This is a genomic window from Natrinema sp. 1APR25-10V2, assembly GCF_031626495.1.
Classification (GTDB): Archaea; Halobacteriota; Halobacteria; order Halobacteriales; family Natrialbaceae; genus Natrinema.
Map to the genome: position 1 here is coordinate 1 of NZ_JAMQOJ010000003.1, position 112,275 is coordinate 112,275.

General features: G+C 64.6%; 109 protein-coding genes, 1 tRNA gene and 1 pseudogene (1 of these 111 only partly in view). 63 read left to right on the forward strand and 48 right to left on the reverse strand.

Annotated features, from left to right (window positions below):
• On the forward strand, positions 1–119 hold a 119-nt coding region (locus NDO75_RS09340; protein WP_310906775.1), incomplete at its 5' end, for an integrase core domain-containing protein.
• A 187-nt stretch (positions 120–306) separates the two neighbouring features.
• Positions 307–660, forward strand: a complete 354-nt coding sequence (locus NDO75_RS09345; protein WP_310905893.1) for a hypothetical protein — start codon at positions 307–309, stop codon at positions 658–660.
• 26 nt (positions 661–686) lie between these two features.
• Here NDO75_RS09345 and NDO75_RS09350 read toward each other — a convergent pair whose 3' ends face one another.
• A complete protein-coding gene (locus NDO75_RS09350) occupies positions 687–1,391 on the reverse strand; it encodes a DUF1405 domain-containing protein (protein WP_310905894.1) in 705 nt (234 codons plus the stop codon).
• A 98-nt stretch (positions 1,392–1,489) separates the two neighbouring features.
• Between NDO75_RS09350 and NDO75_RS09355 the strand changes: the two genes are divergently transcribed.
• The 3 genes from NDO75_RS09355 (at position 1,490) to NDO75_RS09365 (ending at position 4,161) form a co-directional block, all read left to right on the forward strand.
• Complete coding sequence (locus NDO75_RS09355) at positions 1,490–2,275, forward strand: acetoacetate decarboxylase family protein (RefSeq protein ID WP_310905895.1); 786 nt, start codon at positions 1,490–1,492, stop codon at positions 2,273–2,275.
• Positions 2,276–2,393: 118 nt separating this feature from the next.
• The gene (pdxS, locus tag NDO75_RS09360) at positions 2,394–3,302 is read left to right on the forward strand and encodes a pyridoxal 5'-phosphate synthase lyase subunit PdxS (protein WP_310905896.1); all 909 of its coding nucleotides are present in this window, start codon (positions 2,394–2,396) and stop codon (positions 3,300–3,302) included.
• 94 nt (positions 3,303–3,396) lie between these two features.
• A complete protein-coding gene (locus NDO75_RS09365) occupies positions 3,397–4,161 on the forward strand; it encodes a hypothetical protein (protein WP_310905897.1) in 765 nt (254 codons plus the stop codon).
• A gap of 33 nt (positions 4,162–4,194) precedes the next feature.
• Here NDO75_RS09365 and NDO75_RS09370 read toward each other — a convergent pair whose 3' ends face one another.
• The 5 genes from NDO75_RS09370 to NDO75_RS09390 form a co-directional block, all read right to left on the reverse strand.
• Positions 4,195–5,715, reverse strand: coding sequence for a hypothetical protein (locus NDO75_RS09370; protein ID WP_310905898.1), 1,521 nt, complete (start codon positions 5,713–5,715; stop codon positions 4,195–4,197).
• A gap of 141 nt (positions 5,716–5,856) precedes the next feature.
• Positions 5,857–6,252 carry a hypothetical protein gene (locus NDO75_RS09375; RefSeq protein WP_310905899.1) on the reverse strand — a complete coding sequence of 132 codons (396 nt, stop codon included), beginning with the start codon at positions 6,250–6,252 and terminating at the stop codon, positions 5,857–5,859.
• Between the two features lie 84 nt (positions 6,253–6,336).
• Positions 6,337–6,684, reverse strand: a complete 348-nt coding sequence (locus NDO75_RS09380; RefSeq protein WP_310905900.1) for a hypothetical protein — start codon at positions 6,682–6,684, stop codon at positions 6,337–6,339.
• Between the two features lie 3 nt (positions 6,685–6,687).
• Positions 6,688–7,566, reverse strand: a complete 879-nt coding sequence (locus NDO75_RS09385; RefSeq protein WP_310905901.1) for a homoserine kinase — start codon at positions 7,564–7,566, stop codon at positions 6,688–6,690.
• Positions 7,567–7,620: 54 nt separating this feature from the next.
• On the reverse strand, positions 7,621–10,758 hold the full coding sequence (locus NDO75_RS09390) for a methyl-accepting chemotaxis protein (RefSeq protein ID WP_310905902.1): 3,138 nt from the start codon (positions 10,756–10,758) through the stop codon (positions 7,621–7,623).
• A gap of 434 nt (positions 10,759–11,192) precedes the next feature.
• On the opposite strand from NDO75_RS09390, the gene NDO75_RS09395 reads away from it, so the two are divergent.
• From NDO75_RS09395 to NDO75_RS09405, 3 genes are all read left to right on the forward strand, one after another.
• Positions 11,193–12,545, forward strand: a complete 1,353-nt coding sequence (locus NDO75_RS09395) for an ABC transporter substrate-binding protein (RefSeq protein WP_310905903.1) — start codon at positions 11,193–11,195, stop codon at positions 12,543–12,545.
• A gap of 238 nt (positions 12,546–12,783) precedes the next feature.
• Entirely contained in the window at positions 12,784–14,112 is a 1,329-nt protein-coding gene (locus tag NDO75_RS09400) for an ABC transporter substrate-binding protein (protein ID WP_310905904.1), read from the forward strand.
• A gap of 223 nt (positions 14,113–14,335) precedes the next feature.
• A complete protein-coding gene (locus NDO75_RS09405) occupies positions 14,336–15,670 on the forward strand; it encodes an ABC transporter substrate-binding protein (protein WP_310905905.1) in 1,335 nt (444 codons plus the stop codon).
• A gap of 43 nt (positions 15,671–15,713) precedes the next feature.
• Here NDO75_RS09405 and NDO75_RS09410 read toward each other — a convergent pair.
• Together NDO75_RS09410 and NDO75_RS09415 are read right to left on the reverse strand one after the other, a co-directional pair.
• Positions 15,714–16,004, reverse strand: a pseudogene (locus NDO75_RS09410) (MFS transporter); the annotation flags it as partial.
• Positions 16,005–16,226: 222 nt separating this feature from the next.
• On the reverse strand, positions 16,227–16,808 hold the full coding sequence (locus NDO75_RS09415) for a DUF6149 family protein (protein WP_310905906.1): 582 nt from the start codon (positions 16,806–16,808) through the stop codon (positions 16,227–16,229).
• A 292-nt stretch (positions 16,809–17,100) separates the two neighbouring features.
• Here NDO75_RS09415 and NDO75_RS09420 point away from each other — a divergent pair, with 292 nt between their 5' ends.
• The 7 genes from NDO75_RS09420 (at position 17,101) to NDO75_RS09450 (ending at position 22,658) form a co-directional block, all read left to right on the forward strand.
• The gene (locus tag NDO75_RS09420) at positions 17,101–18,339 is read left to right on the forward strand and encodes an FAD-dependent oxidoreductase (RefSeq protein ID WP_310905907.1); all 1,239 of its coding nucleotides are present in this window, start codon (positions 17,101–17,103) and stop codon (positions 18,337–18,339) included.
• Positions 18,340–18,540: 201 nt separating this feature from the next.
• On the forward strand, positions 18,541–18,744 hold the full coding sequence (locus NDO75_RS09425; RefSeq protein WP_345784897.1) for a GMC oxidoreductase: 204 nt from the start codon (positions 18,541–18,543) through the stop codon (positions 18,742–18,744).
• 238 nt (positions 18,745–18,982) lie between these two features.
• Positions 18,983–19,204: a hypothetical protein gene (locus tag NDO75_RS09430; RefSeq protein ID WP_310905909.1), complete on the forward strand. Its 222-nt coding sequence runs from the start codon at positions 18,983–18,985 to the stop codon at positions 19,202–19,204.
• A gap of 69 nt (positions 19,205–19,273) precedes the next feature.
• Positions 19,274–19,684, forward strand: coding sequence for a hypothetical protein (locus NDO75_RS09435; protein WP_310905910.1), 411 nt, complete (start codon positions 19,274–19,276; stop codon positions 19,682–19,684).
• Positions 19,685–19,781: 97 nt separating this feature from the next.
• Positions 19,782–20,696 (forward strand): helix-turn-helix domain-containing protein, encoded by a 915-nt coding sequence (locus NDO75_RS09440; RefSeq protein ID WP_310905911.1) that lies wholly within the window; start codon positions 19,782–19,784, stop codon positions 20,694–20,696.
• A gap of 175 nt (positions 20,697–20,871) precedes the next feature.
• A complete protein-coding gene (locus NDO75_RS09445; protein ID WP_310905912.1) occupies positions 20,872–21,789 on the forward strand; it encodes an ABC transporter ATP-binding protein in 918 nt (305 codons plus the stop codon).
• The gene (locus NDO75_RS09450; protein ID WP_310905913.1) at positions 21,786–22,658 is read left to right on the forward strand and encodes an ABC transporter permease subunit; all 873 of its coding nucleotides are present in this window, start codon (positions 21,786–21,788) and stop codon (positions 22,656–22,658) included. The genes NDO75_RS09445 and NDO75_RS09450 overlap by 4 nt, the downstream gene beginning before the upstream one ends.
• A 56-nt stretch (positions 22,659–22,714) precedes the next feature.
• Here NDO75_RS09450 and NDO75_RS09455 read toward each other — a convergent pair whose 3' ends face one another.
• Complete coding sequence (locus tag NDO75_RS09455; protein ID WP_310905914.1) at positions 22,715–22,987, reverse strand: hypothetical protein; 273 nt, start codon at positions 22,985–22,987, stop codon at positions 22,715–22,717.
• A 123-nt stretch (positions 22,988–23,110) separates the two neighbouring features.
• On the opposite strand from NDO75_RS09455, the gene NDO75_RS09460 reads away from it, so the two are divergent.
• The 4 genes from NDO75_RS09460 (at position 23,111) to NDO75_RS09475 (ending at position 27,166) form a co-directional block, all read left to right on the forward strand.
• Positions 23,111–23,647 (forward strand): DUF5815 family protein, encoded by a 537-nt coding sequence (locus NDO75_RS09460; RefSeq protein ID WP_310905915.1) that lies wholly within the window; start codon positions 23,111–23,113, stop codon positions 23,645–23,647.
• Between the two features lie 360 nt (positions 23,648–24,007).
• Positions 24,008–25,510 (forward strand): hypothetical protein, encoded by a 1,503-nt coding sequence (locus NDO75_RS09465; protein ID WP_310905916.1) that lies wholly within the window; start codon positions 24,008–24,010, stop codon positions 25,508–25,510.
• A gap of 1 nt (position 25,511) precedes the next feature.
• Entirely contained in the window at positions 25,512–25,670 is a 159-nt protein-coding gene (locus NDO75_RS09470) for a hypothetical protein (protein ID WP_310905917.1), read from the forward strand.
• Positions 25,670–27,166: an amidase gene (locus NDO75_RS09475; RefSeq protein ID WP_310905918.1), complete on the forward strand. Its 1,497-nt coding sequence runs from the start codon at positions 25,670–25,672 to the stop codon at positions 27,164–27,166. Before NDO75_RS09470 ends, NDO75_RS09475 begins: the two co-directional genes overlap by 1 nt.
• Positions 27,167–27,198: 32 nt before the next feature.
• Here the strand turns inward: NDO75_RS09475 and NDO75_RS09480 are convergent, their stop codons facing one another.
• Complete coding sequence (locus NDO75_RS09480) at positions 27,199–27,984, reverse strand: IclR family transcriptional regulator (protein ID WP_310905919.1); 786 nt, start codon at positions 27,982–27,984, stop codon at positions 27,199–27,201.
• Positions 27,985–28,058: 74 nt separating this feature from the next.
• Entirely contained in the window at positions 28,059–29,525 is a 1,467-nt protein-coding gene (locus NDO75_RS09485; RefSeq protein ID WP_310905920.1) for an ATP-binding protein, read from the reverse strand.
• Between the two features lie 261 nt (positions 29,526–29,786).
• Between NDO75_RS09485 and carB the strand changes: the two genes are divergently transcribed.
• A complete protein-coding gene (gene carB / locus NDO75_RS09490) occupies positions 29,787–32,963 on the forward strand; it encodes a carbamoyl-phosphate synthase large subunit (RefSeq protein WP_310905921.1) in 3,177 nt (1,058 codons plus the stop codon).
• 63 nt (positions 32,964–33,026) lie between these two features.
• On the opposite strand, the gene NDO75_RS09495 is transcribed toward carB, so the two are convergent.
• The 3 genes from NDO75_RS09495 to NDO75_RS09505 form a co-directional block, all read right to left on the reverse strand.
• A complete protein-coding gene (locus tag NDO75_RS09495) occupies positions 33,027–33,344 on the reverse strand; it encodes a PHP domain-containing protein (RefSeq protein ID WP_310905922.1) in 318 nt (105 codons plus the stop codon).
• Complete coding sequence (locus NDO75_RS09500; RefSeq protein WP_310905923.1) at positions 33,341–34,039, reverse strand: CDP-alcohol phosphatidyltransferase family protein; 699 nt, start codon at positions 34,037–34,039, stop codon at positions 33,341–33,343. The genes NDO75_RS09495 and NDO75_RS09500 overlap by 4 nt, the downstream gene beginning before the upstream one ends.
• A 173-nt stretch (positions 34,040–34,212) precedes the next feature.
• Positions 34,213–34,782: a GNAT family N-acetyltransferase gene (locus NDO75_RS09505; RefSeq protein WP_310905924.1), complete on the reverse strand. Its 570-nt coding sequence runs from the start codon at positions 34,780–34,782 to the stop codon at positions 34,213–34,215.
• Between the two features lie 152 nt (positions 34,783–34,934).
• Between NDO75_RS09505 and NDO75_RS09510 the strand changes: the two genes are divergently transcribed.
• Positions 34,935–36,077 (forward strand): hypothetical protein, encoded by a 1,143-nt coding sequence (locus NDO75_RS09510; RefSeq protein ID WP_310906777.1) that lies wholly within the window; start codon positions 34,935–34,937, stop codon positions 36,075–36,077.
• Between the two features lie 33 nt (positions 36,078–36,110).
• On the opposite strand, the gene NDO75_RS09515 is transcribed toward NDO75_RS09510, so the two are convergent.
• The gene (locus NDO75_RS09515) at positions 36,111–37,769 is read right to left on the reverse strand and encodes a hypothetical protein (RefSeq protein WP_310905925.1); all 1,659 of its coding nucleotides are present in this window, start codon (positions 37,767–37,769) and stop codon (positions 36,111–36,113) included.
• Positions 37,770–38,007: 238 nt separating this feature from the next.
• On the opposite strand from NDO75_RS09515, the gene NDO75_RS09520 reads away from it, so the two are divergent.
• The 3 genes from NDO75_RS09520 (at position 38,008) to NDO75_RS09530 (ending at position 40,267) form a co-directional block, all read left to right on the forward strand.
• Positions 38,008–38,787, forward strand: a complete 780-nt coding sequence (locus tag NDO75_RS09520; RefSeq protein WP_310905926.1) for an ABC transporter ATP-binding protein — start codon at positions 38,008–38,010, stop codon at positions 38,785–38,787.
• Between the two features lie 194 nt (positions 38,788–38,981).
• Positions 38,982–39,224, forward strand: a complete 243-nt coding sequence (locus tag NDO75_RS09525; protein WP_310905927.1) for a hypothetical protein — start codon at positions 38,982–38,984, stop codon at positions 39,222–39,224.
• A gap of 140 nt (positions 39,225–39,364) precedes the next feature.
• Positions 39,365–40,267 carry a bile acid:sodium symporter gene (locus tag NDO75_RS09530; RefSeq protein WP_310905928.1) on the forward strand — a complete coding sequence of 301 codons (903 nt, stop codon included), beginning with the start codon at positions 39,365–39,367 and terminating at the stop codon, positions 40,265–40,267.
• On the opposite strand, the gene NDO75_RS09535 is transcribed toward NDO75_RS09530, so the two are convergent.
• On the reverse strand, positions 40,268–40,639 hold the full coding sequence (locus NDO75_RS09535) for a cupin domain-containing protein (protein WP_310905929.1): 372 nt from the start codon (positions 40,637–40,639) through the stop codon (positions 40,268–40,270). It abuts the gene before it with no gap.
• A 208-nt stretch (positions 40,640–40,847) separates the two neighbouring features.
• Here NDO75_RS09535 and folP point away from each other — a divergent pair, with 208 nt between their 5' ends.
• On the forward strand, positions 40,848–43,436 hold the full coding sequence (gene folP / locus NDO75_RS09540; protein WP_310905930.1) for a dihydropteroate synthase: 2,589 nt from the start codon (positions 40,848–40,850) through the stop codon (positions 43,434–43,436).
• A 54-nt stretch (positions 43,437–43,490) separates the two neighbouring features.
• Positions 43,491–43,775, forward strand: coding sequence for a hypothetical protein (locus NDO75_RS09545; RefSeq protein ID WP_310905931.1), 285 nt, complete (start codon positions 43,491–43,493; stop codon positions 43,773–43,775).
• A gap of 2 nt (positions 43,776–43,777) precedes the next feature.
• On the opposite strand, the gene NDO75_RS09550 is transcribed toward NDO75_RS09545, so the two are convergent.
• The 4 genes from NDO75_RS09550 to NDO75_RS09565 form a co-directional block, all read right to left on the reverse strand.
• Positions 43,778–47,602, reverse strand: coding sequence for a UvrD-helicase domain-containing protein (locus NDO75_RS09550; protein ID WP_310905932.1), 3,825 nt, complete (start codon positions 47,600–47,602; stop codon positions 43,778–43,780).
• Positions 47,595–48,674 (reverse strand): PD-(D/E)XK nuclease family protein, encoded by a 1,080-nt coding sequence (locus tag NDO75_RS09555; protein ID WP_310905933.1) that lies wholly within the window; start codon positions 48,672–48,674, stop codon positions 47,595–47,597. The genes NDO75_RS09550 and NDO75_RS09555 overlap by 8 nt, the downstream gene beginning before the upstream one ends.
• Complete coding sequence (locus NDO75_RS09560) at positions 48,667–50,904, reverse strand: hypothetical protein (protein ID WP_310905934.1); 2,238 nt, start codon at positions 50,902–50,904, stop codon at positions 48,667–48,669. The genes NDO75_RS09555 and NDO75_RS09560 overlap by 8 nt, the downstream gene beginning before the upstream one ends.
• 515 nt (positions 50,905–51,419) lie before the next feature.
• Complete coding sequence (locus NDO75_RS09565; RefSeq protein ID WP_310905935.1) at positions 51,420–51,857, reverse strand: universal stress protein; 438 nt, start codon at positions 51,855–51,857, stop codon at positions 51,420–51,422.
• 109 nt (positions 51,858–51,966) lie between these two features.
• Here NDO75_RS09565 and NDO75_RS09570 point away from each other — a divergent pair, with 109 nt between their 5' ends.
• A complete protein-coding gene (locus NDO75_RS09570) occupies positions 51,967–53,139 on the forward strand; it encodes an MFS transporter (RefSeq protein WP_310905936.1) in 1,173 nt (390 codons plus the stop codon).
• A 26-nt stretch (positions 53,140–53,165) separates the two neighbouring features.
• Here the strand turns inward: NDO75_RS09570 and NDO75_RS09575 are convergent, their stop codons facing one another.
• Positions 53,166–54,809 (reverse strand): thiamine pyrophosphate-binding protein, encoded by a 1,644-nt coding sequence (locus tag NDO75_RS09575; protein ID WP_310905937.1) that lies wholly within the window; start codon positions 54,807–54,809, stop codon positions 53,166–53,168.
• A gap of 868 nt (positions 54,810–55,677) precedes the next feature.
• Positions 55,678–56,856, reverse strand: coding sequence for a CaiB/BaiF CoA-transferase family protein (locus NDO75_RS09580; protein ID WP_310905938.1), 1,179 nt, complete (start codon positions 56,854–56,856; stop codon positions 55,678–55,680).
• 193 nt (positions 56,857–57,049) lie between these two features.
• Between NDO75_RS09580 and NDO75_RS09585 the strand changes: the two genes are divergently transcribed.
• Positions 57,050–58,105 carry a TAXI family TRAP transporter solute-binding subunit gene (locus NDO75_RS09585; RefSeq protein WP_310905939.1) on the forward strand — a complete coding sequence of 352 codons (1,056 nt, stop codon included), beginning with the start codon at positions 57,050–57,052 and terminating at the stop codon, positions 58,103–58,105.
• Between the two features lie 7 nt (positions 58,106–58,112).
• Complete coding sequence (locus NDO75_RS09590) at positions 58,113–60,119, forward strand: TRAP transporter fused permease subunit (RefSeq protein ID WP_310905940.1); 2,007 nt, start codon at positions 58,113–58,115, stop codon at positions 60,117–60,119.
• A gap of 229 nt (positions 60,120–60,348) precedes the next feature.
• Here the strand turns inward: NDO75_RS09590 and NDO75_RS09595 are convergent, their stop codons facing one another.
• Both NDO75_RS09595 and NDO75_RS09600 read right to left on the reverse strand, forming a co-directional pair.
• A complete protein-coding gene (locus tag NDO75_RS09595; RefSeq protein ID WP_310905941.1) occupies positions 60,349–61,104 on the reverse strand; it encodes a CoA-transferase in 756 nt (251 codons plus the stop codon).
• A complete protein-coding gene (locus tag NDO75_RS09600) occupies positions 61,104–62,015 on the reverse strand; it encodes a CoA-transferase (RefSeq protein ID WP_310905942.1) in 912 nt (303 codons plus the stop codon). The genes NDO75_RS09595 and NDO75_RS09600 overlap by 1 nt, the downstream gene beginning before the upstream one ends.
• A gap of 178 nt (positions 62,016–62,193) precedes the next feature.
• On the opposite strand from NDO75_RS09600, the gene NDO75_RS09605 reads away from it, so the two are divergent.
• The gene (locus NDO75_RS09605) at positions 62,194–62,985 is read left to right on the forward strand and encodes an IclR family transcriptional regulator (protein WP_310905943.1); all 792 of its coding nucleotides are present in this window, start codon (positions 62,194–62,196) and stop codon (positions 62,983–62,985) included.
• A gap of 580 nt (positions 62,986–63,565) precedes the next feature.
• Entirely contained in the window at positions 63,566–63,973 is a 408-nt protein-coding gene (locus NDO75_RS09610) for a CBS domain-containing protein (protein ID WP_310905944.1), read from the forward strand.
• A 57-nt stretch (positions 63,974–64,030) separates the two neighbouring features.
• Here NDO75_RS09610 and NDO75_RS09615 read toward each other — a convergent pair whose 3' ends face one another.
• Positions 64,031–64,405, reverse strand: coding sequence for a hypothetical protein (locus tag NDO75_RS09615; protein WP_310905945.1), 375 nt, complete (start codon positions 64,403–64,405; stop codon positions 64,031–64,033).
• A 231-nt stretch (positions 64,406–64,636) separates the two neighbouring features.
• Here NDO75_RS09615 and NDO75_RS09620 point away from each other — a divergent pair, with 231 nt between their 5' ends.
• Both NDO75_RS09620 and NDO75_RS09625 read left to right on the forward strand, forming a co-directional pair.
• Complete coding sequence (locus tag NDO75_RS09620) at positions 64,637–65,053, forward strand: DoxX family protein (RefSeq protein ID WP_310905946.1); 417 nt, start codon at positions 64,637–64,639, stop codon at positions 65,051–65,053.
• A gap of 56 nt (positions 65,054–65,109) precedes the next feature.
• The gene (locus tag NDO75_RS09625; protein WP_310905947.1) at positions 65,110–66,081 is read left to right on the forward strand and encodes a glutathione S-transferase C-terminal domain-containing protein; all 972 of its coding nucleotides are present in this window, start codon (positions 65,110–65,112) and stop codon (positions 66,079–66,081) included.
• Positions 66,082–66,110: 29 nt separating this feature from the next.
• Here the strand turns inward: NDO75_RS09625 and uvrA are convergent, their stop codons facing one another.
• The gene (uvrA, locus tag NDO75_RS09630) at positions 66,111–69,074 is read right to left on the reverse strand and encodes an excinuclease ABC subunit UvrA (RefSeq protein ID WP_310905948.1); all 2,964 of its coding nucleotides are present in this window, start codon (positions 69,072–69,074) and stop codon (positions 66,111–66,113) included.
• A 259-nt stretch (positions 69,075–69,333) separates the two neighbouring features.
• On the opposite strand from uvrA, the gene NDO75_RS09635 reads away from it, so the two are divergent.
• The gene (locus NDO75_RS09635; RefSeq protein WP_310905949.1) at positions 69,334–69,837 is read left to right on the forward strand and encodes a hypothetical protein; all 504 of its coding nucleotides are present in this window, start codon (positions 69,334–69,336) and stop codon (positions 69,835–69,837) included.
• A gap of 125 nt (positions 69,838–69,962) precedes the next feature.
• Positions 69,963–70,892 (forward strand): ribonucleotide-diphosphate reductase subunit beta, encoded by a 930-nt coding sequence (locus NDO75_RS09640; RefSeq protein WP_310905950.1) that lies wholly within the window; start codon positions 69,963–69,965, stop codon positions 70,890–70,892.
• Between the two features lie 17 nt (positions 70,893–70,909).
• Here the strand turns inward: NDO75_RS09640 and NDO75_RS09645 are convergent, their stop codons facing one another.
• Positions 70,910–72,016 (reverse strand): aminotransferase class V-fold PLP-dependent enzyme, encoded by a 1,107-nt coding sequence (locus NDO75_RS09645; protein WP_310905951.1) that lies wholly within the window; start codon positions 72,014–72,016, stop codon positions 70,910–70,912.
• Positions 72,017–72,302: 286 nt separating this feature from the next.
• On the opposite strand from NDO75_RS09645, the gene nirK reads away from it, so the two are divergent.
• Together nirK and NDO75_RS09655 are read left to right on the forward strand one after the other, a co-directional pair.
• Positions 72,303–73,391 (forward strand): copper-containing nitrite reductase, encoded by a 1,089-nt coding sequence (gene nirK / locus NDO75_RS09650; RefSeq protein ID WP_310905952.1) that lies wholly within the window; start codon positions 72,303–72,305, stop codon positions 73,389–73,391.
• 282 nt (positions 73,392–73,673) lie between these two features.
• Positions 73,674–74,465 (forward strand): hypothetical protein, encoded by a 792-nt coding sequence (locus NDO75_RS09655; RefSeq protein ID WP_310905953.1) that lies wholly within the window; start codon positions 73,674–73,676, stop codon positions 74,463–74,465.
• A 13-nt stretch (positions 74,466–74,478) separates the two neighbouring features.
• On the opposite strand, the gene NDO75_RS09660 is transcribed toward NDO75_RS09655, so the two are convergent.
• Positions 74,479–74,718 (reverse strand): hypothetical protein, encoded by a 240-nt coding sequence (locus NDO75_RS09660; RefSeq protein ID WP_310905954.1) that lies wholly within the window; start codon positions 74,716–74,718, stop codon positions 74,479–74,481.
• Positions 74,719–74,939: 221 nt separating this feature from the next.
• On the opposite strand from NDO75_RS09660, the gene NDO75_RS09665 reads away from it, so the two are divergent.
• Positions 74,940–75,089: a hypothetical protein gene (locus NDO75_RS09665; RefSeq protein WP_310905955.1), complete on the forward strand. Its 150-nt coding sequence runs from the start codon at positions 74,940–74,942 to the stop codon at positions 75,087–75,089.
• 83 nt (positions 75,090–75,172) lie between these two features.
• Positions 75,173–75,589 carry a universal stress protein gene (locus tag NDO75_RS09670; RefSeq protein WP_310905956.1) on the forward strand — a complete coding sequence of 139 codons (417 nt, stop codon included), beginning with the start codon at positions 75,173–75,175 and terminating at the stop codon, positions 75,587–75,589.
• A gap of 34 nt (positions 75,590–75,623) precedes the next feature.
• On the opposite strand, the gene NDO75_RS09675 is transcribed toward NDO75_RS09670, so the two are convergent.
• Complete coding sequence (locus tag NDO75_RS09675) at positions 75,624–75,854, reverse strand: hypothetical protein (RefSeq protein ID WP_310905957.1); 231 nt, start codon at positions 75,852–75,854, stop codon at positions 75,624–75,626.
• A gap of 117 nt (positions 75,855–75,971) precedes the next feature.
• Positions 75,972–76,142 carry a hypothetical protein gene (locus tag NDO75_RS09680; protein ID WP_310905958.1) on the reverse strand — a complete coding sequence of 57 codons (171 nt, stop codon included), beginning with the start codon at positions 76,140–76,142 and terminating at the stop codon, positions 75,972–75,974.
• A gap of 164 nt (positions 76,143–76,306) precedes the next feature.
• On the opposite strand from NDO75_RS09680, the gene NDO75_RS09685 reads away from it, so the two are divergent.
• Entirely contained in the window at positions 76,307–76,441 is a 135-nt protein-coding gene (locus NDO75_RS09685; protein WP_310905959.1) for a transporter, read from the forward strand.
• A 423-nt stretch (positions 76,442–76,864) separates the two neighbouring features.
• On the opposite strand, the gene NDO75_RS09690 is transcribed toward NDO75_RS09685, so the two are convergent.
• Entirely contained in the window at positions 76,865–78,535 is a 1,671-nt protein-coding gene (locus NDO75_RS09690; RefSeq protein WP_310905960.1) for an AMP-binding protein, read from the reverse strand.
• 190 nt (positions 78,536–78,725) lie between these two features.
• Between NDO75_RS09690 and NDO75_RS09695 the strand changes: the two genes are divergently transcribed.
• A complete protein-coding gene (locus NDO75_RS09695; RefSeq protein WP_310905961.1) occupies positions 78,726–79,979 on the forward strand; it encodes a digeranylgeranylglycerophospholipid reductase in 1,254 nt (417 codons plus the stop codon).
• A gap of 27 nt (positions 79,980–80,006) precedes the next feature.
• Here the strand turns inward: NDO75_RS09695 and NDO75_RS09700 are convergent, their stop codons facing one another.
• Positions 80,007–81,647, reverse strand: a complete 1,641-nt coding sequence (locus NDO75_RS09700) for an NAD-binding protein (protein WP_310905962.1) — start codon at positions 81,645–81,647, stop codon at positions 80,007–80,009.
• 175 nt (positions 81,648–81,822) lie between these two features.
• Here NDO75_RS09700 and NDO75_RS09705 point away from each other — a divergent pair, with 175 nt between their 5' ends.
• Both NDO75_RS09705 and NDO75_RS09710 read left to right on the forward strand, forming a co-directional pair.
• Entirely contained in the window at positions 81,823–82,620 is a 798-nt protein-coding gene (locus NDO75_RS09705; protein ID WP_310905963.1) for a ZIP family metal transporter, read from the forward strand.
• An 81-nt stretch (positions 82,621–82,701) separates the two neighbouring features.
• Positions 82,702–83,145 (forward strand): universal stress protein, encoded by a 444-nt coding sequence (locus tag NDO75_RS09710; RefSeq protein ID WP_310905964.1) that lies wholly within the window; start codon positions 82,702–82,704, stop codon positions 83,143–83,145.
• A 43-nt stretch (positions 83,146–83,188) separates the two neighbouring features.
• Here NDO75_RS09710 and NDO75_RS09715 read toward each other — a convergent pair whose 3' ends face one another.
• From NDO75_RS09715 to NDO75_RS09745, 7 genes are all read right to left on the reverse strand, one after another.
• Positions 83,189–83,599, reverse strand: coding sequence for a hypothetical protein (locus NDO75_RS09715; RefSeq protein WP_310905965.1), 411 nt, complete (start codon positions 83,597–83,599; stop codon positions 83,189–83,191).
• Positions 83,600–83,683: 84 nt separating this feature from the next.
• Positions 83,684–84,151: a pantetheine-phosphate adenylyltransferase gene (locus NDO75_RS09720; protein WP_310905966.1), complete on the reverse strand. Its 468-nt coding sequence runs from the start codon at positions 84,149–84,151 to the stop codon at positions 83,684–83,686.
• 75 nt (positions 84,152–84,226) lie between these two features.
• Positions 84,227–84,832 (reverse strand): cysteine hydrolase family protein, encoded by a 606-nt coding sequence (locus NDO75_RS09725; RefSeq protein ID WP_310905967.1) that lies wholly within the window; start codon positions 84,830–84,832, stop codon positions 84,227–84,229.
• Positions 84,829–85,626 (reverse strand): YqcI/YcgG family protein, encoded by a 798-nt coding sequence (locus NDO75_RS09730; RefSeq protein WP_310905968.1) that lies wholly within the window; start codon positions 85,624–85,626, stop codon positions 84,829–84,831. The genes NDO75_RS09725 and NDO75_RS09730 overlap by 4 nt, the downstream gene beginning before the upstream one ends.
• An 85-nt stretch (positions 85,627–85,711) precedes the next feature.
• Positions 85,712–86,170 carry an MOSC domain-containing protein gene (locus NDO75_RS09735; protein ID WP_310905969.1) on the reverse strand — a complete coding sequence of 153 codons (459 nt, stop codon included), beginning with the start codon at positions 86,168–86,170 and terminating at the stop codon, positions 85,712–85,714.
• A gap of 167 nt (positions 86,171–86,337) precedes the next feature.
• Positions 86,338–86,688, reverse strand: a complete 351-nt coding sequence (locus NDO75_RS09740; protein WP_310905970.1) for a hypothetical protein — start codon at positions 86,686–86,688, stop codon at positions 86,338–86,340.
• 84 nt (positions 86,689–86,772) lie between these two features.
• Positions 86,773–87,513: an SDR family NAD(P)-dependent oxidoreductase gene (locus NDO75_RS09745; RefSeq protein ID WP_310905971.1), complete on the reverse strand. Its 741-nt coding sequence runs from the start codon at positions 87,511–87,513 to the stop codon at positions 86,773–86,775.
• 112 nt (positions 87,514–87,625) lie between these two features.
• Between NDO75_RS09745 and NDO75_RS09750 the strand changes: the two genes are divergently transcribed.
• Positions 87,626–88,090 carry a universal stress protein gene (locus tag NDO75_RS09750; protein ID WP_310905972.1) on the forward strand — a complete coding sequence of 155 codons (465 nt, stop codon included), beginning with the start codon at positions 87,626–87,628 and terminating at the stop codon, positions 88,088–88,090.
• Between the two features lie 124 nt (positions 88,091–88,214).
• Positions 88,215–88,679: a universal stress protein gene (locus NDO75_RS09755; RefSeq protein WP_310905973.1), complete on the forward strand. Its 465-nt coding sequence runs from the start codon at positions 88,215–88,217 to the stop codon at positions 88,677–88,679.
• 159 nt (positions 88,680–88,838) lie between these two features.
• On the opposite strand, the gene NDO75_RS09760 is transcribed toward NDO75_RS09755, so the two are convergent.
• Entirely contained in the window at positions 88,839–89,270 is a 432-nt protein-coding gene (locus NDO75_RS09760; RefSeq protein ID WP_310905974.1) for a hypothetical protein, read from the reverse strand.
• A gap of 161 nt (positions 89,271–89,431) precedes the next feature.
• Here NDO75_RS09760 and NDO75_RS09765 point away from each other — a divergent pair, with 161 nt between their 5' ends.
• The 14 genes from NDO75_RS09765 to NDO75_RS09830 all read left to right on the forward strand — a co-directional run bounded on the left by NDO75_RS09765 (position 89,432) and on the right by NDO75_RS09830 (position 101,905).
• On the forward strand, positions 89,432–90,409 hold the full coding sequence (locus NDO75_RS09765; protein ID WP_310905975.1) for an ROK family protein: 978 nt from the start codon (positions 89,432–89,434) through the stop codon (positions 90,407–90,409).
• 88 nt (positions 90,410–90,497) lie between these two features.
• Positions 90,498–91,949, forward strand: coding sequence for a hypothetical protein (locus NDO75_RS09770; protein WP_310905976.1), 1,452 nt, complete (start codon positions 90,498–90,500; stop codon positions 91,947–91,949).
• A 60-nt stretch (positions 91,950–92,009) separates the two neighbouring features.
• Entirely contained in the window at positions 92,010–92,375 is a 366-nt protein-coding gene (locus tag NDO75_RS09775) for a NifU family protein (RefSeq protein ID WP_310905977.1), read from the forward strand.
• A gap of 152 nt (positions 92,376–92,527) precedes the next feature.
• A complete protein-coding gene (locus tag NDO75_RS09780; protein WP_310905978.1) occupies positions 92,528–93,097 on the forward strand; it encodes an amino acid-binding protein in 570 nt (189 codons plus the stop codon).
• Positions 93,097–94,044, forward strand: coding sequence for a homoserine dehydrogenase (locus NDO75_RS09785; RefSeq protein ID WP_310905979.1), 948 nt, complete (start codon positions 93,097–93,099; stop codon positions 94,042–94,044). The genes NDO75_RS09780 and NDO75_RS09785 overlap by 1 nt, the downstream gene beginning before the upstream one ends.
• Positions 94,045–94,333: 289 nt before the next feature.
• Positions 94,334–95,596: a translation elongation factor EF-1 subunit alpha gene (gene tuf, locus NDO75_RS09790; RefSeq protein WP_310905980.1), complete on the forward strand. Its 1,263-nt coding sequence runs from the start codon at positions 94,334–94,336 to the stop codon at positions 95,594–95,596.
• The gene (rpsJ, locus tag NDO75_RS09795; protein ID WP_004215311.1) at positions 95,597–95,905 is read left to right on the forward strand and encodes a 30S ribosomal protein S10; all 309 of its coding nucleotides are present in this window, start codon (positions 95,597–95,599) and stop codon (positions 95,903–95,905) included.
• Between the two features lie 156 nt (positions 95,906–96,061).
• Entirely contained in the window at positions 96,062–96,766 is a 705-nt protein-coding gene (locus tag NDO75_RS09800) for a rhomboid family intramembrane serine protease (RefSeq protein WP_310905982.1), read from the forward strand.
• A gap of 118 nt (positions 96,767–96,884) precedes the next feature.
• Positions 96,885–96,956, forward strand: a tRNA-Ala gene (locus NDO75_RS09805).
• Positions 96,957–97,133: 177 nt separating this feature from the next.
• Complete coding sequence (locus tag NDO75_RS09810; protein ID WP_310905984.1) at positions 97,134–97,364, forward strand: hypothetical protein; 231 nt, start codon at positions 97,134–97,136, stop codon at positions 97,362–97,364.
• A gap of 500 nt (positions 97,365–97,864) precedes the next feature.
• On the forward strand, positions 97,865–98,209 hold the full coding sequence (locus NDO75_RS09815) for a hypothetical protein (RefSeq protein ID WP_310905986.1): 345 nt from the start codon (positions 97,865–97,867) through the stop codon (positions 98,207–98,209).
• Positions 98,210–98,211: 2 nt separating this feature from the next.
• Complete coding sequence (locus NDO75_RS09820) at positions 98,212–99,831, forward strand: DNA-binding protein (protein ID WP_310905987.1); 1,620 nt, start codon at positions 98,212–98,214, stop codon at positions 99,829–99,831.
• A gap of 655 nt (positions 99,832–100,486) precedes the next feature.
• Positions 100,487–101,413, forward strand: coding sequence for a hypothetical protein (locus NDO75_RS09825; RefSeq protein ID WP_310905988.1), 927 nt, complete (start codon positions 100,487–100,489; stop codon positions 101,411–101,413).
• Positions 101,414–101,650: 237 nt separating this feature from the next.
• On the forward strand, positions 101,651–101,905 hold the full coding sequence (locus NDO75_RS09830; protein WP_310905989.1) for a hypothetical protein: 255 nt from the start codon (positions 101,651–101,653) through the stop codon (positions 101,903–101,905).
• A 583-nt stretch (positions 101,906–102,488) separates the two neighbouring features.
• Here the strand turns inward: NDO75_RS09830 and NDO75_RS09835 are convergent.
• The 6 genes from NDO75_RS09835 to NDO75_RS09860 form a co-directional block, all read right to left on the reverse strand.
• Positions 102,489–102,872, reverse strand: coding sequence for a hypothetical protein (locus tag NDO75_RS09835; protein WP_310905991.1), 384 nt, complete (start codon positions 102,870–102,872; stop codon positions 102,489–102,491).
• A gap of 166 nt (positions 102,873–103,038) precedes the next feature.
• Entirely contained in the window at positions 103,039–104,211 is a 1,173-nt protein-coding gene (locus NDO75_RS09840; RefSeq protein WP_310905992.1) for a hypothetical protein, read from the reverse strand.
• The gene (locus tag NDO75_RS09845; protein WP_310905993.1) at positions 104,208–104,993 is read right to left on the reverse strand and encodes a hypothetical protein; all 786 of its coding nucleotides are present in this window, start codon (positions 104,991–104,993) and stop codon (positions 104,208–104,210) included. The genes NDO75_RS09840 and NDO75_RS09845 overlap by 4 nt, the downstream gene beginning before the upstream one ends.
• The gene (locus NDO75_RS09850; RefSeq protein ID WP_310905995.1) at positions 104,990–105,691 is read right to left on the reverse strand and encodes a hypothetical protein; all 702 of its coding nucleotides are present in this window, start codon (positions 105,689–105,691) and stop codon (positions 104,990–104,992) included. The genes NDO75_RS09845 and NDO75_RS09850 overlap by 4 nt, the downstream gene beginning before the upstream one ends.
• 87 nt (positions 105,692–105,778) lie before the next feature.
• Positions 105,779–107,398, reverse strand: a complete 1,620-nt coding sequence (locus NDO75_RS09855; protein ID WP_310905997.1) for a hypothetical protein — start codon at positions 107,396–107,398, stop codon at positions 105,779–105,781.
• Between the two features lie 139 nt (positions 107,399–107,537).
• On the reverse strand, positions 107,538–107,966 hold the full coding sequence (locus tag NDO75_RS09860) for a hypothetical protein (RefSeq protein WP_310905999.1): 429 nt from the start codon (positions 107,964–107,966) through the stop codon (positions 107,538–107,540).
• A 97-nt stretch (positions 107,967–108,063) separates the two neighbouring features.
• Between NDO75_RS09860 and NDO75_RS09865 the strand changes: the two genes are divergently transcribed.
• Positions 108,064–108,249, forward strand: coding sequence for a hypothetical protein (locus NDO75_RS09865; protein ID WP_310906001.1), 186 nt, complete (start codon positions 108,064–108,066; stop codon positions 108,247–108,249).
• Between the two features lie 112 nt (positions 108,250–108,361).
• Here NDO75_RS09865 and NDO75_RS09870 read toward each other — a convergent pair whose 3' ends face one another.
• Positions 108,362–109,162, reverse strand: coding sequence for a hypothetical protein (locus NDO75_RS09870; RefSeq protein WP_310906002.1), 801 nt, complete (start codon positions 109,160–109,162; stop codon positions 108,362–108,364).
• 321 nt (positions 109,163–109,483) lie between these two features.
• Here NDO75_RS09870 and NDO75_RS09875 point away from each other — a divergent pair, with 321 nt between their 5' ends.
• Entirely contained in the window at positions 109,484–109,900 is a 417-nt protein-coding gene (locus tag NDO75_RS09875; protein WP_310906779.1) for a type IV pilin N-terminal domain-containing protein, read from the forward strand.
• Positions 109,901–109,906: 6 nt separating this feature from the next.
• The gene (locus NDO75_RS09880) at positions 109,907–110,374 is read left to right on the forward strand and encodes a type IV pilin N-terminal domain-containing protein (RefSeq protein WP_310906003.1); all 468 of its coding nucleotides are present in this window, start codon (positions 109,907–109,909) and stop codon (positions 110,372–110,374) included.
• A gap of 10 nt (positions 110,375–110,384) precedes the next feature.
• On the opposite strand, the gene NDO75_RS09885 is transcribed toward NDO75_RS09880, so the two are convergent.
• Entirely contained in the window at positions 110,385–110,645 is a 261-nt protein-coding gene (locus NDO75_RS09885; protein ID WP_310906004.1) for a MarR family transcriptional regulator, read from the reverse strand.
• 620 nt (positions 110,646–111,265) lie between these two features.
• On the opposite strand from NDO75_RS09885, the gene NDO75_RS09890 reads away from it, so the two are divergent.
• A protein-coding gene (locus NDO75_RS09890; protein WP_310906005.1) for a tyrosine-type recombinase/integrase crosses the window boundary here: on the forward strand, positions 111,266–112,275 show its 5' portion. The gene runs 1 nt beyond the window's last position; only the first 1,010 of its 1,011 coding nucleotides appear in the window; the start codon lies at positions 111,266–111,268; its stop codon straddles the right edge of the window (only 2 of its three bases are visible, at positions 112,274–112,275).

A 112,275-nucleotide genomic window follows, 5' to 3' on the forward strand; every position in this document is an offset into this window, starting at 1 on the left:
CATGGGTGGGCAGTCGAGCGAGCGCCAGAGAATGGATTGAACAATTCGTACACTACTATAACACGCAGCGACCACACCAATCATTCAACGGACAGACACCAGCGGAGGTTCTAAACTAGACAGTACCTGACGAAGTATTTCGTTGGTTTTCTGGCTGATCGTTTGGGGAAGTACGGTATTACGTCCGATATCTTGAAGGTAACAGAATATTTATGACGGCTTCAGCCAACTGGTAATCGTGCTCTGCTGAAGTCGATCCGCGCCGATGCGTCGCTGGCCGTCGCGTAAGCCGAGTACAGAGCACCAATGAAGACAGACATCTCAGACGTCAACACCGTCGAAACCGATGCCACGCTCCCGACGAACACGGTATTCGAGCTCTTGCTCGAGGAGCAGCGTCGGTACGCGCTGTATTACCTGTCACGGAAAGTGGGAGCAGTGAGCGTCGAGGACCTCGTCGATCGGATCGCCGACCGCGAGGGAGAGCGAACTCGCGAGCGCATCGAACAGCTCACCGTCGAGTTCCACCACAATCACCTCCGAAAGCTCGTCGACTCGAAGGTGCTGCGGTACGACGCGGACGCGGGAACCGTCGAGCGCCGGGCCGCGGCTCGCTCGCTCGATCCCTACCTCGAGCTCGCGTTCGTCACCGACCTGTAGGCGAACCCGGTCGCTCGAGTCGGCTGCTACGCTCGACTCCCGGCCGCTTCGCACTTTTTGACGCGGATCGCTAGCGCGAGAAACAGTGCCAGGAGGACGAAAGTGACTTCGCCCGCGGCGATTACGCCCAGCGCGTCGGCCTCGAGGAACATCGCCGTGCTTCGGTCGACGGGGATGATCGTGTGATGTGGTTCCCCGACGATCGGAACGAAGTAGTCGACGATCAGGTTGCTCCAGTACCAGACGGCGGCGACCGCCACCGCCCAGACCGGGAAGTCGGAGATCCGATGGAGGACGAACGCCTGGACGACCATCGCGAGGTGGCTCCAGAAGAGGAAGTGGTACATCCAGACGGGGAGGTACGCGTAGGCGTCGGCGAAGGCGAGCAGCGTGTACGGCGTCCACAGCCCCAGCACGACGTTGCCGAAAAACGCCAGCGCGGTCAGCCACGGCTGTTCGCGACCCAGCTTCCAGGCGCCGATCGCCAGCGCGACGAACAGCGTCGCGAGCGGGCTGTCGGGCACCCAGGGCCACATCGCGGCGGGCGTCAGTGCGAACTGTCCCGAGTAGTACCAGAAGCCGAAGGCCGTCCCGGCGAGGTTGATCGCCACGACGAGCCACGCGAAGCGTAATCCGAGGTTCTCGAGCGTGCGCGGTACGGGCGCGAGATACGCCGGAAGCGACTCGCCGTCCCCGCGTTCGCGGTCCGCCAGCTGAGTCGACGCGGTCATCGTCCGGCGCGACGGCCGGAACCCGCAAAACAGTAGCGGTCTCGACACCTGGGCCGCGAACCCGTATCACTACGTCGATCCCCGTCGTACCGTCGGCTATGACTACCGTCGAACCGACGCGCCGACGGCTCTCGACCGGCCACGAGGTCGAACTGCCGCTCGAACTCGCCTTCGCGATGGGCGGCGTCACCGTCCCTGCCCGTCGCGGTCGCCTCGAAGCGATCCTGCCGGACGGCCTCTCGTCGCTCGCGATCGCACCCGGCGTCGGCTGCGTCGCTCTCGTCGGAATCCAGTATCACCGCGTCGGCGGCGGGTCGACTCGGGCCGGGGCCGCCGACGAGGAGCGTGAGCGCGAACCCGGGCTCGAGCCCTACGACGAGTTCGCCGTCATCGTACCAGCGGTCCACGGGGGCCGAACCGATCTGCCCGTCGCGCAGCTTTCGGACGGCGATATCGGCGGCTACGTCCACTGGCTGCCCGTCACGACCGATCCCTCGGTCGCCCTCGGCCGCGAGCTCTGGGGATATCCCAAGGAACGGGCCGATATCACGGTGACCGACGGACCGAACGGGATCCGCGCCGTCGTCGTCGGCGGTCGCTACGGCGAGCGCGAGGGGGCCCGGCTCGAGGTCGCCCGTCCCCGCTCCGACCCTCGCCGGCGCGACTGGACGATGGCGAGCTACACGACGGTCGACGGCGACCTCCTGCGGACGCCGGTGCGGATCGAGGGCGAAATTGCGCTCGGGCTCGGTGTCGCCGGGACGCGCCTCGAGATCGCGCCGTCCCTGCGACGGGAGCTCGGACTCTGGCAGCGGCCGCTGACCCGGCTGTACGGTTCTCGCGTCCGGGCGCGCCTGTTCGAGGGCGAGCAGATACGCGGGTGATCGACGGTCCAGTCCGGCTGCCGGAGCGGCCGACGAGCGCTGCCGAACGATTCCGGCTCCCGCGGTTGAATCGTCCCCAAAGAACACGCGTAAGTACGGCCGCTCCTAACCGCGGAGTATGACGGAAGACACCGATCTCGAGGAACTGCGACGCGGGACCGATCTCGTCAAGCGCGGGTTCGCCCGGATGCAGAAAGGCGGCGTCATCATGGACGTCGTCGACCCCGAACAGGCCCGCATCGCCGAGGAAGCCGGCGCAGTCGCGGTGATGGCGCTCGAGGCCGTCCCCGCGGACATCCGCAAGCGCGGCGGCGTCGCCCGGATGGCCGACCCCGCCGACGTCGCGGAGATCGTCGAGTCGGTTTCGATCCCCGTGATGGGCAAATCCCGAATCGGCCACACGAAGGAGGCCCAGATCTTAGAGGCCGTCGGCGTCGACATGATCGACGAGTCCGAAGTGCTGACGCCTGCCGACGACGCCTACCACATCGACAAGCGCGACTTCACCGCGCCGTTCGTCTGCGGCGCGCGCGACCTCGGCGAGGCCCTGCGCCGGATCGACGAGGGCGCGGCGATGATCCGGACCAAAGGCGAGGCCGGCACCGGCGACGTCAACCAGGCCGTCCACCACCAGCGCACCATCAAGGGCGCGATCCGCAAGCTCGAGGGCATGAGCCACGAGGAACGAGAGGCCTACGCTCGCGAGATCGAAGCGCCCGCGGATCTCGTCCACGAGACCGCCGAGATGGGCCGTCTTCCGGTCGTCAACTTCGCGGCGGGCGGGATCGCCACCCCCGCAGACGCCGCGCTCATGATGCACCACGAGTGCGACGGCATCTTCGTCGGCAGCGGCATCTTCGGCGCGGAGAACCCGCCCGAGATGGCCGAAGCGATCGTCGAGGCGACGAACAACTGGGACGACCCCGAGACGCTGGCGGAGATCTCGAAGAACCTCGGCAAGAGCATGAAAGGCGACGCGAACGTCGACCTGCCGGAAGAAGAGAAGCTGCAGGGTCGGGGCGTCTGACTGACGTCGAGGCCCGTTTCCGAACACTAGCATTTCTAACGGACGACCGATCGGCAAGCACGCTCGTTATCTCCGGCTACAGCGTACCGATCACATGACTCAGACGACGTCTCAGACCGGCTCCGAGCGGCTCGCCAATGGACTCACGGCGGGAATCGAGCGCTCGCTCGAAGAGCCCGCGGCCGACGGATCGAAGGCGGCAGCGGAACTCATAGATGTCGTCGGGGAGATCGACGACCTCCTCGAGACGATCGATTTCGAGCGGCTGCCGGACGCTATCGACGCGTCGGCCCTGCCGGATCTCATCGAATCGGACCGAATTCCGGACGCGATCCGCGAACGGAATCCGGACCTGGCCCTCGATTTCGGATCGATCCGACGCGTTATCGTTCTCCGAGAGCTCTGGAACGCCGTCGATCTCGTCGGTTTCCAGCGGGAACTGCGCCACCTCAAGCGCGAACTCGAGGACGTCGTCGGCCCTGACGCGTTCGGATCGTCCGGTGACTCCGAGGCGGCAGCCGAAATCAGGAACTTCGTCGCCGAAGTGAAACCGGACGCGACGAACGCTGCGCTTCAGCAGGAGGCCAAAAAAGGCGCTAAAACGGCCCGCAAAGGAGTCATCGACGGTCATTCGAAATTCGAGGAGCTGTACGAGTCGACGCAGCGCGGCTCTGGCTACGCCGGTCGGCGGCCGGTTTCGAAGAACCCGACTGCGGTCTCGTCGGTGCCGTACGGTCCGCTCCCGGCCGGCGTCTCCACGAGGGTCTCGACGGTGCCGGCGAACGTTCGACACGCGAAGGTCGATGCGCTCCCGCGGATCTACGGTCGGCGCTGGCGGAGCGTCGCGGACCGGCCGTAACACTGGGCCGTCAGTCGAGACTCGGCTCGAGGCTCAATCGTCGATCGACAGTTCGTATGCGGTTACGTCGAAGTAGCGGAGATGCAACCCGGACTCTGAAGCGACGTCGGCGGCGGCAATCCGATCGTCGTACGCGATCACGCCGGGCCTGATGTTGCCGACGTCGACGTGATCGGCGACGATGCTTCCCTCGATCGTGGGTGTCCCCTGGACGGAGGCGTTCGAATCCGGCGCGTAGACCAGCGCGGCGAGCGTCGGTTCGCCGGTCGCGGTCGTCACTGTTCCGGTGGCCGAGACGAGCAACTGCGTCTGCCCCGGGTTCGACACGTTCCCGATTACGGCGTCCCCGCGCGCCGAGACGGGACCGTCGACGGCGATCGTCAGGTCGTTCTCGCCCTCGACGCGGAGTTCATCTTCGTAGTTCGGATCGCCGATGGAGTTGCGGACGACGACCTCGATGTCTCCGTCCGACGTGTCGAACGTGTGTGCGTCGTCGATCGTGTCGACGCAGTAGCGACCGGGCTCGGTTATCTCGCGGTCGAGATCGTCGAATCCCACCTCCTCGCATCCCTCGACGAGCGCGTCGACGTACGCGTCGGCCGACGGATAGTCGTAGCCCGTCTCGAATACGCTTCCATCGACCCGCTCCTCGTCGACGGAGTCCGCTCTCACGTCCCCGTCGATCCGCGGCGCGTTCCGATGGATGTCGACCTCGTGGGCGGCGATGGCGCTGTCGACGGTGCCGATCGCGGGTGGAACGAGCAGCTCGAATCGCATGCGATCGGCTCGCCCCGCCGAACATCGTTCGGTGACGCGTCCGGGGACCGTCGCTTCGATCTCTCGCTCCCAGCCGTCGCAGTACGCGCTCTCGATTTCGATTCGAACGACGCCGGCACCACCCCCCACGGACCGATTGCGCCTGCGGAGATCGACGTGGGCCGGCGACCCGGACTGGCGAACGACGCCGTCGACGCCGTCACCTCCGCTTCGCGCGTCGGTCAACCGAACGATGGGAAACGTCAGCGTCTCGTCCCGATACACGAGTGGTGGCGAGGAGACGGAAACGGTTCCGGTTTCATCGGATCGCCACAGTCCGCCGCCCTGCGACGCGATTTCGATGTCCCCGTTTGTGTACCGGAGCGCACCGAGCGATTCGTCGTACAGGACCTCTGACCCCGAGGCGGTTTCGCGGACGATCCGCACGCGGCCGGCGTCCTCCCGCGTCTCGATCGTCCCGTCACCGACCGCGTCGATCGAGACGGGGACTCGATCGCCGCCGGCCACGGTCGCGGTGTGGGTTGCGTGCGTGAACTCGAGCATCGATTGCTCGGCGTGTTCGGTCTCGATCGCCGTCTGCTGAGCGTCGAGACTGTCCGTACCGAAAACGACGATTCCGACGCTCGCAACGGTAACGGCACCGATAAGCAGAACGAATCCGAGTACGTGAGCCTGTCCTCGGATGCCGGACCTCCCCTTCCGCAGCGCCGAATCGATCTCCTGTGAACCGTCGGTTCCCCTCTCCTCGCCTCGACCGCGTCGACGTGTCTCCCCCATTCATGAACTAAATCCTGAAACTCATATATGGTTATAAATCGGATACGGACGGTAGCTGCCGTCTACCGATAGGCTAGGAAAATGGTAACGCGGCTGACTGTCGGAAAACGGACGTGCCGATCAGGGATCGGTCGGCGACCGTTACTCGGACAGCCGCTCCCGACACTCGCGCGCGAACGACCGAATTCGCGGCGTCGCGTCGGCGGTCAGTAGCACGGCGATGCTCCGTCGGTCGGCGCAGAGAAGGTGGACGACCGAGACGTCGTCGTAAGCGCTGACGACCGTTCGCGGCGTCGCATCGATCGACGACGCCTCCTCTCGAGCGGCCGCTCGAACCCGCTGCTTCATCTCTTCGCGGACGATCTCGAACTCGTCGCGTCGCACGTCCGATCGGTGGTAGCGGACGTCCCAGCCGGACTCGCCGTACTCGACGACGCATCGCAGGTCGGCTCCAGCCCGATCTTCGAGACGGTCGACGAGGTCGTCGCCGTCGTCCCCCTCCAATTGCGCTCGAATCTCCCGATCTGTAACTGACATCCCGAGACTAATTCACTGCTTTCGACACGTAGTAACGGCGTTCCTAGAAGCTCCGATCGAGGGAGTAATACGTTGTTTCTTCCGTCACGGTCTGCCTTCGAGCTCCGGCCTCACAGCCGAGACCACTACGAGGACGACGAGATACGCACCCAGCGCACCGATCCCTGCCGAGAGGATACTCGAGGGTGCAACGACGATCCCGACGCCGACGATTCCGAACGCAGCCACGAGCGTTCCCGCCTGGACGGCCGGTCGCTCCCAGTAGTATCGGACGGTCTCGCTGTGGCTGAACGCGACGGCCTCGAAGACGAGCGTTCCGAGGCCGCCGACTGCAACGAACACGCTCGACGGCGATGCGTTCGCAACGGCGAGACCGCCGACGAATGCCGCCAGTGTGACGACTGCGAGGACGCCGTCTGTCGTCCGGCTCATCTGCTAGCGATAGAGCCGCGCGCCTTCGCCGACCGCGGTCTGGTAGGCTCGACTCTCGATGCCGGCGGCGTCGAAGGCGTCGACCATCGCCGAGGCGATCGCCCGTCGGTCGCGGCGGTGACAGACCGCCAGCACGCCGGGGCCGGCACCGCTGACGGTGACGCCGGTCGCGCCCGCCTCGAGTGCGGCCTCGCGAACCCGGTCGTAGCCGTCGATGAGCTTGGTCCGTTCGGGCGTGACGATGGCGTCGTTCATCCCCTTCCCGACGAGATCGGGGTCGTTCCGGGTCATACCGACGGTCAGCGTGGCGGCGTTGCCGACGGTGTCGACGACCTCGTCCATCGCGGCCGATCTGGGGACGACGCCGCGCGCGTCGCGCGTAGAGACGGACGTCTCGGGCAGACAGGCGACGACGGGGACCGAGGCGTCGACCTGCGTGACGCCGTCGTCGGTGACGATGGTGAAGCCGCCGAGCAGCGATGGAGCGACGTTGTCCGCGTGGGCCTCGCCGGAGACGAGCGCCTCGCCCTCGGCGGCGACGGGGACGAGTTCCCTTCGAGTACGACCGCGATCGTAGAGGGCGTTCAGGGCGACGGCCGCTGCGGCCGCGCTGGCGGCCGACGAGCCGAGCCCCGAGGAGGGCCGGACGCCCTTGTCGATTCGGATACGGGCCGGGGCGTCCAGGGCCTCGGCGACCGCACCGACGGTGTTCTTCTCGGGGTCTTCCGGAATGTACTCGCTACCAGCACCGGTGACCGTAATCGTCGTCTCCGGGGCGCGTTCGACGCGAATCACGTCGGCGGGCGTCCCGAGAGCGACGCCGAACACGTCGAAGCCACTCCCGAGGTTCGCACTCGTCGCGGGTGCCCGCACGGTGAGCATGCCGATTCCTTCCGAGACTGCAGGCAAAAAGGTAGCGAACGAAGACGGCGGCCGTTATTCGTCTTCGGTGGTCGTTCCGAAGGTGAACACGTCCTCGCTCTCGGCCGCGCCGTCCGTGTCGTCTCCATCGTCGTCGCTTTCGGAGTCGTCAGTCGCGGCCGCGTTCGCACTCGAGTCGTCGTCGCCGTCGCTGCTCTGGTCGGCCGCGTCAGCCGCCGCTTGTGTGTCAGGTTCAGCGTCGGCGTCACCCGGTTCGCTGTCGCCCGGCCCGAGCGGCTGTGCGGCCGCGTCGTCGGCATCAGCCGTCGGTTCGTCCGTGGATTCGTCGTGCGTCACGTCGTCAGCTTCGGCGTCGTCCACGAGCGAGTCGACCGCAGTGTCGTCGGCGGACGCCGTCGCGTCCGACTCCTCGCCGATCGGATCAGTCGACTCGGTCGGCGCGGCGGAACCCTGATCGCCGTCCTCGAGGCCGAGGATCTCGTCCGCACCGAGCTCGGCGTTCTGGCTGTCGGTTGCGGACGCGTCCGTCGCCTCGCGAGCCGCGTCGTCGGTCGCCGGCCCGGCTTCGAGCGGTTCGTCGCTCGAGCCAGCCTCGACTGCGTCGGTCGCCGGCTGATCGGTGTCGAGTTCGTCGCCGGCCGGTGTCTCCCCGATATCGAGTCCGGCGTCGGTGCCATCGTCGAACGCGGCCGGTGCATCCGCGCCGGTTTCGTCGGTATCGGCGTCGGCATCGAACGTAATCCCGCGGCCCTGATCGGTCGCGTCGTCGCCAGCGTCCGCGTCGACGTGGAACTGCGACTCGGTCGGTAGCTCCTCGTCGGCGTCGAACGACGACGTGAGATCGACATCCTCGCGGTCGACGTCGGTGTCGAACAGGTCGAGCGCTTCGGACAGCTGTGCGGCCTGCTGGGAGAGGCTCGAGGCGGACTTCGTCACTTCGGTCAGTGCGGTGGTCTGCTCTTCGGCTGCAGCGGCGACGTTCTCCGCCTCGGAGGTCGTCTCGTCGGAGATCGTCGCTGCGTCGTCGACCATCGCGACGACTTCCTGGGTGGAGGCCGCCTGCTCTTCGGTCGCTGCGGAGATCTCCTGGACGCCCACGTTGGTTTCCTGGGCGAGTTCGGCGATCTCTTCGAGCGCCTTGACCGCTTCCTCGACCTGCTCGCTGGCGTTTTCGATGTCGTCACTCGTGCCTTCGACCTCGGCAGCGGACTCTTCGGTCCGATCGCGGATCGCCTCGAGCCGGTCTTCTGCCTCGTCGGCCGCCTGCGCGACGTCCTCGGAGAGGGCTTTGACTTCCTTCGCGACGACGGAGAACCCTTCGTCGTCGCTGCTGCCGCCCGCGGAACGGGAGGCCTCGATGTTGGCGTTCAGCGCCAGCATGTTGGTCTGACGGGCGATCTCGGAAATCGTGTTGATCAGTTCGTCGATCTGCTGGACCTCCTCTTCGAGCCGACGGATCTCGGCGACGGCGCTGCCCGCTTCGGTCTCGATCTCCTCCATCGCGGTGATCGCTTCCTGGGCGGCTTCCTGCCCGTCTTGGCCGGTGTTGACGGTTTGCTCGGCGATGTCGGCCACCTCGTTCGAGGAGGCGGCGATCTCTTCGGTCGTCGTCGAGAGGGCGCTCATCTCCTGGTTGACCAACTGTAGCGACTCGTTCTGTCGGTCGGCACCGTCGGAAATCTCCTGGATGGAGCCGGTGACCTGCTGGGAGGCCGAACGGACCTCCTCGCTCGAGGCGGTCACCTGCTCGGAGGCGGTCGCGACGTCGGTCGCGAACCGGTTGAGCTCGGCGATGGTTCGCTCGATCTCGTCGAGCATGTCGTTGAAGTCCTCCCCGATCTGTTCCATCTGCTCGTTGTCGCTCTCGACGTTTGCGCGAGCAGTGAGATCGCCGTCCGCGGCAGCCCCCATGACTGCACAGTACTCGGCGGCTTTCTCCTCGAGGTGGTCGTTGATCTCCTGAACGCGTTCGCGTTCGCGTTCGGCCTCCTCGCGGGCGGCCTCGGCTTCCCGAATCTGTTCGCGCAACGCGTCACGCATCGAGTCGAAGCCGTTGTAGAGCCGGCCGATGTTGTCGATCCGTTTGGTCTCGAGGTCGACGTCGAGGTTCCCCTTCTCCATCTCGGCGGCTTTGCCGGTGAGGCGGTCGATCGAGACGGCCGTGTTGCGTCCGAGAACGGCACCGACCGCACCGATCATGAGGACGCCGAGGATCGTCGCGTAGATACCGTATTGGTTAATCGTGTTGACGAACCCGAGCGCCTGGCCGGCGGGCTCGTGGGTCACGACGACCCAGTCGGTCCCGAACACGCGCGCGGAACTCGTGACGTATTCGTCACTATCGAACTCGTATGCGCCGCCGAAGCTCAGCGACGAGCCGGAGATTCGCGACGTGGTCGCCCCCTCGGTTCGGGCCGCCTCGAGGAAGCTCGTATTGCCGCCGTACGTGGTGCCGAGCGTCGCGTGGCTGTGGTCGCCGCCGTCGCCGTGAGAGTCCCCTTCACCGTGGTGGCTTTCGGCCCCGTATCCGGCGTTGTCGAGCATGATCTCGTTGTCACCGTCGACGACCATCGTCGTGACGCCCTCTTTGTCCTGTAGCTGGTTCGCGTACGCCTCGAGGTCGGCCGTGTAGACGATCGCACGGTTCTCGTTCGCGGCGGAAATCTGGACGTAGGTGATGACGGTAGTGTTCTGTCCGAACTCGCCCTGCGCGACGTAGGCGTCCGAAACCCAGGGGACGTTCGCCGTCGCCTGCGAGTAGGCCTCGCTCGGGACGTTGTTCAGTTCGCTGGTCGGCACGCCGCGGTAGGCTCCGTTGGTGCTGGCGGTCACCGTCTCGTTGGTGAGGTCGACGTAGGAGATATCGAACGTGTCCGTATCGAGGTGTTCCTGCCAGTCGAGGAACCGGTGTTGGATCGCTTGCGGATCGTCACTGGCGACGACGTCCGATCTGACGATCGACCCGACCGTATGTTCGTTCTGCTCGTTCCACATCTGCAGACTCTGTGCTTCCTGACTGGCCGAAGACGCGTGATCGGTCTGGACGCGATCCTCGACTTGGTTAGTGATTCCTGCAGTTGCCCCGTATCCGATCAGGCCGACCGACAGCCCGAGAATAAGCAGCGCGATCCCGAACTTGACCGCGTACCTGCGTCGGATAGCTGTCGGTACCAATCGTCTAGCGATATCCATCGATAGAACACGCGTGATGTTGTCACTACATAAATGATGTTCCGCGGTTATCGGAGTTGATAATCGAGAGACGGGAGGTACTACGAGCCACCGACATGTATTAAGAGATTAATGAAGGTAATTTGGGTATTTGTCGCTGCTCTTCGCTTGGGTCTGCATTCTCGACGAATCTCACCCGTTTTCGCGATTCGTGACGGTGAGCCTTCGGCCCGGATGTCCTTCCCGAGTGCTGCTCTTTCCTCGCTTCCGCTCATCGTCGCGCCAGTACGCGTTCATTCTCACTTATATGTTAATACTATTATCGTCTATTCGTCCAATATATACCAGAATACAGCACCATATGTTCGATATACGTGCCTAACTTCAATTCATTCTATCCACGAATTGTAAACTATCCAAAACTCTTAAACAGTGGTGAGTTTACGTCTGATAGTATGGGGAAACCTACATCTTCGACAGTAAACGAACGTCTCTCTCCGCTAAGTACCCTCTCGCAGGACCCGAATCGGCGTCGTTTCCTCAAATCTACGGCCGGCGGTGCGGCGAGTCTCACGCTCGCCGGCTGCCTAGATACGGCCACTAGTCTCGCCGGCGGTAGCGGCGACGTCGACCCGGTCACGATCGGCGTTCTCGCGCCGAATCCGGACAGCGACTTTATCGGCCAGTCGATGGCGCGCGCAGCACAGGTCGCCGTCGACACCCTCAACGAAAACGGCGGGGTTCTCGGTAGAGACGTCGAACTCGTCGTCGGCGACACGAACTCGAGTCCGCTCGAGGCGCGTCGCCAGTATCAGCGGCTCATTCTCGAAGAGAACGCTGACGTCACGGTTGGCGTCTTCGCCAGCGCGGCACTCGAGAACATCATGGGCGACATCGCCGAACAGCAGACGCTCCACCTCACCTCTGGCTCGGCGACGACGACGCCGAGTCGGCTGATCGCCGAGGACTACGACCGATACAAATATCACTTCCGCGTGGGTCCGGGAAACAACCGCGATCTCGCTCGGACACAGATTAACTTCTTGGACGATATGGGGACCGAGATCGGCTGGAACTCGATCGCGCTCCTCGCGGAGGACTACGAGTGGACCGAGGGGCCGTGGGAGGTGTACCAGAACCGGCTCTCGAGTACCGGCGTCGACGCCGTGATGCAAGAGCGGTATCCGGCGGCGATCGACGACTTCTCGAGTCTCTACAACGAGGCCGAAGCAGCGGGTGCGGATGCGGTGTTTATTTCGACAGCACATACCGGGAACGCCGCGTTGCTCGACTGGTCGTACCCGAACCGTCCCGAACGCCCGCCTCGACCCCGAGGGTTCGCGTTCGGGGGCATCCACGTCCCGATGCAGTTGCCGAATTACTACCGGCAAACGGGTGGAGCATGTCGTTTCGGAGTCGCCTCGACCAGTGCGACAGCACAGAGCGAATTCTCGGGTACACAAGAATTCGTCTCGGCCTACCAGAACGCATACGACGGTGACAAGCCCGTCTATACGGGATACCACACCTACGATGCGGTCTCGCTGTTCGCCCAGATAGCCGAACGAGAAGGAACGCTCGATTCCGAGAAACTAATCCCCGCGCTCGAGAACGTTTCGTACGACGGCGTGGCCGGGACGGTCGAGTTCTACGGTCGCGACCACGAGTACCCGCACGACCTTCGGTACGTCGACGACGAGTGGCTCTACTTCCAGTGGCAGGAGAACGACGAGGGCGGGGGCGTACAGGAGATCATCTGGCCCGAGAAAGAGGCGACCAGCGAGTACATCCCTCCGGTCTGGCTCTGACGGAACGATAGGGTTCGCCGACTCTGTCGGTCGGCGCTCGAATCCGTCGGACCGAACGGTTCAATCCAAGTCGAAATGCCCTATTTCGTTCCTCTTCGCACTGCTCCGTTTAGAGGTCTGTATACCCGTTCTCGAGGAAATATATTCAGTGTGTCATTTCGAGCAATGGTTGTTGAGATATAATGTATGGTGCTCTTCCACAACCATTAAGATATGTAGGGAGAGACGACAGTGCAGTATGCCTGAACGCGCGCGTCGCAGCGGGAACGCGGATACCGGCTCCGTTTCCGATGCACGACTGGGTGCTCCGGATCGGCGAACGCTCCTCAAAACGACGGCAGCCGGCGCTGCGGCGGTCTCAGCTGCGGGCTGTCTCGAGACGGCTGGGTCGATCGTCGGAAGCGACGACGTTGAACCGGTGACGGTCGGGGTTCTCGCACCGAATCCGGACAGCGACTCCATCGGCCGGTCGATCGTTCAGGGTGCACGGATCGCCGTCGACGAACTGGGGAAGATTAACGGCCGCGACGTGGAGATGGTGGTCGGCGACACCAATTCGAGTCCACAGGAGGCTCGCCGTCAGTATCAGCGGCTCGTCCTCGAGGAGGGTGCCGACGTCACGGTCGGCATCTCCACGAGCGAGGCGCTCGTCCCGCTGATGGAAGACATCGCCGAGCAGGGGACGCTCCACCTCACGGCCGGGTCGGCGACGACGACGGCCAGTCAAAAGGTAAACGAGGAGTACGAGAAGTACAAGTACCACTTCCGCGTCGGCCCGGTCAACGGTTCGAACCTCGCGCAGGCCCAGATCGAGTTTCTGACCGAGAAGGGGGACGATATCGGCTGGGACTCCATCGCCGTGCTCGCCGAAGACTACGACTGGACCGAGGGGCTGTGGGCGTTCTATCAGAGCCGCTTCAGTGACCTCGACATCGACGTGACGATGTGGGACCGGTATCCGCCGGCGACCGACGATTTCTCCTCGATCTACGACGATGTCGAGGCGTCAGGTGCTGATGCGGCGTTCATCTCGACGGCTCACACCGGTACCAACGCCATACTCGACTGGGGACCGGCGGAGCGGGAGTTCGCCTTCGGCGGCATTCACGTTCCGATGCAGCTCCCATCGTACTACCGGATGACTGACGGCGCGTGCCGGTTCGCCGTCGGCTACGCCAGCGCCACGGCGACGAGCGAACTCACCGACAAGACGCAGCCGTTCGTCGAGTCGTACCAGAACAGGTACGGTGGGCAGAGCCCCGTCTACACCGGCTTCATCGCGTACGACGCGATCAAACTGTTTGCAGACGCCGCCGGGCGGGCCGGGACGGTCGACTCCGAGACGCTGGTCGGCACGCTCGAGGATACCAGCTTCACCGGAACGACTGGTACGATCGCGTTCCACGAGCCGGACCACCAATTCGCTCACGACGTCATCTACGGGGAGGAGAACGTCCACCCCATCTACTTCCAGTGGCAGGAGACCGACGAGGGCGAGGGGGTCCAGGAGGTCATCTGGCCCGATCAGCATTCGTCCGCCGAGTACGTCGATCCGAACTGGTTCTAGGGGCTGTTCCAGGGGCACTCGTGGGGGAGCGACGGTTCCGCGACGGCTCTCGCCGAGAACTGCGTTGATTTCGTTAGGCGTGGTCACTCCAGTAGCGATGTGTCCGGTTCTGATCGGCTTTCCAACTGGTCTGCAGCCATTTCTAGCATGTTGATTGCTACCACCCACTCTTTGGTAAGTTGCCACAAATGTTAAGATATCGAAGGCAAAATGACTGGTCGAGATGCATGAATGTGGTGGGGCTGATGACGAACCAAGCCTCGCGACCGACCAACGGACTCGACGAAGCGGTCTCCAGCGACGACACGTCCTCGCGACGGCCGGCAGCGCGGCCAGCCTCTCGACCGCCGGGTGTTTAGGGACGCTCGGCTCGATCGCCGGGGGATCCGGGAGCGAGGACCCGATCACGATCGGGGTTCTCGCGCCGAACCCGGACAGCGACTTCATCGGTCGATCGATGGTACGCGGTGCACAGGTCGCCGTCAACGAACTGCAGAATTCGGGAGGAATCAACGGTCGAGATGTCGAGATGGTCGTCGGCGACACGAACTCGAGTCCGCTCGAGGCGCGTCGCCAGTATCAGCGGCTCATCCTCGAAGAAGATGCGGACGTTACGGTCGGTGTCTTCGCCAGTGAATCGCTGATGGCTCTCATGGACGACATCGCAGAGCAGGAGACGATTCATCTCACGTCCGGTGCGGCGACGGCGGAGGCGAGTCGACTGGTCAGCGAGCAGTACGACAAGTACAAGTATCACTTCCGTGCGGGGCCGACGAACAACTACGACCTCGGCAGGACGCAGGTCGACTTCGTGGACGCGATGGGTCCCGAAATCGGCTGGAACTCCGTCGCCGTGCTGGTCGAGGATTACCAGTGGACCTCCGAGCCGTGGACGGTCTACCAGGACCGACTCGCGGACACGGGCGTCGACGTCGTGATGGAAGAACGGTATCCGCCGGCGACCGACGACTTTTCGGGAATATACGACGAGGTTCAGGCGGCAGGGGCAGACGTGGCATTCACCACGATGGCCCACACCGGGACCGCCGCGCTGCTCGACTGGGTGACGCCCAGGCCGCGTCCGTTCGCGTTCGGCGGGATCCACGTCCCGATGCAGTTGCCGGGCTACTACGACATGGTCCGCGGTGCCTGCCGCTTCGGCGTCGGGCAGTCCAGCGCGACGGCGGAGAGCACGATCACCGAGAAGACACAGCCGTTCGTGCAAGCGTATCGGAACCAGTTCAGCGGAAACAATCCCGTCTACACGGGCTATCACGCGTACGACGCGATCGATCTGTTCGCGAACAAAGTCGAGAAGACCGGCTCGCTCGACTCGGACGCCCTGATTCCGGAGCTGGAGGCCGCGTCGTTTACCGGGACCACCGGCACGATCGAGTTCTACGACAAGGATCACGAGTTCGCCCACGACCTCAAGTACATAGAAGACGAGACCGTCTACTTCCAGTGGCAGGAGAACGACGAGGGCGAGGGTGTACAGGAGATCATCTATCCCGAGAAACACGCGACCTCGGAGTACATCGCGCCGCCCTGGCTCTGACTCCCGCAGCAGAGCGCCTTTTTTCAGCCGTCCTTCGACGCCGTCAGTCGTCCGCGTTCGCCTCGAGCGTGTCTCCGACTGTCGTGAACCGACCACCGCCGACTACCAACGCGCTCGCGAGGAGCCCGCCTACAACCGCGAAGCTACCGATCACCGCGAAGAACAGCGTTTGCGAGAGTTCGCCCAGGACGAACCCGCCGACGGCGATGCTCGCCGAGCCGAATCCGAACTCGGCGAGATAGGTGTAGCCGTAGGAGAGGCTGCGGGCGTCCGGCGGCGTGTAGACCGCGACGGCGTTCTGGTAGAACGGCTGGATGGCAAAGAGGAAGAAGCCGAGGAGCGCACAGAGTGTGACGATCGCGCGGCAGCGTCGCGGCCGCTGCGAGAGACGTTCGTCGACGCATTACCGACGGAAACCATCTGATCGTATTATCGGTACGAGCGAGTTACTGTATCCACGCCATGAAGAATGTCGACCGTTCGCGGCGGTAACCGGTTCGTATCGTTCGAATCGAGGTGGGCCAGTGACGGGTCCGCATGCGCGGCCTCCCTCGAGTCAGTCGTCTTCGTTCTCGACGACCTGCGAAACGTCTACGTCTTCGGGCTCCTCCTGACCACCGACGATCAGCTCCCCGTCGTCGGTCTCGACGTAGACGTCGTCGGCGAAGCCACCCTCCGCGTGGGGATGCTCGGGTTCCGCGAGCTTCTCGGGCGTCGAGGGGGCCTCGGGGAGTCCGTCCGGCGGCGCGAACTGGCCCAGTGGCTCGTCGATCGTCACGTCCCAGCGCTCGAAGAACTCGCGGTAGCGATCGTAGTGGGTCTCGAGTTCGTCGGCGGGGAACTCCATCATCTCGGTCCAGCCGTGGTTGTAGAAGTCGAAGTTGGCCTGAATGTGGGTGATCTCGCGGGCCTCGGCTTCGGAGTAGCCCTCCTGGAGCGCCCGCAGGTAGCTGTCCATCGTCGCGTCGAAGAGGCCGTCGAGGTGGGGTTTTCGCTCCGCTGCGTGGGCGGGATCGGCCTTGCCGGCGAAGATTTTGGTGTGGAGTTTAACCAGCCCCGAGTTGGCGACCGAGCGGATACCCGGCGTCTCGAGGGCCTTTCGATAGGCGAAGTGTTTCGCGTTCTGGCGGAGTTTCATGCTACCGTGTTAGAAGCAGCCACTAAAGAACGGTTCGGACAACAATGTTAAATCACCCATCGGCCGAATCCCTCACTCGTTCGTGGCGGCCGATCGGCCACAATATGGCGAATCGCGTCCGAGATGGCAGCAAGCCTTGCTCTCTCGAGGCTGCCGTCGAAACGTTCGTCTCCGAATACAGTTCAGTAAACGTATTCGCCTCACAGTTTACGATCGTTGTGTCGTGACACCACGTCCGGCAAAATGGACGAGATAGCAACCCACTTTAACCCGCATTACGAACGTTCGGGATATGACTCAGTACGTCATCATCGGTGACGGGATCTCGGGCAGTTCGGCCGCCGAGACCCTCCGGGAGGAAGACCCGGACGCGAAGATTACCGTCATCACCGATGAGGGGGAGCCACTGTATAACCGGATTCTGATCAAGGAACACGCGAAAGGAAAACTCCCCGAAGCCCCCATCTCGATTCACGACGAAGAGTGGTACGAGGACCGCGATATCGACCTCTCGTTGAACACCCACGTGACGAGCGTCGATACGGACGAGAAGGTCGTCTACACGCATTCGAGCGGCGACATCTCGTACGACAAACTGCTGGTCGCCACCGGCGGAACGCCGACGCAGTTGCCGGTCGACAACAGCGACGCCGACGGCATCCACCACTTCTGGACGTTCCAGGACGCCCGCGGTATCCGCGAGCACGCCGAGCGCGCCGACCGCGGCGTCATCGTCGGTGCCGGCCTGCTCGGCATCGACTTCGCGGCCGTCTGCGGCGCGCAGGGCATCGAGGCCGACTACCTGATGCGCGGCGACCGCTGGTGGCGATACGCACTCTCCGGCGACGGCGCGGAGATCATGCACGAAGGCATGCGCGAGGTTGGCGTCGAACCCGTCTTCGACAGCGGCGTCGATCACTTCGAGACCGACGACGAGGGCCACGTTACCGCCGCCGTCGACCCCAACGGCGACCGTTACGACTGCGACTTCGCCGGCGTCGCCATCGGCCTGACGTTCAACACCGAGTACCTCCGCGGGGCCGGCCTCGAGGAGGACAACGGCATCGTCGTCGACGAGTACATGCAGACGAACGTCGACGACGTCTACGCCGCGGGCGACATCACTCGGTTCTACGACGTGCTCCTCGGCGAGCAGGCCCAGAACGGTTCGTGGGGCTCGGCCAAGGAACAGGGTCGGGTCGCCGCGATCAACATGGCCGCCGACGACGAGGCCGAGGAGTTCCAGTGGGTCTCCTCGTACTCCATCACACACTTCGACTTCCCGTTCCTCTCCTTTGGCCACCCGACGCTGGGCGACGAGCACGCCGAACGGAAGTACAGCGACACCGAGTGGCGACGGATCGCGTTCAAGGACGGCAAGATCGTCGGCGGGGTGCTCATCGGCGACCTCTCCCCGCAGAGCAAGTACAAGCAGTTGATGCGCGAACAGCGCCCGGTCGCCGATCAGGCCGAGGTCCTCCTCGAGAAGCAGGTCGACCTCGACGAACTCGCCCCGGCCCAGGAACAGTAAGTCGGTGTCGCCGGTCGGACGGCGCTCCGTTTTCGCGGTGGTTCGGTCCGGATTTCGCTCGCCGCAGTCTCCAATCTCCGACCCGTCTCGGCCGAGAGCGGCGGGGCTCGCACCGAACGTGACGAGAGACGGATAACGAACGAGAGACGATAGGCTCAACTCCCGCGGGCCGCCGGGGCCGAGCACGTCCACCGGACGAACATGCCGCCGTATCTCATCCACAGCACGATGGCTATGGGGCGAGTCGTCGACGAGGGCGGCGAGGCCTACGACGTCGACCGGCTGTTCGTCGGCGACCACAGCGCGATCCCCAACGCTTTGGGCGGGCAGAACCCGACCCACACCGGGCAGGCGCTGGCGCTTCGCACTGCCGAGGCGGTCTACGACCGGTACTTCGGCCGGTAACGAGACCGGTCGCGCGCTCGTTTTTCTCGATCCGATCTCGAGCGAGCGCGACAGTCGGACGATATTGCTGGTGTCCGGAACGGCGGCTCCGGCCGCCGATCGCGACGGTTCGGACGTTGCTGTGGAAGATATCGGATTTATAGCCGATGGAGTGGACGACCGTGGCGTACAGGGGGGCGGCAACCGGCGCTCGGTGCACGAATATTAAGTCCGTGCGGCACGTGTGCCTCGATATACCATGTCTACAAGTAACACGGCCATGCCGCGGCTACGAGTACGCGAGGTCGAGACGGTCGGCGCCGCCGACGCGGTCACCCACGTCGACGAACTGAGCGAGGAGACGTTGCAGCGCTTCTACGAGGTCGTCGAGTCGGGACCGGTGACGGGTCTGGAGGACGCCTCGCTCGAGCCGGGTGAGGTGATCGTCTTCACGGAGTACTACCGCGTCGAACGCGCCTGAGTTGTTCGCCGCGGTCTCGGCTGTGCCCGTATCGAAGTCGTTTTCCCGGCCGCACGCGTTCGATGACGCATGAACGGCGACAGCGACATGACCCTGGCGTTCGAACTCGAGGCGCTCAAAGAGCTCGCCTCGCCCGAGCGCGTGTTCGAAGACGCCAGAGGCTGGACCGAGTACATCGGGGTCGTCTCCGAGAAGCCGACCTACGTCGTAACGAACTTCACGCGGAAGAACCGCATCCGACAGGACTTCTTCTCCGGCCCCCGCGGGAAAGCGGAGAGCCTCGAGGGCGTCAAAGATCAGTTCGACACCGATCGCTACGTCTACATCGGTGCCAGCGACGAGGACGAGCAGTTGGCCGACGAGGTCGACTGGGAGTACCTCGCCGTCGAGGACGCCGCCGAGGCGGCCGACTGGATTCTGGCGACCCACGCCGACGACGACGAAGAGGACGCGGAGCCGGTCCGGGACGACTGGCCCTGACCGGCCGTCCTACCCGCCAGCGACGATCGCTCTTTCTATCCTCTCTGGGGTGTGAATACACGATTATGTGGACGACCGACGAGTGGAGGCACGACCGATGAACCCGCCGGACGACGTTCGGATCGATCAGGAAACCGTCGACGCACTCGGCGCGCTCGGCAACCGGACCCGCCTCGAGATCCTGCTCGCGCTCGTCGAGGCCGAGCGGGAGCAGCGAGAGCAGCCCCTTCCGATGCCGTTTACGGCGCTGTACGACGCTGTCGACGTCGACAGCACGTCCCAGTTCTCGTATCACCTCGACCGCCTCGTCGGCCGGTTCGTCGCCGAGACGCCCGACGGCTACCGGCTGACGTACGGCGGCACCAAGATCGTCCGGACGATCCGTTCCGGACTGTACGAGAGCACGCACAGCTTCGACGACGTGGCGGTCGGCGGTGCCTGCGTGTTCTGCGGTGGGAACTCGCTCGTCGCGACGGTCGACGACGAGCGCTTCGTGGTCCGCTGTGAGCCGTGCGAGGCGGCCCTAGTGACCGACCTCCTGCCCAGAAGTCAGACGCGAAACCGGTCGGCCGAGGAGATCGTCGACAGCGTCGGTCATCGGATCTGGAGCACGTACGCGCTGGTTCGGGGCTCGGTCTGTCCGGAGTGTTACGGTCCGGTCGACACCACCGCCGTCGAACACGACCACGACGGCCGGACGCTACACACGCTCGAGAGCACGTGCCGCGAGTGTCGGTTCACGGTACACATGCCGATCGAGGTCTCGGCGGCGTTCCATCCCGTCGCGCTCGAGTTCTTCTGGAACCACGGCATCTCCCTGCCGGATACCCCGATCTGGGAGTTCTTCGAGTACGTCGTCACGGACGCGATAACGACCGACATCGCCGCTCTCGACCCGCTCGAGGCGACGTTCGAGATCACGTTCGGCAGCGAGACGCTTCGCCTCGAGATGGACGACTCGCTCGCGGTCGTCCCGGTGGCGGCCGCCACCGAAGCGATCGGCGACGACTGACGAGTCGGCCCCACCTCCTCGCCACGTTCGTCCGGTCGGCTCAAACATATTTGAGTAGTATCGCTGTCGTTATGTTGGCATAACGACAATACTTATCGTAGTCGATGCGTATGAGCGCGTATGCAGCACGGCTCACCGACACTGCGGGGTACGACGGCGTACCGGGGGCTCGAGTATGGCAGCAATTGAACTCGAGGGGCTGACGAAGCGCTTCGGCGACGTCGTCGCGGTCGACGGGCTCGATCTCACCGTCGAGGAGGGCGAAATCTTCGGCTTTCTGGGGCCAAACGGCGCGGGGAAGTCGACGACGATAGACATCCTATTGGACTTCATTCGCCCGACCGGCGGGACCGCGACCGTGCTGGGCTACGACGCCCAATCCGAGGGGCTGGCCGTCCGAAGTCGGACCGGCGTCCTACCGGACGCCTACCACGTCTACGACCGGCTCACCGGCCGCCAGCACGTCGAGTTCGCCATCGAGATGAAAGGCGTCGACGACGACCCCGCGGCGCTTCTCGAGCGGGTCCGAATCGCCGACGCGGCCGATCGGAAGGCCGGCGGCTACTCGAAGGGGATGCGCCAGCGGCTGGCGCTGGCGATGGCGCTGGTCGGCGATCCCGATCTGCTCGTCTTAGACGAGCCGTCGACCGGCCTCGACCCGAACGGCGCTCGAGAGATGCGCGAGATCATCCGCGAGGAGAACGAACGCGGGACGACCGTCTTCTTCTCGAGTCACGTCATGGAGCAGGTCGAGGCGGTCTGCGACCGCGTGGCGATCATCGACCGCGGTCGGCTCGTCGCCGTCGACACGATCGACGGGCTCCGCGACGCGACCGAGACCGGCGAGATGCTGTACGTCTACGTGTCGGAACTCGACGAGGGCGTCCTCGAGCGGGTCCAGCGGCTCGAGGGCGTCAGTAGCGCGTCGATCGACGACGGCCGGCTGCGGGTGAGCGTCGACGGCGTCTCGAAGTTCGCCGCGCTGGACGCCATCGACGAGGTGGCCCCGGTGCAGGACTTCTCGGTCGTCGAGTCCTCGCTCGAGGACCTGTTCGTCCGCTACACGAACGAGGGTCAGGAGGTGGAGGCATGACCTGGGCCGTCGTCGCGAAGAAGGACTTTCGGGACGCCGTCCAGTCGCGGGCGCTGTGGGCGCTCGTGACCGTCTTCGTGCTCCTCTCGATCATCGCCACGTACGCCTACGTCGAGGTACCCCAACTGTTCGGCTCGCCCGCCGGCGCGACGTTCGGCGGGCTGCTCTTCTTTACGGTCGGACTCGTCGGGCTGTTCGTCCCGCTCGCGGCCATCGTCGTCTGTTACAAGTCCCTCGCCGGCGAGCGCGAACTCGGGAGCATCAAGCTGTTGCTCTCCTTGCCGACCACGCGCGGACAAGTCTTCGCCGGCAAGGTCGTCGGCCGGGCCGCCGTCCTCGTCTTCGGCCTCGGCGTCGGTCTCCTCGTCGGCCTCGGGGTCGGTGCCGCCTTGCTCGGCGAGATCGATGCCCTGGCGGCCGTGACGTTCGTCCTGGTCACGCTGGCCTTCGCGGCCGTCTACGCGACGATCGTCGTCGGCCTCTCGGCGACGACGGGGTCGACGTCGCGCGCGACGACGCTGGCGCTCGGCTTCTTCGTCGTCTTCGAACTGCTCTGGGATGCGATTCCGATGGGGATCCTCTACGTCGTCAACGGATTCGCGCTCCCGACGACGATGCCCGATTGGCTGTACCCGCTGATGCAGGTCTCGCCGTCCGCGGCGTACTTCTCCGCTATCGTCGCGCTGTTGCCCGATATCGCCGCGACGGTCGGTGCCGACCCCGCCCAGTCGGGCGCCGGCGTGCAGGCGTCCGCCGACGCGGCCGAGCCGTTCTACTCGAGCCCCGAGATCGGCCTCGTCGTGCTCGCCCTGTGGCTCGTCGTCCCGCTGGCCGTCGGTTACTCTCGGTTCGGCGGCTCCGATCTTTGATCGCTCTCGTCGCTCGTTCGGCAGCCGTCCATCTCACGGGCCGTCACCCGCGGTAGTCAGACCGTGTCGTCGGGCGCGTGTTCGTCCGCCATCCGCGCCGCTTCGTCGGCGTATCGGTCTCGGACGGCCGCCTCCTCGACCGTCTCGAGATCGCTGGGCGAGACGTCCTTGGCGGCGGTCACCGTCGCCCCCTCGAGGGCCTGTGGTGCGAGTTCCCGCCGGTAGACTCCCTCCCCGTCGGGCGTCGCGTACTGGAGGATCACGAGGTCGCGGTTGGTGTAGCCGCGCTCGACGAGCCACACGCGAACGGTGTCCGTCTCCGATGGCATGGCCGAACACACCAGCACCGCGCGGTTAGTCTTTGGCCTCGATGGCCGTGCGCGAGACCGCTCGCCGCTCGAGCGATGGCCCGAGTCGTCGGCCTTATGGCCGTCCCGCCCGAATTTCGCCCAATGACAGCCCCCAGCGCGCCGGGTGCAAGCGGTGGCGATCGGCTCGAGCTCCCCTGCGGGGAGACCGTCGATCCCCACGAGATCGATCTGGGGATGCGCGAGTACCGGTGTCCCTGCGGCGAGACTCACGCCGTCGTGACCGACGTGCATCCGCCCTCCCGGTTCTTCCCGGAATCGCTCGTGGCCGTGCTCGAGGAGACGATCGACACCGACGACGAGTTCGAGTCGTTCGGCACGCCCCACCTGCTGGGGATCGTCTTGGAGGAGTTTCCCGAGAAAGTCGCCGTCCACGACGCGAGCGACGACGGGGCCGTCGGCTACACTCTGTTGTGGATGACCGACTTCGACGCCCGGCGGCTTCACGAGGTCGTCGTGGAACTCGTCGTGGAACTCATGGAACACGCGGTCAGCCACGCCGAGGACGACGCCGCGATCACCGAGTTCGAGTCCCAGATGCTCGAGTTCGACGTGAGCGAGTTCGTCGACCAGTACCGGCGACAGCGGAATTTCGAGAGCGAACACGATCGGCCGCTGTAGTCACGATCGCGAGTCGACTGACCGCGAAACGAGCCGGCCGTGAGGCCGGTGATCCGATCCCGTTTGAAACCGTTTTGCAGAGTGAAACGGATACGCCGATCTCGCGGGACCCGTCACGGTCCGCGTTCCGCCGCTCGCGTCGTTTTTCGGCCGACGAACGGCGTTCCACGTAGCAGATCGCACTTTAAACGCTGTACGGCCGGTTTCTTCGCTCGTCCCAGCGTGTCGGACCGGAATAGCCGCCACTCGCCACGTTTCGAACAATCGAACAAATACGCTCCATTATTTCTGCCTTTGTTGTCTTATATGCTGGAAAACACAACATTCATAACCAAGTGGTCTGTTGGCACACGTGGACGAATGCTCGAAGTGTACCTCTGGATCGGCCTCGGTTTATTCATGACCGTGGTCGCCGGACTGGCGTATCTCGGATGGACGAGGACGCAAAGCATGTCGGACTTCGCGATCGCGAGCGCGACGCTCGGTCCGTACGCCCTCGGGGCGGCGTTCGCCGCGACGTTCTTCAGCGCGGCGACGTTCGTCGGCTACGTCGGCTGGTCGTACAACTACGGCCTGTCGAACCTCTGGATGTATCTGGCGTTGATCGGCGCGTCGCCGATCGCGCTGATCCTGTTCGCGAAGCGAGTCCGCGAGATCAACGTGACCCAGAAGGCCCTCTCGCTTCCCGACTGGCTCGGCTCGTTCTACGGGAGTCAGTTCGTCCGCGTGTGGGGCGCGCTGGCGGTCATGTTCAACGTGTTCTACATCGCGGCCCAGCTCGATGCCGGTGCGCTGTTCTTCACCGTGCTGCTAGGATTCGAACAGGGAATCGCGCTCACCATCATCACGGTCATCGTGGTGCTCTACGTCATCGCCGGCGCGACCTACGCCGACATCTACACCGACGCCGTTCAGGCCGTCCTGATGGCGATTATGGGCGTGGTCATTTTCGTTTCGGCGTTCTGGATATTCGGGGGCGGCCCGATCGAGACGTTCTCGCACATCGAGGCCGAGATGGCTGCGTCCGATCCGTCGCTGCTCAATCCGATCAACCCCGAGTCGGCGATCTACTACAGCGGGTTCGCGATTCTCTCGATCTTCATCCTCGAGTTCGCGTTCTCCGCTCAGCCACAGCTGTTTAACAAGGTCCTGGCGCTCGACGATCCGCGGAACCTCCGCAAGATGATCGTCACTTACGTCGGCCTGACGATGTGTTTTCTTTTGACGATTCTCGGCGGATTCTACCTCCTCGCGCTCGACTCGGGGCTCACGACTGCCGATGAAGCCATCTTCGTGTACGCGATGGACTACCTACCCGCGATCGTCGCGGCCTTCCTCGGACTGGTCATCCTCGCGGCCGCGTTGTCGACGACCGACGGCCTGTTCATCGTGCTCTCGACGGCGGTCGCCAACGACATCTTCCTGAAGTACCTCGTCGAGGACGGCTACGTCGACATGGAAGCCGGGCGCGCCGACACCGTCTCCCGGTACCTCGCGCAGGGCGTCGTGCTCGCCGTCGGAGTCATCGCGTACGCCATTGCGTTGACCTCGCCGTTCAACATTGGGGAGCTGATCTGGATCGGTATTTCGGGGGTCGCGGCCGCGACGGTTCCGCCGATCATGTTCGGGATCTATTTCCCGAACTTCGTCACCAGAAAGGCGGCGATCGCCTCGATGATCGTCGGCGTCGTCGGCTACACCGTCATCACGTTCGTCTCGAACGCGCCGAGCGTGTTCGTTCGCGGCACCTACGGCCTGTTGTTGTCCTCGGCCGTGATGGTCGTTATCAGCGCTGCCACCGAACAGGAGGAGGGCGTCGCCGAAATAGCTGATACGACCGACGCGCCGATGGGGGGTGATTGAAATGGCAGCGATCATGTGGACGGTCTGGCTCGTCGGCGTAGCGCTCTCACTGGTCACGATCTACGCCCTGTTGCGCATCCTCTATGACGAGGAAAAAGCCGACCGAGCGCCGGGGCCGAACGCCGAGACCACCGGAACCAAACTGGAGGCAGACAACTGATGGACCGGCCGGATCTCGAATCGGTCGCTACTGACCTCGGGTTCGACCTTCCCAGCGACGCCATCGCGAACTGCCTCGCGGCCGCGGACGAACTCCGCGAGCGATCGACGTCGGTAGCGACCGCGACGTCGAGCGAGGGTTCGGTCGAGCGCCACGGTTCGCGGATCGACGACGACCACGGCGCCCTGCTCGACGGCTACGACGACCCCCGAGAGCGAGCGCCGGACCCGGATACTGATCGGCTGCTCGCGGGGACCACCGTCGTCGTGAAGGACAACATCGCGGCCGCCGGCCTCGAGCTGACCTGTGGCTCCGACGGGTTTTCCCACGTTCCCGACTTCGACGCCGCGGTCGTCGACGCGCTCCTCGAGAGCGGTGCCGGCCTGCTGGGCAAGGCGAACATGGACGCGTTCGCGTTCGGTCCCAGCGGTGAGTTCAGCCGCATCGAGGAGGTACGGAACCCCCTCGACGCGGCGCGGATCCCCGGCGGCTCCTCGAGCGGGAGCGGGGCGGCCGTCGCCGCGGGGACCGTCGACGCGGCTCTCGGAACCGACACCGGCGGAAGCGTTCGGATTCCTGCTGCTTGCTGTGGGATCGTCGGTATCAAACCGACTTACGGGACCGTCCCGACTCACGGCGTCGTCCCGTTCGCGCCGTCGCTGGACACCGTCGGTCCGCTCGCGCGGGACCTCGAGACCGCCGACGCAGTTCGGCGCAGTATCCAGGCCGCCGACCGGCGGGATCTGAAGACTGGTCCGTCCGAGTCCGCCGAATCGGCAGTCGATGTCGACGGCGGCGAGACGATCTCATTCGGCGTTCCCACCCAGTTCCTCGAGCGGTGTTCGGCCGCCGTGATCGAGCGATTCGACGCGCTTAGGGCCGAAATCGAGGCCGAGACCGACGCGACCGTCGAGTCGGTGTCGCTCCCGCTCGGTGTGATCGAGGAGGCCTACTTCCTGATCGGTTCGACGGAGTTCGCCTGGTACATCAGACAGCGGGGCACCGTCCGCGGCGTCGGGTCGACGTATTCGGAGCGCTGGTCGCGGGCGTTCGGCGAGTTCGTCGACGAACACGGGTTCAGCGATCACGTCGCCGAGCGCGTGCTTCCCGCGGCGGCGCTCGACTCCACCGAAGCCGGCGCGCCGTACGTCGCCGGCCGTCGCGAAGCGATGGCGTTCGACCGACGGCTACGGGAGTCGTTCGCGGCCGTCGACTGTCTCCTGTTGCCGACGATCCGTTCGCTGCCCCCCCGTCGGGGCGAAGTGACCGCACACGAGGGGGTCAACGACCTGCTCGGCAACACCGCGCCGTTCAATCTGACGGGGAACCCGGCCGTCTCCGTACCCGTCGATGCGGTCAACGGCCTTCCGGTTAGCGCACAGATCGTCGCGCCCCGCTACGGGGACGACTGCGCGGTCGCCGGCGCGGCACTCGTTAAGCGGGCTATCGGGCGTTCGACCGACCTCAAGCCGCCCGAGATCGACGTCAACGACTGATTCTGGCCCTTGCTGGCGGTCTGGTGGGCCGTCTACGGCGTCGAATCGACCGAGTGGGCGATGTTCAACTCCAGTTCGTTGGTCGTGCCGAGCAACAACGTCGCGATCTCGCGTTCCTTCTCTGGATCGGTAAAGCGGTTCGTCGGCCCGGAGATACTAAACGCGCCCACGACGGATCCGTCACGGCGTCTGACCGGCGCGCCGAACGCGGTCAGACCGGCGATGTGTTCCTCTCGGTTGACCGCGTACCCTTGTTCGCGGATCGTCGCCAGTTCCTCGTATAGCGTCGCCTCGTCGGTAATCGACTCAGACGTCACGGGGTCGAGCCTGCGCTCCTCGAGGATCTGCTTGACCCGCTCCTCGGACTCGAACGCGAGGATGGCCTTCCCAGCGGCTGTCGCATGCATGGGCATACGAGATCCGAGTTGCGGGGCTGTCTCAACGGCGTGGTCTCCCGTTGCTCGCGAGACACAGACGCCGTAGCCGTGCTCTTCGACGACGAACTGTGCCCGTTCATTCGTTTCGGCGGCCAGTTCCGTCGTCTTTTCGCGGGCCAACTGGACCGCGTCGCCACGGCTGCGGGCCGCCTCGGCCAGACCCAGAAACCGGAGTCCAACGGCGAACTCGTCGGCGTCACCGACGATGTACTCGAGCTGTTCCAGCGTTTTGAGGTGTCTGTGAACCGTGCTCTTGGCGATGTCAAGTTCGTCGGCGATCGTCGAGAGCGACGAGTAGCCGCGCTGTTGGAGATACTCGAGTATTTCGAACGACGTCGCCGTGGCGCGGACTGCGCCGACGTCGTCGGTACCGTTGGACATAGATCTGCTATTCGATCACGCTTCGAGCAGCATGAACGTTCTCCCCGCAGCCCTGCGGAGCGGCGCCGACTGGATTAACTTTCCTCGACCGAGACGACCAATCGAAGTCCGCCGGCTTCGCTCTCCTCGACCGCGATCGACCAGCCGTGTGCGTCGACGACCTCGTCGACGATCGCCAGACCGAAACCGGTGCCCTCCGCGGCGGTGCTGTACCCCGATTCGAGAATGTCGTCGCGCTCGTCCGGTGGGACGCCGGGACCGTCGTCGGCGATCGCGAATCCGCCGTCGATGGCCTCGATCGTCAGCGTTGCGTCGGTGCCAGCGTGCTCGCGGGCGTTACGGAAGACGTTCTCGAAGAGGACGAGCAGCCGATCCGCGTCGGCCTCGATCGTCGGTAACGACTCGTCGCGGACGAGCTCGATCTCCGGATCGACGGTGCGGTGGGCTTGGTCGATGACCGCGTCGAGAGCGACCGGTTCCGTCTCGGTCAACTGCTGCCCGCTGCGGGCGAGCGCGAGGACGCTCTCGATGAGGTCGTTCATCCGACCGAGCGCCCACGCGATCTCCTCGTGGTAGCGCTCGCCGTCGTCGTCGACGTGCGGTTCGAGGTTCTCGAGGTGGCCCGCGGCGAGGGTCAACGGGTTCCGGAGGTCGTGAGAGACGGTGCTGGCGAAGGCGTCGAGGCGGTCGTTCTGGCGCTCGAGTTCGCGTTCCCGTCGCTTCCGTTCGCTGACGTCGGTGTAGATCGCGTACTCGTAGACCTCGTCGTCGATCTCGGTCGCAAAGCCCACGAGGCGGAACGCGCCGCGACCCTCGGCCGTCAGTCGGTCCACGTCGGCCGTGACGACCTCCTCGAGTCCCACGGCGTCGGCGATAGCCACCGGATCGCCGTCGTCCGGAACGAGCACGTCGTCGATCGCGCTGCCGGTGATGGCCGATTTCGCGTAGCCGAAGGTCCCCTCGAACGCCGGATTGGCGTCGACGATCTGTTTCGTGCCGTCGTCACGCAGCACGATGATCGGATCGGGACTGTGCTCGAACACCGCGGCGAACCGATCGCGTTCGGTCCGGGGAGCCCACCGTTCTCGCTCCGGTCGGGGTCGGCCATCGGTAACAGGTTCGTCGCCGTCGGGAGTCGCGTCGCCGACCGTCTCGAGCTGGGCGAGCAGCCGCTCGATCGAATTCTCGCGATCTTTCGGGACGTATCCCGACAGGCCCGCCGTGATGGCGTCGCTGGCGAGCGTCTCGTCGCCGTCGGCGGTGTAGAGGACGAACGGGGCGTCCGCGAGGCCGTCAGCACGGATGCGTTCGTACAGCGACAGCGCGTCCGTCTCCTCGAGTCGGTACTCGGTGACGACGCACGGCCGTCCGTCGGCACCGACGAGTGCGTCTCGGAGGGCGGTCGCCGTTGCGACGGGTTCGACCGCGAGGTCGGCTGTCGTCTCGAGCTCGTCGGCGAGTCGCCGGCGGGCCTCGGGGTCCGGATCGGCGTAGATAACGGGTGGGAAGCGCTGAAAACCTGTGGTGCCGAACGCAGCCATCTAGTCGACTCGAAGGAGGGAACGAGCTATGATAAGCGATATGGCCAACGAGGGCGGTTATAGCCGTCAGAAACCGCGATCAGACGACGACTGAATGGTGGGAGAGGGTCACACTCACTCCGGAGAGATCGGCCGCGCGTGCTGGAAACCGGCGGTCCCTGAAATCCCCGCCCGCGGGTTCGAATTTCGAAAAGGCATTTCGAGATTCGTACTGTATCGTGGGGCTTATTACGATGTGCGAACTCCAATTCGACAAGACAAATGAGCACGGACACCGCCGCAGACAGCGAGACGGGGGACGGACGTACGATCCTCTTGATCGGGAGCGGCCCGATCCAGATCGGACAGGCCGCCGAATTCGACTACTCGGGCGCGCAGGCCTGCCGAGCGCTTCAGGAGGAAGGGGCCCGCGTCGTCCTCGTGAATTCGAATCCGGCGACGATCATGACCGATCCCGAGATGGCCGACCGGGTCTACATCGAGCCGATCACGACCGACGCCATCGCCGAGATCATCCGCAAGGAGAACCCCGACGGCGTCATCGCCGGCCTCGGCGGTCAGACCGGCCTGAACGTCACCGCCGAACTCGCCGAGGAAGGTGTGCTCGAGGAGTACGACGTCGAGATCATGGGGACGCCGCTGGACACCATCTACGCGACCGAGGACCGCGACCTCTTCCGCCAGCGCATGGAGAAGATCGGTCAGCCGGTTCCCGCCTCGACCACGATCTCGCTCGACGAGGGCGAGGAGGTCTCGGAACTGACCGAGGACGACCTGAAAGAGCGCGTTCAGGCCGCCGTCGACGAGGTCGGCGGGCTCCCGGTCATCGCCCGGACGACCTACACGCTGGGCGGATCGGGATCGGGCGTCGTCCACGAGATGGGCGAACTCCTCCGCCGCGTCCGCAAGGGCCTGCGCCTCTCTCGTAACAGCGAGGTTCTCATCACCGAGTCCATCGCCGGCTGGGTCGAGTACGAGTACGAGGTGATGCGCGACGCCGACGACTCGTGTATCATCATCTGCAACATGGAGAACATCGACCCGATGGGGATCCACACGGGCGAGTCGACCGTCGTCACGCCCTCGCAGATCGTTCCCGACGAGGGCCACCAGGAGATGCGCACTGCTGCGCTCGACGTTATCCGGGAACTCGGCATTCAGGGCGGCTGTAACATCCAGTTCGCGTGGCACGACGACGGCACGCCCGGCGGCGAGTACCGCGTCGTCGAGGTCAACCCCCGTGTCTCCCGCTCCTCCGCACTCGCTTCGAAGGCGACCGGCTACCCGATCGCTCGCGTGACCGCGAAGGTCGCGCTCGGCAAGCGCCTCCACGAGATCGAGAACGAAATCACCGGCCAGACCACGGCCGCGTTCGAGCCCGCGATCGACTACGTCGTCACCAAGGTTCCGCGCTGGCCCAAAGACAAGTTCGACGACGTCGACTTCGAGCTGACGACGGCGATGAAGTCGACCGGCGAGGCGATGGCCATCGGCCGCACCTTCGAGGAGTCGCTGCTCAAAGCGCTTCGCTCGAGCGAGTACGAGCCCGACGTCGACTGGGCCGAAGTCGACGACCAGGAACTCGAGGAACGCTACCTCTCCCGCCCGTCACCGGACCGCCCCTATGCGATGTTCGAGGCCTTCGACCGCGGCTACACCGTCGACGACATCGTGGAGCTGACGGGCATCTTCGAGTGGTACACCGAGCGCTACAAGAACATCGCCGACTCGACGCTCGCGGCCCAGGAGGGCGACTTCACCGAGGCCGCGATCACCGGCCACACCAACGCGACGATCGCCGCGGCCGCCGGCGCGGACGTCGACACCGTCGAGACCGAGGTGCCGGGTCGCACCTACAAGCAGGTCGACACCTGCGCGGGGGAATTCAAAGCCGAGACGCCGTACTACTACTCCTCGCGCAAAAACGAGTTCGAGAAGGGGCCGCTCATCGGCGACGCCGCCTCGGGCGAGCTCGAGGTCGACCGCGATCTCGAGAGCGTGATCGTCGTCGGCGGCGGCCCGATCCGCATCGGGCAGGGCGTCGAGTTCGACTACTGTTCGGTCCACGCGGTCCGCGCGCTGCGCGACCTCGGGATCGACGCCTACGTCGTCAACAACAACCCCGAGACGGTCTCGACGGACTACGACACCTCCGACGGGCTGTTCTTCGAGCCCATCACCGCCGAGGAAGTCGCCGACGTGGCCGAGGCCACCGGCGCCGACGGCGTGATGGTCCAGTTCGGGGGTCAGACCTCCGTCAACATCGGCGAACCGCTTGAGGACGAACTCGAGCGCCGCGGCCTCGACTGCGAGGTCATGGGAACGAGCGTCGAAGCGATGGATCTGGCGGAGGACCGCGACCGTTTCAACGCTCTGATGGACGAACTCGGCATCGCGCAGCCGGAGGGCGGCACCGCCTTCTCGAAGGAGGAGGCCCTCGAGCTCGCCCACGATATCGGCTATCCCGTCCTCGTCCGCCCCTCCTACGTGCTGGGCGGCCGCGCGATGGACGTCGTCTACAACGACGAGGAACTCGAGACCTACATCGAGGAAGCGGTCCGCGTCAGCCCCGAGAAACCGATCCTCGTCGACGACTTCCTCGCCGACGCGATCGAACTCGACGTCGACGCGGTCTCCGACGGCCGCAACACCATCATCGGCGGCATCATGGAACACGTCGAGAGCGCCGGCGTCCACTCCGGCGACTCCGCCTGTATGATCCCGCCGCGCTCGCTGGACGAGGAGACCCTGGAGCGCGTCCGCGAAGTCACCGAGGATATCGCCGCGGCGCTCAAAACGAAGGGGCTGCTGAACGTCCAGCTGGCCGTTCGCGACGGTGAAGTGTACGTGCTGGAAGCGAACCCGCGTTCCTCGCGTACCGTCCCGTTCGTCTCGAAGGCGACGGGCGTCCCGATCGCCAAACTCGCCGCGCAGGTCATGGCCGGCGAGACGCTCGAGAGCCTCGATGCCCAGGAGCAGATCCCCGACCACACCTCGATCAAGGAGGTCGTCCTGCCGTTCGACCGCCTGCCGGGCTCCGACCCGCGTCTCGGCCCGGAGATGAAGTCCACGGGCGAGGTCATGGGCACGGCCAGCGACTTCGGCACGGCCTACTGGAAGGCCCAGCAGGCCGCCGGCAACGCCGTCAGCGAGGGCACCGCCGTGGTCGACCTCGACGTCGACGGCTTCGACGAGCACTTCGACGTGACCGAGTTCGACGACGTGCCACAGGCCGTCCGCGAGGGCAAGGTCGACTTCGTCGTCAGCCGCGACCGCGACTCGCTGGAGATGGCCGTCGAAGAGGAGATCCCCTACCTCTCGACGGTCGCCAGCGCCGAGGCCTACGTCGAAGCCCTCGATAGCTTCGACGGTGAACTCGAGGTCGCCGCCGTCACCGACCGCCCGAAGCGGGCGGCCGAGTGGGGCACGTCGGAGTAACGCGGTCACGTCGGTTCGCGCCGGTTTTCGGTTTTCGTTCGTCGCGAGTCGCGGATAGTACCTCTACGTGATGATTCTCCACGTCGATCGGAGCACGAGGAGCACGAGTATTCCGATCGCCGCCACTCGCAACGCGCCTGCCAGGTGCCGTCTGTCCTTTGGTAAGAACTCCGCGATCCCGGAAAGCCCGACTGCGGTCCCGATGACGAGCATGCTGGCGAGACCGCTGTTGGTGACGACGATTCCGTCGAGACCGACGGCACAGGCTCGCCGGACCAGGTCTGCGGGCGGCGTCACGCCGTCGTAGGACGCGCTGGTGTGGACGTGAGGATCGATTCGGAGCGTTCGCGGCCGGCCGCCGCTCGCGGCGCGCCCCGTCATAGGTAGCCGAACTCGAGGGCGAGTGCGAGTCCGGCGGCGGCCACCGCGGCGAGACCGGCCAGTACGTGGCTGGTGTCGGTCTTGTAGGCCTTGTAATCGGAACCCATCAGCGGGCAGGCGATACAGATGGCGAGTCCGGCCAGCCAGCCGTTCCAGGCCCCGACGAAAGCGGCGAGGAAGTAGTTCGCGACGACGACGAGGTTCGTGTGGACGACGGTGGTGCCGTGATAGAAGCTGGCTCCGTCGTCGGAGCCGAACCCTTCACTGTTGTGTCGAACCAGTCGAAGCCCGCCGAACGCGAGGACGAGGAAGCCGACGACGAGGCTGGCGAACATACCCGGCGCGAGAACGAAGTGATACAAGAGCACTGCCGGCACCAGATACGCGAAGATGTCGATGAACGAGTCGACTTGCCGTCCGAACGGCGAGGACGTACCCGTCCGGCGGGCGTACCAGCCGTCGGCCTTGTCGAGACAGAACGCGCCGAACATGGCCAGCAGCGCCCAGTTCGGCTCCCCGCCGACGAACAGGAGCGCGCTCGCCCAGCCGACGAACAGCGCGCCGAGGCTGATGTAGTCCGCGCCGGTGAGCTGTTCGAACACGTTCGTCCTGTCGGCCGCCTTCGTGACCCGCCGGTCGGCGGGATCGAACCGGTTCCAGGCCCCTCGGATCGCCTCTCGCAGTTCTCCCGTCATTCGCTCGAGTGGAGCCACTGCAGCGATCAGTATAAACCTACTCCGAGAACTATTTACTTATGACTCGACTATATATCTGCTGTCGTCTACGTTCCACTCGATAACGATAGCCAGTCCCTGCGATTCGCGACGACCGACGCTAGAGCGCCTTTCGCTGTTCCACTGACCGCCCGCTACAGCGCTCGCGTCGCTCGATGCGTGAGAGGCCCCGCTCTAACGTACCGTCGACGACGACGGGGTTCGAAGCCGTGGCGCTCGAACAGTCGCCGGGACGGGCTGTTGTCGAGCGCGACGAGCGCGGTGGCTCGCCGGACCCCGCGTTCGCGCGCCTGCCGGCAGGCCTCGGCGACGATCGCCGTCGCGATCCCCCGGTTTCGGTGGTCGCGATCGACGAAGACGCGCCTGATGTAGGCTCCGTCGAACGCGAGCGTTCGCTCGAGCGGGTGAATCTCGTGAGCAGCGTCGACCGAGCAGAAACAGTAGCCTCGGAGCCGTCCGTCCTCGAGCGCGGCGATCACTCGTTCGTCGGGACGGAGTTCGTCGACGGGTGCGTCGAGCGGCGCTACCTGTCCGGGCTCGCAGACCTCGACCGAGAACGCCCCCGCGTCAGCGGTATCGAAGGTGGCTTGCTCGAGCGTCGCGACGTACTCGGTCATCACTGTCGCGGTGAGTCCCATTCGCGCGAGTGCGTCGTAGGCGGTACGACCGTACCGGTTTCGGGTCAGCCGCCAGAGTTCGGGCATCAGTCGTCTTTCACCGACGCTGGAATAAATAGTTAGTGCTGCAGGCGAGTCGGCACTCGTATTTACCGTTCGAATTTACGGCATCTCGTTATAGCTATATAGAATGCTGTATGGTCTTATAGGTGCTCGAGCGCTACCCCGGACCGCGACTCATGTCCGAACAGACCAGACGCGACGTGCTTCGGCTCGCGACCGCATCGACTGCCGCCGGCGCGCTCACGATCGGCTCGGCAGTGTCCGCACAATCGAACGACGGCGGCTGGGAGCAGGCCAAATCGCCGACCGGGAAGGCGCTCAACGACGCCGTCGACACCGCCGCGGGACCGTTCGCGGCCGGGGTAGACGGAAACGTCGTCGCGCGGCGGGACGACGGCTGGCAGAAAGTCGTCGCTTACGGTCCGCAGGCCCGGAGCCGTCGGCTGACCGGGATCGACGCCACAGACGATGGGAAAGCGGTCTGGTTCGTCGGCGGCAGCGGCGTTATCGGCGAGTACAACGTCGAGACGAAGACGCTGACGAACTACTCCGCACCGAAAGGGAAGACGAGCACCTGGGAGGACTGCGCCGTGCGCGGAACGGCCGGCGAGAACGAACGCCTCTACTTCGTCAACGGCTCCGGCGAATTGCTCGTCGGCGTCCGGCAGGACAGCGGCGCGATGAAGTACGAGGACGTGATCAAGCCCGGCGGCGGCTCGACGATTCCCGGTATCGATTTCCACTCGCGGAAGGCCGGTCACGTCTGTTCGACGAGCCAGTTCGTCGCGGAGTCGACCGACGGCGGGAGCACGTGGGAACAGATCGGCATCGACTTCGCTGGCGGCGCGTTCTTCGACATCGCGAGCCGCGGCCCGAAAGACGTCAACGTCGCCGCCGGCTCCGGGATCATCTACCGCTACGATGGCTTCCGCTGGACGCCCCACGTCGTCGACGACCAGCGTCGCGCCGTCCGCGCCGTCGATCGTGACGGGGCCGCCGGACTGGCTGCCGGCGACGGCGGCACGCTGTTCGAGCGCCAGTCCGCGGGGCAGTGGCGCCAGTACCAGCCCATCGTCACATCGAAACTCCGCGGCGTTTCGACGGGCACGTCGTACGACGTCGCGGTCGGCGATGGCGGCACCATCGTCGAACGGCCAGTCGGCGGAACTGACGCCGAAACCGGCGGCGGGAACACGACCGAGAACGACACGAATTCGACGACGAACGCGACGGCGCTCTCGATGGACGCACCCACCGCGGAGCCGCTCTCCGTGGAAAACTACGTCGAGGGGACGTGGATCGACGATCGGCAGCGCTGACGTCCCTGACCGCGGTGGAAACCCGGCACTGGCTCACTCGAGGGCGTACCAGTCGAACCGCTCGACCGCGTAACGGTAGGAGACGACCGGCGCGACCAGTCCGCCGAGCAGGACGGTCCAGGCACCGATCGTGATCGCGCGAGCGGGGACTGTCACCGCGGGCAGCGGCGTCCACGCCGACAGCGACGACAGCAGGCCCGCGATCAGTTCGGGGGCCTCGAGGTAGAGGACGACCGCGGCGACGGCGGGGAGCACGATCGCGAGCGTGTAGACGACGAAGGACGTCTTGCTCGGCATCACCGCCTCGCGGTTGTTCGTGACGTTGACGCTGCCAAAGCGGGGGAACGCCGTGCCGACGCCGGTCGCCAGCGCCGGCGTGACGACGGCCCCGACGGTCGTGCCGGCGACCAGCGCGGCGGTTCGCTCGAGCGAGAGCGGGCTCACGATGCCGAACGCCAGCGAGACGACGAGCGCGAGCGGGACGCCGACGAGCGCACCGGCGAGAACGCGGCCGCGGATCGCCTGCCGCCCGGTGAGCGTCGAGGTCAGCACGGCCGGCAGGGCCGGCCCGAGATCGCCAAGCGGGTTGAGCGTGAACAGTACGCCGGCTGCCCAGATGGCGTACAGGCAGAACAACACGGCCATGAACGACGGCACCGTCCCGGTCTCGATGATCTGTTGGGCGAAGCCGATCGCGCCGAACAGCGGATAGGCGGCGTAGGCGAGCCGGATCGGTGCGCGCTTCGTGCGACGGATCGCGGTCACCGTCACGGTCCGAACCGGCCGCGAGACCGCACCGGAGAGCAGTCCGGCGAGCCGATCCGACGGCGTTTCCTCCTCGATGACTTCGTCCTCGGTGCGCGCCGGGTCCGAGAACCAGTGGAGCCGCGCGGAGGGAATCGCGACTGCGACTGCGAGACCCGCTGCGAGCGCCGAGCCGACGAGCGCACCGACGAGGCCGGTCACCGACGGCTCGAGGCCGGGGAGTCCGAGGAGCAGCACGTGGCCGGGCCAGCCGAGCGGGCTCGATTGTAACGCGGTAAACAGCGTCCCCAGGACCGTCTCGAACTCGCCAGTCACGAACACGCCGAAGTAGACGATCCAGAACGCGACGAACAGCAGGGTCCGGTACTGCGCGATCGGTTCGTAGACGGTGAGCAGATGCCGGATCCAGACGCCGAGGACGAAGCCGACGGGAACGGCCGAGACCAGAACGAGCCCGATCAGCGCCGGAGCGGCGATCGCCGGGAGCACCGTTCCGGCGCCGTAGGCGAACGCGGCCGCGAAGACGATCGACACCGGAAGCAGCCAGATCGCGAAGAGGACGATCTCCGTCGCGATAACGCCGACGACAGTGTTTCGGACCGTCGTCGACAGGAGGAGAAACGCCGGCTCGTCGACGTCGGCGACCGCCGTCACCGTCCGCATGACCGTCATGAGGATCAGAAAGAGCCAGATGACGGCAGTCCCGCCGGTCACGTAGTCGGACACTATCTCGGCGTTGGCTGCGGTGATGCCTCCGGCCGCCTCCGCTCCCAGTTCCGGGAGGATAAGCAGACCGACGGCCGTGATCGGCCCGAACACGAATAGGCCGACCGCGATCATCGTGAGCAGTTTCGTCCGATCGCCTGCCACCGCTCGGATCGTTCGTCTGAGTTCCGTGCTGGCGATCGCCGCGGACGCGTATCCCATCAGCGATCACCTCGAGTCGACTGGAGTGTACGTCTCTGTGCGGGGTCCATAGTCGGAGTCGCGTCGTGTGGTCAGTAAACTGTTTGGTTTTCTGTCACCAGTGTCGCGGCCCGATAGCGTCCGAGCCGGCCGATATCTCCCCGGATCGTCGTCTCCCGCTCGTCGGGCGCTCAAATGGGTGAACTGCTCGGTCCAGTAAATGACATACCTTTAACTACATCGGATCGAAAGGAACCGTATGAGCCCCGCAGACGCCCCTGCCATCGAAACCGACGGGCTGACGAAACGCTACGGCGAGACGACCGCCGTAGCGGACCTGACGATGGACGTCGAGCGCGGGACGGTCTACGGCTTCCTCGGGCCGAACGGCGCGGGGAAGACGACCACGATGCAGATGCTGACGACGCTGACGAGGCCGACCGCCGGAACGGCCCGCGTCGCCGGGCACTCGATCACCGAGCGCGAGTCAGTGACTCCCCACATCGGCTATCTCCCCGAGGATCCGCCGGTCTACGACGAACTCACCGGCCGAGAACAGCTCGAGTACGCCGCCGGACTGCGTAACATCCCCGAGTCAGAGGCAGCCGAGCGCATCGAATCGCTGCTCAGGCGGTTCGATCTACTCGACGACGCCAACAAGCGAATCGAGGACTACTCGAAGGGGATGCGCCAGAAGGTCGGCGTCATCCAGGCGGTCCTGCACGAGCCGGACGTGGCCTTCCTCGACGAGCCCACGAGCGGGCTCGACCCACGGGCAGCGCGGACGATGCGCGACACCATCGCCGATCTGGCCGACCGCGAGATGACGATCTTCCTCTCGACGCACATCCTCCCGGTCGTCGACGAACTGGCCGACGAGATCGGCGTCCTCCACGACGGGAAACTCGTCGCCGAGGACGACCCCGCACGACTCAAGTCCCGCGCCGAAACCGGCGAGGCCCGCAGTCTCGAGGAGGCGTTCCTCGATATCACCCGCGAACCCGGCGAAGAAGGGCTTCAGGAACGACCCGCGGAATAAGCCGCGTCTCGTGTGGGTTCGATCGACTCGAGTGCGGCGGCTCGGTGGTATCCCCGGGGAGGTTCGCATCGACGTCTGGCTTCGCGAGACTCACTTAGATCGCTTTACGCCCCCTCAAGCGCCATCTGTGGCGGTCTGTTCCCATATGTTTTAAGTGAGTGGCTCCCATAACAGCACGCTGGAGGTGAGAATCGATGGGACGGAGAGACATCGCCGATATCGACAGCGGTTCTCGATTCGCCGAACAGTTCTCGACGATCGACCGGTACGATCTCTTGCTCGGATCGATTCCCGCCGCGTTCGTCCTCGCGGCCCTGATCGGTCGGCTGTTGGGGGTTCCCTTCGAGGGGACCGTTCTCGGTGGTGTCGCCATCGCGACCCTCGCCATGCTCGACGGCCTGTTCTTCCGGCCACCGTCCGGGCTTCAGGGCGCGTAACGCCCGCTCTCGGACCCGAACTCGAGCCGACTGCGGTAGCGAGCCTCTCGCTCCCCAGCGGTAGCGGCAGCCGGCCGCCAGTCGAGAGGGATCGATGATCTGATACGACGTCGCTCCCCATCGGTGGATAGAACGCTCCGATGGCCCTGTCCGAGTTCGTCGAAGACTACCTCCTGCTGTGGGTGCTCTGTGCGGCGGGGCTCGGCGTCCTCGTTCCCCGGCTGGCGGTGATCACGCGGGCCTCGACGGCTATCCTCGCGGTGATGATCGGGAGCATATCGCTGACGCTCTCACTCGACCAGTTTCGGCGGATCGACGGTCGAACGCTCGGTCTGGTGCTGGTCGGTCACGTCACGATGCCGTTTCTGGCGTTCGGTATCGCTCGCGCTCTCGAGCTTTCGCCGGCGGTGACCGCCGGGTTCGTCGTCCTCGGGGCCGTCACTCCGGAACTCGTGACGCCGGTGATGACCGAGCTCGCGGGCGGCGACACCGCGCTCTCGACGACCGCGATCGTCGTCACCGGCGTCGGGAGCGTCGCGTTCGTCCCCGCCGTCGTCTCGGTGCTCGTCGGCGGGATCGACGTGGCGACGGGGCCGATCGTCGAACAGTTGGCCGCCGCCGTCGTCGTGCCGATGACCGTCGCGGTCGGGGCCCGGAGCCGGTACCCCGACCGCGTCGGCCGGTACGATGACTACTACCCCGCGATCTCGGCGGTGATGGTGATCCTCATCATCTGCGGCGTCACCGCGGCCAACGCCGGGGTCGTCCGGTCGAACGCGTCCCTGCTCTCCGGCATCGGCCTCGGCGTCGTCCTCCTGAACGGGATCGGGTACGGGATCGGCTATCTCCTCGGCAGCCGAGCGCCGCGACCGACGCGGATCGCCGCGGTCCTCTCGGTCGGCATGCGCGACTTCGCCGTCGCCGCGGCGCTCGTCCTCGCGGCCGGGCTTCCGACGATCGCCTCGTTACCCGCGGTCGCCTTCGGTGTCGTCGAGATGATCTCCAGCGCCGGGCTCGCGATGTGGTTCTCCCGGTCGGCGTAATCACGGATCGAAGACGCCGCGCCGGAGCCCCTCTCGAACGGGATCGTGTTCGGCGTCTGTCGGCGGCGGGCTCGTGACGAGCAGCGCCTCGAGCCGGCCGCCTTCGTCGGCGCGGACGCCGCGGTCGACGCCGGCTTCGACGACGACCACGTCGTCGGGGCCGACGGTGTGCTCGGTCTCGCCCTCGCGGACGACGCCCGTTCCCGACCGGACGCAGATCGCCACGTCGCTACCCGGCGCGTGGACCGGGATGAACTGGCCCGGTTCGAAGTAGCCGCAGACGACCTTCATCCGGTCGCTCCTGAAGAGAGACTGTGCGCTGAATCGGTCCTCGTCGTACCGCCGTTCGGCGTCGAAATCGGTTGCTGGCATGGATGACTCCCTCGCGATTTAGGCCGTCCTAAACCGTGCCAGAAACGAGGCCGTCCGATAGGGTTTGCCTTCCCCCGAACATCTTCCGTTCCCGCCGCGGTGAGTTGGCCCACGTGGGCGAGCGGGGCCGGCGCGGAGCGACGACCGCCGACCGAGGAGACGACTGCGAACGGAATACTCTAAAACGAGCGGGCACTCTTGATAGCGTATGGAGTATCACGAGGCGGCGGACTTTTTATTCGATCTCCGGCGGTTCCGCCCGAAGCCGGGCACCGAGTCGACGGCCCGGCTGCTGGCCCACCTCGAGAACCCACACGCTGCCGTCGATTTCGTCCAGATCGCCGGCTCCAACGGGAAGGGGAGTACGGCGCGCATGCTCGAGCGGACCCTGCGGGAGGCCGGCTACTCCGTCGGCCTCTACACCTCGCCCCACCTCGAAGACCTCCGCGAGCGGGTTCGGGTCGACGGCCGGAAGATTCCCCGCGGGGCCGTCTGTGAGTACGTCGACGCCGTTCGCGACTACATCACCGAACGAGCCGCCGACGGCGAGTCTCCCACCTTCTTCGAGACGATGACCGCGATGGCGCTGTGGCAGTTCGGCCGCGAGGACGTCGACATCGCCGTCCTCGAGGTCGGCATCGGCGGCAAGTACGACGCCACGAGCGTCGTCGATCCGGTCGCCAGCGCGGTGACGAGCGTCACGCTGGAGCACACGGGCATCCTCGGCGACACCGTCGAGGAAATCGCCCACGATAAGGCCCACGTCGCCCCCGACGGCGCACCGCTGGTGACCGGCGTGGTCGGTGATCCGCTCGAGGCGGTTCGCGACGTGGCCGGCGACGTAGTGACGGTCGGTACGGCGACGGACGCGGCCGACGACAGCGAGACGAACGGCACCGGAGACTCACGGCCGCAACCGAACGTGCGCGTCGCCTACGGCGGTCGGACGAACCACACCGAAGCCGCCGTCTCGATCGCGACCGACGACTGGGACCTCGAGACGCGGATTCCCTTACTGGGCGAACACCAGGCCAAAAACGCCGGTATCGCCGCCGCTCTCGCCCGGCAGGTCGGCGACATCTCGGACGCCGACCTCGAGCGAGGACTGCGAAGCGCTCACTGGCCGGGCCGATTCGAGGTGATGGACACCGAGCCGCTGGTCGTTCTGGACGGCGCGCACAACCCGGGGGCGTGTGAGGGGCTCGCCGAGACGCTCGCGACCTACGCGTACGACGACCTCCACCTCGTCTTCGGCGCGATGCACGACAAGGACCACCGCGCGATGGCCGCCGCCTTGCCGACGCCCGCGACCGTCGTGACCACCGAACCGACGCTCGACCGCGCCGAAGATCGGGCCGTCCTCGCCGAGGCGTTCGGCGACGCTGGAGCGGGAACGGTCCGGACCGAGGCCGCAGTCCAGGACGCACTCGCGACGGCGCTCGAGGCCGCCGGGAGCGACGACTGCGTGCTCGTCACCGGTTCGCTGTTCGCGGTCGCGGAGGCGCGCTCGCGGTGGACCCGCACCGACGTCCCGAAGCGCGTCCGCGATCTCGCCGACGCCCGCGACGCGCTCGCGGAGGCGAACGTCACCCCGGGCGACGTGGAGCGACTCGACGGCGACGCCGTCCATCGGGTCGTCAGGACTGCCCTGCGCGACCGGCAGGCGAGCGTCCTGAAGGAGGAACTGCTACGACTCGGCGGCGAGTGTGCCCTCTCCGGTCTCGAGCGCGACGACGAGGCCGTCGACGCCGTCCTGATGGGGACCCTGACGCAGTTCGAGGCTCTCGTCGAGGCCCTCGAGCACCGGTCGAGACCCCACGGACTGGCCGACGTGGCCCGCGAGTTGCGCGACACCCTCGACCTCGAGGCCGACGCTGACGAAACGGGGGCCGACGACGGAGCCAGCGGGACGGATCGCCGCCCCACCGATCGCGGCGGGGGTCCGGGCCGATCGGCCGACGACTCGAGCGGTTCGGCGCCCCCCTGGACCGACGGAACGGCCGTGATGGGGATCCTGAACGTTACGCCGGACAGCTTCCACGACGGCGGCCGGTACGACGCCCTCGAGGACGCCGTCGACCGCGCCGAGGAGATGGTGGCCGCCGACGCGGATATCATCGACGTCGGCGGGGAATCCACCCGTCCGGGTGCAGACCCCGTCTCGGTCGAGGCGGAACTCGAGCGGGTCGTCCCCGTGATCGAGCGGATCGCCGAGTTGGATGCACGAGTTTCGGTCGATACCCGCCGGGCCGCCGTCGCCGACGCGGCGCTCGATGCCGGTGCCGACATCATCAACGACGTGTCAGGGCTCGAGGACCCGGAGATGCGGTTCGTCGCCGCCGATCACGACGCCGAACTGGTCGTGATGCACAGCATCGACGCGCCGGTGGTGCCCGATCGAGACGTCGAGTACGACGACGTCGTCGCGGACGTGATCGACCAGCTCTCCGAACGCGTGCTGCTGGCCGAGAAGGCCGGACTCGACCGCGAGCAGGTCATCGTCGACCCCGGCATTGGGTTCGGCAAATCCGCGAGCGAGAGCTTCGAACTCCTCGACCGGATCGACGAATTCCACGCGCTCGGCTGTCCGGTCCTCTTCGGCCACTCCCACAAGTCCATGTTCGCCAAAATCGATCGCGAGGCCGGGGAGCGCCTCGAGGCGACCGTCGCGGCCACCGCGCTGGCAGCCGACCGCGGGGCCGACATCGTCCGCGTCCACGACGTGGCCGAAAACGTCGCCGCGGTCCGGACGGCGCTTGCGGCGCGCGATCCGGAACGGTTCGACTGGGAGTCGTAACCTGGAGTGTCGCTCCGCCGTAATCTTCTTGCCAGAACGAGTCTCGATATCGGTATGGGGTTTCACTCTGGCGTACTAAACGGTCTCGCGGCGCTGACTGTCATCGTCTTCGTCGGCCGTGCAGTCGTGAAACTCCTACAAAATCCCGAGAAGCCGCACCGAGAACTGGTGTCGGCGCGGGAACGGCGGGCAACGACGGCCGTCGGAATCCCGCTCGCGCTCGTCGGCCTCTCGACGATGGCCGGCGGCCCGCTCGCGGTTCCGGTTGCGCCGTTTGCGCTGCTCGCGCCGGGCATCGTCCTCCTCGTGTATCCCGAGTTCGCTCCCAGCTCGGTCTGACCTCAGTCGTCGACCGACGTGTCCGTTGCTGGCGCGTACTCGTCCGGCCCACAACCCAGCGATCGGTGCGGACAGTGCCGGCAGTGCTCGCCCGGCGTAGTCGCCGCGAACGACGGTTCGTCGACCGCCTCGAGCGTCTCGAGGACGGACTCCCACGACGGCAGTTCGGCGGGATCGAACAGGTCGACGCGCTGCTCGTCGCCATCGACATCGCCGACGTAGACGTAGCCGACGGCGGCGACCGGTTCGTCGAACCGGTCCTCGCAGGCCCGCAGATACAGCGACAACTGAACCGCGTCGTCGGGATCGATCCGCCCGGCGGTCGCCTTGTAGTCGAGGACGGCGAGCCCGCCGTCGGGGAGCCGCCGGACCGAGTCGACGTAGCCGACTACGTCCCCCGTCACGCCGGTGACATCCTCGAGCGCGAACGGTAACTCCGCGGCCAGGGGCTCCCAGTCGGCGACCGGCCGATCGAAGCCGGCCGCCGTGGCCTCGAAGAAACGGTCGACGCAGGCGAGGACGGGGTCGCGGTGTGCGAGCAGATCTCGCGCGGTGAGCTGTCGGACGGCGGCCTCGCGCCACGCCTCGCGAGTGCCGTATTCGCGGTGGAACGCCTCCTCGGCGACGTCGTGGAAGACGGTGCCGACGAGCCGGGACGACGGCTCGTCGGACTCGCCGTCAACCGACCTCGAGTCGCTGTTCGCCTCGGGCAGTCCGCCGTTCGCCGCGCTAGTCGGCGGCGCGTCATCGCTCGACTCTGCCGCCGATATCGCGGCGCTGTTCGCGTTCTCGCCCGCCGTCTCGAGCGGATCGTCGAGCGCCCGGACGACGTGATCGAGGTAGTGTTTCCGCGGACAGGTCTCGTGGGTGTCCATCGCGGAGTAGCTGTGGCGCATCGCGACCGGGAGCTCGGTCGCGTCCGCGAGCGTCTCGACCGGGAAGCGAACGGTGTCCGTCGTCAGTGCTGACAGCTGGCGGCCACCGGGAACGCGAATCGGCGGTTCGTCATCCGTGCCGTTCTCGCCGATCTCCCCGCCGTGACTCGCCGCGTCGGCCGCCGGCAGCACCGTCCCGTTACGGAGCAGTCGGCCCAGTCGGTGGACGGTCTCGATCGCCTCGCGGGTCTCGAGGGGCTCGACCGCCCGATCCTCGTAACCGGCGTAGTAGGTAATCGTCCCCGGCCGCTCGCCGGCCGAGGCGGCGATCTCGTCGGTCCGATCGACGACCGTTTCGGGATAGGTCTCTCGCACCCGCTCGAAGCTCTCGGTCAGCGACGACCAGAGGTCCATCCGCCGGCCCGCGACGGACCACTCGATCTCGCTCGCCAGGCAGGCGTCGGCGGTCGACGTCGCGAGTTCGTCGTCGGCGTCGTACGCGTAGTCCGAGCCGAACAGGAACAGGTGGTTCTCGGCGCGCGTAAGCGCGACGTGGAGCACCCGCCACTCCTCGGCGACCGTCTCGGCGGCCAGATCGGACAGCAGCGGCGACTCTACGTCGTCGTCGAGCGTCGCGGCGAGCAGCCGGTAGCGCGCCCGCTCGGCGTAGTCGCCGTCGACGCACCACTCTTCGTCCGAGAGGAAGGGAACGAGGACGGTATCGAACTCGAGACCCTTCGCCTGATGGACCGTCATCACGTCGACGCTGTCGTCCGAACGGGTTCCGCGCGTTCGGTCGCTCCCGCCGCTTCGCAGCGTTCGTGAGAGCGCGTCGACGAAATCGGTCGACAGCGCCCGGACGACTTCGTCGGCGTCGTAGGCCTCGACGAACCGCTCGAGCCGGTCGAACTCGGCGCGTTCCTCGCCCGTACAGAACCACTCGATCCGGGTCAGCTCACGGAACCGGCGGACGAACCCCGAGAGCGGGTAGACGTCGCGGAACCGCTCGAGTTTCGCGAGGTGATCCCGGGCCTGCTCGAGCCGGTCGGGCCGCTCGAGGGTCGCGGGATCGACGGTCGCGATCGCGTCGCGCAGTGACCCGTCTCGGCGCTGGAGCGTCGCCAGATCGCTCTCGGTGAGTCGGTAGCGGTAGAGCAGTACGCGTCGGAGGTGAGCATCCGCGTCCGAGTCGACGAGGACGCGCAGATACGACAGGACTGTCTGCATCCCGGGCGAGAGCTCGCCGCGGGGCGAGCCCGAGATCTCGTAGGGGATCTGCAACTCCTGTAGTTCGCCCGCGATCGCCTGTGCGTGGCGGTTGGTCCGGACGATGACCGCGACGTCGCCGAGCGAGCGCTGGGGGACGTTCTCGGCCGCGCCGTTCAACAGCCGGGAGACCGTCGTCGCGACCTGCTCGGGCGTCGACTGGGCCACCTCGTCGCTCTCGATTTTGACGACGCGATCCGGCGGCTCGGGGTCGTCGTAGGTGCCTGTGTTCCGGCCGTCCTCTCGCAGCGTCTTCGAGGACTGGGGCCCGTAGTCACAGGCGTTGGTCAGATCCAGAATCTCCTGTCGCGACCGGAAGTTCAGCTCGAGCTCGATCGCCTCGTGGTCGTCGTAGGCGTCGGCCAGCCGGTCGAGTCCCTCTCGGTCGGTCCCGCGCCAGCCGTAGATCGCCTGATCCTTGTCGCCGATCGCGAGCAGGTCCGGCCGGTCGGGGCCGTCCGTGAGTTCGGTCAGCAGTTCGAACTGGGTTCCGTCGGTGTCCTGAAATTCGTCACAGTAGACCTGCGACCACTGGCCGACGATCTCGTCGGCGACCGTCCCACGGGCCGTTGTCCCGTTCGACTCGTCCGCGGAACGACGTTCCGCGCTCTCCTCGTTCAGGAGCCCGGTCGCCGTCCGCACCAGCTCGTCGAAGTCGAGGGCCCGCTCGGCCTCGAGCGTTTCGTGATAGTCCGCGTACACGTCGGCGTAGTGGCGGGCAATCCGGAGGAACTCGACGTAGTGTTTGAGCCGCCCGAACGGCGTCTGCTCGATGCGATCCGTCGCACGGCCCCAGATCTCGTTGCCAAACAGCGCTCGCGGCAGGTGTTTCGTGGTCGCGTCGTCCAGGGAGAGCGTTTCGATCGCGTTCGTCACGCAGCCCTGAAGCGCCCGCAGATAGCGGTCGACGTCGCGGACCACGTCGTCCTCGCGGAAGGCCGCCGGTGCCTCCGCGATCTTCTCCCGACAGTACTCGAGGAGCTTGCCGTAGTCGACCAGCGACTCGCGTGCTGCCTCGAGGTGTTCGTCCCGGTTGAAGTAGCGTAGCGCCTCGTTATCGAAGGAGAGCTCCTCGCCGGCGGTTCGCTCGAGCCAGAGGACGAACTCGCTGCAGAGCTCGAGGGTCCGGACGGGCGGCAGGCCGGACTGCAGTTCGTCGGGCGTGACGTTCTCCTGACTCATCGCCTGAATGAACCGGTCGACCGACGCGGTGAGATCGGTCGACGAGCCGTCGAGACGAGCTGACGCGTCGGCGAAATCGTAATCGCGGTCGGCGAGCAGGCGGCCGACGATCCGTCGTCGGGTGCGCTCGGTGACGACGTCGAACTCCGGCGAGTAGCCCAGATAGTAGGCGTACTCGCGGACGAGCCGATAGCAAAACGAGTGGTAGGTGTAGACGTCGATCGCCGCCGCGTCGTCCGGGTCGAGCCGCTCGGCGACCGCCGTTCGAATGCTCGCGGCAGCTTCGTTCGCGAAGGTCAACACGAGCACGTCGTCGGGGTCGACCGCGCCCCGCTCGATGGCGCGCTCGAGTCGGACGAGCATCGTCGTCGTCTTTCCGGTGCCGGCACCGGCGTCGACGGAGGTACAGGCCGCACTGCTGTCGATGACGGCGTGCTGGTTCCCTTTGGGCTCCTCGTCGACCGCCGAGGCGAGGCCGTCGTCGCCGCGTCGGTTCTCAGCCATCGAACCGCACCTCCCGAGCGATGTACTCCTGACAGCAAACGGTGTAGCCGCAGTCCGGACACGAGTTCGCCTCGATCTGTGGCCACCGCTCGGCGGGATCGTACGACCCCGAAGCGAGATCGGTGGCGACCGCCGCCAGCCGGTCGTCGACTGTCTCGTTTCGGTGATCGTGTGTCATCCCGAAGGTGTGGTGATCGACGTAGACGTCGGTCAGATCGACGACCTCGAGGCTCGTCTCGACCGCATCCCGGACCCAGTTGACCGATAGCGTCGACCGATCGGCCAGCGGGATCTGGACGTACCGACAGGTCCGGTCGCCGAGTCCGAGTCGATCGCGCAGGTCGCGGAGCCCGTCGAGGACGACGGCGGTCTCGAACAGTGCCCCGATCGGCTCCGGCTCGAACGCGTCCGAGTCGTCGGCGAAGTGATCGGTAAAGAGGTCGGCGACGTCACCCTCCCAGTCGGACCGATAGCGCAGTCGACCGAGCGATGCGAGCGTCGGGACGAACCGGACGCCGACGAGCGACGAGCCGTCGCCGGTGACGTAGTCGACCGTCGCATCGATCGTCACCGCGTCCGTCTCGAGCGCGTCGGTTTCCGTCTCTGATTCGTCTCTCGGCTCCGTCTCGGGACGTTCGACCGTACTCGAGAGCGGTAGTTCCGGCCCGACCAGTTCGCCGCGGGCCGCCTCGGCGTCCAACCGCACGACTCCCGCGGCGTGGTCGGTCCCGACGCGCTCGACGTACGCCGACAGCGTCGCCTCGAGCACCCGCCGTTCGTGACGACGCTGGGCGACGGAGTGAAAGCCCTCGTCGTGGTCGCGCCATAGCCCCTCGAATCGATTCCGGGCAGCGGTCTCGAGCGCTTCGGGATCGGTCTCGCCGCTCCGGAGTGCGTCGCAGATCGCGGTCCGCAACAGGTCGATGCGGTCCGCGAGCGTACCGTCGTCTTCGTCTCCCTCGAGGCCGTCGACGTGAGCGAACTCGTAGCGGCGGGGGCAGTGCAGCGCGGTCTTGATGCCGTCGACGGAGAGCGATACGGGGCTCGAGCCGGCGTCGCGTCCGTCACTCATCCCGGACCACCTCTCCCGCGGCGAACTCGAACTGCGAGCGGACCGCGTCGGCGAGGTCGGCGTCGATATCGCCCTCCTCGAGGACGACCGCGATCTCTTCGAACAGCGCCTCCGTCTCGCCGAGATCGGCGTCGCCGCCGGTGCTCGCCTCTCGGAGCACGCGCTCGAGTTCGCCGCGGGGCTGGTCGAGCAGGGCCTCGACGGCGTTCGTCTCGCCGTGGATCGCCGCGTCCGCGTGGGCGTCGACGTCCTCGAGTGCGAGTCCCGGCGTCGATTCGATCAACTGCAGGTAGCGCGACTCGTCGTGGGTCCGGCGCAGGCCGCCCGCGCCGCGTTCGTACGAACAACAGTAGAGGGCGCGCTCGGCCGCGCGGGCACCGAGCGCGAACCGCCGGCGGGACCGCTGGGCGTGGTAGGTTTCGAAGGGGTCACCGACGTCGCCGTCGGCCGTCGCGAACGTGTCGACGATCGTCTCGCGCGAGGGATCGGTGACGGCGGGATAGGCCGACATCTCCCGGAGCCACGCGGTCGGAAACAGCTGTGTGAGGAACTGCTCGCCCGGATAGGTCCCGTCGATCAGATCGAGTAAGAACACCGCCGTCCGCGACTCGTATTTCAGTTCGTCGATCGCGCAGACGGTGACGCCGCCGGTCGGCGGCTGCGTCTCGACCGCGTGGACGTAGGGCGCATCGTACCGGATGGTCCGCCGGAGCATCCGGCGCAGCCCCTGCCAGTCCGGGCCGACCAGATCCGTCTCCTCGACGAAGGCGGCGATCTCGAGCACCCGACGGATCCCCGCGTACTGTTCGCGGGCGTCGACCCACTCCTCCTCGCGGGCGATTCGCCCCTTCAGGTCCGTGCGCCGGATCCAGCGCTCGAGCGAGTGCTCGACGCTCGCGCCGGCGGTTTCCGCGAGCAGGGCCGGCGAAAACTCGGGGACGCGCGCCCGAAGCCGGTCTAGTGAGACATTGCGCGGATCGTTCGAGTCGCGCTGGCCGGTCGGACCGGTAGCGCCGTCGAGTCGCTCGAGTTCGCCGCCGTCGCGCTCCCGCTCGCACTGACACGCGACGACGGCGTAGAGTTCGTTCACTGCGGGGTCTTCCGCCAGCGAGGGCGTGCCGATCGTCGCGGTCGGGACGCCGGCGTCGCGGAGCCGCCGTCTGGTCTCGGGGACTCGTTCGATCCGCGGGACGGCGACGGCGAACTCGTCGTATGACCAGCCGTGGCGGTCGCGAAGCGACTGGATCTCCGTGGCGACCGCCCGGGCCTGTTCGCGGGCGGTGCCGGTCCGAATGCGTCGAGCGCGTCCTACCGGGTCGCCGGCTGGCGAGTCCGTCCTCGGTTCGTCGCCCGTCGCGAGGAACCGCGTGATCGGGCGATGCGGTGGCTTTTCGTCTGCTTCGGTCTCGGACGCTGTCTCGAGCGGTTCGACCGTCAGACCTGCCTCCCGTGCGATGTCTGCGACGCAGCCCGGTTCGACGCGCGTCCGCTCGACGCTGGCGTGGCGCTCGCCGAGGCAGAGGAGGTCGGCGTCGCCGGAAAGCGCCGCGAGGTAGCGACGGTCAAGCCGCCGGTACTCCTCGAACTCGACGGCGAGAACGGCGTCGAAGGAGGCGGTGACGCGAGTTCGCAGCCTGTCCGCGTCGGCCTCGAGGAGGTCGACGGCCCGCGGGATCACGTCGGCCCGTTCGACGTAGCCCCTGTCTTCGAGTTCCGCGTGGAACCGGTCGTTCATCGCGTACAGGAAGGCCAGACAGTCGTGGGGATCCTCGAGGCCGTCGAGCCGGAGTCGCTGGCGGGTCGCCTCGAGGAGCAGTTGCCCCACGTCGCGGGTGAAGCTCTCGTGGGCGGCGGCGCGCTCGAGGTAGTCCGGCACCGCCCGACTGGCTCCGTCGATCACCAGCGAGATGAGCTCGATCCGCTCCTCGTACTCGAGGCGGTCGAGCGTCGGGTCGTACTCCTCGACGGTCTTCGAGGCGTGTTCCGGCAGCGACTCGACGCGCGGCGAGCGGGGACCGGCGTCGGATCGCTCGCGGTCGGCGTCCGAAAGCGCCGCCGTCAGTGACTCGAGACCCGCTGGATGGCGTTTCAGCACGAGGACGTTCCGCGGCCCGTGCTCGGCGGCGAGATCGGCGTAGGTGTCGGCCACGGCCGCGAACAGGTCGCTGCTCGGGACAGGGCCCGGAAGGAGCGAACAGGTGCCCTCGAGCGCAGGTGGCCGTGACGACATCGGTTGATACGTCACCGAGTATTGCGGAGTTGGTATTTAAATGTGCGCACGACGGCCGGCTCCGTTTCCGTTCCGACCGAGATGCGCCGCCGATCCCGTTGCGTCGCCGGGGCCGTACGCAACTCGCACGCGGCGGACGCTGTTCCGCGGCGTGTCGACAGACATATTTCTATTGTCACCACATAGAATATGATACATACGCACAGTGTCAGGCGGCGTTCTTTCCGTTCTTGAAGCTACTTTTGGTGACTCTGAGTTCGATTTCGCTCCTGTTCCCGTTTCAGATCTGTTGATGGCTGTTGGGAGAGGAAAGACGGGCCGGAACGAGCGAAAAGATCCTGAGAGTGTCTTTATTCGATGCTACTGTGAATTCCTATCGAGCCGTAACGATACTACCTAGAATAGTATACTTACGGTATTAGATTCGAATTATTATCTTTTGAGTGCGCTCATGCTGGGCTGGAGAGCGCGACTGCTCCCGGACGAATTCCGTCGACCGAGACGACCGACGGCGGTCACACGACCGTGACCGGCCGGTCGGTCTCGAGGATCACTTCCTGCGTGACGCTGCCGAACACCGCTTTCCCGACGGGCGAGCGTTTGCGGGTGGGGAGGACGAGCACGTCAGCGTCCACCGAGTCGGCGTAGGCGATGATTTCGTCTGCCGGGTCGCCGTGGCGGCGCACGACCTCGATATCGATCCCGATGTCCTCGAGTTCGTCGCGGACGGTCGTGACGGCTTCCGGGACGCTGTCTGGGTCGTACAGTTCGTCGGAGGTCACGCGACTGCCCTCGTCGACGGCCGTGAACTTCTCGAAGACGTTGACTACCGTTACGGCGAGTTCGTCGGGATCGTCGATCGGTCCGTCGGCAGCGACGAGATCCGTCACGTAGTCGACGGCGTGCATCGCCCGCTCTTCGTCCGTGTCGATCGGAATGACTATCTGGTACATACTCGATATACGCGTCGGCCGCTACTTAGTAGTATGTGCCCATGAGACGTCAGCCCTCGAGTGAGTCGGATCGAAACCCATTTTCAGGCGGTACGCGAATCCACTCGCAGTGAACTGGTCGTACAGAAATACGGTTCTCGTTCTGTGCACGTTCGCGTTCTTCGCCACGGTCACCGCCCGGCTGGTCATCAGCCCGGTTGTCCCCGACATCGTCGCGAGCTTTTCGGTCAGTACCGGCGCGGTCGGGCTGGCGCTGTCGGGCATGTGGGCCGCCTACGCGCTCTCACAGTTCCCAAGCGGGCTGCTCGGCGACCGCTTTGGCGAACGGAAGATAATCGTCACCGCGATCGGGGGCACCGCAGCCGCGAGCGCGTTACTGGCGCTGTCGCCGACGTACGGTACGTTCCTGCTCTTTACCGTCGTCCTCGGCGCGGCGGCGGGGCTTCACTACAGCGTCGCGACGACGCTGCTCACCCGCCTGTTCGACCGCACGGGGCGTGCGATCGGGATCCACGTTTCCGGCGCGCCGCTGGCCGGCCTCACCGCGCCGGTGCTCGCGGCGCTGGCCGCCGATCGGTACGGCTGGCGGGCGGCCGTCGCCGTCGGATCGGCCGTCGCGATTCCGATCGTGGTCGTCCTCGCGCTTCGGATCCGGCCGACGGAGCCCCAGTATCCCAACCGACGGATCCGAGACCAGATCGACGGCGGGCTCCTCGCCGAGGTACTGACCCGTCCCACCGTCGCGTACACGACCGTCCTGTGTGCTATGGGTGCGTTCACCTGGCAGGCGACCGCTTCGTTTCTTCCCGCGTTTCTCGAGGTCGGGTATGGACTCTCCGGGACGACGGCCGGCCTCCTGTTCTCGCTGTACTTCCTCGTCAACGGGGGCGTCCAGCCCCTGATCGGGGGGCTATCCGACCGGTACTCGCGCGACGCCGCCGCCGCCGTCACCATGTCGTCGGGCGTGATCGGGTTTGCCGTGCTCGTCACCGGTGACGGCCTGCTGACGGCGGTCGCCGGCGTCGCCTTCGTCGGCGTCGCGATGACCTGGGGTGCCCCGTTGCAGTCGCGGTTCATGGACATTCTCTCGGCGGACGAACGCGGCCTCGGTTTCGGCCTCGTCCGGACCGTCTACATGACCCTCGGCGCGACCGGGAGCGTCGCCGTCGGGACGGCTGCGGACGTCGTCGGTTGGATGGCCGCGTTCGGGCTGCTCGCCGCGGTCATGGCGACCGCGCTGGCGGTACTCGCCGTGAACAACGTCCTCTCGCTCGGATACTGACGAAAACTGGTCTTCCGCTCCGCTCGTTACTCGCTCATCCAGTCGCTCGCTTGCGGCTCGCGCGGATCCGTCGGCACCTCGAGTAACACCGGCTCGTCGGCGTCGATCGCAGACGCGAGCGTCGACTCGAGTTCGGCCGACGTCTCGGCGCGTTCGGCCCGCATGCCGAGGCTCGTCGCGAGGCTCGCGAAGTCGATCGGTGCGTTCGCCCACTCGTACTCGCCCTCCGCGAGATCGTAGTTCCGGCCGGCGTCGTCGCTGATGATCGCGTAGTCTTCGTTGACGAAGACGACGACAGTTAGCGGGAGGTCCTCGGAGACGGCGGTGTGGAGTTCGTGGACGCACATCATGAGCCCGCCGTCGCCGGTCAGGACGACCACGTCGTCGTCGGGGTTCGCGAGTTGTGCGCCGATCCCCGACGGTAGGCCGGTTCCCATGGTCGCCCACGAACCGGGGTTGACGTACGATCGTGGCCCCGCAGCCTCGAAGACGTTCAGCCCCCAGACGCGGAAGCCGCCGGCGTCGACCGCCATGACCGCTTCTTCGGGGATCGCGTCGCGAGCCGTCTCGAGCGCGCTCACCGAGGTCAGCGGCGCCGACGAGACGCGCAGGTCCTCGAGTCGATCGCTGGTGGCTTCCCGAACCGCTGTCGCGCGGTCGACGGCGTCCCCGGCCGCGACCTCGCGGTCTTCGAGCGCGTCCTCGAGCGCCGACAGCGCCGCACCGGCGTCGGCGACGATGCCGACGGTCGGCTCGTAGCCCGTTCCGAGGTCGTCGGGCTCGAGCGTCACGTGGACGAGGGTCTCGGGGACGTCGACGTCCCACGCCCGGGTCGCGACCGCGTCGAAGTCCGTTCCGACGGCCAGCGCCGCGTCCGCGTCCGCGAGCAACTCGAGCAGTTCGGGCGACGCGCTTCCCGACAGGCTTCCGGCGACGTACCCGCCGTCCCCATCGGGCAGGACGCCCTTCCCTTTGTACGTGGTGACGACGGGCGCGCCGAGTCGGTCCGCCACCCGTCGGAGTTCGTCGCTCGCCTCCGCCCAGCGGACGCCGCCGCCGGCGACGATCACCGGCTCGTCGGCCGCGGCCAGCGACTCGGCGGCCGCCTCGACGTCGCGGTCGGCGACGCCCGTCACCGACTCCCGGCTGTACTCGGCCGGCGTTGCGAGCGGGACGTCCATCGCCAGGAAGTTCTTCGGGATGCCGACCCGGACGGGCCCCTTCGGCGGCGTCTCTGCAGTCGCGATCGCCTCCTCGAGGACGGCGATCGTGCTCTCGGGATGGTCGACCAGCAGGTTCTCCTTGACGACGTTGTCGTAGGTGTCCGGTGGCGTCTCGTGGATGCCGTCGCCGCCGCGGATCTCCGGTTCGGTCTCGACGGCGATGTGGACCATCGGCGTACAGTCGTTGAGCGCGTTCTTCAGGCCGTTCATCGCGTTCATATCGCCTGGCCCGGGGATGACGGCCGTGGCCGCGATGCGGCCGCTGGTTTCCGCGTACCCCCACGCCTGGTGCGTGACGGCGGTCTCGTGGCGGGCCACGACGAACCGGATGTCGTCCCGGTTTCCGATCGCCTCGTTCAGCGGCAGCGTCTGCTTGCCGGGGATACCGAACACCGTCTCGATCCCGTTCGCTGTCAGTCGTTCGATGACCGCTCGGCTGACGTCCATACGCAGACCTCGTAAACCAGATACTTATGATCTCCCTTCCGTCTGGTCGCGGGCTTCGGCGACGCCACGTACGTTCTAGCCGATTGGCCGAGCAGCAGCATCTGTTTCGCACTACGAAACGCATTCGCCCGCTCGTCTGACTGTCGTCGCTTTCCAGCGCCGACTCGTGACTCCCGTCGCCGGTGGCAATTTTTGCACACTCGGCCTCTACCGTCGTTCTACGACCGATCATGCTTTGACCGCTCGGCCCCGTTCGTCGGCGTAGTCGATATCGACCGTGCAAACGCATTTAGAGTGACGTTTTCGCCATCCGAAACGCTCCTCATTCGACTCGATTCGACCGGACCGCCCGTACCGATCTCTCCCATCGTGATCCACTCGATTCGTTCTGGATTACAGCCATATGTTTGTAAGTCAGTATCCCCCTGTGGGATCCGACTTCCTCGCCCTGAACCAGTTCTCGACCGCGCCTCGAGCCCTCCCCGTTCAAACTGACAACCGGTGAATCGTTGGTAACAGGTGTTCGTTCGATCCGCCTGGTGACATCAATCGAACTGGACACGGCGTTGGATGCATATTCGTTGGTTGAGAAGAATGCATGGTAAGCGGTGACTCGGACCAGTTCTCGTCGTTAGCCCCCCTAATCGCCCCTCGAGTTTCGGAGTGTGAAACGAGCGAGTATATGGCGTCATACATGGAAACGTATCACATGGGCCCGATCCGTCGGTGGGACCGTCACCGAATTCATGGAGGCGTTTCGTTCGACACGACCGACGGACGGTCGCGTCTGCGAACCGAACTCAGGTCGAAAAACCGTGTCGCCGAACGCGTGGTACGCCACTCGGGAACTGGGGGTTGCGTCCCGCGATCAGATGACGTTCTCGGACTCGAGGGTCGCGATCTCCTCCGGCGAGTAGCCGAGGTCCCCGAGGATCTCCGCCGAGTGTTCGCCGAGGTCCGGCGGTGCGCGCTCGTGGGTCGTCTCGAGCGAGGAGAAGTTGACCGGGTTCGCGGGTGCTTTCACCGTCCCGTGTTCGGGGTGGTCCATCTCGGCGATCATGTCGTGGGCCTCGATGTGTGGGTCGTTTACGACGTCCTCGACGTCGTTGACCGGGGTACAGGGTACGTCGTACTCGCGGAGGTGTTCGACCCACTCCTCGGTCGTCTTCTCGGCGAAGATGGCGTCGAGCCGACTGTCGAGTTCGTCCCGATTCTCGGTCCGATCCGTGAACGTGGCGAACCGATCGTCGTCGATCCACTCCTCGCGGTCGAGGGCGCGACAGAGGTCGGGCCAGATCCCCTCGCTGATCACGCCGACGACGACGTGGGAGTCGGCCGTCTCGATCGCCTGGTACGGTGAGAGGTTGGGGTGTTTCGTTCCCATCCGCCGCGGGACGTCGCCGGAGGCGAAGTAGTTGGTCACGTGGTAGAGCAGCCACTGGAAGCTCGTGTCGAACAGCGAGAGTTCGATGTGCTGTCCCTCGCCGGTCTGCTGGCGGTGATAGAGCGAGGTCAGAATGGCGTAGGTGGCCGTCATCGCTCCGGAGACGTCACAGATGGAGATACCGACGCGGGCCGGCTGATCCTCGGTGCCGGTGATGCTCATCATCCCCGCTTCGCCCTGCAGGATGATGTCGAACGATTTCTTCCCGCTGTACGGGCTGTTGGAGCCGTATCCGGACACGTCGCAGTAGATCAGGTCGTCGTTCAGGTCCGAGAGGGTCTCGTAGTCCGCGTCGAACGCCTCGGCTTTGCCGGGGCTGAAGTTCTGCATGAACACGTCGGCTTCCTCGATCAGGTCGTGAAGGACGGCCTGCCCCTCATCGCTCGTCAGGTCGAGCGTGAGACTCCGTTTGTTCCGATTCAGACTCACGAAGTACGCCGACAGCCCCTCGTATTCGGGGCTGTAGGCACGGGTGAGGTCGCCGTGTCCCGGCCGTTCGATCTTGATCACGTTCGCTCCGAGGTCACCGAACGTCTGGGTAGCCATCGGACCGACGAGCGCCTGTGTCGCGTCGATAACGGTTACGTCCTCTAGAGGCCGCATACCTCGCTGATGGGTACACCTCGATTTATACGTTCCGCTCACTGCGGCACGACGCTCGTCGACCGGTTCCGCCCACCTGCTATCGCCGTTCGGCGTATCGGTAATGCATCCACCGAGAACGTATGTAATTTCTTATACTTCGCCTGGCCCGTTCCCAAAGGTTTAATTAGTATAGATACACCGGATAGGGTGGATGACTTCCAGCAGACGACGGGATATCTTGAAAGTAGCGAGTGGTGTAGGTGCTGCGGCCCTGGCCGGCTGTCTCGGCGGTGGTGGCGGTGGCGGCGCGACGTCGCTGAGCGTCGGCATTCCGAGCGCCAGTACGACGACCGGTGCAGCGAGTAACTCCTTCCAGCGAGTCGTCAAGGAGCAGTCCGGCGACACCGAACCGGCCGGTGAGATCCGCTGGCAGAACCAGGAGACGGGTGGGGACCCGCCGAGCCTGCGGCAGTTCGCCCAGGGAAACGTCCAGGCGCTGACCGCGGGGAACTTCATCGTCGCTTCGGCCCAAGAGGACATGGCGCCGTTCTCGGAACGGCCGCTGGACACGCTGCCCCAGCAGATGTTCTCGATCACGCCGCTGCACATGCACGTCCTCTCGGTCAAGGGATCGGGCATCCAGACGACCGACGACCTCGTCGGCAGCAACTTCTGGCCGCTGCCGCCGTCGTGGGGGCTGCGTCAGCAGGCCGAGACCGTCTTCTCGAACGCCGGACTCTGGAGCGAACTCCAGGACTCCGACTCGATCGTCAACGCCGACACGGGCGACGTCGCCGGCCTCATCGAGGAAGGCAACGTCGACGCCCTCGTCGCCTACGGTGCCGGTTTCGCCAACCTCGCCGGCTGGGCGACCGAGGTCGACGCTCGCGCCGACCTCCAGCTCGTCGAGTTCTCCGACGGCTTCACCGAGGCCGCGAACAACACTCGCGGGACGAGCCACAGCGAGATCGACGCCTACGGCTGGGAACAGCAGAACTTCGAGGCCAGCAAGATGGACGTCTACGGCGCGGACTTCCAGTTCTGGCTCGGCAGCGGCGTCTCCCGCGACGTCGGCTACGAACTCGCGCGGATCAGCAACGAAAACACCGCGTCGATTCAGGAGGGGCAGCCGGCGTATCTCGACCACAGCGACGCGAAGAACATGGCCTCGCTGTATCTCGAGGACATCCCGGTCCATCCGGGGCCGTACGACTACCTCGAGGAGCAGGGCGTCGACATGAGCGCGTACACCCGCGGCGGCGAATAACACCAGCATGAGCGAGACCCAGAGCGAACCGCCCGTCTGGTCACCGCTGGGGCTCCGACGGGAGCACCTGCTGAACAATCTCGTCACGGTCGTGGCCCTGCTCTTCTGGGGGCGCGTCCTGCTGTACGGGCTCAATCAGGAGGTTCCGCGGGCGAAATACGGTGCCGTCTTCCTCGCCGGCGGCGTCCTGATCTACGTTCTCGACGAACTCCGCGACCTCGAGGGAACCGATCGCCTCGAGCGCCTCGGGCTGTGGGTCTGTGCGCTCGTCGGCGTCGCCGTACCGGCCTACGTCTGGCTGCAATACGAGATACTCGAGACCCAGCGGATCGGCTACGCCCTGGGCTACGAGTACGCCATCGGCGGCCTGTTCGGACTCGTCGTCCTCTATCTGACTTACCGGGCGTTCGGGGCGGCCTTCGCAGGCGTCGTAATCGCGTCCGTCCTCTACGCCTACTTCGGGAACCTCATCACCGGACTGTTGAGCCACGGCGGGATCGCGGCCGAACAGATCATCAACGTCCTGACGATGGAGTTCGACGGCTTCTTCGGCTCGATCACGCAAGTCGTCGCCGTCAAGGTCGCGCTGTTCTTACTCTACGCGGGACTGATGCAGGGCTACGGCGCGTTCGACCTGATCATGCGGCTCTCCTTCCGGACGGCGAAGTACCTCCGGTCGGGGGTCGCCCAGTCGGCGGTGATCTCGAGCCTGATCGTGGGGTCGATCAACGGGGCCCAGACGGCTAACGCGGCAATGACGGGCTCGTTCACCATCCCGCTGATGAAGGAAAGCGGGATGAAAGCCGACTCGGCCGGCGGGATCGAAGCCGTCGCCTCGTCTGGCGGGCAGATCATGCCCCCCGTAATGGGCGCGGCCGCGTTCGTGATGGCCTCGCTCATCCCCGGGATCGGCTACGTGGACGTGCTCATCGCCGGGATCATCCCGGCGCTGGTGTTCTACATCTCCGTCGCCATCGGCGTCCACTACATGTCGATCAAACAGCTTCCCGAGGGCGGCGTCGATCTCGATCAGCGTATCGAGGACCTCGATGAGGGGTACCACCCGGTAATCGAGGCGATCCGCTTCGGCGTTCCGTTCGCCGTGTTGCTGTACACGCTGGGGATCGCCCAGTGGACGGTCATCAGTTCCGCGCTGTACACCTGTGCGGCGATGGTCCTGACCGGCACCGGGCTTCCGATCCTCCTGAGCGTCGTCGACGACGACGCGGATCCGATCGGAACGGTCCGTGACGCCGCGAACGACACCGTCTCCGGGTTCAAGTTCGGCGCCGTCGCCATCGCGCCGATCGCGATCATCATCGCGGCGGTCAACGGGATCGTCGATCTGCTGAACGCGACCGGCCTCCCCGGCAAGCTCTCGCTCGCGATCGTCGGCGTCGCCGGCGGCATCCTGCTGTTCACGGCCATCCTCTCGATGGTCGTCTGTCTCATCCTGGGACTGGGGATGCCGACGGTGGCGGCGTACACGATCGTCGCCCTGCTGATCGCGCCGACGCTGACCGGCGAGTTCGCGCTCGAACCGGTCGCCGCGCACTTCTTCGTGTTCTACGCGGCGATCCTCTCGGGGATCACGCCGCCGATCGCCATCGCGGTGGTGGTGACGACCGGCATCGCCGAGTCGAACTTCTGGAAGACCGCCCTCGAGGCGCTAAAGCTCGGCTTGCCGCTGTTCGTGCTGCCGTTCACGTTCATCTACAATCCCGAGATCGTGACCGGCGGCTTCGGACTCACGACCGCCGCCTCCGGCGTGGTCGTCCTGCTAGGCGCGGTCGCGATTACCCACGGCCTCAACTGCGCGCCGCGGCCCTTCGGGGTTCCGTCGCCGCTGAGTTACGGCGTTCGCGCGGCGTACGTCGCGCTCGGCGTCGTCGCGATGGTGTGGCCGTCGCTGACGCCCCGGCTCGGAGCCGTGGCGGCCGCGATTCTGTTCATCGCGCTCCAGACGCAGGTGACGCGCGATACCGGCGTCAGTGCCGTCCCCGGCGGCGACTGACCGGTTCGCGGCGCTTTTTCCGACCGACGCCGGGTCGACCGGCGTTCGTTTCGTTCGTCGACCAACCAGTGGCGACGCTCGAGGTGAGGCCTTTCAGTGCCGGACGAACGTGCCCTCGGTGATTCGACCTCTACTGGCGCGGCTGTTCGATACCGCTGGTGCGGGCGCTGTCGAGCCCTTCGCGAGAAAAAGCGTTACGTACGTCACGTCTCCGCTCGAGTCGGCCCGCTCAGTCGAGATAGACGCCGTCGGGGTCGAGTTCCTCGCGGATCAATCGGAGCTCGTCGTCGGTCGGCTCTCGCGTTCGTTCGATATCGTCGGCGAACTGGATCTCCCAGCCGGTCGCCGCTTGCACGTCGTCTTCGGTGACACCTGGATGGAGCCGCTCGACGATCATCTCGCCGTCGTCGTCGAACCCCATAATCGCCTTGTCGGTAATGACCGCGTCCGGCCCGCCGCGCAGCCCGAGGTCGGCCCGATCGGTCTCGGCGTCGAGGTAGCCCGGGCTCGTGACGAAGTCGACTTCTTCGGGGAACCGCCGCTGCTCGAGCGGCGAGATGATGATCGTCCGGTGGGCGTTACTGGCGATTTCGCAGGCCCCGCCGCTGCCTGGGAGTCGGACTGCCGGGTCGTCGTAGTCGCCGATCACGGTCGAGTTGATGTTGCCGTACTTGTCGACCTGCGCGCCGCCGAGGAAGCCGACGTCGATCCGTCCGCCTTGCAGGTAGTACGAGAAGCCGTTGAACATCGATTCGACGCCGACCGCTCCCGAGGCGAGCACCGGGTCGCCGACCGACAGCGGGAGCGAACTCGGATTCGAGCCGATCGTCCCGGACTCGTAGATCATCTCGAGGTTCGGCGCGTGGTTGCGCTTCGCGAGGTTACAGGCGAGATTCGGGACGCCGATCCCGACCAGCACCGAATCGTCGTCCTCGAGCTGTTCCGCCGCCGCCGTCACCATGAGCTCCGTGTCAGTGTACTCCATCAGTAGTCACCCATATCGATCGCCGTCGCGTACCGCGAGTCGACCTCGAGATCCAGCAGCCGCTTCGCCCCGAGCTTCTCGAGGTATTCGCGTCGATTCTCGACGCCGTAGACCCACTCGTCGAGCCACTCTTGGACGTCCTCGTGGCTCTTCGAGACTTCCTCCCACTCGAGGTAGGCCTCGTTGTCCCGGTCGTAGTAGCCCTGCGCGTACGACGGGTGAGCGCCGTAGGGGACCTCGACGACGTGATCGACCGCGTCGGCGGTGAAAATAGTCCGGTTCGGATCGCTTCGGATCGTCTCGGCCGAACAGAGTTCCTCGACGCAGCAGATAACGGTGTCGGCGGCCAGCGCCGCTTCCTTCTGCTCTCCGGGTATCCCCCAGAGGTGGGCGTTCCCGTCCTCGTCGCTGCGCTGTGCGGAGACGATCGCCACGTCGGGCTCGATCGGCGGGACGACCGGAATCTCGTCGTCGCCGTACGGGCTCGAGACCGTCCGAATCGCGTCGTTGTAGTCGACGAGATCCGAGCCGGCGAACGTCCGCACCGGCATGAACGGCAGGTTCGCCGCGCCGGCGTGCAGCGCCGCGACCATCCCGTAGTGGGTGTACTCCTCGGTCTCGATCGGGTTCGGAACGCCCGCTTCGACCGCCCGCCGGAAGGCTCGGAGGCTGCCGACGCCGGGGTTGCCGGCCCACGAGAACGTCACCTTCGAGACGCAGCCCGCGGCGATCAGCTGGTCGTACACCAGATCGGGGGTCGCGCGAACGAGCTCGAGATCGCCGTAGCCGGCGCGGATGATCTCGTGTCCCGCCGCGAAGGGGATCAGGTGCGTGAACCCCGCGAGATACAGGCTATCACCGTCGTCAACGGCGTCGCTAATCGCGGACGCCATCGTCGTCACGTTTGACATCGGGTATAGCAACGTCCACAGCGGGCACTCGTATAAGGCCATCTTTTCGCCGCCGCTCGCACCGGCCCGACGGCCGAGAATTCGGCATAACCGACGACATCGTCGAATAACGAAACGGGATCGCCGTCACGTTTCCGTGCGTGAACCTTTTTACGAACTGGTCCCTAGACATGGTGGTATGGCCCAAAACGACGTCGGGAACGAAGATCCCGGTCCACGATCGCCCACTATCAAGAGCGTCGAGACCTCGCTCGAGATCGTCGACGAACTGCAGGCCCGGAACGGGGCCAGGGTGTCGGAGCTAGCCGAGGCGATCGGCAAGTCGAAGGGGACGATCCACAAGCACCTCATTACGCTCCTCAAACACGATTACGTGGTCAAAGCGGGCGACGAGTATCGGATCGGGCTTCGATTCCTCGACGTCGGCGGCTACGCGCTCCATCAGGTCGAGGGGTTACAGTATATCGAGCCGAAGATCCGCGAACTGGCAGATCTCACTGGTGAGACCGTCCAGTTCTCCGTCGAACAGCGGGGTCGATGCGTCGTTCTCGAGCGAAAGGCTGGCCAGAAGGGCGTCTTCAGCCGCGCCCGCATCGGCAGACGGTTCTACATGCATCAGGTCGCGGGCGGAAAGGTGATCCTGGCGAACCTGCCCGACGAACGGGTCCGTGAGATCGTCGCCCGCCACGGGCTGCCGGCCGCGACCGACGAGACGATCACTAGCGAAGCCGAACTGTTCGAGGAACTCGAAACGGTCCGCGAGCGAGGGCACGCGTTCAACATCGACGAGAGCACGCAGGGGCTCCACGCCGTCGCCGTCCCGCTCATGGGACCCGACGGCGACATCTTCGGTGCGTTCGCCGTCGCCGGCCCGAGCCACCGGATGCGCGGCGAGCGATTCAAGACGGAGATCCCGGACATGATTCGAAGCGTCGTCAACGAACTCGAGTTGAACCTCGCCCACTCGTGAGAGTACGATCGCCGGCGTCGGGGCGAAGGCGCAGTAGCCGTTTTCGACGATCGGGTGCGATCATCACAGAATCTAATAATACTATTCGATCTGTTATTTATTGGATTGGCGGGAGATGACTTCAACTTGGAGATAGTGAGATTTAGTAGCTGCAAGTTAGATATCCGGCGACTTGCTGTTATAGTTCTCAGTTTAAGTAAAGGGATAAAAACGGGTCTGTCGATCTTCTCGATGTCTAGAGAGTAGCCCCTCAAGGTGCCGAAAACGACCCTGTAGCTCCGTATTAGCGAGCCATCTGTGTTGAGCTATCCCAATCCGCCATTCGACCCGTCATAATTGATATTTTATCTTTAGCGAATGGTGACATAGAGATGGTATTACTTTTCGACCCGAACGAGTACCGAACCGGTATCGGTACTCTCCTCCGGTAGATCCGACTCCGGTGTCGATGCCCACTGATCGGGGACTCGTCGCGACGGCTGTCTGAACCGAGGAACACGGATCGATCGGGTGGCGATCGGAACTGCCGTCGACGGCCGGTTCCGATAATCCTTATAGTGTTTAGCGAATACCGTCCTGTATGGAGGACATTTTCGTCGCTCGAGTCATGTCCACGTCACTGCATACGGTGTCGCCGGACACGCTCGTCGAGGAAGCCGCCCAACTCATGCTCGACAACGGGATCGGATCGGTCATCGTCGTCGACGACGACAACCGGCTCGAGGGGATCCTGACGACGACGGACTTCGTTCGGATCGTCGCCGAACGCCAGCCGAAGGATCAGACCCCGGTGTCGACGTACATGAGCACGGACGTCGTCACGGCCTCGGCACAGGACAGTATCCGCGACGCCGCGGACGTAATGGTCGAACGCGACTTCCACCACATCCCGGTTATCGACGAGGACGAGGGCGTCATCGGCATGGTGACGACCTCGGATCTGGCGGGCTACATCTCGCGTGTGCAGTCACCCAGCCCCGACGAGTAGTCCACGCCAGCCGCCGGGCTGCCGGCAGTCGACCGCCCCGTGATCCGCGTGCAGCCGTCAGTGGTTCTCAGCCTCTTGATCGTCGTCTGCGCTACTGTCGGGGTCGTCCTCAGTCATCCAGCGAACCGTCTCGTCGAGTTGGTCGCGTAACGCGCGTGCCTCCGCCGGCGTCAGCGCCGCGTCGGCGTGGCCCGTCGCGTGGTCGCCCGCCATCGCGTCGACGCTGACGAGTACGCGGTGGCCCTCGTTCGACTCCGGTCGGACCGATAGCTCAGCTCTGTCGGGATAGTCACGCGGTGGCCCTATCTCGAGGCCCGTCTCACCGCGCGTGACGCCGATTTGAACTCGGTCCGGTCGCTCGAGGTCGAACGAGTCCGTCGGATCCTCGTCGATCGGAGCCGGCTCCTCGGGCGCGTTCGGTTCGTCGGGCATACGTGCTAGTTACTCCCACATCTCCTTGGCTGTATGCCCGCTCGGAACCATCGCCTCCTCGAGTCCGGTATACCGCACCGTACCTGGTCGCTGCGGTGCAACCTGATGTACTATAATCCACCTGACACTTATGGCCGTGGGGCCGGTAGTCGAAGCTGCGATGAACCAACACATCACCGCCGAACGAATCGAACGCGAACCGGACGCGGCGACGACGGAGGGGGGAGACTAATGGCGTTCGAAGCGACCGGTGCCGGCGAAGCGCTGCTGGCCGGCCGCATCCTCTTTGCAGCCGTGCTCGGCTTTCTGGCCGTCGGTAACTTACAGGACGTCGACGAGACCGTCGCGTACGCGGCGAGCAAGGGCGCGCCGGTACCCCGCCTGACGGTCCCGCTCGCGAGCCTCGCGCTGGTCGCCGGCGCGGTCTCGATCCTGCTCGGCGCGTTCCCGCTGCTGGGCTCGCTCGCGGTGGTCGGTTTCCTGGTCGGCGTCACACCCGTGATGCACGACTTCTGGAGTCAGGAGGGGATGGACCGACAGAACGAGCAGATCCACTTCCTGAAGAACGTCGGGCTCGCGGGCGGCGCCCTGGTGTTCGCGGCGCTGGCGACGACCACCTGGCCCTACGCGGTCGGGCTCACGATCTGAGCGTCCCGACCGGACCGAGCACAGCTGCCGAGTCATCAGCGATATCGATACGACCTATGGGACGACTCATCGACGGCGAGTGGCGAACCGACATCACGAACGACGATACCGAAGACGTCGACCTCGAGCCGACGGCGTTCCGGGCCGAAATCGGTCCGGACGGCCCGCACCCCCCGGTGCCGGAGCGGTACCATCTCTACGTCTCGAGGGCCTGTCCGTGGGCCCACGGGACGCTCCTCACCCGCAGGTTGCTCGGGCTGGACGACGCGGTTACGATCGACGTCGTCGATCCGCACCGCGCGGACGACGGCTGGGAGTTCTCCCCGGACAAAGCGGGGTGTACGCCCGACACGATCAACGGCAGCGACTACCTCCGGGAGGTGTACACGGCCGCGGAGCCGACCTATACGGGCCGCGTGTCCGTCCCCGTTCTCTGGGATCAGGAACGCGAGACAATCGTCAACGAGGAATCAGACGAGATCATGCGGACGCTCGCCGACGCGTTCGCCGACCACCGCGGCGTCGACCTCTACCCTGAAGACCGGCGCGAGGAGGTCGACGAGGTCATCGAGGCGCTCTACGGCCCGCTCAACCGCGGCGTCTACGCGGCCGGCTTCGCCTCGAGCCAGGCCGAGTACGAGGCCGCCGTCGAGACCGTCTTCGACGCGCTCGATCGCTGGGAGTCCGTGCTGTCGGATCAGCGCTATCTGCTCGGCGACGAGTTGACGCTGGCGGATCTGCGGCTGTTCCCGACCCTCGTCCGCTTCGACGCCGTCTACCACACGCATTTCAAGTGCAACGTCCGCCGGCTCGTCGACTATCCGAACCTCTGGGGGTACACGCGTGACATCTATCAGATGGACGGCGTCGCCGAGACGGTCGATCTGGGCCATATCAAAGAACACTACTACCGCAGCCACGACGACATCGATCCGACCGGATTCGTCCCCGCTGGCCCCGAGATCGACTTCGAGGCACCGCACGATCGGGACGAACTCCCCGGCGAACCGCCGGAGCCGTTGGCGTAACTCCCGCAAAAGACGCCGATTTCTCCCGCTCAGTCGTCGTCCATCGGCGCGCTTACGGGCTCGACGCGCTCACCGCGGGGCCCCTCGAGATCGATCTTCGGCAGCAGATCCCGCAGATAGCGGCCGGTGTGGGACTCCTCGAGGCGAGCCACGTCCTCCGGCGTGCCGGTGGCGACGATTTCGCCGCCGTTCTCGCCGCCTTCGGGGCCGAGATCGATGACGTGGTCGGCGTTTTTGACGAGGTCGAGCTCGTGTTCGATGACGACGACGGTGTTGCCGTTGTCGGTCAGTCGGTGGAGGACGTCGATGAGCTTGCGTTCGTCGGCCGAGTGCAGTCCCGTGGTCGGCTCGTCGAGCAGGTAGAGCGTCTCGCCGGAGTCCTTCTTGCCGAGTTCCTCCGCCAGCTTGATGCGCTGGGCCTCCCCGCCCGAGAGCGTCGTGGAGGGCTGGCCGAGCTTCATGTAGTCGAGCCCGACGTCTTTCAGCAGTTTGAGCCGACGGCGGATCTGGCTCGAGGACTCGAAGAACTCGTACGCTTCTTCGACCGACATCTCGAGGACGTCGGCGATCGTTTTCCCCTTGTAGGTCACGTCGAGCGTGGCGTCGTTGTAGCGGGCACCGTCGCACTCCTCGCAGGGGACGTACACGTCGCTCAGGAAGTTCATCTCGATCTTCACCGTGCCCTGACCGCCACACTCCTCGCAGCGGCCGCCCTTGACGTTGAACGAGAACCGCCCCTTCTCGTAGCCCCGCTGTTTCGAGAGCTTCGTCTGGGCGAACAGCTCCCGGACGTAGTCGAAGACGTTAGTGTACGTCGCGGGGTTCGACCGGGGCGTACGGCCGATCGGCGACTGGTCGATCAGCCGGACCGTCTCGATCTCCTCGAGCCCCTCGAGGGCGTCGTGGTCGCCCGGAATTACGCTCGTGTTGTCGTTCATCTCGCGCGCGAGACCCTTGTAGAGCACCTCGTGCATCAGCGTGGACTTCCCGGAGCCCGAGACGCCCGTGATCGCGGTAAAGCAGCCCAGCGGGAGGTCCACGTCGAGGTCCTTCAGGTTGTGCTGGCGCGCCCCGCGGATCGTCAACGCGCCGTCGGGATCGCGCCGGTCGTCGGGAACCGGTATCTGCTTGCGGCCGGAGAGGTAGTCTCCGGTGATCGACTCCTCGGTCGCCTTGACCTCCTCGACGGGACCGTTGGCGACGACTTCGCCGCCGCGCTTGCCCGGACCCGGACCCATGTCGATGACGTTGTCCGCCCGTCGCATCGTCTCCTCGTCGTGTTCGACGACGAGCAGGGTGTTGCCCAGGTCGCGCAGTTCCTCGAGCGTGTCCAGCAGCCGGTCGTTGTCCCGCTGGTGGAGTCCGATCGAGGGCTCGTCGAGTACGTACAACACGCCGACGAGGCCGGAGCCGATCTGGGTCGCGAGCCGGATACGCTGGCTCTCCCCGCCCGACAGCGTCGAGGCCTCGCGGTCGAGCGTCAGATATTCGAGGCCGACCTCGCACATGAAGCCGAGGCGGGCGCGGATCTCCTTCAGGATCTCCTCGGCGATCACCTTTTCGCGCTCGGTGAGGTCCGCCTCCATCGACTCGAAGTGCTCGAGCGCGTCGCCGATGCTCATCGCGTTGATCTCCGTGATGGCGGTCTCGTCGACCAATACCGCTCTCGAGGCGGGTTTGAGCCGGGTGCCGTCACAGGCCGGACACTCCGTGACCGACATGTAGTCCTCGATGTGTTCGCGGGTCGAGTCGGAGTCGGTCTCGAGATACCGACGCTCTAAGTTCGGAATGACGCCCTCGAAGCGCTTCTTCTTGCGCCGAGTCCCGTTTTTCGTGTTCCGCTTGAACAGCACCTGCTCGTTCGTTCCGTAGAGGAACGCCTGCTGAACGTCCGCGTCGAGGTCCTCGAAGGGAGTCGACAGCGAGACGCCGAAGTGCTCGGCGACCGCGTCGAGCCGAGTCTTGTAGTACGAGCGGTTGTAGCTCCAGGCCTCGAACACGTGTTTGAGCGGCTTGGACTCGTCTTGGATGACGAGGTCCTCGTCGACTTCCTTGGTCTCGCCCAGACCCTCGCACTCGGGGCAGGCACCGTGGGGCGAGTTGAAGGAGAAGGAGCGGGTCTCGATCTCCGGCACGTCGATCCCGCAGTGCGTACACGCGAGATCCTTCGAGAACTCGACGACGAAGCGGTCGTCGTTCTCGGTCTCCTCGCCCAGCGCACCTGTTCGGCGGGCTTCCTCGCCGAGATCCGCGGCCACTTCCTCGGACGCGTCCGGGAGGATGACCTTGAGGACGCCGTCGGCCTCCTCGAGCGCCGTCTCGACGCTGTCGATGATGCGCGGCCGGTCCTCGACGCTGACCTTCACGCGGTCGACGATCACGTCGATCGTGTGGTCGAAGTTCTCGTCCAGATCGGGGTCGTCCATCGTGAGGTCGTGTTCCTCGCCGTCGATCTCGACGCGGGCGTACCCCTCGGAGACGAGTTCCTCGAAGAGGTCCTCGAACGCGCCCTTCTGGTCGCGGACGACGGGTGCCGCGAGTTTGGCCTTGGTCCCTTCGGGGAGCTCGAGGATGCGCTCGACCATATTTTGAGCACTCTGCTCGCCGACCTCGCGGCCGCACTCGGGACAGTGAGGCGTGCCGACGCGGGCGTAGAGCAAGCGCAGGTAGTCGTGGAGCTCCGTGACCGTCCCGACGGTCGAACGGGGGTTGTTCGCGGCGTTCTTCTGGTCGATCGAGATCGCCGGCGAGAGTCCTTCGACGGTCTCGACCTGGGGCTTGTCCATCTGGCCCAGGAAGTTCCGGGCGTACGCCGAGAGGCTCTCGATGTAGCGGCGCTGGCCTTCGGCGTAGACCGTCTCGAAGGCGAGCGAGGACTTGCCCGAGCCCGAGAGGCCGGTGACGACGGTGAAGGCCTCGCGGGGGATCGAGACGTCGAGGTCCTTGAGGTTGTGTTCTTCCGCACCCCGGACTTCGATGGTGTCCTTGCTCATCGTTCGGTCGCAGATACGGACTGTCTCGGTTGTCGACGCGGTGCCAGATTCATTGTATCTGTGTCAGTGGCCGGAAGGACTTAACGAGTCTGAAAAGCCAATGCCGAGAGGCGTGCTAGCACCCAGCGGTATCGGGAGCGGATGCGGCCGGACCGTGCCGTAGTCGCGTACCGGCACGAGGGAGCGACCGACCGCAGTCTCGGTCGAACGCACCGATTCGAACCCAAAGTACCTTCGGCCGGAAGCCCAAGGGAATCGCATGAGCGACGACGCCGCGGACGCGCTCGCGGTCGACGAGTTCGTCGAGTACTGCCGTACCCAGGCCGGTCTGCTCTCCGGACACGTCGAGACGATGGGCGAGGAGGCCGACGAACTCTTGGACGAGATCGACCGAGAGATGGCCGAGATCAGATCGCGCCTCGAGGCGCTCCCGGACGAGGTCGAAGGCACCGAATCGCCGTCGACTACGGACGTGCCGGACGCGAACGAGGTCGACGTCGCGGCGATCGAGGAGCTACAGGCGGAACTCGAGGAGAAGCAACTGCTCGTCGAGGCCAAACAGGCCCGGATGCAGGCCTTTCAGGACCTGGCCGCGGGCTACACCGATCTCGCCGACGAACTGGCCGCGGAAGCCGACGATGGGCAGGACGCCCTGACTCGGGTCGTCGAGTTCGAAGCCGACGCTGACGCGCCGGCGTACTTCGACGAGCGCCAGACGATGGTCGAGGCCGCCGCTGCATCACGAGACGCCGAGGGCGAGTAAGCGAATCGATCGGACTCGTCGAGTGTGACCGTCTTCACGGGAGTCTGTTGACAGCTTTGTTTACCGCCGCTCCGACATGATTCTCAGCCGAACATTGATTTGCACCTTCCTCGTCACGTGTGAGCATGCCAATCGAATACAGCCAGCGCGAGAAGTCCTACGAACTGTATCGGAAAGGAAAGCGAGAGGGGACGTGGGATCCGGACGACTACGACCTCGAGGGGGACCGAGCCGACTGGCAGCAGTTCTCCGAGGACGAACAGCGGCGATTCCTCGCGACGTGTTCGGGGTTCTACGACGGGGAAGAGGACGTTACGCGGACGCTCGCACCCTACATGATGGCGCTGGACGCGCTGCCGAACGAGGAGATGCCGTTCGACACGGTCCAAGAGGAGATGTACCTGGCACAGCAGGTGTACGAAGAGGCCAAGCACACCGACCTGTTCAGCCGTTACTTCGAGGAAGTCTTCGAGACGCAGGAGACGGAACCCTATCGCGAGGGCGGCTATCAAGAGCAGGGGTATAGCACGGACGACCTCTACGACACCGCGGACGACCTGATGGCGGCCGTCGCAAGCGGCGATCGGACCGAACTCGTCTACGCGCTCGGCGAGGCCTACCTGAACTACATGGGCATCGTCGAGGCCCAGCTCGCCCGCGGCGGCTACCTCAGCTTCGACCAGATGATCGAGCTGAAAGCCGAACAGATGGGCCGCGACGTCGTCCTCGAGTCGTTCCAGACGGCCATCGGCAAGGTCCGCCAGGACGAGACGAGACACATCGAGAACGGCCGCTGGATCCTGCAGCAGTTGGCCGAGGCCGAACCCGACATCGTCGCGGACGTCTACGAGCCGCGCATCGAAGAGTACGTCGAGAATCGACTGCTGACGGACCCCCTCTACGACGAACAGCCCTTCGAGGGCTACGACCAGCGCAAGATCGGCAAACAGGTCGTCCAGTACCTCCAGGACACCATCGACTACATCGGTGCCGACCGGTTCGAGCGCTACGACGACGTTCGGGCCGCCATGGAGGAGCGTCAGGCCGCAGATTAACGCACAGCAGAACCGTTCTACAGCGCCTCGAGTAGTACATCCACGTCTTCGCGGCTGTTGTACGCGTGGATCGACGCGCGAATGGCCTCCGGGTACGGGAGGGAGCGGACGACGATTCCCTGCTCGGCGAGTCGCTCGACGGTTTCCTCGGGGTCGTCGACGGCGATCGTCACCAGTCCCGACTCGTACGACCGGGGGCTCACCAGGCGCTCGTCCGGCACGCCGTCTTTGAGCCGATCGGTGAGGGCCTCGATCCGCCGTTGAATCGCGTCGATGCCGATCTCCTCGAGCGTCGCGATCGCTTCCGTCAGCCCGGCGTGGGGGGCGGGGCTGGCGGTGCCGACCTCGAACCGGCCCGCGCCGGCCGCGTAGCGGTAGTCGTCGGCGTTCTCGTCCGCGACGCTCCGGTAGCCGATCGCGGCGGGCGAGCGGTCCCGCTCGGCCCCGTCGCGGACGTAGAGGAAACCGGCGCCGAACGGGCCGACCAGCCACTTGTGACCCGCCGCGACGACGAAATCGGCACCCCACTCCCGAACGTCGACGGGGACCTGACCGGGCGACTGGACGGCGTCGACTAGCACCATCGCTCCGGCGTCGTGGGCGATCTCGACGAGGTCCGCGATCGGCAGCCGCGTCCCGTGGGTCCACGTCAGCGAACTCACGCAGCACAGCGTCGCGTCCTCGAGCGCCGATGTCGCGCCTTCGAGGTCGAGCCGGCCGTTCTCGGTCTCGAGCACCCGCACGTCGACCCCGTGTTCGCGCTCGAGGCGCTGCCACGGCAGGATTCCGGCAGAGTGCTCGAGATCGGTCCGGACGACGACGTCGCCGTCGCCCCAGTCGAACGCGCCCGCGACGCGGTTGATCCCGTCGGTCGTACTCTGTGTCAACGCGATCTCGTCGGGCGTCGCACCGAGCAGGCTGGCGACGGCTGCCCGCGCCTCGTCGTACGCGTCGAACGCCGCGGGGTACATCCCCTCGGCCGCGGGTGCTTCGTACTCGTGGTACTCGAGGGCCGATTCGGCCGCCTCGACGACGCGGCGCGGGCTCGGCCCGCCGGCACCCCAGTTGCAGTAGACGCTCGACTCGAGGGCGGGCATCGTCTCGCGGAGATCGCTCGGCTCCATTACCCGAGCGTTCGGTCGCTATCGTGTTCGTTCTGACGGTCGTCTATTCGTGTCAGCGTTCATTTAGTTCGACGACGATCTCGCTCGGTGCGACGAACTCGTGCTACTCGAGACCACCAAGAAACGGCTGGAAGGTGCCTCGAGCCTGGCGTATTGGCATTCGATCGATATGGGATATATAAACACCCACGATATAGCGGGAAACATCAACTCTGTTACCATAGCTCGGGAATCGTCGATACGACTGAACGTATGTCCCCCCACTATCCGAGTGAGGAGAAGACCAATGACCTCGACCCAACTCAACCGACGGCACATGCTACAGGCGATCGGGGCGACCGGTGCCCTGGCCGTGGCCGGCTGTCTCAGTAGCGACACGGAGGAGAACAGCTCGAACAGTGACAAGCCGGCGGACGAGGAGGGACTGCCGGCGGCGAAGTCGGTCGACGTCGACCAGATCGCACGCGACCCCACCGACATCCCCGCGCCGGTCGACTGGAGCGAACCCCGCACTCACGACGTGACGCTGCAGACCCAGAAGGTGACCGCCGAGATCGAACCCGGCGTCACGTTCGACTACATGACCTTCGGCGGGCAGGTCCCGGGTCCGATGATCCGGGTGCGTCAGGGTGACACGGTCAACCTCACCTTCGACGTCCCCGAAGAGATGAACGCGGCGATGCACAACGTCGACTTCCACGCGGTCTACGGACCCGGCGGCGGCGCAGACGCGACCACCATCGCGCCCGACGCTGACCCGACCCAGATCCAGTTCAGCGCGGAGTATCCCGGCGTGTTCATCTACCACTGTGCGGTCCCCGCGATGGACTACCACATCAGTAGCGGGATGTTCGGCTCGATCCTCGTCGAGCCCGAGGACGGACTGCCCGAGGTCGACCACGAGTTCTACCTCGGCCAGCACGAGATCTACACCACCGGCGAGGTCGGCCAGCAGGGCCACCACGGCTTCGACCACGACGCGATGAAGCGCGAAGAGCCCACCTACGTCGTCTTCAACGGCCAGGCCTACGGCTTCACCGCCGACGCCGCCGGCCCGATGAAAGCCAACACCGGCGAAACCGCTCGGGTCTACTTCGCCAACGGCGGTCCGAACCTGCTGAGCTCGCTCCACCCGATCGGCAACGTCTGGAGCGACCTCTACCGCGACGGCGACCTGCTCAGCGAACCCGCTAACAACATCGAAACCACGCCCGTCTCGCCCGGTACTACTACCGCCGGCGTCATGGAGTTCCCCGTGCCAGGCCCGGTCAAGATCGTCGACCACGCGCTCTCGCGAGTCGTCCACCGCGGCGCGCTCGGGATCGTCGACGTCGAAGGCGAGCCCAAACCCGAGATCTTCAATCCCGATCCGTGAGCCGTGACGGGCCCCACTGGGGTTTGAATCGCTTTTCTGCGTCCCCGTATTCACCTGCCGGGAGCACCGGCTGTCGACGGGGCGTTGGCTGTAACACGTACGATAGCTGTCGGTGACGTGTGCTGTGCGGTCCGCTCGGAACCTCGAGCAACGGCTCCGACGCGACTCGCCTCGCGACGGCGGGTCGGTTTCTCGATACCCGCCTCCGAGCGAACATGTCGGCTTCCCGACCGCCGGTAAGAGAGGTGTATTCTTATGCCGGTTGGGCCGCCAGATACACGCATGACGTTCCCCTCGAGTCCGTCGATTGCCTTCGACGCCGGCGATCCGGCGACGACGGTCGCGATCGGGCGGCTGTTCGCGTACCTCGCGATCGGTATCGCCGCGGTAATTCTCCTGTACTACGCGATCGTCTACGTCCGGGAGGTCCTCGCGGTCGACGCCACGACCGAGCAGTGGTATCTCACGATCGGGATCGGCGCGGCGATCGTCTACGCCGTCGCCGGCGTCGGCTCGATCCTGCTAGAACCCGACTGGATCGGCCGCTTCGTCGACGGCGCGGTCCTGTTTTTCATCCTCTTTCTCGCGCTGGCGATCCGCGCGATGTACCACGATCAGCCCACGGCGCGGGATCGCTCTCGACTGCTGCCAACGTGGGTCGACTACGTCGTCATCGTCGGCTTCATCGCCGCCTGGTGGGGTGCGTTCCTCGTGGAGAGCTCCTCGACGCGGCTGGTCGTCGCGGTTGGCTGGGTCGTCACTTCCGCGTGGGCGGTGTTCTACGGTGTCCGCGCCGTTCAGGTCCACGAGGGGACGACGTTCGCCGCGCTGACGCGCCACCTGCTGCCGGCGATCGTCTGCGTCGCCGCGGTCGTCTTCGTCGATCTGCTCACGAGCTATCTCGACGGCTACGGTGCGCTCGCCGACGCCGCCTGGCTCGTCGGCACGACGCTCGTCGCCGCTTTCCTCTTTAACACCGCCGTCGCGATCCGACAGCAAGGCGGCGAACTCCAGCGGCTCTACGACTGGACGACCTGGCGCGAACAGTCGTTCGACGACCGGTCCGTCGAGTGAGACGCGGTCCGCGTCAGAGTTCCCCGCGCAGAATGACCTCGTTGTCGACCCGCTCGAGCATGTCCTCCGTCACGATGTAGTCCTCGTCGTCCTCGCCCTCCCAGCCGAACGAGGCCATCGCCTGCTCTGCGAGGCTCGGGTTGGGATCGACGGCGGCCCTGCCGTTTTCGACCTTCGCGACGATACCGAGTTCCTTGCCTTCGACGTCGACGACGGTCTTTCCGACGTCGTCGTCGGTCAGTGGGGCTGTCATATCGGCAGTTACGGCGACCGATCGGGTAAGTGGACGGCCGTCCCGTGCCGGCGGACACTCGAGGTAGTCCGAGCGGTATCGGATCGAGTTCGGTTCCGATCGAACCGGTTTCAGATCGGGTGCTTGCAAGTGCCGACAAAGCGAAACGCCGCTCGCCCCCGATTATTTGACCGCGGACGCCGTAGTGCGGCTAACGCGCACCGACCGCGTTGTCATCTACTATGACATACACACTCGAGATCAGCGACGACCTGAAGGAGCGACTCGACAGCCACTGCGAAGAGGGCCAATCGCACGAGGAACTCATCGCGGAACTGGTCTCGATGTACGAGACCGAGGGGACGTTCCTGCAGGAAGGCTACTCCGAATGAGGCATGGAGACCGTCGAGCGGCGACGGTCCACTGACTGTGGTAATGGATGACACTCAAGTAGTCCGTCCACGTACAGGTCAGTATGCACCTGCTAGTCGCCCTCGAAGACTCGGACCCGGGGTGGGCGGCCTTCGAGTTCGCGTGTCGGGAACACGCCGACGACGAGATCACGGTTCTCCACGCCGTCGATCCGACGAACAGCAGCTACGGCGAGGTCGCACACCTCGGCGCGGAGGAACTGCTCGAGCGCCGGCGCGAGGAGGCCCGCGACCTGCTCGCGGAGGCCGAAGACCGCGCAGCCGACTACGGTCGGTCGGTTGAAACGGCGGTCGCCGTCGGCCAGCCCGCCGACGAGATCGTCGAATACGCCGCGGAGAACGACCTGGATCTCATCGTCGTCGGCAGTCACGGCCGAACCGGCTTCTCGAGGGTCCTCCTGGGGAGCGTCGCCGAACGAGTCGCGCGCCAAGCACCCGTTCCGGTGACGATCGTCCGGTAAGCGTTCGTCCGCCTTTCCGCCGGCGCACAGCGGCTTACTCGACGCCGTACCACTGACAGAGATATCGGACGAACTGAGCGATGACGAGCCCGGCGAACGCCCCGACCAGAAACGCGTTCGACGCGTCGATCGCGAGCAGTTCGGTGACGACGTACTGGGCCGAGACCACGGCGATGACGGCAACGAGCACGCTCACGGCAGTCAGCTCCGGATGGTCGCGGAGGCTGCTCGAGCGCTCGAGTCGTCCGGCCGATTCTTCTTGCATGAGCGACCGTGTTCCGCGAGCGGCTTATGGATCTTCTGTTTGTACAGATAGCCGCGGCGGATCGGAGACGAGGCTATCTCCGCGAGTCACGTCTCGAGAGTGGACATACTTGTAGCCCTATTCGGTTCCGTACACCTCCACCCGAAGATACCCGACCCCGAGTGCGGCGTAAAACACGCCCAGGGCGGTCGGGAACCAGTCACCTCGACTGGCATAGAGTCCGGCCTGAACGAGCCCGACGGCCACCATTGCCACACCGATCCCCATCTTCGTCCGCCTCGCAGCCATGTGTTGGCGATACAACTAAACAGTGTAAACCGTTGCGCTCTCCGCTCCCGCTCGCGGTCGGCCGTCAGATCGGCCGTGGCTCTCGGTCGCACGCTTTCAGGCCGCGACCTTCGATTCACAAATCACGCAGCGATCTTTTCCGCGTTCCCCGGCTACGGGCGAGCATGGTTCGACTCTCCACCATTATCATACTCGTCGGAATCGTGCGATTCACGCCGCTCCCGCCACCGCTGGGAATCGTTCTCGGCGCGCTCCTGATCCTCGGCGGCGGTGCGCTCAGAGTGTTCACTGAGAAGTGATTCCTGAGAGAGACTGGTCTATGCGTTGGTTCCGTGTCTGCGATCGAGATACGTGTGTTCTCTCGCGAAAACGCCGACGTGGTCGGCGTTGACCTCCCCTCCCGGTGGTGTGTCAACCGAGGCGGAGTCCGAGCATGAACAATGTGGCTATTGGCTTCACGGTGGAGCGATCTCGGGAGCGGCGAGGTATGTCTCGGAGCGATCGGTCAGTTGGGGCTTCGGCCGGATCCCTCCCCTCGCCGAGTGAATGGTCGTTTCACACTATAATAGCGCTACTTCCCAACTATGTCGGTCCAAACACCGGTCGCTATCGCTATCACTGTTCATTTCTTCCCATATCGATAACACAACCCACCTCGCCGTTTCGAGATCGGCGGAGACGCGTTGTCCACGACCGAACCGGTCGATCCACGTCGTCGCCGGCTACGACTCGGTGGCGATCACGTCCTCGAGCGCCTCTCGATCCAGTTTTCCCATGTCCGTTACCGGGAGCTGGTCGAGGACGACGACGTCGCGGGGCCGCTTGTACGCGGCGAGTTGCGTTTCGGCCCACTCGAGGAATTCGCCTTCGGCGAGCGAGCCGTTTGCGAGCGTGACGGCGGCCACGACCTCCGAGCCCTTGGTCTCGTGGTCGCGGCCGACGACGGCGGCGTTGGCGATGTCGGCGTGGGTCTTCAGCACTTCTTCGACCTCGGCGGGGGCGATCGAGTAGCCGCTGGATTTGATCATGTACTTGCGCCGGCCGAGGAAGTAGAGGGCCCCGTCCTCAGTCATGCGACCGATGTCGCCGGTGAGCACGTACCCGTCGTGAAACGCCGCTTCGGTCTCCTCGGGCTTACCGAGATACCCCTCGAAGAGCGACGGCGAGTCGACGGTGATCTCGCCCGTCTCGCCGCGGGGGACCGCCTCGTGGGTCTCCCAGTCGCGGATCACGATGTCGGTGTCGTAGACGGGTTTGCCGACGAACCCTTCCTCGACCACGCCGAGTCCTTGCGTGAACGTATCCCGCGTGTGGGTCTCGGTCAGTCCGTACGCCGCCTCGTACATCGTCGAGTCGGTTACGCCCGCCCACCGCTCGCAGAGGTCCTCAGTCAGCGCCTGCCCGAAACTCGTCACCGGCATCGACTCGAGCGAGTCGATCTCGCGGACGTCGTTCTCGAGCAGCGGAAGCAGTTCGCGAACCATCGGAGTGGTAATCCAGCCGTTGGTCGGCTCGTGGGCCGCCAGCGCGTCGACGTAGGCCTCGGGTTCGTACCGGGTCAGGAGGACGGTGGTCCCGCCCTGAACCATCGGCGAGTCGACGGCGTTCAACTTCCCGGCGACGTGGAAGACGGGCATCACCGCGAGGTGGCGGGTGGTCTCGTCCCGGTCGGTCAGCGCCGAGGACGTGGCCGCGGCGAAGAGGACGTTTTCGTAACTGTGCATGCAGCCCTTCGGCAGGCCGGTCGTCCCCGAGGTGTACTGCAGCAGGCAGATGTCGTCCATCGCGACGTCGACGGCCGGCGGGTCGGCGGGCGTCTCATCGAGAATCGTCTCGACGTAGCTGACCCCGTCGGACGCCGGCTGGCGCGCCGCCTCGATCGCCTCGGCCATATCGTCGTGGATCGCGGGCACCGGCTCGTCGGGCAGATACGTCTCGAAGCGCGCGTAGACGACTTCCTCGAGCGGCGTCTCGTCGCGGACGGCCTCGAGCAGCGAGGCGTGGGTGTCCCCCGCGACGGCAATCTGCGCGTCGCCGTCGGAGAGCTGGTAGGAGAGGCGGTGTTCCTTCGACATCGGGCTGCAGGGGCTAACCCGCATCCCCAGTTTCTGGGCGGCGTAGTAGGCGACGACGTACTGCGGGCAGTTCTGAAGCAAGAGGAGCAGCGTGTCCCCGCGACCGTATCCCCGCTCGTCGAGGTACGTCGCGAACCGATCGATCGAATCGCCGAGTTCGCCGTACGTGATCTCGGTGCCGTAGTAGTTGATCGCCACCCGATCCGGCTGCTCGTCGGCGTACTGAGCGACGTATTCGTGCAACGGCCGCTGCCCGAACGGAAACGCGGGTTCGCTCGGGACGCCGTCGGGAAACTCGCCGGGGGGCGTGGTAACCATGTGCACGCCATCACAACGGACGTGTAAATCCGTTATGTTCGACCAGCAGCGCTGCCGCGACCGTCGCGTCCCCCCGGTTTTCGGCCGCGATTCCGGCCTGCGCGTGCCGAACCGAAACTCAAGGGACTCGGCCACGTACCGTCGACTCGAACCGGACAAACTAATTACGGTCCACTACAGTCCAGATTACATGAACGACCGCTACGACGTAGTCATCGCCGGTGCCGGTCCCGCCGGCGCACAGTGTGCCCGGGATCTCGCTACGAGAGGGTACGACGTCGTCGTCCTCGAGACCGAAGCCGAGGACGAGTTCCCGCGCCAGAGCAACAAGTCCACCGCGGGGACGTTCCCCTCGATGATGGCCTCCTTCGGCATCCCCGACGACGTGGTGATGCAGTTCACCGACAGCGTCGTCCTCGAGTCGCCGACGGAACACTACGTCCGCGAACAGCCCGGCGCGGTCCTCGAGTTCGCCGATTTCAAGCGCTACCTCGTGAAAGACGGCCGCGACGAGGGCGCGGAGTACCGCTTCGACGCCCGCGTTACCGCACCGATCATGGAGGGCGGCGAGATCGTCGGCGTCACCTACAACGGCGACGAGGAGGTCTACGGCGAGATCGTCGTCGACGCGACGGGGCCGGCCGCGCCGCTCGCGAAGAAACTCGGCGTCGTCGACCTGAAACGCGAGAACCACGCCATCGGTATCGAGTACGAGTTCGAGGGGATCGACATCGACCGGCCCGGCTTCGCCGATCTGCACGACGCCATGATGCTCCGACTGGACCACGAGATCGCGCCCGGCGGCTACTCCTGGATCTTCCACACCGGCGAGGACACCGCCAAGGTCGGCCTCTGTTACATCCAGAACGACCACCACAGCCGGTACGCCAAGGACGGCTACACCATCGACGGCTACCTGGAGCACTGGTTGGAGACGGATCCCCGGTTCCGGGACGCCGAGAAGATCGCGGGCAAACAACACCGCGGGTCGGCCCATATCCAAAAACCCGGCCGGCTCCACACGGATCGGTTCATGGCCATCGGCGACACCGTCCCGACGGTCGACCCGCTCTGGGGCGAGGGGATCAACAAGTGCATGCAGTCCGGCCGGGTGGCCGCCGTCGCCGCCGATGGCTGTCTCAAACACGCCGACCTCGAGCCGACCGCCGAGAACCTCGCCGTCTACGACACCCTCTGGCACCGGGACGTCGCGCCCAACGTCGACAAGCGACTGCTGATGACCCATCTCCTCTATCTCGCGCCCAACGAGCGCTACGACAAGCTCATGCGGGACCTGAAGCGTCTCGGCGACGATACGCTGGCCGACGCGAACAACGGGGACCCGCTCGCGATCGCGCGGCTGCTCGATCTCGAGGACGCGCCGATGCTCGCCCAGTTCGCGAAACAACGGTTGGCCCCCGATTTCCGCTCGCTGCTGTCGTAGCTCGCCTCGGTCGACCGACCATCGTTTTCAGGCGAGAAACTGCACTTCGAACGACTGGACGCTCTCGTCGGTGCCCGCGAGGATCACCTCGTCGTCGCCCTCGACGACGAGTTCCGACGGATCGAACGCCGTGATCGTCTCGCCGTCTCTGACGACCGCGACGACGGTACAGCCCGTTCTCGAGCGAACGGCGGCGTCGACGATCGTTCGGCCCGCCAGCCGGCCCGCGGGGAGCCTGACGACGTTGATCCCCCGGTCGACCGCCAGCACCTCCTCGTCCTCGAAGACGGTCGACGCCATCATTCGACCGCTGACCGTCGCCAGCGACTGGACGTAGTCAGCCCCGGCCCGGTACAGCTTCCGAACGTCCTCGGCGTCGTTCGCCCGGACGACCACGTCGGCGGAGGGGTTCAGATCGCGCGCGACGAGCGCCGCGAACACGGCCGTCGTATCGTCGTCGAGGGTAACGATCACCGCGGCCGCGTCGTCGACGCCGGCCTCGCGGAGCGCCGCCGGATCTCGAGCGTCACCGACGACGTCGACGCCCTCCTTTTCGACGTTGTCGAGGACGGTCACGCGGGCGTTCGTGCCGGCCAACGCCTCTGCGGCCGCTACGCCCGACTCGCCGTAGCCGGCGATCACCACGTCCCGATCGGCGAACGACCGGACCGTCGACGTCGCTTTCGTTCGAAACGCCTCGATCCGCTCGGGCTCTCCCGCGACGAGCAGCCGCGTCCCGGCCTGGAGGGCCCGATCTCGCGGAATCGGACTCTCGAACGTTCCGTCGAACCACGCGCCGATGCCGTCCACGCCGAACCGCTCCCGGAGCCCGACCTCGCCGGCGGGCTTGTCACAGAGGTCGCTCCCTTCGGCGATCGAGACCTCGACCAGCTCCAGATCGCTCCCGATCTCGACCCCCTCGTCGACCGCGGTCGTCACCGCCGTCGGCACCCGCCGCGCGAGGCTCTCGCCGAGCAACTGGCGCGGCGAGAGCACCTCCTCGGCCCCCGCGATCCGGTGGTACTCCCCGAGGCGCCGATCCTCGACCAGCGTCACCACCCGCACGTCCGGGTTCGCCTCCCGAGCCGAGAGGACGATGCTCGCGTTCGTATCGTCCGCCGAATCGGCCACGACCGCCGTCGCCCGCTCGATGCCGGCGCTCTCGAGCACCGCCGTCGACTCCGGATCGCCGTGGACGACCCGGCGATCGGACTCGTGGAGTTCCGTCGCCGTCTCCTCGTCGGACGACACGACGACGTACTCCCGGCCGCGCGACTCGAGTTCCTCGACGAACGCCTCGCCGCGAGGGGTGTACTCGCAGATGACGACGTGGTCCGTGACGTCCGTCACTGCGGTCGGCGGGGTGACCGCGAGCGTGTCCCGCAGCCAGGGGACCGCGAAGATGTCGACCGCGGTGAGGATCAGCCCGATCCCCATGAGCTGCAGGCCGATCGTCAGCGCGTACATCTGCGGCGTCGCCCACCCGGCGTCCTCGCCGTAGCCGGTCGTCGTGAACGACTGAAAGACGATTCCGAGCGATCGGAACAGCGGCTGCGGGTCGTTCTCCCACGTCGCCATCCCGTAATTGTACAGCAACGTCGAGCCGACGGTCGTCACGACCACGAGGGCGAAGTAGTGGCGAGTGCGGCGGGATCTCCACAGTGGCATACGATACCCATCAGACGGGCGGCTGTTGACGGTATCGGTCGATCCGCCCGGCTCGCGCCGATCCCGCTCGGTCCCGCGCCCCCCAACCCGTCATACGACGGCTCTCGCCGCGCGGTACTGGCCGTTGTGCCCGCCTTCGTCGTCCATTTATACCGGTAGTTCGTTCTGTGGGCACATGGCGCTCCTCGAGAACCTCGTGCTCGTGTTCGTCGCCGGGCTGATCACGGCGCTGGCGACCGGGCTCGGTGCGCTGCCGTTTTTCTTCTTCGATGGGATCAGCGATCGCCGGAACGTGGTGTTGTGGGGGCTCGCCTCGGGAATCATGCTCTCGGCGTCGACGTTCGGACTCGTCAATGAAGGGCTGGCCGAGGGAACGCCACTCGAGATCGCGATCGGGCTGCTGGCCGGCGTCGGCCTCGTCGTCGTCGCCCACGACGTCCTACTGGACGCCGACATCGATCCCCAGCAGTACGAGGAGGCGGACTTCAAGAAACTCGTCCTCATTCTCGGCATCCTCACCGTCCACAGCTTTCCCGAGGGCGTCGCCATCGGCGTCTCCTTCGCCGATCTCGGGCTCGAGGGGGGTACCGAACTGCTCGGCTTTACCGTCCCGCTGCTGGCGGTCTTCATGACGGTCGCGATCTCTATCCACAACATCCCCGAGGGAACCGCGATCTCGATCCCGCTGACCTCGATGGGCGTCGCGAAGTGGAAACTCGTCTGGTGGGCGGTCTTCTCGAGTCTCCCGCAGCCGATCGGGGCGGTCATCGCGTTCGGATTCGTCCGATACGCCCGCGAGTTCCTCCCCTACGGCTTCGGCTTCGCAGCCGGCGCGATGATCTACCTCGTCCTCACGGAGTTCGTCCCGGAAGCGCTCGACATCGGCGAGGAGCTACCCCGCGGCGGCAAACCCGAACTCGCGGGCGGCATCCTCGTCGGGGTTCTCGTCATGGTGCCGCTCGCGTTCGTGTGAGCGCGTTCACCGACCCACGGCGGACGAACGCCACCTGTCGTTTCGGCAGGAATTTCACGGTGCCCGCCGTACCGTCGGCCCATGTTCGACACGATCCTCGTCCCGACCGACGGCAGCGACCACGCCGAGGCCGCCGCCGAGACCGCCATCGAACTCGCGACCGTCCACGACGCGGCGGTATACGTCGCCTGCGTCGCCGACACCGGCCCGCTGGCCGACCTTCGTCTGCCGGGCGACGCGGCGAGCGCCGAAGACGCGATGCGCGGGCGCGCTCGGGAGTACGTCGATGCCGTCGTCGACCGGGCCGACGCCGCCGGGCTCGACGTCACCGGCACGGTGCTCGAGGGGCCGCCGGAGGAGGCGCTGCTCGAGTACGCCGGCGAGATCGACGCCGATCTCGTCGTCATGGGAACCCGCGGCCGCGGCGGCGTTCACCGAATGGCGCTGGGTAGCGTCACCGATCACGTCATCCGCTTCGGCGATATTCCGGTGTTCGTCGCGAACTCGGGGTCGCAGTCGGAGTGAGTCGGTTTTGCGGAGATTCCCGTCGCGTCGTTGGAGATCGCACTTACCGAACCATCTCGTTGATCGCCTCGGTCCGGCGGCCGATCGACCAGCCCAGCAGCGCCAGACCGGCGTAGATGCCGGCCGCGGGCAGAGCGTAGATTCCCACGATCCCCTCGAGCGGAACGCCGAGGGCGTCGAACGAGAGCAGGAGCAGCAACGAGACGAGCAGGAGCGCGATACCGACGTCGGCGAATCGCAGGTTCGGAAACGCCTCGCTTTCCGGCTCGGCCCCGACTCGGCCGAGCGCGTAGAACGCGATCGCGTACGTTACCCAGCCGGCCCCGAGCGCCAGCACGGTCAACAGCACGTCGTCGGGCAGGTAGCGCGGGACGAACACCAGATGCAGGACCAGCGTCACGAGCAGCGCGCTGCCCAGCAGAACGAGCAACAGGGGCCGTCGATCACCGTTCATAAGAAAAGCTGACTGTCTCCCCTCGTATTACTATTGCGTCACCGTCGGATCGGGCGCCGTCCGGCCTCGTTCGTCGACCGCCCGCTACTCGAGGACGCGCCCGTGCTCGTCGATCTCCCCGTTGACGATCCGCGTCGAGGAGATCCGCTCGCCGTCGTCAGCGAGGACGTACGGCGCGACGATCCCCGACAGCGGCTCGAACCCCCGTTCGCGGCGCTGCTCGTTGATCCCCTCGAGTTCGGGGGCTGTCTCCGGGGAGACCACCAGCGCGTCGATCGACGGCTCGTCGGTGGCGATCCCGTCTTCGGTCTCGAGCGTCCGGATTTCGATATCGCGGTCCCACTCGTCGAGAGCGCTGAGCGCGTCCGTCACGATCCGGGTCCGCTCCTCGAGCGACGGGATCGGGCGGGGCTCGTGACGCGTCTCGACCGCCAGTTCGTCGCTAGTCAGGGCGACGACGACGCCGTCCTCGCCGAACCGGAGCGCGTGCTCGAACAGGTTCCGGTGGCCGTCGTGAAGCGGCCCGAACGTGCCGGCAACTGCGACTCGCATACGCGTACCCGTAGACGAGGACTCCTATAACTGTGGCGCGACCGCCGTCCGCGCATCGAGTGGGCCGGATGCGGTTCAGGAATCGGCCGCGAGCAGGTCGTCGACGGTGACAACTGTCGCGAACTCGCCTGCGAGGTGGGCCAGCGCGGTGCGGTGGACCGTCTCCGCGTCGAAGGTCTCGCCGTCGAACGCGCGCTCGAAAGTCGCCGTCGCGTCGCTCACGACGATCGGCGCGAAGCCGAGGTTCTCCGCCATCCGCGCGCTCGTCGAGACGCAGTGGTCGGTCGTGAGGCCGGCGACGACGACCGTCTCGAGGCCTCGCTCGCGGAGCCACGCCTCGAGATCCGTCCCGATGAACGCGCTGTTGACCGATTTCTCCATCGTCGGCTCGCCCTCGAGCGGGGCCGTCTCGGGTTTGAACGCGAAACCCGGCTCGTCGCTCCGGAGCGGCGAGTCCGACTCCGTCGAATCGTGGCGGACGTGGACGACCGGTCGTCCCCGCTCGCGCCAGCGTTCGAGCAGTCGCGCCGCGTTCGCCTCGGCGTCGGGGTTGTTCCGGCTCCCCCACGTGGGATCGTCGAATCCGCGCTGGAAGTCGATCAGGACGAGCGCGGCGTCCCCGAGCCGCGTCGGATCGAGGTCTGCATCCCGCGGGTCCGCGTCGGGGTCGGCGCCCGTCATGGAAGCCGCGCCGCCGGTTTCGGGTGCGTCCGGGTGACCGTGATCGGACACGTCGACGGCGCTTGCGTCTCGTCTTCCGAGAGCATGTACTGGGGCCACTCGCGGTCGCCCTCGACGCCCCAGTCGCCGAGATCCGCGTGCGGGCAGGTGCCGTCGTACTCCTCGAGCCGATCCTGAATCACGTCGCGAGCGCGCTGGCCGGCTTCGGTATCGGCCGTCACGTCGAGGTCCTCGAACAGCGCCCGCGGTTGGAACGTGATCTCGAGGCCGACCGGGCAGTAGCGGCTCTTGCGCACCTCGTAAAACGGGGCCCGACAGGTCGGGAACATGGGCTCGCCGCCGAGACAGAACTCCCAGTACGGATCGTCGGGGTCGGTGGGAATGTCAGCCGGCCACGGCTCGGGATCGTGGAGGTGCAGCGTCTGCAAGACGTGCCACAGCGTCTCGTGGTACTCCCGCTCGGACAGCGGCCGTTCCGGCGGCTTGAAGAAGGTAACCAGCGAAGCCCGGTCGGAGTGGTCCTCGTAGACCTCGAGATACTCGAGGATCCGATCCCGCAGCGTCAGCAGCGCGTCGGCGTCGCTCATCGAGGGCACCGCGGTGTAGAGCGGTTCACCCTGCTGGACCGACTCGACGCCGAAGAAACACGGGAACGGCGATCCGTTTCGCTCGCCGAGCAGTCCCTCCCGAAACGACTCCCAGTGGCCGGCGACCCACGCCGGCGCGTCGCCGGCACGAACCCGCCGATCGAGCGTCTCCTGATCCATCAGTGACTGGATCCCCGGCTCGTTCATACGCGACACTTGGCGCTCGCGAAAATGTAGCTTCCGCTCCGCTCGAGGGGGCGGTGCGAGACAGGCGCGCCGACTCGGTGCGGCCTCAGATCGGTGCGATGTCGTCGCCCGGTGTCAGGGTCGCGCCCTCGAGAATCCGCGCCCGGAGCCCGCCGCGGTGGACGAGCGCCTCGCGGATTCCCCGCTCCTCGAGGTGGGACTCGAGGTACGAACACGGCTCGCAGAGTTCCGTCCCCTCGCAGACCGCGTCGCCGATCCGGAACCGCCGGTCGACGAGACGGTTCAGCGCGATTCCGTCGGTCGTCGGGTTCCGTCGGTGGACTCCGGGCTCGAGCGCGATGTCGTAGTCGCGCTCAACTGCCGCCAGCGTCTCGCCCTCGATGAGCGTGAGGTCACTCCCGTCGCGTTCTGCGAACGTGCCGTCGGTGTCGTAGTAGCGGTCGCCCTCGAGTCCTCGGCCTGCGACCGCGTTCGCGCGCTCGACTCGTCGGACCGGTGCTCCCTGCCCGGGCGCGACGTGGATTTCGCGGAGTCGCCCTTCCATATCGACGGCGAGGCGTCGATACGAGGTAACTCTCCCGGTCGGTCGACTATCGATTACAGACGGACGTTTGTATTCCAAGCAACACCTCTGCTGTTGTCTCCGTTGCAACACCTCTCGAGGCGAGACGGTACGGTGGACGTTTTTTGTTTGAAGCGTCCTTCGTTAGACTACCAGTTGGACCTTTCCTTGAGCCCATGAACAGGAATATTTACTATATGTGATGTTGCTTCTTCGTCTCCCGGTTTTACGGCCTTAAGAACTGTTCCAAAACCAGTTTCAGTGTCCCCGCCAAACTTCTCTTCAAAATAATTCTGAAGGGTTCTGTATTCGGCAGACGAGGTAGTTTTCCCAACGATTTCACCCCATTTCAGCCACGTGTCTACCTTTTCGAATTCCACTTCAGTGGAATATGATTGTTCATGTGCTGTACTCGGTTGGGAGAGAACTGCACCTGCTGTCACTGTCACTCCCAGACTCTTCAAGACTTTTCTTCTTTTGAAACTTCTTCGTTCCGTCATGCAAGTAAATTGTGGTGATTAGGAATCAATAAACTTTTCTTGTTATTTTGTCGGGAAATATTATTGTGTGGGAGGTTACAGAGATCAGACTCGTTCCGGTAGCCACCCGCCGTCGACCTCGAGGTTTTCCCCGCTGACGTAGTCGCTCTCGGGATCGAGGAAGAAATACAGCGGTTGGATCAGATCCTCGAAACTCGCGGGCCGGCCGCGAGGCAGGTCCTCGGGGAACTCGTCGGAGTTCTCCACGACGTACGGCGAGATCGCGTTGACCGTGATCCCGTCGTCCTGCGTGTCCGCCGCGAGCATGCGCGTAAACATCAACACGCCCGCTTTCGCGACGAAGTAGGGGAAGTTCTTCGGGCTGACGAGGCCCTTCTCGCTCGAGGCGTAACCGACGTTGACGATCCGGCCGTACTCGTTCTCGCGCATCCCGGGCAGTGCGCGCTTCGAGCAGAGGTAGGTCCCGTTGAGGTTCGTCTCGAGGACGCGGTTCCAGGTCTCGAACTCTAGGTCCGCCCAGTGGGCGGGTGCGAAGTCGCCGACGTTGTTGACCAGCACGTCGACGGTCCCGAGTTCGGCCTCGACGGCCCCGAAGAGGCCGTCGACGCTCTCGGGGTTGGTCACGTCCCCCTGCACCGTCATCGCGTCGGATGCCCCTCGTTCGCGGGCGGTCTCGGCGACCTCGCGAGCGGCGTCGGCGCTCGTGTGGTAGTGTACGGCTGTCTGCGCGCCACACGCTGCCGTCGCCAACAGGAGTTCGCGGCCGACGCCTCTCGCACTGCCCGTGACGAGCACCGTCTGCCCCGCGAGATCGGGTCCGTCCATACGTCTCCTGTCGGCGACGGCGTGGAAAAATCGCCCGGAACCCCCGTCGTCCGCGTTCGTGGGGGTTCCGTGACCCGCGGATTTACGGTGATGTGCGATCAACCCGTCACCCATGCTAGAGACAGTGTTACTCGCAGTCGGCCCGAGCGACGCCGAACGGAGCGGCCAGCTCGCCGAAACCGTCCTCGACATCGCGAAGCCAGCCGGCGCGACGGTCATCCTCGCACACGTCTTCACGAAAAGCGAGTACGACCAGGTCCTCGACCGACTCGAGTTCGACCGGAAGACCGACGACGTCGACCCGGACGCGGTCGCGGGACGTCACTCGACGATCCACGACCTGAAGGACGTCTTCGACGACCACGACGTCGACTACGAAATCCGGGGGGCAGTCGGGGAGCACGGGCCGTCGATCGTCGACCTGTCGACCAGCGTCGGCGCCGATATGGTCGTCGTCGGCGGCCGGCGCCGGTCACCGACCGGGAAGGCCGTCTTCGGCTCGACGGCCCAGGAGGTCCTGCTGTCGGCCCCCTGCCCGGTCACCTTCGTCCGCAGCGACGACGAGTTCGAGGACTAGGTCGCCCCGCACCGGACGACGATTGCCGTCGCGTCGTCGCGCCGTCGTGGTAGCGCGCGCGACGTTTACTGGAATACTGCAACGACGAGAATACTTAAGCGGGTGGCCCGACCACTGTGCCGGTATGGCAATCGATACGGTACTCCTTGCGGTCGGACCGATGGACTCAGTGCGCGCACCGGAACTCGCCGAAACGGTACTCGAGATCGCCGAACCGCTCGGTGCGAAGGTCGTGATCGGCCACGCCTTCACCGCAGACGAGTACGAGGACGTTCACGACGATCTCGGTCTCGACGCGCGCGCCGAGGACGTCGACCCTGACGAAGTCGCGGCGAAACGCGCTCCCGTTCCCGAACTCGCCGAGCGCTTCGAGGAGGCCGGCGTCGAGTACGAGATCAAGGGCGCGCTCGGCGAAGTGAGTACGAAAGTCGTCGACATGGCGATCGACGTCGACGCGGACCGCATGGTCGTCGGCGGCCGCCGCCGCTCGCCGGCCGAGAAGGCCGTCCTCGGCTCCGTCTCCCAGGAGATCATCCTCCAGGCGCCCTGTCCCGTCACCTACTTCCGCGATCTCGACGTGATGGAGTAGCACCGACGCGGTCGCATCGATCCCGCTCTCGAGCCCTCCTGTCTCGCTGACCTGTTCCGGTCCCCGCCCGGGTTTCCGATTCTACTGTTCCCAACTGCCGTCCGTCAGCGCTCGCTTTCGGCGTCGCTCGCCGGTGGTTGCCTCCCACCACGAGGGTCGTCACCGCTCCTCGGCCCGTTGCTTCCACTCGCGTTCTTGCCGGCGCTCGCGGACGTGGCGTTCCCCGTCGGCTAGCTCGCGCCGAACTCGCCGCTCGAGCGATCGGGTCTCGGCGAGCAGCGTCTCCTGGAAGTTCTCGAGGACGTCGTACGACCAGCGGTCCTCGTCGACGACGCCGTGGGGAAGCAGGTCGGCGCGAATCGCGTCCGCGAGGTCGTCGTGGCCGGTGTCTCGGAGCAGTTCCTCGGCCCGGTACAGGTGGTCCATCCCGTGACCCGTCGCGTGGTGGAACTCGAGCAGACTCCCCTGGGCGCGCTGGACCCATTCGAGACCCAGTTCGACCTCGTGGATGGCCTCGCACTCCGTGTCGGACAGCGCCGGTATCGGATCCGACTGCGCGTCGGGATCGGTCGATGAGTCGTCGGTGGCCATAGCTCGATCTATGACACCAAGTGTCATACGTGTATCGTCGGATCGCCCGGCGGGTCGTCGTGACCGCAGTCGTAGTTTTCACGAAACGTATCGAAATCGCTACTCGTCGCCGAGTACAATCTGGGTAGTTAAGTACGGCCGCGGTCGTCCCCTAGAACAGCATGGTCTACTATGCGGGCGTCGATCTCGGCGCGACCAACGTCCGGGCCATCGTCGCCGAGGCCGACGGAACGGCGATCGGCACGAGTCGCCGGTCGACGCCACGCGGGCCGACGGGTATCGACGTGACGGAAGGCGTTTTGCGAACACTTCGCGAGGCGTGTGGCGACGCTGGGATCCGCCCCGAGCGGGTCGTCGCCGCTGGGATCGGCTCGATCGGCCCGTTCGATCTCGCGGAAGGGGCGGTGATCGATCCCGCGAACCTGCCGAATTCGATCGACAGGATCCCCCTGACGGGGCCGATCGCGAAGCTGATCGACAGCGACGAGGTCCACCTCCACAACGACACTACGGCGGGCGTCATCGGCGAACGCTTCCACGCCGCCAGCAACCCCGACGACATGGTCTACATCACGATCTCCTCGGGGATCGGTGCCGGCATTTGCTGCGACGGCGAGATCGTGGGCGGCTGGGACGGCAACGCCGGCGAGGTCGGCCACTACGTCGTCGACCCCCAGGGCCGACTGACCTGCGGCTGCGGGCACGACGGCCACTGGGAAGCCTACTGCTCGGGCAACGCGATTCCCGACTTCGCCCGGCTGCTCGCCGAGGACGACCCGACGATCGTGACCGACCTCCCGCTCGAGGGGCCGGATTTCACGGCGAAAGACGTCTTCGACCTCGCGGGCGAGGACGACCTGGCCGATTACGTCATCGAACAGCTCGCTCACTGGAACGCGATCGGCGTGACGAACGTGATCCACGCGTTCGCGCCGATCGTGGTCTCCTTCGGCGGCGCGGTCGCGCTGCACAACGAGGAACTGGTCGTCGATCCGATCCGCGAACGCGTCTCCGAGATGGTGATGACCAACGTCCCGGAGATCACGGTCACCGACCTCGGCGACGACGTAGTCCTCGAGGGGGCGCTCGCCAGCGCCATGACCGAAGGGACCGGCGACCGGCGGCGACTGCGCAGGTGACCGGGTCGTCACTTCCGGCCGCCCCGTTGTTTGCGAGTCCGGCGGTCGAGTAATCACGTCTATGTGTCTGCGCTCGTTGCATCCACTCATGAAGCGGAGAGCGTTCCTTCGAGCGGGCGGCGCTGCCGGCATCGCAGCCGCTTCCGGTCCGGTCGTTGCCTCTCGATCGCGTGCCACCACTACCGGCCAACAGGGCGGGTACGAACCGCTCGGGCGGCTCCCCGTCACCGGCGCTGCGGAGGCCGTCGTCGGCGACGACGGCAAAACCGCGTACGTCGCCGCCACGACCGGCTTCGCGACCGTCGACGTGAGCGACCCCGCCGAGCCGACGCTCCTCGCCGAGGAACGCAACCTCGAGATCGCCGGCGAGCCCCTGACCCAACTCCTCGATGTGGCCGTCGACGGCGACCGGCTGGCCGTCGTCGGCCCGGCGAATCCGAACTTCGAGATCAAGGGATTTCGCCTATACGACGTGAGCGACCCAGCGAATCCCGTCCCGACCGGTGAGTTCGAAACGAGCTACCACATCCACAACTGCTATCTCGAGGGTGACCTGCTGTTCGTCGTCGCGAACGAACAGGACGCGAACCCGCTCGTGATCTTCGACGTCGGCGGCGACGAGATCACCCAGTTGGGATACTGGTCACTGCTCGATCGCGAGCCCCGCTGGGGCGAGATCGGAATGCTCGCTCGTTACCTCCACGACGTCTACGTGCAGGACGATATCGCCTATCTTCCGCACTGGAATCCCGGCACCTACCTGATCGACGTGAGCGATCCGGCCGATCCGACCTACATCTCCCACGTTCGGAACACCTCGCTCGAGGAACAGCGGTCGATCACCGACTGGCGCGAGGCCGTCTACGGCCTGCCGGGCAACGACCACTACGCGGCGGTCGACGACACGGGCGACCTCATGGCGGTCGGCCGCGAGGCCTGGGCGACCGGCGGGACCGAACCCGATCGGCCGGGCGGCATCGACCTCTACGACGTGAGCGACCCCACCGAACCGGTCCACCGGGGCTCGATCGATGCCCCGCGGACGGTCGACGAGACCTACCGCGGCGGGCTGTGGACGACCTCGCACAATTTCGAACTCCGCGACGGGCGGCTCTACTCGGCGTGGTATCGCGCGGGCGTGAAGATCCACGAAGTCTCCGATCCGGCCGCCCCGAAACAGCTCGCGTGGTGGCGCGACCCCGCCGAGACGGGGTTCTGGACGGCCCGCGTCGCAGCGCCCGGCGAGTGCTTCGTCGCATCCAGTACGGAGGCGATTCCGAACACGTCGCTCGAGGGGGCGCTCTACACCTTCCCGGCCGAGACCGGCGAGCAGGCCGATCCGCCGTCGCTTCGGGATCTCGACTGGCTCCCGGCCGGCAACGAGACGAACGCGACCGGCGGCGATTCCGGAAACGGATCCGGGAACGGAAGCGACGCGGGCGGCGATTCGATCCCCGGCTTCACCGGCGTCGCGGGACTCGCGGGCGGCGCACTCGCGCTCGAGTGGCTGCGCCGCCGCGGCGGAAACGTTCAGGATTAATTCGACGGATTTCGGCCGCGCGACCCAACTTATTCACCGCTCGAGGGTCTATGGGTACCAATGACTGACTCCGACGACGACCCGTCGCTGCGAGAGCGCGTCGAGGCGTGGCTGGCCCGCGAGATGCCGATCATCCAGATGCACGGGGGGACCAGCGCGGTGCGGTCGGCCGATCCCGAGACCGGCGAGGTCGTCATCGAACTCGGCGGCGGCTGCAAGGGCTGTTCGGTCAGCGACGTGACGACGGGAAACATCGAGGCCGAACTCATCACCTGGCCCGAGATCGACGAGGTCACCGTGCGCGTGCCCGACGCGAGAGACAGTCTCGGCGGTCCCGACCAGCCCGAGTCGATCATGGGCGTCGACCGGACCGAGGGCGGCCGCGGCGACTGGGGCTCGTCGAACCCGGGGAAAGACCACCTCTGAACGGCCAGCGACGCGATATAACTGCCGTCGCCGAGGGCGTGCACACCGTTGACACGGGCGGAGAGTTTTGGGAAGTCCTATATCCTTTTACGCACCCATTACGGAACCGTACATCATGACGAGTAGCTGCCCGCAGGCAGGAGGTGTCGGCGATGGGTGACGGACCCGAGCCCGACGACGAGGACGACCCCGACGCCGAGACCGACGGCGGCGTCCGGGCCTACACCGTCCGGCTCGAACTCGTCGACGAACCCGGCGAGTTGCTCCGCGCGCTCGCCCCCATCGCCGACAGCGGCGGCAATCTGCTGAGCATCCATCACGAACGCGGCAACATCACGCCTCGCGGGCACATCCCCGTCGAGGTCGACCTCGAATGTCCCCCAGACCGGTTCGACGACATCGTCCAGGCGCTGCGCGACGCCGGCGTCAACGTCATCCAGGCCGGGGCTGAGCACTACGGCGAGGAGATCAACGTCGTTCTGGTCGGCCACCTCGTCGAGACCGACCTCTCGAACACCCTCTCGCGGATCGAGGACGAAGCCGACGCCGTCGTTCAGGATCTCTCGCTCGCCGCGCCCGACGGAACCGAAGGCGTCGCGAGCGCCCGCGCTCGCCTCGCAATCGACTCCGGGCGCTCGGAGGAGGCGCTCGCGGCCATCCGCTCGATCGGCACCGACAAGGAACTGACCGTCGTCGAACCCCTGCTCGGAGGTGAGGCCTGATGGATCTCGCTATCCTCGGCGCGGGCGACGTCGGTCGATCGGTCGCCGACCTCGCCGGCGAGTACGGTCACGAGGTCGTCGCGCTCGCCGACTCGAGCAGCGCCGTGATCGACTCGGACGGCATCGCAGTCGCCGACGCCCTCGAGCGCAAGGTCGGCGACGGCCTGCTGGGGAGCGCCGATCCCGAGGCCGTCTTCGAGACCGAGTACGACGTACTGGTCGAGGCGACGCCAACGACGCTCGGCGATGCCGAGCCCGGCTTCTCGCACGTCCAGCGCGCGCTCGAGGCCGATCGTCACGTCGTCCTCGCGAACAAGGGACCGGTCGCCGAGCGCTACGAGGAACTCCGCGCGCTCGAGGACGAGAGCGCCGGTTCGATCCGGTTCGAGGCGACCGTCGGCGGCGCGATTCCGATCCTCTCGACGATCGAGGATTCGACGCCGCAGGCCGTCACCGCGGTTCGAGGCGTCCTGAACGGCACTGCGAACTTCATCCTCACGCGGATGGCCGCCGAAGGGCTCGACTACGAGCACGTCCTCGCGGAGGCCCAGGATCTGGGCGTCGCCGAGGCCGATCCGACCTTCGACGTCGACGGCACCGACGCCGCCCTGAAGTTCGTCATCCTCGCGAACGTGCTCGCCGACGGCGGCTTCGCGCTCGAGGACGCGACGGTCGAGGGCATTCGGAACATTCCCGGCAGCGCCCTCGATCTCGCCGCCGAAGACGGCCGGACGATCCGGCTCATCGGCGAGGCGACCCGCGACGGCGTCCGCGTCGGGCCGCGGCTCGTTCCCGAAAACGGCGCGCTCGCGGTGACCGGCACCCGAAACATCGTCCAGATCGAGACGCGCAACGCCGGCTCGCTGCACTCGAGCGGCCGCGGTGCCGGCGGCCCCGAGACGGCGACCGCGGTGCTGTCCGACGTCGGCCGACTGCCGCCGCTGTAGAGCGGGACCTCGGTCCCGAATCGCTGTTTCTCTTCCCGGTTTCGTCGCGATCGCTCGTCGACGGTCCACGGACGGACGCGTCGAGTAATCGGTTCGTACTCGAGCGACGACAGGCGATTCACACCGGTCTTCCGCGATTGGATATCCGTCGACCGAACGTTCCCTGGCGTGTGAATGCTAGCCAAACCGCAAGACGGCGGCGGGTTCGGCTGAATACGCTTTCGAAATGGTTTTAACCGCAACGAGCCAAAGAGACCGATATAAGCGCCTCTGCGCGTGAGCTACAACAATGAGCGACCAACACCAGAACCTGGCCATCATCGGTCACGTTGACCACGGGAAGAGTACGCTCGTGGGACGACTCCTCTACGAGACGGGGAGCGTACCCGAGCACGTCATCGAACAGCACCGCGAGGAAGCCGAGGAGAAAGGCAAAGGCGGCTTCGAGTTCGCCTACGTCATGGACAACCTCGCCGAGGAGCGAGAGCGTGGTGTCACCATCGACATCGCCCACCAGGAGTTCTCGACCGACGAGTACGACTTCACCATCGTCGACTGTCCCGGCCACCGCGACTTCGTGAAGAACATGATCACGGGCGCATCTCAGGCGGACAACGCCGTCCTCGTCGTCGCCGCTGACGACGGTGTCGCGCCCCAGACCCAGGAGCACGTCTTCCTGGCTCGTACCCTCGGTATCGACGAACTCATCGTCGGCATCAACAAGATGGACATCGTCGACTACGAGGAGTCGACGTACAACGAGGTCGTCGAAGAAGTCACGCAGCTGCTCAAGCAGGTCCAGTTCAACACGGACGACGCTTCGTTCATCCCGATCTCGGCGTTCGAGGGCGACAACATCGCCGAGCGCTCGGACAACACGTCGTGGTACGACGGCGAGATCCTGCTCGAGGCCCTCAACGACCTGCCCGAGCCGGAGCCGCCGACGGACGCGCCGCTCCGACTCCCCATCCAGGACGTCTACACGATCTCCGGTATCGGTACCGTCCCCGTCGGACGGATCGAGACCGGTATCATGAACACCGGCGACGACGTCTCCTTCCAGCCCAGCGACGTGGGCGGCGAGGTCAAGACGATCGAGATGCACCACGAAGAGGTGCCCAAGGCCGAACCCGGTGACAACGTCGGATTCAACGTCCGTGGCATCGGTAAGGACGACATCCGCCGCGGTGACGTCTGTGGCCCCGCCGACGACCCGCCGAGCGTCGCCGAGACGTTCCAGGCACAGGTCGTCGTCATGCAGCACCCGTCCGTGATCACGGCCGGCTACACCCCGGTCTTCCACGCCCACACGGCGCAGGTCGCCTGTACGATCGAGTCCATCGACAAGAAGATGGACCCCTCGAGCGGCGAGGTCGCCGAGGAGAACCCCGACTTCATCCAGTCGGGCGACGCTGCTGTGGTCACCATCCGACCGCAAAAGCCCCTCAGCATCGAGCCGTCCAGCGAGATTCCCGAACTCGGGAGCTTCGCCATCCGCGACATGGGTCAGACCATCGCCGCCGGCAAGGTCCTCGAAGTCCACGAGAAATAAATGCAGCAGGCACGCGTTCGACTCGCGGGCACGAGTCCAGACGACTTGGACGACATCTGCGACGACGTCCGCGAGATTGCGAACAACACCGGCGTCAACCTGAGCGGTCCGATCCCGCTGCCGACGAAGACCCTCGAGGTGCCGACCCGGAAGTCGCCTGACGGCGAGGGCACCGCCACGTGGGAGCACTGGGAGATGCGCGTCCACAAGCGCCTGATCGACCTGGACGCCGACGAACGCGCACTCCGACAGCTCATGCGCATTCAGGTGCCGAACGACGTCTCGATCGAGATCGTCCTCGAAGACTGAGGACCGGTCGATCGCGACTCGAGTGCGAGTTTTCCGTTTTTGTGGCCGCATACTCGGTCCGATAGCGGTCGCGCTGTCGTCACGGACACTGATCGACGTCTTCTCCACCTCGCCGGTCCGCACCGGGCTTTTGTCCCTTGCCGCCCAACAGTGTGTATGGCGAGGCGCCCGCGGTCACGATCCCAGTCGGAACTGTACTTGCGGTCCGGCCCCGATCGAGCCGAGGAGTCCGAGCCCGGTTCGATCGGTCCCGTTCTCGAGTTGCTCGTCGTCTTCGTCCTCGTCGCGATCGTACAGTGGCTCACTGCGCTTGTCGGCGTGATGGGCGGATTGTTCGTCCTCGCGCCGCCGCTCGCGGCGAACCCGTGGACGGTCGTTACGAGCGTCTACGCACACAGCGGACTCGGCCACCTCGTTTCGAACAGCCTCGCGCTGGTCGTCTTCGGCTGGCCGGTGGCGCGAGCGACGACACGGGGGCAGTTTCACGCCTTCTTCGCGGTGACCGGTGCGATCGCCGGCGTTTCCCAGATCGTGCTCACCGGACTCCTTGCAGCGATACCGTTCGTTCCCGTCGCACCGACACCCGGCGTTCTCGGTGCCAGCGGTGCCGTCTTCGCGCTCCTTGGCTATCTCGTCGCGTCGAACCGGCTCTCGGCCGGACTCGCGTCGTTCGTCGACGTCCCGCGCTGGCTCTCGGTTCTCGTGTTCGTCGGACTCGCGGTTGCACTCACCCTCGCAACCGCCTCGCCGGGCATCGCGCTGGTCGCCCACTTCACCGGCCTGCTGGTGGGTCTCCTCGCAGGGCGGACTCGAATTCTCGCGGTCGACTCACCGTCGGCTAGCGCTCGAACTACCGACTGACGGGACTCTCCTCGGGGCCGTGTCGGGGCGAGTGGCTCGAGCGTCGACCGTGGTTCGGTGTCTCGTTCCGCTCCCGAAACACAAGCCTCAAATAGAGACCGCGGGTAGGAACGTGCGAGGGCTCGTAGATCAGTGGTAGATCGCTTCCTTCGCAAGGAAGAGGCCTCGGGTTCAAATCCCGACGAGTCCATTCGACTCTTGTCACGTTTCGAATTGTCCGATTAGTCGCCAGTCTCACGGCTGATGCAGAATTATGCACTGATCACGGGTTCGTACAAACCCCCTCCGAGAATCGAGGGACTAACGATGTCGAATCCGGGTCGGCGCTGTCCGGTGATTTTCGCGAAGGAAATCGGGGGTGGTCGGCATGAGTACCTCATTCTTGAGACAGGTATCACAGCCTACCTGTCTCCATTGTGGTACCCACGTCACCGACCAGTTCCGTCGTGTCTTCGGTGACGACGACGATCGGGCCCACCGCTGTGGCGACTGCGATACCTACGCGCGACTGAGCCGCGGCTCCGCTGCCGGCGTTGACGTACCGGTCCCCGATCCGGAAACGTCGCCCGGACGCCATGGCGGTGAGGCCGATGCGTGACGAGTTCGTTCCAGCGAGTCGGCTGTACGATGTCGAGAGTCGGACGCTCATCGCCCATCCGGCCCATCAAGCGACTGACTCGGACGTTCAGCGGGCGCTCGAAAGTAGAGAGGCCCAGCCCAACGGCAACCGCTCCTCAAGCACGCTTGAGGAGTATACGAACGGCCAGAGTGGAGATGACCGTCTGATAGCGGTCTCCTCCACTATACGAACTCAGAGGACGCAATCGGTAGGTGGTGATTGTGGTGCCAAGTTGTGGTCCCCGAAGTCCACTGTCTACTCTACAGCAGGACCAGATAAAGGGGACAATAGCGGCTGTACCCTCCGATATTACTACTCCAGAATAATTCCTCGTGACACGGGTCAGGAAGACGGTGATCCGTAATGAGCCGCCTCGTCGAGTCTGACGAGTGCGAGCGATGCGGTGACCGCGTCGATGCGCTTCGACGGCTTTGTCCGGACTGTACGCGTGCGGTTCGCGACGCGCGGGAGGGGCCGCTATGAGTCCTCGAGTGTCGGAACTCGAAAGTTCGAGGGTTACCGGTCATGCTAATCGAGACGGCCGTGACCTCGAGGCCGAGTTAGCGAGTTCGGCAGCCGGACAATTCGGCGTTTCCGTCGACGCGATCTGCGTGGGCTGTGGGCGGACGCGCGTCAAGCGTGCGAGCCTCGAGGAGATGGATCAGCACCCGCAGGCCGATCCGGCTGACCTCGAGGCGGGCGACTGCACGTCGTTCAAGCACGTCTGCTACGGCTGTCAGAGCGCGACGTGGTGGAACCCCGTCGCCATCCTCACCGGATTGCTCGAGAGCGAGCAGGAACGCGAGCGCGATCGAGGTGAGTAGCGGTGTCGCAGGTCGAGACGACACCGCACGAGATCGAGGGCCGCTGGAAGTGGCCCGATTGGGGCCGCGGACCGTACGACGCGCTGTCGTCGGTGATGCTCGGTCCTCCGTTCGAGGGTTACCTTGAACTGGACATCGAAGTCGACGGCGAGCCCTGGCACCTGGAGGTGCGCTACAGTAAGTCCGGATTCGCCCCGCGACTGTCGGACGGAATCAACGCTGAACGGCTCTACGAGTGGGATATCGTGGGCCGTGGGCGCGGCGAGCGGAAAGCCTCGTTCAATCTCTCACCGCGGTTCCCGAACATGCGTCACTGGGAGAGCGGTGAGCGGTTGCAACTCCCCTGGGAGAATCAGGTCGGCGAAGTCGACGGCGTCGACGTCGAGTTCCACACGAGTAATATCGAGCCCGACCGCGGCCTCGAGCTCATGCCGGAGTTCTTCGCGGCCGTGTTCGACCACGCCGGCGAGCGAGTCCATCCGGAGTACTTCCGGGCCGATCCGCACGAGGCGAGTCGAATGTGGGCGTATGAGCGGTACGTTCGGATCCGACGTGAGTGGGCGGAAAAGCTCTCGTCGGCCGGCGTGTTCCAGAAGGTCGCACACTATCTCTCCGACCTCGAGGGCGTGAAGGCCGAGCTACACATCGATAACCGGGAGATCGTCAACCACCAGAACCGGCTGTTCTTGAATCCGACATCGGCTGGCGAGTTGCTGCCGGGGCACACCTACGGGCGGAAGTTCGAGATCTACCAGCTGAAGGACCCGGACGCGGTGTCGAAGAATCACCCGTCGTACCATCCGAAGGTGGAGGTCTTGGTGAACAAGTCGATGAACGACGGCGAGGCATGGGCGTGGGCCGATCGCCACGAGGTGACCGAGCAGATCGAGGAGACGCTGTTGAACGCGCTCCACTGGGAAGACATTCCGCTCGGACCCGATGGAAACGGCGTCTACATCGCTGACGATCACTTCGACGCCGTCGCCCGTGACGATCAGGTCGAACTCTACGAAGATCCGACGCCGCGCCTCGAGGCGAAGACGGACCACCTCTTGATGACGACGCTGCGGGATATGGGCGAGACTGCCCGCGACGTGACCGAGACGGTCGCGACCGACGGCGGGTCGACTGTTGACGGACTCGCCGACCAGCTGGGGAAACATCCCGCGACGATCTACCGAGCGATCAACGATCTCGGCGAAGTCCTCGAGCTCGACCAGGGCGACGTATCGTTCCGGGCCCGGAAGTACCGCGAGGAACTCCGGGCGCTCGTCGAGTCGGCCGAGTACGCGATCGAGAGCTACGCCGATCGGATGCAGCACCTGATGGGCCTGGCCGATCACGTCGCCGAGTCGTCGCCCTTCCAGGAATGGCTCGCGAAGAACGGCGCCAACCTCTCGTTCGACGACCAGGGCGAGCCCCGGCGGATGCGGATCGACACGATACTCTCACGGCTGAAGTCCGATAGCTTCGAGAACGTCCAGACGATCGCCGCAGAGGCCCTCGAGAAGTGGTCGAAGTCGGGGAACGATCCGACGGTCCTCCGCGGCGTCGAGCTGACCTGGCAGACTCCTGGCGGAGGGACTGAAACCGGATTCGTCGGCGCTGTTGCCGATCGCTGAACCGGCCTGGATAGTGGCAACACTACCCCCCTATTTCGTTTGCGCAACCACACTTTCATCAGCGGCTGATTTTCACAACTGAGGTTGTATTCCAGCAGGGGGTAGCCGCGGCGATCGCCACGACCGCCCCGCGACGCCTTCGGGTCGGATTCGCGCTGCGCGCGAACCGCCCCTTGGCGGGTGTCGCCAAGGCGACAGCGCTAAAAAATTACAGCGCCCCATCCCCACCTCTGTACAGAGATTTCCAGTTGAAGCACATGAAACAGGGGTCTCTGATTCTCATTTCGCGATAAGATGTTGATCTAACTGCCATGACTTAACACGATTTAAGGGGTACCGTAGGAATTGGCGAGTAATGGGACGAAACGGGGCCGAACTATCTACACGTCTAATCATATTCACCATTGCTGTCATCGTTGCATATATGGGGATTCTTGTTCTGAACAGTGTCATCGATGCTAGTTCTTTCCCTGGCCCGTTTCACAATACAGCGCTCAAACTAGCGAATAGGATGACCATCTCGATAATCCTGGGTGTCCCTACTGGAGTAGTAGTGGTCCTGTCTTTTCTCATTTGGTTCTCTAATCGAGGGAGAAGATAGTCGATACGTCCGATCACCGCCACCAATATATGTGTACAATGTATTAGATAAAATATGACCACTACAAATATATCTGACACAGAAGTGAGGGAATTCATATATCTTGATAAAGTCGCCGTGAACAGCCTCTTTGCCTCTATGTATATGGCTGTCCCTCAAGCAATAAGCCAGGTTGCTGAGGAACACGAAGAAAAGGAGGTTTCGAGCAGTGTGGATGGTGGAATAGACCTCCCCTCACTCCTTAAATTCGGTTTATCAGCCACTTCAACGGATCGAAAGGGAGAAAGAGGATTATCGGAGGTAGACAAGAACATCACTGATCAATATAGGTTCAGTATATTAATCGAGGCTCTCGAAAATAGCGAAGACATAGATGTTTATGATATAAACGAAGGCGCTGATGTAAGCGGAATTCAAACTGGCGATTTGGTTAAGATATCTGGCGAATGTCGGACAGATCCGTTGTATCCTTTAGCAAATGCAGTACAGCTTTTCATGACTGCAACAAGTAGCATCCCTACCGGAAATTCATTTTTCACATCCCTTTTAGAGAGCCAGTCTGATAAAGGAGAATTTGAGAATGTGATTGACCTTGTATATAATGGAAGAGTTGGAATGAAAGTTGTTCCTGAGGATACTTCTGATAGATTTGGGTTAGTGATAAATGAAAAAGACACCTGGATTGATCCACAACAAGAATTCAATACTGCGAATCAATATACAATTCTAGGCCGTGTCCAAGAACAAGTGCCGGAAAATGAAGTATGGGACTTATTAGAGATATTTAGAGTTCTTAGTTCTGTTTCTACGAATGAAGAGGTGATGGATCTGAGGATAGAAATAATTGGAAAGCTAATGCAGAAATTAGAAGAAAGTGCCGAAGATAGCGATACAGCGTCAATTATCCCAGAAATAGACCCTGACGATTTCATAATTGACGGCCCGGCGACCATTATAAATCCGATTGCGATATACTGGTGAGTGGCTCTAATTCAGATTCCACATTAGCAGATACCTTCCCCTGGGGTTGCACACCGACAGAATCCAATTCCCGAATATGCACACGAACCGCGACTCGTCGTGTGCAGATCTCGAGTCGGCCCATCACTCGAATCGGTATTCCTCTCCAATTGACCGACATGTTCCGCCGATTTCGGGCCGAAATGGGCCATTCAGTGAGTCGAAAAAACTAGGATTTTGGGGGTCGTGTGTACGAGCATGCGAATCAGAACCGATGGCGACTATGCGTATCGACGAGACGCGATCGAGCGTGCAGCTGACTTCTACGACTGCAACAACACGAAGGCCGTGGTGAATGCCTGCGACGACGTTCCGACATTCGTCCAGGCCGCTCGCCGTGTCCTCGAGCGCGACGATCTTACGCTCGAGCAGCGCCAGGAGATCGCCGAGACGCTCTCGACGCGAGCAGTGACGTTCAACGTGGAGTCCGAGATTACTGTCGACACGGATTAGTTCATTTTCCTATAGAGATTGAGTACGGGACGGAACCATACTGAGAGGGAGTCTGACGATATGCAATAAATTTCTGAGGACTAACGGCTAGGGAGTTATATGGTAACACATCTCGTGAGCGGATCAGTATGGTCACCTACGAACAGTACTCAGGCCTAAGTGACCTCCCTCGACGGTACCGGAAGCGTGTGAAGTCACAGATGTTCGACGATGAAACGTTCGTACAGGCAATCGACATAAAGAGCGGGCGGATTCGCTCGAAACACAATCCAAAACTCGTTCTTACTGACAACCGGATCATACGGCTCAAATCAGGGATGGTGCGCTCCAAGAGCGAAGACTACCAACTAGACGAGATTACAAGTATTCAGTTTGACCGCGGAATACGGAAGAGCAAACTCAAACTGCAAGGCTCAGCCATCGACGACGAGTACACGGTCACGAAGCGACTTGGACAACCATTCGCAAGTGCGGTCCGAGAGCAAATGGCTAATAGTCAACCTTCGCAGACAAGTGGATAGCTAAGATCGTCGACGGGGCTAAGCTGCCTGCAATTCGAGGGTCAAGAAGAGAGAGACTGCTATTAGAAAACCGAGTCAATCGATATCTTCGCCTGCTGGGTTCCCCGGTGATCGCCGCCACCGTGCCAGCGCAACAACGGGAGATCGCATGAACGTACCATTTTGTCATTGAGGATCGTACAACCCGACCGCCCATGCGGGCGGTAGACGACGAAGCAATACCAGCCGTCGTGCCGCCGAAGCGTTTCGTGGTATTCTCGATAGACCTTCCAGTTCCCGGGCTGGCCGTCCGCGTGCTCGTGCATCGTGCTCTTAATCTCAACGGGCGTCCCGTTCCCGAATCTCGCGTCGTGCCAGCTGGCCCGCTCGAGATCGAACCGGCGCTTCTCGGCCATCCGTTTCTCGACGGCTGTCCCGAAATGATTCGCTCGCTTCGAGCGATTCACGCGGACCACGCGCGTCGCGCGCCACTATATATACTCCTCCGCCGGACCCGTACCGCGCGCCCATCGGTCGCGCTGCTCCCGTCAGGGAGAGCGCGCGGTGAGCGGTGGGCTGCAACCGTTCTAAAGGGGGGTAGGTGGAAGTTTGAAGGTTGGAATCCGGCCGCAGTCATGCGATCACCTGCTCGACGCTTTCAACCCATTCGCGCTTCTCGCGGTCGCCCTCGTTGTAATCCTCCAACCAGTTGTAGACCGTCGTGTTGCTGAACGGGACGAACGTCGATGCCTGATTCGGCGTCATGCCCTCGTCGACGCAGGTCTTGATCGTCCACATCGCCACCTGCTTTACGTCGTCTTTCTCGAGGGCGTCCTCGTCGACCTCTTCGCCGTCGGGCGCGGTCCACGACCAATCCGACGCTTCCTCGGTCGCCATCGACCAGTCAGTTGGTGGGATACCCTCGAGCGGACGAGGATCGACGTCGACGAGTTTCCCGCCGGAGACGCGGTCGGCGACGACCGCGCGCTTCTTACTGACTTTCTTGATAATTGTGCCGACGCGCCACAGCATCGGATGGATCGACGATTCGTCGTGTCCAATGTAGATCAGCGCACCGCCGTACTTGCGGATCTTGAATACAAGCGGCCCCATTAGCTTCCGTACGAGGTGGCCGTTCTCGCCGGTCCCGCTGGCCGCGCTCGAGAACTCGTCTCCGACGAACAGCTTTGGGCGTTGGGCGTTCTCGACAGGGTTGCCGTCTTGGGCAACCCATTCCTCGAGCAGGGGATAGTGGGGAATCCAGCCGTCCTCAACGGTGCCGTCGTCACGAACCCAGTCGTCGTTGCGATCGAGCGTGCGGATGTTCGAGCCAACGAGGAGATCGCCGTCGACCCACCGCTCGCGGAGCTGTCCTAGGAGGCCAGCGAAGTCCGACTTCCCGGCACCCATCTCGCCAAGAATGACGATCACGGGCGCGGGACCCGCGACGATCTCCTGTAAGCGCGTTACGGCCTTGATACCCGCAAGGTCGGCCTGCTGGCTCGGGTCACCGATGTAGTGTTTCAGTGTGACCGTGTCGCCATTCTCGAGCGCCTGGCGCGCCGTATGGCCGCCCTCGGCTTTGAGGATGTCTCGGTTCTTTTGCACAGAGAGGTAGTCCGCAGCGGGCTTTGACTCCCAGCGATCGGGATCGTGGTGGATCGCTCGGACGGCGAGCTGACGATCGATCTGTTCGTCGCGAACGAACCCCGAATGCGGGAGCACCTCGTTGGGGTCACGCTCGTGGTTGTCGTCCTGATACTCGCGAAAGCCGCCGACCGTGTAGTTGTCCTGCTCGTCGCTCATCGGTCAGTCCCTCCATCTGTTGCGGCCTGCTCAGCGGTCGCTGGCGGGCCACTGACGGTGTCGATACCGTGACTGTCGGCGTAGTCCTCAACGTGCTCGGTCACGTCTTTGACCACGTCGTCATTGGCGTTCTCAGCATCTTTCTTCGCCGCGTCGAAGCGGTCCTTCACCGCCGTTCGCGGGTTCATCAGCCCACGCTCGTCGGCTTCCGCTTCCTCGTTGATCACGTCTCCCTGGATCTGGAGCCCCATCTTCGAGATGCGGCCACGGAGTCGATTGTACTCCAGGAAGGCGTCGACGAGGTCGCCGTGCACGTCCTCGAGCATGGCCTTCACCGTGACGAGTTTCGAGTCGGCGAGTTGGCTCATGTAACACCCGCGAACCCGCAGTTCGTCGATGTCGCTTAGATACTCGAACTCCCGCACCTCGAACGCCTCTTCATCGTTGCAGCGGTACGGGGACGGTCCCTCGACGGTCTTCTCGCTCCAGATTTCCGGCGCAACGTAGTATTTCTCTCGAGTGTCCGTCACGCCGTTGATGTGGTGAACTTCGACCATATTCCGGGTTCGTAGCTGTTTGACCAGCCAAACGAAGAATCCGAACAGCGCTGGGCCGAACAGCATCGTGGCGGCCATCATGCCGACGACTACTGGCGGCACCTGGGGAATCGACGGTCGGAACACGAACAGCGCCGCGCCGATGCTGAACAGTACACCGAGTACCAGTATCTGAGCTTCTGCGACCACGTACGCGAATCGGTCCTTCCAGTTCCCGAATTTCATGCTTTGATCACTCCTTTGTCTTCCCGCCAGACGACGAACGCGGCCGCTGCACCGGACATAGCGACCGCGAGAATCATCCCCGACAGCAGGCCGCTCGTCCCACCGAAGTACCGAAGCGGGTTCTGTCCGGTCATCATGCCGGTCGAGAGCCGCACCGTCGCGCCGTTGACCGTCACCGCCGCGCCGTATCCCTGCTGTACCTCTTGGACCGGAAGCGTGACGATGTGAACGCCGCTCTCGAGGTCCTGCGTTGTCTTCGGGACGTGAACCGCGCCTTCTTCCTCGAGCCCGGCCAGCGCGTCCGCGACCGTCACCGACGTAGAAACGTCCGTCTGAATCGCCACGCGCACCCGGCCCTCGGAAAACTCCCAGCCCAAGATACGCGCCGAATCGCTGAATCGAATCGTCTCGTTCTTCTCGAGCGTGTCGGCTTTCGCTAGATCGACTTTCGTCGCGTTGCCCAGCTGGCCCTCGCCGTCGCCCCGATTGCCGCCGGACCGCTCGGGTAGCTGCGGCCGCGCCTCCTCGAGCCACGTTCGGACCTTCTCTCGTTGGACCGGCGGGAGTTCCTCGAGCCGGTGATTCTCCACCCACGTCCTGACCGTCTCGACGTAGGAATCCGGCGCGTCTTCCGGTTCGACGTTCTCGATTATCGGCCCGATCGGGGCGGGTAGCCTGTCCGTCTCGTTTGCTGTCACGTTCCCGTCCTGAGCCGCCACCGAGCCCATAAGCCCAAGGCTCAGGACTACCACCGCCAGCAACACAAAAAATCGTTTCATGGTAATTCAGTTCGAGGCCTTCCCAGCGACGAACAGCGCGACGACCGCGCCGACGACTACCAGCCCGATTGCCGGATTGCCGCCGAACAGATCACCGATCGTCACGCCGCCGCTGTCCGATCCATCCGAGAGGAGCGCCGCGCGGACTTCCTCACTCTTGTTCAAGTACGAGATGAAATCACTCGCGTTGTAGCTGTCGTACTTCGGATCGGTGTAGGTAGCGTTCTTTACCTCGTTCCCGCTGGAATCGTAGATCGCCTCGACCGTCAGATTCCCGTCTATCAGCGTCGTCTGAGTCCCGTTCTCATCTATGACGTAGAACGACTTCGAGTCCGTCGCGTTCGTCGTGTACGTCTGGCTCACCGAGACGCTATCCACGCCGTCCGTGAACAGCAGACCCTCTATCGTCTTGTTAACGGGATTCGTCGGAATCGGCTCGCGGGATGCACCGTCGGTCGTGCTTTCGTTCCACGTGATCCCCGTGTATCCGTCGATATGGACCTTCATCGTAGAGGTTTCCGTCAGATTCGGATTTGAGGTATCAAGCGTGTACGCCAGAGCCGTCCGATAGTCTCCCTCAGTCGCGTTACTGTCGCCGGAGAGGTAGCGGACCATACCCTCAGCGCCGCGTAGTTCGTTCGGCTCGAGCCGCCCAGCGTCCATCTCGGTGTACAGATCCGAGGCGATGTTCTGGTAATTCGAGATCATCGTCTGAGACTGGTTAGACCACTCGATTACCGTCTCATTCCACGCCTGAGGGTCGCTCACCTTCTGACCGGGCAGGCCATTCGCCGTGTCGTAACTGGTCCCCTCGTAGCTGTTGCGGACGTTGATCTGATTCGTGACACGGATGTTCTTGCTCGTCGGTCCGTTCAGCGAGAAAGCATAATCGTCGCCGTCCATGTTCAGGCCGATGGGAATGCTGTACCAGTGAATGTGACTCCCGCTGTTCGTAGTCGAACCGTCTGCGAACTGGGTCACGTACACTTCCCACTTGGCAGCCTGATACTGGTGCGTCGTGCCGTTAGCGAGCGTGTAGGTGTGGTTTACCAGGTCGCCGGTTAGGTACGGCGTGTCAGCATCGCCGCCCCAATTCGGGTCTACAGGGTTATACACGAACGATTTGTGAACATCTGGCTCGTTCGTGATGTTCCCGATATGGGCGAGTTGCGCCTGTTGCTTACTGTAGGTCTCGAGCGCGTTCACCTGCTTTTGCGAATAGTAGTCTTGAATCTCCGACCGAGCCATGTCGTCGGCTTCAGTCGTCGTGTTCCCCTGCTCGTAGGCGGTCGCGATCGCGTTGCGGCCCTCGAGCGAGGCGATTGTCGGAGTGTCTTCCGCGTAATTCCGCAGAACAGTCCGAATCGACTGCTCAGACTCCCATTCTGAGACAGCCATCCCGTGCAGCGTCGTCTGTGTCGCTGCCGGGTCGCCGTCATAGCTCGTCGTCTCTATATCGCCAGCAACGCAGGTAGACAGCAGATACGCCGCCTCATCATAGCACGAGTCCGAATCCTGAGCCGCCGCCGGGCTCGAGGCCGCGATCGGAGCGACGACCGAGCCGAGCAGCAGCGCGACGAGTAGGACCGAGAACGCGCGGTGGGCTATGGGCCGATGGGCCGCCATCAGATCACCCCCGCTGTCGAGATCGCCGCGAGAGTCACGGTCAACCCGGACGCCCCGTGGCAGTAGCCGAGAATCCCGTATCTGTACGCCTTACCGCCTGAAGCGCCGAAAAATCTGACATTCATGTCACTTACCTCCGTTAGCTCTCGTACGAGACGTACACCGCCGCGCCCGACACGTACATGAGCAGCGCGAGGCGGAGGATATCCGCCTGCACCAGTGACGCGAACGCCGGGACGAACACGTACAGCAGCGGAGCAGCCAGCGCGAGCCCGATAGCGATTAGCTCATTTTGTTCGTGTTTCGTCTGGTCGTTCAGGACGTTCGTCCCGAGAATCCAGAAGTCCGCGAACAACGTGATGAGCAGTGCCGCGGAGATCGACGCGCCGCCGACCGTCCAGATTGGCGCGGTAAAGTCGTACCCACCGAACACGTTAATTTGCATGGTGAAGATCCCGAAGATCATCGACGCCGTGATCGGCAGCAGCATCAGCGCCGCTACGTCCACGAGATCCACCTCGTTAGTTCCGTTACCGCTTCCGGTTGTGAAGTCTAGTACCGTTGCCATAGTGCAACGCATGGCTGGATGTCCCTACTCGCCGAAAAGGTCAGCAAAACCTAGTTTCAGCAAAGCTTATACCAAGGCGGGTTGCCCGCTTCGGCGTATGGCGCTGAACAAACTCCGGAAGTTAGACCAGAACTCTGCCGGCGTCACTCTCCCGAAAGACGACCTCCGTCTCGAGGGACTGCTCGACGAGGACGGCGAGATCGACGGCGAACACCACATCCACATCCGCCACGTCGACGACGGCCAGTGGTCGCTCGAACTCGTCGAAGAGATCGACGCATGAGCCAGCACCGTGGAACCGGGTTCTCAAATCTCCCGTAGGCGACGGCCGCGCGAGGTGCATAGAATTGGGTATCAATACTTGACATCGGTCGAAAGCCGGTTCCGATAGATAGTCAGAGGACTGTTCCGAGGTTTTCGGTAGCCTCGAGGGAGATGTGAATGTTCTTTTCCGATATCGTGACCGGGCCGTCTGCGACGGATTCGATTAGTTCGGCCAGCGATCTGAGATAGGAGTCTGATCGCTGCTCGCGGAATCCAATTGTGTTTCGGCCGTCGCGCTTGCTCGCCCGATTTTCGAGATAGCAGTAGACGAACGTCTCACGAACGTCTTCTGGAGCGTCGTCTAGATACGTCGGCAGCGACAGGTCTTGCTGCGCCTTTGGTCCGACCGGTGCCCCAAGCGTCACAAGTATTCGGCCGAGCACTGTCGAATTCTCCGTAGGCCGAACCTCATCCGCGCGGTCGCTATCGTCGGTATGAACGAACCGGTAGTCGATACCAGTCAGCTCAAGCGCATCGATGACGTTCGAATCTTCACCGCGGTGATTGAGCGCGAACGACGGCCGGTAGTCCCGCTGGCTAATCGATCCACCAGAAAAGACGTTCGCGACGAGCGCGTTTAAACCCGTGAACTCTGGATCACAGTAACCGGCCTCGAGCCAGCCATACTCTCGAGCCGCTTCGAGCCCACGGACGACATCAGGTGCACCGCCATCGTCGATCCACGTTCGAATTCGGGATCGTGGTGTATCCGTCGCGGTCGCAACGGCTTGAGAGCCTTTCTGGGGGTGCTTCGAGGCGTACCGCATGACATCTTGGTACTCTTCGACCGTATCCCACGGATCTGCGTACGCACCTCCGTCGTAGGTGCGCGCGAAGTCGTGCTCGTCGATAATCGGTTCGTCTCGCTCCATGGAAGAAAGTGAGAGCGAACCGCCAAATCCGTATCGTTTCGTCGACAAACAACCAAATCGCAAGACTGCGCGGCTTCAAGTGGCTGCTGTAATCCCGATAGCAGCTGTTGATTATCAGAGTTGAAAGTCTTATCATTTCAAGCGAATGTCACTGGCCTTTAACTATATATGGTAGCAGTTACGTGCTGATGGTAAGCACCAAAGTAGACGGTAGGAAGGCGCGTTGGGTTGGCAGTGGATTCCAATCCCCTGCGCGCAAAATGCGGTTTCAGACTACGACGCATAACCCTTCCGACCGTTCAGCTTGGTGCTGTGGTAAACATGGACTTAACGCAATACAGATCGAAGCTGATCGGAAGCGAAGACGAACGGGCCGTATCGCCTGTCATTGGTGTCATCCTTATGGTCGCCATCACGGTTATCCTCGCGGCCGTGATTGCGGCATTTGTGCTAGACATGGGACAGAGTCAGAGCGCTAGTGCGTCTGCAGCAGTTCAATTCGAAGAGTCGGGAAGTACTGTTGAGGTTACATTCGTCCAAGCTGACCGGCTTGACGAGCATTCGGGGTCCGGTACATATGCTCTTGAAATCACAGAAGGGTCCGGTACCAACTGTGAATTCCAAGGCGACGGTTCAGCAAATGTTGGTGGCAGTGCTACCTGTGATTCGAGTTCCTCGATCACCGTCGTTGGCACTTATCAAGGCGAACAGACTGTTGTTGCTAACTGGGATCCCTAATAACCCATGAATTCAAAGGATACAATGAATTCGGACGGTAATGAACGGGCTGTTTCGCCAGTTATAGGCGTAATATTAATGGTTGCAATTACCGTGATACTGGCAGCTGTAATTGCAGCATTTGTTCTGGACTTGGGTCAAGGTCAAAGCGCAAGCGCTTCAGCAGGTGTCGAATTTACTGAAGATGGTGACCACGTGAAGACACAGCTTATCCAAGTTGACCGTGCAGATAGCATCTATGTCCGGGTCACCGTTGATGGTAGCACCTATTGGGTTGCTCCAAATGGGGCTCATGACTCAAGTGATCGAACTGCGATCAACTCTTGGGATGTTGGAAGTTCGTTATCTATTAATTCAACCAGCCCTGGAACAAATGACGATCTAAGTAGTCTGACTGGTTCGAATCTCGAATCAATTACTGTCATTGGTGAATATCAAGGAGAGGACACAGTAATCCAGTCGTGGGATGAGTAATTAGCTTTCACTAACTTCTTTTTTTTAATTCATTGGCATCAATCTGGCCGGAGAGATACGCGCGACCTCGGTCAGTGATTTGATAGTAACTGCCGTTGACCTTCTCAATGAGATTAGCATTTTCGAGTTGACTCATTCGGCGGGAAACCCAGTTTCTCGAGTAGTCAAGATTAATTGCCGTAACTGCGGGGGAGAGAATCAAATCAGACTCATCGAGCAATTCAAGAATTCGGTTATCGGTCTGGTTCATCCACTCAACCCGCGGGCGCATACTCACTTCTCATCTTGGCGCATTTAACGGATATCGAATCTTGTTTGACCAAACACTATTCAATATCTAGTAGAACACGGATTAGTGGGTTAGAATTAAGTAGCCTCTGTTCCTGGGTGCGGTCAACGGAAGTCAGACGGACCCGCCGCTGCCCAGTCGGATCCTCAAGAGAAACGCGGACCCGGTGTTAGGGACACCGGCCCGCCTGACTTCCGTAACCAAGCTACGGAAGCATGTATTCGCGCGACGCTTCGGGGGATAAAGCCCTCGATCGACAGCATAGACCGGCCCACGGCCCACAGCCTACGGCCAGATCTAATTCCGATTTCGGAAATATCGGAAATCGGCTGAAACGCCGCTCGACAGTCACGAATGCGTGTCTGTCACGGATGCGGATGTTTTTCGGAAATATCGGAAACCGCCTTCTGACAACTAAGACGGTTGGCTATAGACAGTTCAATCAGCCGACGGACAGCAGCCGCGCGCGCCCCCAGGTACCAACCAACAGCGCACGCGGCTCGTCCGCGGTCCCACAAGAGTGAGACCATGCACAGAGAGAGACGCTACCACGGTAAGAGTACCGGATACTGTAACTGCACTAACCCGCTTGAGGTGGACCGATGAGCGACGGGTTGCAGCCGTTGTCTCCGGAGGAAGGTGTCGATCGGTTCCTCCGCCATCATCGGCCTGGTGTCCGCGAGACATCGTTTCGGAACGCGAAGCACCGCCTGTCGGTCTTCCTCGAGTGGTGCGATGAGCGGGACATCGGGAACCTGAACGATCTCGACGGCCGCGAACTCGCTGATTTCGTCGACTGGCGACGTGTCGATGTCGCTCCGATCACTCTCCAGAAACAGTTGAGTAGTGTTCGGCAGGCGCTCCGATGGTGGGCCGACATCGAGGCCGTCGACGAAGGTCTCGCGGAGAAGCTCCACTCGCCGGACCTCCCCGACGGGGCGCAGTCCAAGGATGTCTTTTTGGAACCCCGGCGAGCGAAGGCGGCGCTCGAATATTTCGACCGGCATCACTACGGCTCGCGAGACCATGCGTTGATCGCACTTCTCTGGCGGACGGGGATGCGCCGAAGTGCCGCCCAGTCGATCGACGTTGACGACCTTGAGCCGGACGACCACGCCGTCCGTGTGGAACACCGGCCCGAGAACGGGACGACGCTGAAGAACGGCGACGACGGCAACCGCTGGGTCTATCTCGGTCCGAAGTGGTTCGCGGTTCTCACCGCGTACCGTGACAATCCGGATCGACCGCGAGTAACCGACGACCACGGCCGTCAGCCGCTGTTCACGACGCAACAGGGGACTCGGCCGACGGGCGATACGATCTACAAGTGGGTGGTTCGAGCGCTGCACCCCTGTACCTACGGGGAGTGCCCGCACGACGAGACGCCGCGCTCGTGTGATGCACGAGGGAGTGACGGGCACCCTGCACAGTGCCCGTCAGCGCGATCTCCCCATGCGATTCGCCGCGGAGCGATCACGCACCATCTCAATCAGGAGACGACGCCCGAGGTCGTCAGCGAGCGCATGGACGTTTCGCTCGAGATCCTGTACGAACACTATGACGCACGCACCGAGCGCGAGAAGATGGAAGTCCGACGCGAGAACCTGCCGTA

Excerpts from the sequence above, each read along its gene's own strand:
- NDO75_RS09670 (WP_310905956.1), top strand. The coding sequence starts at position 75,173 with ATGCACCTGCTAGTCGCCCTCGAAGACTCGGACCCGGGGTGGGCGGCC.
- NDO75_RS09365 (WP_310905897.1), top strand. The coding sequence starts at position 3,397 with ATGACTCAGACGACGTCTCAGACCGGCTCCGAGCGGCTCGCCAATGGA.
- NDO75_RS09715 (WP_310905965.1), bottom strand. The coding sequence starts at position 83,599 with ATGAACGGTGATCGACGGCCCCTGTTGCTCGTTCTGCTGGGCAGCGCG.
- NDO75_RS09555 (WP_310905933.1), bottom strand. The coding sequence starts at position 48,674 with ATGAGTGACGGACGCGACGCCGGCTCGAGCCCCGTATCGCTCTCCGTC.
- NDO75_RS09405 (WP_310905905.1), top strand. The coding sequence starts at position 14,336 with ATGCATGAATGTGGTGGGGCTGATGACGAACCAAGCCTCGCGACCGAC.
- NDO75_RS09685 (WP_310905959.1), top strand. The coding sequence starts at position 76,307 with ATGGTTCGACTCTCCACCATTATCATACTCGTCGGAATCGTGCGATTC.
- NDO75_RS09450 (WP_310905913.1), top strand. The coding sequence starts at position 21,786 with ATGACCTGGGCCGTCGTCGCGAAGAAGGACTTTCGGGACGCCGTCCAG.
- NDO75_RS09455 (WP_310905914.1), bottom strand. The coding sequence starts at position 22,987 with ATGCCATCGGAGACGGACACCGTTCGCGTGTGGCTCGTCGAGCGCGGC.
- NDO75_RS09825 (WP_310905988.1), top strand. The coding sequence starts at position 100,487 with ATGACCACTACAAATATATCTGACACAGAAGTGAGGGAATTCATATAT.
- NDO75_RS09585 (WP_310905939.1), top strand. The coding sequence starts at position 57,050 with ATGACTTCCAGCAGACGACGGGATATCTTGAAAGTAGCGAGTGGTGTA.
- NDO75_RS09460 (WP_310905915.1), top strand. The coding sequence starts at position 23,111 with ATGACAGCCCCCAGCGCGCCGGGTGCAAGCGGTGGCGATCGGCTCGAG.
- nirK (WP_310905952.1), top strand. The coding sequence starts at position 72,303 with ATGACCTCGACCCAACTCAACCGACGGCACATGCTACAGGCGATCGGG.
- NDO75_RS09690 (WP_310905960.1), bottom strand. The coding sequence starts at position 78,535 with ATGGTTACCACGCCCCCCGGCGAGTTTCCCGACGGCGTCCCGAGCGAA.
- NDO75_RS09480 (WP_310905919.1), bottom strand. The coding sequence starts at position 27,984 with ATGTCCAACGGTACCGACGACGTCGGCGCAGTCCGCGCCACGGCGACG.
- NDO75_RS09725 (WP_310905967.1), bottom strand. The coding sequence starts at position 84,832 with ATGACGGGCGCCGACCCCGACGCGGACCCGCGGGATGCAGACCTCGAT.
- NDO75_RS09370 (WP_310905898.1), bottom strand. The coding sequence starts at position 5,715 with ATGGGGGAGACACGTCGACGCGGTCGAGGCGAGGAGAGGGGAACCGAC.
- NDO75_RS09620 (WP_310905946.1), top strand. The coding sequence starts at position 64,637 with ATGGCGTTCGAAGCGACCGGTGCCGGCGAAGCGCTGCTGGCCGGCCGC.
- NDO75_RS09840 (WP_310905992.1), bottom strand. The coding sequence starts at position 104,211 with ATGAGCGACGAGCAGGACAACTACACGGTCGGCGGCTTTCGCGAGTAT.
- NDO75_RS09640 (WP_310905950.1), top strand. The coding sequence starts at position 69,963 with ATGCCAATCGAATACAGCCAGCGCGAGAAGTCCTACGAACTGTATCGG.
- NDO75_RS09505 (WP_310905924.1), bottom strand. The coding sequence starts at position 34,782 with ATGCCCGAACTCTGGCGGCTGACCCGAAACCGGTACGGTCGTACCGCC.
- folP (WP_310905930.1), top strand. The coding sequence starts at position 40,848 with ATGGAGTATCACGAGGCGGCGGACTTTTTATTCGATCTCCGGCGGTTC.
- NDO75_RS09870 (WP_310906002.1), bottom strand. The coding sequence starts at position 109,162 with ATGGAGCGAGACGAACCGATTATCGACGAGCACGACTTCGCGCGCACC.
- NDO75_RS09495 (WP_310905922.1), bottom strand. The coding sequence starts at position 33,344 with ATGACGGGGCGCGCCGCGAGCGGCGGCCGGCCGCGAACGCTCCGAATC.
- NDO75_RS09750 (WP_310905972.1), top strand. The coding sequence starts at position 87,626 with ATGCTAGAGACAGTGTTACTCGCAGTCGGCCCGAGCGACGCCGAACGG.
- NDO75_RS09435 (WP_310905910.1), top strand. The coding sequence starts at position 19,274 with ATGAACGGCGACAGCGACATGACCCTGGCGTTCGAACTCGAGGCGCTC.
- NDO75_RS09425 (WP_345784897.1), top strand. The coding sequence starts at position 18,541 with ATGCCGCCGTATCTCATCCACAGCACGATGGCTATGGGGCGAGTCGTC.
- NDO75_RS09845 (WP_310905993.1), bottom strand. The coding sequence starts at position 104,993 with ATGAAATTCGGGAACTGGAAGGACCGATTCGCGTACGTGGTCGCAGAA.
- NDO75_RS09735 (WP_310905969.1), bottom strand. The coding sequence starts at position 86,170 with ATGGAAGGGCGACTCCGCGAAATCCACGTCGCGCCCGGGCAGGGAGCA.
- NDO75_RS09510 (WP_310906777.1), top strand. The coding sequence starts at position 34,935 with ATGTCCGAACAGACCAGACGCGACGTGCTTCGGCTCGCGACCGCATCG.
- NDO75_RS09680 (WP_310905958.1), bottom strand. The coding sequence starts at position 76,142 with ATGGCTGCGAGGCGGACGAAGATGGGGATCGGTGTGGCAATGGTGGCC.
- NDO75_RS09665 (WP_310905955.1), top strand. The coding sequence starts at position 74,940 with ATGACATACACACTCGAGATCAGCGACGACCTGAAGGAGCGACTCGAC.
- NDO75_RS09625 (WP_310905947.1), top strand. The coding sequence starts at position 65,110 with ATGGGACGACTCATCGACGGCGAGTGGCGAACCGACATCACGAACGAC.
- NDO75_RS09720 (WP_310905966.1), bottom strand. The coding sequence starts at position 84,151 with ATGCGAGTCGCAGTTGCCGGCACGTTCGGGCCGCTTCACGACGGCCAC.
- NDO75_RS09375 (WP_310905899.1), bottom strand. The coding sequence starts at position 6,252 with ATGTCAGTTACAGATCGGGAGATTCGAGCGCAATTGGAGGGGGACGAC.
- NDO75_RS09660 (WP_310905954.1), bottom strand. The coding sequence starts at position 74,718 with ATGACAGCCCCACTGACCGACGACGACGTCGGAAAGACCGTCGTCGAC.
- NDO75_RS09810 (WP_310905984.1), top strand. The coding sequence starts at position 97,134 with ATGAGTACCTCATTCTTGAGACAGGTATCACAGCCTACCTGTCTCCAT.
- NDO75_RS09485 (WP_310905920.1), bottom strand. The coding sequence starts at position 29,525 with ATGGCTGCGTTCGGCACCACAGGTTTTCAGCGCTTCCCACCCGTTATC.
- NDO75_RS09635 (WP_310905949.1), top strand. The coding sequence starts at position 69,334 with ATGAGCGACGACGCCGCGGACGCGCTCGCGGTCGACGAGTTCGTCGAG.
- NDO75_RS09440 (WP_310905911.1), top strand. The coding sequence starts at position 19,782 with ATGAACCCGCCGGACGACGTTCGGATCGATCAGGAAACCGTCGACGCA.
- NDO75_RS09875 (WP_310906779.1), top strand. The coding sequence starts at position 109,484 with ATGGACTTAACGCAATACAGATCGAAGCTGATCGGAAGCGAAGACGAA.
- NDO75_RS09755 (WP_310905973.1), top strand. The coding sequence starts at position 88,215 with ATGGCAATCGATACGGTACTCCTTGCGGTCGGACCGATGGACTCAGTG.
- NDO75_RS09865 (WP_310906001.1), top strand. The coding sequence starts at position 108,064 with ATGGCGCTGAACAAACTCCGGAAGTTAGACCAGAACTCTGCCGGCGTC.
- NDO75_RS09475 (WP_310905918.1), top strand. The coding sequence starts at position 25,670 with ATGGACCGGCCGGATCTCGAATCGGTCGCTACTGACCTCGGGTTCGAC.
- NDO75_RS09710 (WP_310905964.1), top strand. The coding sequence starts at position 82,702 with ATGTTCGACACGATCCTCGTCCCGACCGACGGCAGCGACCACGCCGAG.
- NDO75_RS09470 (WP_310905917.1), top strand. The coding sequence starts at position 25,512 with ATGGCAGCGATCATGTGGACGGTCTGGCTCGTCGGCGTAGCGCTCTCA.
- NDO75_RS09775 (WP_310905977.1), top strand. The coding sequence starts at position 92,010 with ATGACTGACTCCGACGACGACCCGTCGCTGCGAGAGCGCGTCGAGGCG.
- NDO75_RS09770 (WP_310905976.1), top strand. The coding sequence starts at position 90,498 with ATGAAGCGGAGAGCGTTCCTTCGAGCGGGCGGCGCTGCCGGCATCGCA.
- NDO75_RS09595 (WP_310905941.1), bottom strand. The coding sequence starts at position 61,104 with ATGGAGTACACTGACACGGAGCTCATGGTGACGGCGGCGGCGGAACAG.
- NDO75_RS09700 (WP_310905962.1), bottom strand. The coding sequence starts at position 81,647 with ATGCCACTGTGGAGATCCCGCCGCACTCGCCACTACTTCGCCCTCGTG.
- NDO75_RS09345 (WP_310905893.1), top strand. The coding sequence starts at position 307 with ATGAAGACAGACATCTCAGACGTCAACACCGTCGAAACCGATGCCACG.
- NDO75_RS09730 (WP_310905968.1), bottom strand. The coding sequence starts at position 85,626 with ATGAACGAGCCGGGGATCCAGTCACTGATGGATCAGGAGACGCTCGAT.
- NDO75_RS09420 (WP_310905907.1), top strand. The coding sequence starts at position 17,101 with ATGACTCAGTACGTCATCATCGGTGACGGGATCTCGGGCAGTTCGGCC.
- NDO75_RS09390 (WP_310905902.1), bottom strand. The coding sequence starts at position 10,758 with ATGGATATCGCTAGACGATTGGTACCGACAGCTATCCGACGCAGGTAC.
- NDO75_RS09530 (WP_310905928.1), top strand. The coding sequence starts at position 39,365 with ATGGCCCTGTCCGAGTTCGTCGAAGACTACCTCCTGCTGTGGGTGCTC.
- carB (WP_310905921.1), top strand. The coding sequence starts at position 29,787 with ATGAGCACGGACACCGCCGCAGACAGCGAGACGGGGGACGGACGTACG.
- NDO75_RS09535 (WP_310905929.1), bottom strand. The coding sequence starts at position 40,639 with ATGCCAGCAACCGATTTCGACGCCGAACGGCGGTACGACGAGGACCGA.
- NDO75_RS09560 (WP_310905934.1), bottom strand. The coding sequence starts at position 50,904 with ATGTCGTCACGGCCACCTGCGCTCGAGGGCACCTGTTCGCTCCTTCCG.
- NDO75_RS09765 (WP_310905975.1), top strand. The coding sequence starts at position 89,432 with ATGGTCTACTATGCGGGCGTCGATCTCGGCGCGACCAACGTCCGGGCC.
- NDO75_RS09445 (WP_310905912.1), top strand. The coding sequence starts at position 20,872 with ATGGCAGCAATTGAACTCGAGGGGCTGACGAAGCGCTTCGGCGACGTC.
- uvrA (WP_310905948.1), bottom strand. The coding sequence starts at position 69,074 with ATGAGCAAGGACACCATCGAAGTCCGGGGTGCGGAAGAACACAACCTC.
- NDO75_RS09610 (WP_310905944.1), top strand. The coding sequence starts at position 63,566 with ATGGAGGACATTTTCGTCGCTCGAGTCATGTCCACGTCACTGCATACG.
- NDO75_RS09565 (WP_310905935.1), bottom strand. The coding sequence starts at position 51,857 with ATGTACCAGATAGTCATTCCGATCGACACGGACGAAGAGCGGGCGATG.
- NDO75_RS09655 (WP_310905953.1), top strand. The coding sequence starts at position 73,674 with ATGACGTTCCCCTCGAGTCCGTCGATTGCCTTCGACGCCGGCGATCCG.
- NDO75_RS09350 (WP_310905894.1), bottom strand. The coding sequence starts at position 1,391 with ATGACCGCGTCGACTCAGCTGGCGGACCGCGAACGCGGGGACGGCGAG.
- NDO75_RS09600 (WP_310905942.1), bottom strand. The coding sequence starts at position 62,015 with ATGTCAAACGTGACGACGATGGCGTCCGCGATTAGCGACGCCGTTGAC.
- NDO75_RS09880 (WP_310906003.1), top strand. The coding sequence starts at position 109,907 with ATGAATTCAAAGGATACAATGAATTCGGACGGTAATGAACGGGCTGTT.
- NDO75_RS09815 (WP_310905986.1), top strand. The coding sequence starts at position 97,865 with ATGAGTCCTCGAGTGTCGGAACTCGAAAGTTCGAGGGTTACCGGTCAT.
- NDO75_RS09860 (WP_310905999.1), bottom strand. The coding sequence starts at position 107,966 with ATGGCAACGGTACTAGACTTCACAACCGGAAGCGGTAACGGAACTAAC.
- NDO75_RS09780 (WP_310905978.1), top strand. The coding sequence starts at position 92,528 with ATGGGTGACGGACCCGAGCCCGACGACGAGGACGACCCCGACGCCGAG.
- NDO75_RS09590 (WP_310905940.1), top strand. The coding sequence starts at position 58,113 with ATGAGCGAGACCCAGAGCGAACCGCCCGTCTGGTCACCGCTGGGGCTC.
- NDO75_RS09615 (WP_310905945.1), bottom strand. The coding sequence starts at position 64,405 with ATGCCCGACGAACCGAACGCGCCCGAGGAGCCGGCTCCGATCGACGAG.
- NDO75_RS09415 (WP_310905906.1), bottom strand. The coding sequence starts at position 16,808 with ATGAAACTCCGCCAGAACGCGAAACACTTCGCCTATCGAAAGGCCCTC.
- NDO75_RS09855 (WP_310905997.1), bottom strand. The coding sequence starts at position 107,398 with ATGGCGGCCCATCGGCCCATAGCCCACCGCGCGTTCTCGGTCCTACTC.
- NDO75_RS09400 (WP_310905904.1), top strand. The coding sequence starts at position 12,784 with ATGCCTGAACGCGCGCGTCGCAGCGGGAACGCGGATACCGGCTCCGTT.
- NDO75_RS09380 (WP_310905900.1), bottom strand. The coding sequence starts at position 6,684 with ATGAGCCGGACGACAGACGGCGTCCTCGCAGTCGTCACACTGGCGGCA.
- NDO75_RS09645 (WP_310905951.1), bottom strand. The coding sequence starts at position 72,016 with ATGGAGCCGAGCGATCTCCGCGAGACGATGCCCGCCCTCGAGTCGAGC.
- NDO75_RS09885 (WP_310906004.1), bottom strand. The coding sequence starts at position 110,645 with ATGCGCCCGCGGGTTGAGTGGATGAACCAGACCGATAACCGAATTCTT.
- NDO75_RS09465 (WP_310905916.1), top strand. The coding sequence starts at position 24,008 with ATGCTCGAAGTGTACCTCTGGATCGGCCTCGGTTTATTCATGACCGTG.
- pdxS (WP_310905896.1), top strand. The coding sequence starts at position 2,394 with ATGACGGAAGACACCGATCTCGAGGAACTGCGACGCGGGACCGATCTC.
- NDO75_RS09800 (WP_310905982.1), top strand. The coding sequence starts at position 96,062 with ATGGCGAGGCGCCCGCGGTCACGATCCCAGTCGGAACTGTACTTGCGG.
- NDO75_RS09575 (WP_310905937.1), bottom strand. The coding sequence starts at position 54,809 with ATGGACGTCAGCCGAGCGGTCATCGAACGACTGACAGCGAACGGGATC.
- NDO75_RS09830 (WP_310905989.1), top strand. The coding sequence starts at position 101,651 with ATGCGAATCAGAACCGATGGCGACTATGCGTATCGACGAGACGCGATC.
- NDO75_RS09355 (WP_310905895.1), top strand. The coding sequence starts at position 1,490 with ATGACTACCGTCGAACCGACGCGCCGACGGCTCTCGACCGGCCACGAG.
- NDO75_RS09760 (WP_310905974.1), bottom strand. The coding sequence starts at position 89,270 with ATGGCCACCGACGACTCATCGACCGATCCCGACGCGCAGTCGGATCCG.
- NDO75_RS09580 (WP_310905938.1), bottom strand. The coding sequence starts at position 56,856 with ATGCGGCCTCTAGAGGACGTAACCGTTATCGACGCGACACAGGCGCTC.
- NDO75_RS09785 (WP_310905979.1), top strand. The coding sequence starts at position 93,097 with ATGGATCTCGCTATCCTCGGCGCGGGCGACGTCGGTCGATCGGTCGCC.
- NDO75_RS09395 (WP_310905903.1), top strand. The coding sequence starts at position 11,193 with ATGGGGAAACCTACATCTTCGACAGTAAACGAACGTCTCTCTCCGCTA.
- rpsJ (WP_004215311.1), top strand. The coding sequence starts at position 95,597 with ATGCAGCAGGCACGCGTTCGACTCGCGGGCACGAGTCCAGACGACTTG.
- NDO75_RS09740 (WP_310905970.1), bottom strand. The coding sequence starts at position 86,688 with ATGACGGAACGAAGAAGTTTCAAAAGAAGAAAAGTCTTGAAGAGTCTG.
- NDO75_RS09705 (WP_310905963.1), top strand. The coding sequence starts at position 81,823 with ATGGCGCTCCTCGAGAACCTCGTGCTCGTGTTCGTCGCCGGGCTGATC.
- NDO75_RS09675 (WP_310905957.1), bottom strand. The coding sequence starts at position 75,854 with ATGCAAGAAGAATCGGCCGGACGACTCGAGCGCTCGAGCAGCCTCCGC.
- NDO75_RS09545 (WP_310905931.1), top strand. The coding sequence starts at position 43,491 with ATGGGGTTTCACTCTGGCGTACTAAACGGTCTCGCGGCGCTGACTGTC.
- NDO75_RS09500 (WP_310905923.1), bottom strand. The coding sequence starts at position 34,039 with ATGACGGGAGAACTGCGAGAGGCGATCCGAGGGGCCTGGAACCGGTTC.
- NDO75_RS09520 (WP_310905926.1), top strand. The coding sequence starts at position 38,008 with ATGAGCCCCGCAGACGCCCCTGCCATCGAAACCGACGGGCTGACGAAA.
- NDO75_RS09430 (WP_310905909.1), top strand. The coding sequence starts at position 18,983 with ATGTCTACAAGTAACACGGCCATGCCGCGGCTACGAGTACGCGAGGTC.
- NDO75_RS09605 (WP_310905943.1), top strand. The coding sequence starts at position 62,194 with ATGGCCCAAAACGACGTCGGGAACGAAGATCCCGGTCCACGATCGCCC.
- NDO75_RS09745 (WP_310905971.1), bottom strand. The coding sequence starts at position 87,513 with ATGGACGGACCCGATCTCGCGGGGCAGACGGTGCTCGTCACGGGCAGT.
- NDO75_RS09550 (WP_310905932.1), bottom strand. The coding sequence starts at position 47,602 with ATGGCTGAGAACCGACGCGGCGACGACGGCCTCGCCTCGGCGGTCGAC.
- NDO75_RS09385 (WP_310905901.1), bottom strand. The coding sequence starts at position 7,566 with ATGCTCACCGTGCGGGCACCCGCGACGAGTGCGAACCTCGGGAGTGGC.
- NDO75_RS09695 (WP_310905961.1), top strand. The coding sequence starts at position 78,726 with ATGAACGACCGCTACGACGTAGTCATCGCCGGTGCCGGTCCCGCCGGC.
- tuf (WP_310905980.1), top strand. The coding sequence starts at position 94,334 with ATGAGCGACCAACACCAGAACCTGGCCATCATCGGTCACGTTGACCAC.
- NDO75_RS09515 (WP_310905925.1), bottom strand. The coding sequence starts at position 37,769 with ATGGGATACGCGTCCGCGGCGATCGCCAGCACGGAACTCAGACGAACG.
- NDO75_RS09525 (WP_310905927.1), top strand. The coding sequence starts at position 38,982 with ATGGGACGGAGAGACATCGCCGATATCGACAGCGGTTCTCGATTCGCC.